Annotated in this window: 92 protein-coding genes and 1 pseudogene (1 of these 93 running past the window's edge); 59 read left to right on the forward strand and 34 right to left on the reverse strand. The window is 71.8% G+C overall.

The annotated features are described in order from the left end of the window. Nucleotides 1-35: 35 nt before the first annotated feature. From DK419_RS08895 to DK419_RS08915, 5 genes are all read left to right on the forward strand, one after another. Nucleotides 36-629, forward strand: coding sequence for a CvpA family protein (locus DK419_RS08895; protein ID WP_109958764.1), 594 nt, complete (start codon nt 36-38; stop codon nt 627-629). A gap of 241 nt (nt 630-870) precedes the next feature. Beyond that, complete coding sequence (purF, locus tag DK419_RS08900) at nt 871-2,373, forward strand: amidophosphoribosyltransferase (protein WP_109962203.1); 1,503 nt, start codon at nt 871-873, stop codon at nt 2,371-2,373. 4 nt (nt 2,374-2,377) lie between these two features. Then, nucleotides 2,378-3,136 carry an SDR family NAD(P)-dependent oxidoreductase gene (locus DK419_RS08905; RefSeq protein ID WP_109958765.1) on the forward strand — a complete coding sequence of 253 codons (759 nt, stop codon included), beginning with the start codon at nt 2,378-2,380 and terminating at the stop codon, nt 3,134-3,136. A gap of 398 nt (nt 3,137-3,534) precedes the next feature. Continuing rightward, nucleotides 3,535-6,069, forward strand: a complete 2,535-nt coding sequence (locus DK419_RS08910; RefSeq protein WP_109958766.1) for a sensor domain-containing protein — start codon at nt 3,535-3,537, stop codon at nt 6,067-6,069. Nucleotides 6,070-6,149: 80 nt separating this feature from the next. Beyond that, nucleotides 6,150-6,554 carry a dihydrofolate reductase family protein gene (locus DK419_RS08915; RefSeq protein ID WP_109958767.1) on the forward strand — a complete coding sequence of 135 codons (405 nt, stop codon included), beginning with the start codon at nt 6,150-6,152 and terminating at the stop codon, nt 6,552-6,554. Nucleotides 6,555-6,569: 15 nt separating this feature from the next. On the opposite strand, the gene DK419_RS08920 is transcribed toward DK419_RS08915, so the two are convergent. Beyond that, entirely contained in the window at nt 6,570-7,439 is an 870-nt protein-coding gene (locus DK419_RS08920; protein WP_109958768.1) for an NmrA/HSCARG family protein, read from the reverse strand. Between the two features lie 130 nt (nt 7,440-7,569). On the opposite strand from DK419_RS08920, the gene DK419_RS08925 reads away from it, so the two are divergent. Then, nucleotides 7,570-8,466, forward strand: a complete 897-nt coding sequence (locus tag DK419_RS08925; protein WP_109958769.1) for a LysR family transcriptional regulator — start codon at nt 7,570-7,572, stop codon at nt 8,464-8,466. 99 nt (nt 8,467-8,565) lie between these two features. On the opposite strand, the gene DK419_RS08930 is transcribed toward DK419_RS08925, so the two are convergent. Beyond that, nucleotides 8,566-10,257 (reverse strand): methyl-accepting chemotaxis protein, encoded by a 1,692-nt coding sequence (locus DK419_RS08930; RefSeq protein WP_109958770.1) that lies wholly within the window; start codon nt 10,255-10,257, stop codon nt 8,566-8,568. Between the two features lie 420 nt (nt 10,258-10,677). On the opposite strand from DK419_RS08930, the gene DK419_RS29025 reads away from it, so the two are divergent. Next, nucleotides 10,678-10,848, forward strand: a complete 171-nt coding sequence (locus tag DK419_RS29025; RefSeq protein ID WP_167450832.1) for a hypothetical protein — start codon at nt 10,678-10,680, stop codon at nt 10,846-10,848. Between the two features lie 22 nt (nt 10,849-10,870). On the opposite strand, the gene der is transcribed toward DK419_RS29025, so the two are convergent. The 3 genes from der to DK419_RS08945 form a co-directional block, all read right to left on the reverse strand. Continuing rightward, nucleotides 10,871-12,214, reverse strand: a complete 1,344-nt coding sequence (der, locus tag DK419_RS08935; RefSeq protein ID WP_109958771.1) for a ribosome biogenesis GTPase Der — start codon at nt 12,212-12,214, stop codon at nt 10,871-10,873. Nucleotides 12,215-12,315: 101 nt separating this feature from the next. Further along, nucleotides 12,316-13,104: a tetratricopeptide repeat protein gene (locus DK419_RS08940; RefSeq protein WP_167450860.1), complete on the reverse strand. Its 789-nt coding sequence runs from the start codon at nt 13,102-13,104 to the stop codon at nt 12,316-12,318. A gap of 171 nt (nt 13,105-13,275) precedes the next feature. Next, entirely contained in the window at nt 13,276-13,869 is a 594-nt protein-coding gene (locus tag DK419_RS08945) for an NnrU family protein (RefSeq protein ID WP_109958773.1), read from the reverse strand. Between the two features lie 100 nt (nt 13,870-13,969). Here DK419_RS08945 and DK419_RS08950 point away from each other — a divergent pair, with 100 nt between their 5' ends. After that, complete coding sequence (locus tag DK419_RS08950; RefSeq protein ID WP_245442876.1) at nt 13,970-15,184, forward strand: hypothetical protein; 1,215 nt, start codon at nt 13,970-13,972, stop codon at nt 15,182-15,184. 198 nt (nt 15,185-15,382) lie between these two features. Further along, a complete protein-coding gene (locus DK419_RS08955) occupies nt 15,383-15,976 on the forward strand; it encodes a COG3904 family protein (RefSeq protein WP_109958774.1) in 594 nt (197 codons plus the stop codon). 118 nt (nt 15,977-16,094) lie between these two features. Here DK419_RS08955 and DK419_RS08960 read toward each other — a convergent pair whose 3' ends face one another. Next, nucleotides 16,095-17,078: a Hint domain-containing protein gene (locus tag DK419_RS08960; protein ID WP_109958775.1), complete on the reverse strand. Its 984-nt coding sequence runs from the start codon at nt 17,076-17,078 to the stop codon at nt 16,095-16,097. 628 nt (nt 17,079-17,706) lie between these two features. On the opposite strand from DK419_RS08960, the gene DK419_RS08965 reads away from it, so the two are divergent. Continuing rightward, on the forward strand, nt 17,707-19,080 hold the full coding sequence (locus DK419_RS08965) for a globin-coupled sensor protein (protein ID WP_109958776.1): 1,374 nt from the start codon (nt 17,707-17,709) through the stop codon (nt 19,078-19,080). Between the two features lie 116 nt (nt 19,081-19,196). Here the strand turns inward: DK419_RS08965 and DK419_RS29385 are convergent, their stop codons facing one another. Both DK419_RS29385 and DK419_RS08975 read right to left on the reverse strand, forming a co-directional pair. Then, nucleotides 19,197-19,835 (reverse strand): hypothetical protein, encoded by a 639-nt coding sequence (locus DK419_RS29385; protein ID WP_245442877.1) that lies wholly within the window; start codon nt 19,833-19,835, stop codon nt 19,197-19,199. 120 nt (nt 19,836-19,955) lie between these two features. After that, nucleotides 19,956-20,792, reverse strand: a complete 837-nt coding sequence (locus DK419_RS08975; protein WP_162561174.1) for an IclR family transcriptional regulator — start codon at nt 20,790-20,792, stop codon at nt 19,956-19,958. A gap of 134 nt (nt 20,793-20,926) precedes the next feature. Here DK419_RS08975 and DK419_RS08980 point away from each other — a divergent pair, with 134 nt between their 5' ends. The 8 genes from DK419_RS08980 (at nt 20,927) to DK419_RS09015 (ending at nt 31,448) form a co-directional block, all read left to right on the forward strand. Then, complete coding sequence (locus DK419_RS08980; RefSeq protein WP_109958778.1) at nt 20,927-22,144, forward strand: ABC transporter substrate-binding protein; 1,218 nt, start codon at nt 20,927-20,929, stop codon at nt 22,142-22,144. Next, nucleotides 22,131-24,233: an acetate--CoA ligase family protein gene (locus DK419_RS08985; RefSeq protein ID WP_109958779.1), complete on the forward strand. Its 2,103-nt coding sequence runs from the start codon at nt 22,131-22,133 to the stop codon at nt 24,231-24,233. The genes DK419_RS08980 and DK419_RS08985 overlap by 14 nt, the downstream gene beginning before the upstream one ends. A 100-nt stretch (nt 24,234-24,333) precedes the next feature. Continuing rightward, nucleotides 24,334-25,857: an acetyl-CoA acetyltransferase gene (locus DK419_RS08990; protein ID WP_109958780.1), complete on the forward strand. Its 1,524-nt coding sequence runs from the start codon at nt 24,334-24,336 to the stop codon at nt 25,855-25,857. Further along, nucleotides 25,857-26,630 carry an enoyl-CoA hydratase-related protein gene (locus tag DK419_RS08995; protein WP_109958781.1) on the forward strand — a complete coding sequence of 258 codons (774 nt, stop codon included), beginning with the start codon at nt 25,857-25,859 and terminating at the stop codon, nt 26,628-26,630. Before DK419_RS08990 ends, DK419_RS08995 begins: the two co-directional genes overlap by 1 nt. Nucleotides 26,631-26,647: 17 nt before the next feature. Next, nucleotides 26,648-27,562 (forward strand): SDR family NAD(P)-dependent oxidoreductase, encoded by a 915-nt coding sequence (locus tag DK419_RS09000; protein WP_109958782.1) that lies wholly within the window; start codon nt 26,648-26,650, stop codon nt 27,560-27,562. Nucleotides 27,563-27,564: 2 nt separating this feature from the next. Beyond that, nucleotides 27,565-28,731: a thiolase domain-containing protein gene (locus DK419_RS09005; RefSeq protein WP_109958783.1), complete on the forward strand. Its 1,167-nt coding sequence runs from the start codon at nt 27,565-27,567 to the stop codon at nt 28,729-28,731. A gap of 6 nt (nt 28,732-28,737) precedes the next feature. Beyond that, entirely contained in the window at nt 28,738-29,187 is a 450-nt protein-coding gene (locus tag DK419_RS09010; protein ID WP_109958784.1) for a Zn-ribbon domain-containing OB-fold protein, read from the forward strand. Between the two features lie 257 nt (nt 29,188-29,444). Further along, on the forward strand, nt 29,445-31,448 hold the full coding sequence (locus tag DK419_RS09015; RefSeq protein WP_245442878.1) for a methyl-accepting chemotaxis protein: 2,004 nt from the start codon (nt 29,445-29,447) through the stop codon (nt 31,446-31,448). A gap of 54 nt (nt 31,449-31,502) precedes the next feature. On the opposite strand, the gene DK419_RS09020 is transcribed toward DK419_RS09015, so the two are convergent. Next, on the reverse strand, nt 31,503-31,736 hold the full coding sequence (locus DK419_RS09020; RefSeq protein ID WP_109958785.1) for a hypothetical protein: 234 nt from the start codon (nt 31,734-31,736) through the stop codon (nt 31,503-31,505). A gap of 153 nt (nt 31,737-31,889) precedes the next feature. Between DK419_RS09020 and DK419_RS09025 the strand changes: the two genes are divergently transcribed. Next, entirely contained in the window at nt 31,890-32,825 is a 936-nt protein-coding gene (locus tag DK419_RS09025; RefSeq protein ID WP_109958786.1) for an oxidoreductase, read from the forward strand. 9 nt (nt 32,826-32,834) lie between these two features. On the opposite strand, the gene DK419_RS09030 is transcribed toward DK419_RS09025, so the two are convergent. Then, a complete protein-coding gene (locus tag DK419_RS09030; protein WP_245442879.1) occupies nt 32,835-33,299 on the reverse strand; it encodes a phospholipase A2 family protein in 465 nt (154 codons plus the stop codon). A 235-nt stretch (nt 33,300-33,534) separates the two neighbouring features. Between DK419_RS09030 and DK419_RS09035 the strand changes: the two genes are divergently transcribed. Both DK419_RS09035 and DK419_RS09040 read left to right on the forward strand, forming a co-directional pair. After that, nucleotides 33,535-33,774 (forward strand): hypothetical protein, encoded by a 240-nt coding sequence (locus DK419_RS09035; protein ID WP_109958787.1) that lies wholly within the window; start codon nt 33,535-33,537, stop codon nt 33,772-33,774. A gap of 82 nt (nt 33,775-33,856) precedes the next feature. Continuing rightward, a complete protein-coding gene (locus DK419_RS09040) occupies nt 33,857-35,119 on the forward strand; it encodes a DUF2254 domain-containing protein (protein WP_109958788.1) in 1,263 nt (420 codons plus the stop codon). Here DK419_RS09040 and DK419_RS09045 read toward each other — a convergent pair. Beyond that, on the reverse strand, nt 35,110-36,969 hold the full coding sequence (locus DK419_RS09045; RefSeq protein WP_109958789.1) for an ABC transporter ATP-binding protein: 1,860 nt from the start codon (nt 36,967-36,969) through the stop codon (nt 35,110-35,112). The two genes, DK419_RS09040 and DK419_RS09045, sit on opposite strands and share 10 nt — an antisense overlap. A gap of 475 nt (nt 36,970-37,444) precedes the next feature. On the opposite strand from DK419_RS09045, the gene DK419_RS09050 reads away from it, so the two are divergent. The 3 genes from DK419_RS09050 (at nt 37,445) to DK419_RS09060 (ending at nt 40,809) form a co-directional block, all read left to right on the forward strand. After that, entirely contained in the window at nt 37,445-37,714 is a 270-nt protein-coding gene (locus tag DK419_RS09050) for a hypothetical protein (protein WP_167450833.1), read from the forward strand. Between the two features lie 94 nt (nt 37,715-37,808). Beyond that, on the forward strand, nt 37,809-39,638 hold the full coding sequence (gene ilvD / locus DK419_RS09055) for a dihydroxy-acid dehydratase (protein WP_109958790.1): 1,830 nt from the start codon (nt 37,809-37,811) through the stop codon (nt 39,636-39,638). Between the two features lie 19 nt (nt 39,639-39,657). Continuing rightward, the gene (locus DK419_RS09060; RefSeq protein ID WP_109958791.1) at nt 39,658-40,809 is read left to right on the forward strand and encodes a winged helix-turn-helix domain-containing protein; all 1,152 of its coding nucleotides are present in this window, start codon (nt 39,658-39,660) and stop codon (nt 40,807-40,809) included. Nucleotides 40,810-41,743: 934 nt separating this feature from the next. On the opposite strand, the gene DK419_RS09065 is transcribed toward DK419_RS09060, so the two are convergent. Together DK419_RS09065 and dnaE are read right to left on the reverse strand one after the other, a co-directional pair. Next, the gene (locus DK419_RS09065; protein WP_109958792.1) at nt 41,744-42,664 is read right to left on the reverse strand and encodes a restriction endonuclease; all 921 of its coding nucleotides are present in this window, start codon (nt 42,662-42,664) and stop codon (nt 41,744-41,746) included. Between the two features lie 129 nt (nt 42,665-42,793). Continuing rightward, the gene (gene dnaE / locus DK419_RS09070; protein WP_109958793.1) at nt 42,794-46,330 is read right to left on the reverse strand and encodes a DNA polymerase III subunit alpha; all 3,537 of its coding nucleotides are present in this window, start codon (nt 46,328-46,330) and stop codon (nt 42,794-42,796) included. Nucleotides 46,331-46,851: 521 nt separating this feature from the next. Here dnaE and DK419_RS09075 point away from each other — a divergent pair. The 6 genes from DK419_RS09075 to DK419_RS29030 all read left to right on the forward strand — a co-directional run bounded on the left by DK419_RS09075 (nt 46,852) and on the right by DK419_RS29030 (nt 50,794). Next, nucleotides 46,852-48,219 carry a glutamate--cysteine ligase gene (locus DK419_RS09075; RefSeq protein ID WP_109958794.1) on the forward strand — a complete coding sequence of 456 codons (1,368 nt, stop codon included), beginning with the start codon at nt 46,852-46,854 and terminating at the stop codon, nt 48,217-48,219. Nucleotides 48,220-48,444: 225 nt separating this feature from the next. Further along, entirely contained in the window at nt 48,445-48,876 is a 432-nt protein-coding gene (locus DK419_RS09080) for a hypothetical protein (RefSeq protein WP_109958795.1), read from the forward strand. A gap of 127 nt (nt 48,877-49,003) precedes the next feature. Next, nucleotides 49,004-49,267, forward strand: a complete 264-nt coding sequence (locus DK419_RS09085) for a sulfurtransferase TusA family protein (protein ID WP_109958796.1) — start codon at nt 49,004-49,006, stop codon at nt 49,265-49,267. Further along, nucleotides 49,264-49,866, forward strand: coding sequence for an NUDIX domain-containing protein (locus DK419_RS09090; RefSeq protein WP_245442880.1), 603 nt, complete (start codon nt 49,264-49,266; stop codon nt 49,864-49,866). Before DK419_RS09085 ends, DK419_RS09090 begins: the two co-directional genes overlap by 4 nt. A gap of 317 nt (nt 49,867-50,183) precedes the next feature. Continuing rightward, on the forward strand, nt 50,184-50,360 hold the full coding sequence (locus DK419_RS29390) for a hypothetical protein (protein ID WP_245442881.1): 177 nt from the start codon (nt 50,184-50,186) through the stop codon (nt 50,358-50,360). A 275-nt stretch (nt 50,361-50,635) separates the two neighbouring features. Continuing rightward, nucleotides 50,636-50,794, forward strand: coding sequence for a hypothetical protein (locus tag DK419_RS29030; RefSeq protein ID WP_167450834.1), 159 nt, complete (start codon nt 50,636-50,638; stop codon nt 50,792-50,794). Nucleotides 50,795-51,226: 432 nt separating this feature from the next. On the opposite strand, the gene DK419_RS09100 is transcribed toward DK419_RS29030, so the two are convergent. Beyond that, nucleotides 51,227-52,015, reverse strand: coding sequence for an enoyl-CoA hydratase (locus DK419_RS09100; protein WP_109958797.1), 789 nt, complete (start codon nt 52,013-52,015; stop codon nt 51,227-51,229). Nucleotides 52,016-52,152: 137 nt separating this feature from the next. Here DK419_RS09100 and DK419_RS09105 point away from each other — a divergent pair, with 137 nt between their 5' ends. From DK419_RS09105 to DK419_RS09115, 3 genes are all read left to right on the forward strand, one after another. Further along, nucleotides 52,153-52,518, forward strand: a complete 366-nt coding sequence (locus DK419_RS09105; RefSeq protein ID WP_280953931.1) for a DUF3140 domain-containing protein — start codon at nt 52,153-52,155, stop codon at nt 52,516-52,518. Between the two features lie 258 nt (nt 52,519-52,776). Beyond that, nucleotides 52,777-54,048: a COG3904 family protein gene (locus DK419_RS09110; RefSeq protein WP_162561175.1), complete on the forward strand. Its 1,272-nt coding sequence runs from the start codon at nt 52,777-52,779 to the stop codon at nt 54,046-54,048. A gap of 81 nt (nt 54,049-54,129) precedes the next feature. Continuing rightward, on the forward strand, nt 54,130-55,260 hold the full coding sequence (locus DK419_RS09115) for an FAD-binding domain-containing protein (RefSeq protein ID WP_245442882.1): 1,131 nt from the start codon (nt 54,130-54,132) through the stop codon (nt 55,258-55,260). Between the two features lie 31 nt (nt 55,261-55,291). Here DK419_RS09115 and DK419_RS09120 read toward each other — a convergent pair whose 3' ends face one another. After that, complete coding sequence (locus DK419_RS09120; protein ID WP_109958800.1) at nt 55,292-56,650, reverse strand: formimidoylglutamate deiminase; 1,359 nt, start codon at nt 56,648-56,650, stop codon at nt 55,292-55,294. Between the two features lie 127 nt (nt 56,651-56,777). On the opposite strand from DK419_RS09120, the gene hutI reads away from it, so the two are divergent. The 3 genes from hutI to DK419_RS09135 all read left to right on the forward strand — a co-directional run bounded on the left by hutI (nt 56,778) and on the right by DK419_RS09135 (nt 60,563). Further along, on the forward strand, nt 56,778-58,004 hold the full coding sequence (gene hutI, locus DK419_RS09125) for an imidazolonepropionase (protein WP_109958801.1): 1,227 nt from the start codon (nt 56,778-56,780) through the stop codon (nt 58,002-58,004). A 144-nt stretch (nt 58,005-58,148) separates the two neighbouring features. Beyond that, a complete protein-coding gene (hutU, locus tag DK419_RS09130) occupies nt 58,149-59,816 on the forward strand; it encodes a urocanate hydratase (RefSeq protein ID WP_109958802.1) in 1,668 nt (555 codons plus the stop codon). A 99-nt stretch (nt 59,817-59,915) separates the two neighbouring features. Further along, a complete protein-coding gene (locus DK419_RS09135) occupies nt 59,916-60,563 on the forward strand; it encodes a TetR/AcrR family transcriptional regulator (protein WP_109958803.1) in 648 nt (215 codons plus the stop codon). 335 nt (nt 60,564-60,898) lie between these two features. Here DK419_RS09135 and DK419_RS09140 read toward each other — a convergent pair whose 3' ends face one another. Together DK419_RS09140 and DK419_RS09145 are read right to left on the reverse strand one after the other, a co-directional pair. Next, nucleotides 60,899-62,536 carry a porin gene (locus DK419_RS09140; protein ID WP_109962210.1) on the reverse strand — a complete coding sequence of 546 codons (1,638 nt, stop codon included), beginning with the start codon at nt 62,534-62,536 and terminating at the stop codon, nt 60,899-60,901. A gap of 1,763 nt (nt 62,537-64,299) precedes the next feature. Next, nucleotides 64,300-65,379: a replication initiator protein A gene (locus DK419_RS09145; protein WP_109958804.1), complete on the reverse strand. Its 1,080-nt coding sequence runs from the start codon at nt 65,377-65,379 to the stop codon at nt 64,300-64,302. Nucleotides 65,380-65,681: 302 nt separating this feature from the next. On the opposite strand from DK419_RS09145, the gene DK419_RS09150 reads away from it, so the two are divergent. Together DK419_RS09150 and DK419_RS09155 are read left to right on the forward strand one after the other, a co-directional pair. After that, a complete protein-coding gene (locus DK419_RS09150; protein ID WP_109958805.1) occupies nt 65,682-66,086 on the forward strand; it encodes a DUF1236 domain-containing protein in 405 nt (134 codons plus the stop codon). 78 nt (nt 66,087-66,164) lie between these two features. Further along, entirely contained in the window at nt 66,165-68,477 is a 2,313-nt protein-coding gene (locus tag DK419_RS09155) for a PAS domain S-box protein (protein ID WP_109958806.1), read from the forward strand. A 16-nt stretch (nt 68,478-68,493) separates the two neighbouring features. Here the strand turns inward: DK419_RS09155 and DK419_RS09160 are convergent, their stop codons facing one another. The 5 genes from DK419_RS09160 to DK419_RS09180 all read right to left on the reverse strand — a co-directional run bounded on the left by DK419_RS09160 (nt 68,494) and on the right by DK419_RS09180 (nt 74,636). Beyond that, on the reverse strand, nt 68,494-70,923 hold the full coding sequence (locus tag DK419_RS09160; protein WP_109958807.1) for a glycosyl hydrolase 2 galactose-binding domain-containing protein: 2,430 nt from the start codon (nt 70,921-70,923) through the stop codon (nt 68,494-68,496). Between the two features lie 228 nt (nt 70,924-71,151). Further along, complete coding sequence (locus tag DK419_RS09165) at nt 71,152-72,159, reverse strand: DUF1839 family protein (protein ID WP_109958808.1); 1,008 nt, start codon at nt 72,157-72,159, stop codon at nt 71,152-71,154. A gap of 7 nt (nt 72,160-72,166) precedes the next feature. Next, complete coding sequence (locus DK419_RS09170; protein ID WP_109958809.1) at nt 72,167-73,150, reverse strand: amino acid--[acyl-carrier-protein] ligase; 984 nt, start codon at nt 73,148-73,150, stop codon at nt 72,167-72,169. Further along, a complete protein-coding gene (locus DK419_RS09175) occupies nt 73,150-74,379 on the reverse strand; it encodes an acyl-CoA dehydrogenase family protein (protein ID WP_109962211.1) in 1,230 nt (409 codons plus the stop codon). The genes DK419_RS09170 and DK419_RS09175 overlap by 1 nt, the downstream gene beginning before the upstream one ends. Before the next feature lie 2 nt (nt 74,380-74,381). Further along, on the reverse strand, nt 74,382-74,636 hold the full coding sequence (locus DK419_RS09180) for an acyl carrier protein (protein ID WP_109958810.1): 255 nt from the start codon (nt 74,634-74,636) through the stop codon (nt 74,382-74,384). Nucleotides 74,637-75,377: 741 nt separating this feature from the next. Between DK419_RS09180 and repA the strand changes: the two genes are divergently transcribed. The 5 genes from repA (at nt 75,378) to DK419_RS09205 (ending at nt 78,691) form a co-directional block, all read left to right on the forward strand. Then, complete coding sequence (gene repA, locus DK419_RS09185) at nt 75,378-76,535, forward strand: plasmid partitioning protein RepA (protein WP_245442885.1); 1,158 nt, start codon at nt 75,378-75,380, stop codon at nt 76,533-76,535. After that, complete coding sequence (repB, locus tag DK419_RS09190; RefSeq protein WP_109958812.1) at nt 76,532-77,584, forward strand: plasmid partitioning protein RepB; 1,053 nt, start codon at nt 76,532-76,534, stop codon at nt 77,582-77,584. The genes repA and repB overlap by 4 nt, the downstream gene beginning before the upstream one ends. A 73-nt stretch (nt 77,585-77,657) precedes the next feature. After that, entirely contained in the window at nt 77,658-77,861 is a 204-nt protein-coding gene (locus DK419_RS09195) for a hypothetical protein (RefSeq protein WP_109958813.1), read from the forward strand. Between the two features lie 75 nt (nt 77,862-77,936). Continuing rightward, complete coding sequence (locus DK419_RS09200; protein ID WP_162561176.1) at nt 77,937-78,218, forward strand: hypothetical protein; 282 nt, start codon at nt 77,937-77,939, stop codon at nt 78,216-78,218. Further along, nucleotides 78,215-78,691 carry an MgtC/SapB family protein gene (locus tag DK419_RS09205; protein WP_245442886.1) on the forward strand — a complete coding sequence of 159 codons (477 nt, stop codon included), beginning with the start codon at nt 78,215-78,217 and terminating at the stop codon, nt 78,689-78,691. The genes DK419_RS09200 and DK419_RS09205 overlap by 4 nt, the downstream gene beginning before the upstream one ends. A gap of 309 nt (nt 78,692-79,000) precedes the next feature. On the opposite strand, the gene DK419_RS09210 is transcribed toward DK419_RS09205, so the two are convergent. From DK419_RS09210 to DK419_RS09235, 6 genes are all read right to left on the reverse strand, one after another. After that, nucleotides 79,001-81,334 (reverse strand): FdhF/YdeP family oxidoreductase, encoded by a 2,334-nt coding sequence (locus DK419_RS09210; RefSeq protein ID WP_109958815.1) that lies wholly within the window; start codon nt 81,332-81,334, stop codon nt 79,001-79,003. Nucleotides 81,335-81,410: 76 nt separating this feature from the next. Then, on the reverse strand, nt 81,411-81,890 hold the full coding sequence (locus DK419_RS09215) for a YaiI/YqxD family protein (protein WP_109958816.1): 480 nt from the start codon (nt 81,888-81,890) through the stop codon (nt 81,411-81,413). Between the two features lie 19 nt (nt 81,891-81,909). After that, entirely contained in the window at nt 81,910-82,101 is a 192-nt protein-coding gene (locus tag DK419_RS09220; RefSeq protein WP_109958817.1) for a hypothetical protein, read from the reverse strand. A gap of 227 nt (nt 82,102-82,328) precedes the next feature. Continuing rightward, nucleotides 82,329-83,477, reverse strand: a complete 1,149-nt coding sequence (locus tag DK419_RS09225; RefSeq protein ID WP_167450835.1) for a glycosyltransferase family 4 protein — start codon at nt 83,475-83,477, stop codon at nt 82,329-82,331. Nucleotides 83,478-83,493: 16 nt separating this feature from the next. Then, nucleotides 83,494-84,510 (reverse strand): glycoside hydrolase family 5 protein, encoded by a 1,017-nt coding sequence (locus DK419_RS09230; RefSeq protein ID WP_109958818.1) that lies wholly within the window; start codon nt 84,508-84,510, stop codon nt 83,494-83,496. A 2-nt stretch (nt 84,511-84,512) separates the two neighbouring features. After that, entirely contained in the window at nt 84,513-85,871 is a 1,359-nt protein-coding gene (locus DK419_RS09235; RefSeq protein ID WP_109958819.1) for a lipopolysaccharide biosynthesis protein, read from the reverse strand. A gap of 356 nt (nt 85,872-86,227) precedes the next feature. On the opposite strand from DK419_RS09235, the gene DK419_RS09240 reads away from it, so the two are divergent. The 3 genes from DK419_RS09240 to DK419_RS09250 all read left to right on the forward strand — a co-directional run bounded on the left by DK419_RS09240 (nt 86,228) and on the right by DK419_RS09250 (nt 89,956). Further along, complete coding sequence (locus DK419_RS09240; RefSeq protein ID WP_162561177.1) at nt 86,228-87,037, forward strand: WecB/TagA/CpsF family glycosyltransferase; 810 nt, start codon at nt 86,228-86,230, stop codon at nt 87,035-87,037. 164 nt (nt 87,038-87,201) lie between these two features. Continuing rightward, nucleotides 87,202-89,034, forward strand: a complete 1,833-nt coding sequence (locus tag DK419_RS09245) for an alpha/beta hydrolase (RefSeq protein WP_162561178.1) — start codon at nt 87,202-87,204, stop codon at nt 89,032-89,034. 28 nt (nt 89,035-89,062) lie between these two features. Further along, nucleotides 89,063-89,956 (forward strand): glycosyltransferase family 2 protein, encoded by an 894-nt coding sequence (locus DK419_RS09250; protein WP_162561179.1) that lies wholly within the window; start codon nt 89,063-89,065, stop codon nt 89,954-89,956. 68 nt (nt 89,957-90,024) lie between these two features. On the opposite strand, the gene DK419_RS09255 is transcribed toward DK419_RS09250, so the two are convergent. After that, nucleotides 90,025-91,557, reverse strand: a complete 1,533-nt coding sequence (locus DK419_RS09255) for a Dyp-type peroxidase (protein WP_109958823.1) — start codon at nt 91,555-91,557, stop codon at nt 90,025-90,027. 301 nt (nt 91,558-91,858) lie between these two features. Beyond that, complete coding sequence (locus tag DK419_RS09260; protein WP_109958824.1) at nt 91,859-93,805, reverse strand: SDR family NAD(P)-dependent oxidoreductase; 1,947 nt, start codon at nt 93,803-93,805, stop codon at nt 91,859-91,861. A gap of 170 nt (nt 93,806-93,975) precedes the next feature. Between DK419_RS09260 and DK419_RS09265 the strand changes: the two genes are divergently transcribed. The 10 genes and pseudogenes from DK419_RS09265 (at nt 93,976) to mqo (ending at nt 107,225) form a co-directional block, all read left to right on the forward strand. Next, nucleotides 93,976-95,073 carry a CgeB family protein gene (locus DK419_RS09265; protein ID WP_109958825.1) on the forward strand — a complete coding sequence of 366 codons (1,098 nt, stop codon included), beginning with the start codon at nt 93,976-93,978 and terminating at the stop codon, nt 95,071-95,073. Continuing rightward, nucleotides 95,070-96,194, forward strand: a complete 1,125-nt coding sequence (locus tag DK419_RS09270; RefSeq protein WP_109958826.1) for a CgeB family protein — start codon at nt 95,070-95,072, stop codon at nt 96,192-96,194. The genes DK419_RS09265 and DK419_RS09270 overlap by 4 nt, the downstream gene beginning before the upstream one ends. Nucleotides 96,195-96,349: 155 nt before the next feature. Continuing rightward, nucleotides 96,350-97,378, forward strand: a complete 1,029-nt coding sequence (locus tag DK419_RS09275; RefSeq protein WP_109958827.1) for a UDP-glucuronic acid decarboxylase family protein — start codon at nt 96,350-96,352, stop codon at nt 97,376-97,378. Nucleotides 97,379-97,457: 79 nt separating this feature from the next. Beyond that, nucleotides 97,458-98,222, forward strand: coding sequence for an alpha/beta fold hydrolase (locus tag DK419_RS09280; RefSeq protein ID WP_109958828.1), 765 nt, complete (start codon nt 97,458-97,460; stop codon nt 98,220-98,222). Between the two features lie 96 nt (nt 98,223-98,318). After that, nucleotides 98,319-100,034: a dihydroxy-acid dehydratase gene (gene ilvD, locus DK419_RS09285; RefSeq protein ID WP_109958829.1), complete on the forward strand. Its 1,716-nt coding sequence runs from the start codon at nt 98,319-98,321 to the stop codon at nt 100,032-100,034. A 112-nt stretch (nt 100,035-100,146) separates the two neighbouring features. Then, entirely contained in the window at nt 100,147-100,563 is a 417-nt protein-coding gene (locus DK419_RS09290; protein WP_109958830.1) for an ester cyclase, read from the forward strand. Between the two features lie 35 nt (nt 100,564-100,598). After that, entirely contained in the window at nt 100,599-101,531 is a 933-nt protein-coding gene (locus DK419_RS09295; RefSeq protein WP_109958831.1) for a glutathione S-transferase family protein, read from the forward strand. Nucleotides 101,532-101,899: 368 nt separating this feature from the next. Continuing rightward, nucleotides 101,900-104,268 (forward strand): annotated as a pseudogene (gene katG / locus DK419_RS09300) (catalase/peroxidase HPI). Nucleotides 104,269-104,563: 295 nt separating this feature from the next. Then, nucleotides 104,564-105,070 carry a CYTH domain-containing protein gene (locus tag DK419_RS09305; RefSeq protein WP_109958832.1) on the forward strand — a complete coding sequence of 169 codons (507 nt, stop codon included), beginning with the start codon at nt 104,564-104,566 and terminating at the stop codon, nt 105,068-105,070. A gap of 439 nt (nt 105,071-105,509) precedes the next feature. Continuing rightward, nucleotides 105,510-107,225 (forward strand): malate dehydrogenase (quinone), encoded by a 1,716-nt coding sequence (gene mqo, locus DK419_RS09310; RefSeq protein WP_162561180.1) that lies wholly within the window; start codon nt 105,510-105,512, stop codon nt 107,223-107,225. 90 nt (nt 107,226-107,315) lie between these two features. Here mqo and DK419_RS09315 read toward each other — a convergent pair whose 3' ends face one another. Together DK419_RS09315 and DK419_RS09320 are read right to left on the reverse strand one after the other, a co-directional pair. Next, nucleotides 107,316-108,701, reverse strand: coding sequence for an MATE family efflux transporter (locus DK419_RS09315; protein WP_109958833.1), 1,386 nt, complete (start codon nt 108,699-108,701; stop codon nt 107,316-107,318). Further along, the gene (locus DK419_RS09320) at nt 108,694-110,553 is read right to left on the reverse strand and encodes a monovalent cation:proton antiporter-2 (CPA2) family protein (protein WP_109958834.1); all 1,860 of its coding nucleotides are present in this window, start codon (nt 110,551-110,553) and stop codon (nt 108,694-108,696) included. The genes DK419_RS09315 and DK419_RS09320 overlap by 8 nt, the downstream gene beginning before the upstream one ends. Nucleotides 110,554-110,800: 247 nt before the next feature. Between DK419_RS09320 and ispH the strand changes: the two genes are divergently transcribed. From ispH to DK419_RS09335, 3 genes are all read left to right on the forward strand, one after another. After that, nucleotides 110,801-111,802 carry a 4-hydroxy-3-methylbut-2-enyl diphosphate reductase gene (gene ispH, locus DK419_RS09325; RefSeq protein ID WP_109958835.1) on the forward strand — a complete coding sequence of 334 codons (1,002 nt, stop codon included), beginning with the start codon at nt 110,801-110,803 and terminating at the stop codon, nt 111,800-111,802. 265 nt (nt 111,803-112,067) lie between these two features. Next, entirely contained in the window at nt 112,068-113,042 is a 975-nt protein-coding gene (locus tag DK419_RS09330; protein WP_109958836.1) for a homoserine kinase, read from the forward strand. A gap of 215 nt (nt 113,043-113,257) precedes the next feature. After that, complete coding sequence (locus tag DK419_RS09335) at nt 113,258-113,515, forward strand: hypothetical protein (RefSeq protein WP_109958837.1); 258 nt, start codon at nt 113,258-113,260, stop codon at nt 113,513-113,515. Nucleotides 113,516-113,802: 287 nt separating this feature from the next. Here DK419_RS09335 and DK419_RS09340 read toward each other — a convergent pair whose 3' ends face one another. Continuing rightward, nucleotides 113,803-114,528: an SHOCT domain-containing protein gene (locus tag DK419_RS09340; protein WP_109958838.1), complete on the reverse strand. Its 726-nt coding sequence runs from the start codon at nt 114,526-114,528 to the stop codon at nt 113,803-113,805. 67 nt (nt 114,529-114,595) lie between these two features. Further along, a protein-coding gene (locus DK419_RS09345; protein ID WP_109958839.1) for a glycosyltransferase family 61 protein crosses the window boundary here: on the reverse strand, nt 114,596-115,343 show its 3' portion. The gene runs 419 nt beyond the window's last position; the window shows 748 of its 1,167 coding nt (coding positions 420-1,167); its start codon lies beyond the right edge, outside the window; the stop codon is at nt 114,596-114,598.

Genomic DNA, 115,343 nt, shown 5'->3' on the forward strand with positions numbered 1-115,343 from the left:
AGGCAACGCTCTCAGCCCCCGAACCGTTCCTGCCAATGCCGTTCTCCGTTCTCGATCTCGTCGTGCTGGGTGTCGTCGTCATCTCCGCGCTGCTCGCGGCGGTGCGGGGCTTCACCCGCGAGGTGCTGGCGATCGTGGCCTGGGTCGCGGCGGCCGGGCTCGCCTGGACCCTGCACCCGCTGCTGCTGCCGACCGTCAAGCAGCACGTCTCCAGCGACACCGTCTCGCTGGTCGTGTCGATCGCCGCGATCTTCCTCGTGACCCTGCTGGTCGTCTCGGTGATCACCGTGAAGATCTCCGACCTGATCCTCGATTCGCGCATCGGCGCCGTCGACCGCAGCCTCGGCCTCGCCTTCGGGGCGGCCCGCGGCTTCCTGATCTGCGTCATCGGCTGGGTGTTCCTGGCCTGGCTGGTCCAGGGCAAGGTGCCGGACTGGGCCCAGCAGGCGCGCAGCCGCGAGATCCTCGAGAACAGCGGGCAGAAGCTGGTAGCGATGCTGCCGGACAACCCGGAAGGCCTGCTCAAGCAATTCCGCAAGCCCAAGCCCGAGGGCGATCCCGGCACCGACGCGCCGGCCGAGGCCGACGCCCCGCCCCAGCGGCGCACCGATGCGAGCCCGCGTCGCTGAGCGCCGGGCCGGCGTCCCTTGCATGTGAGATACGTCGCGCAACGCACGCCTGACGCCTTGGTTCCGCCGAAGGCAGCGATTACATAGCCGGCGCGGGGCAGACGATCGGGCGCGACGCAATGCGATGCGGGCGGCTCGACGCCGGCCCCGCGGGTGATTTGTGGCCCGCGCGCGGACGTCAAGGTGCGCGGGGTCGGCGAGGCGAGGCCGTGCGGTGACCGGCCACCAGGGGCTTCTCATCATGTCAGCACGCAGCGAAACCTTCCGGGGCGCCCCCGGGACGAGCGAGGCGTTCCGCGGCGATCTCGACCTCGACGGCGACACCCTGCGCGAGGAATGCGGCGTCTTCGGCATCTACGGCCACCCGGACGCCTCGGCGATCGTGGCGCTCGGCCTGCACGCCCTGCAGCATCGCGGCCAGGAGGCGGCCGGCATCGTGTCGTTCGACGGCCGGGTGTTCCACTCCGAGCGCCGGATGGGCCTCGTCGGCGATTCGTTCTCGGACCTCGCCACGATCGAGCGGCTGAAGGGCGAGACCGCGATCGGCCACGTCCGCTACTCGACCACCGGCGAGACGATCCTGCGCAACGTGCAGCCGCTCTTCGCCGAGCTCGAGACCGGCGGCCTCTCGGTCGCCCATAACGGCAACCTGACCAACGGCCTCCTGCTGCGCCGCCAGCTCGTGCGCGACGGCGCGATCTGCCAGTCGACCTCCGACACGGAGGCGATCCTCCACCTCGTCGCCCGCTCGCGCCACGTGCGCATCGTCGACCGGGTGATGGACGCGCTGCGCCAGATCGAGGGCGCCTACGCCCTCGTGATGATGACGAACAAGAAGCTGATCGGCGCCCGCGATCCCCTCGGCATCCGCCCGCTGGTGCTCGGCGAGCTCGACGGCCGCTACATCCTGGCCTCCGAGACCTGCGCCCTCGACATCATCGGCGCCCGCTTCGTGCGCGACGTCGAGAACGGCGAGATGGTGGTGATCTCGGACGAGGGCATCGAGTCGATCCGCTTCGCCCGGGCGCAGCCCTTACGCCCCTGCATCTTCGAGTACATCTACTTCGCCCGTCCCGATTCGATCGTGAACGGCAAGAACGTCTACTCGGTGCGCAAGAACATCGGCGTCGAACTGGCGAAGGAATCGCCGGCCGAGGCCGACATCATCATCCCGGTGCCGGATTCCGGCGTGCCGGCGGCGCTCGGCTACGCCCAGCAGACCGGGCTGCCCTACGAGCTCGGGATCATCCGCAACCACTATGTCGGCCGCACCTTCATCCAGCCGACCCAGTCGGTGCGCGAGCTCGGCGTGCGGATGAAGCACTCGGCCAACCGCGCCGCGGTCGAGGGCAAGCGCATCGTGCTCGTCGACGACAGCCTGGTGCGCGGCACCACCTCGGTGAAGATCGTCCGGATGATGCGCGAGGCCGGCGCCCGCGAGGTGCATTTCCGCATCGCCTCGCCGCCGATCACCCATCCCGACTTCTACGGCATCGACACGCCGGAGAAGGAGAAGCTGCTCGCCGCCACCCACGACCTCGAGAGCATGCGCCGCTACATCGGCGCGGATTCCCTCGCCTTCCTGTCGATCGGGGGGCTCTACCGGGCGATGGGCGAGGAGGGCCGCGACGCCGCCTGCCCGCAATACACCGACCACTGCTTCACGGGCGACTATCCCACGCCGCTGACCGACCTCGCGGTGGCCTCGCCGCGCCGGATGGCGATCCTCGCCGAGGCCGATTGATCCGATGGCCGGCACTCCCCTCCCCCACAAGCCCCTCGCCGACCGCATCGCCGTCGTCACGGGCGCGTCCCGCGGCATCGGCCGCGCGGCGTCCCTGGCGCTCGCCGCGGCCGGCGCCCACGTGATCGCGGTCGCCCGCACGCAGGGCGCCCTGGAAGAGCTCGACGACGCCGTGCGGGCGGCGGGCGGCTCGGCCACCCTCGTCCCCCTCGACCTGTGCGACTACGACGCCATCGACCGTCTCGGCGCCGCGATCCACGAGCGCTGGGGCCGGCTCGACGTGCTCGTCGGCAATGCCGGCGTGCTCGGCAAGCTGATGCCGCTCGGCCACGTCGACCCGAAGGTCTGGTCGAACGTGATGGACGTCAACGTCACGGCGAACTGGCGCCTGATCCGCTCCCTCGACCCGCTGCTGCGGCGCTCCGATGCCGGGCGGGCGGTGTTCGTCACCTCCGGCGCGGCCTCGTCGTGCCGGGCCTATTGGGGGCCCTACGCGGTGTCGAAGGCGGCGCTCGAGGCGCTGGTGCGGACCTACGCGGCCGAGACCGCGACCACGCCGGTGCGCGCGATGCTGCTCAATCCCGGGCCGCTCCGCACCGCGATGCGCAAGGCCGCGATGCCCGGGGAGGACCCGGAGACCCTGCGCACGCCCGAGGACCTGGCGCCCCACATCGTCCGCATGGCGAGCCCGGACTGGAGCGGGAGCGGCACGATCTTCGACTTCCCGACCGGGCAGATCCTGACGCCGCAGAAGCCGGCCTGAACGGGCGGGACCGCGGCGGCGCACGCCGCGGTCCGCATCGACGGATCACGATCGGGCATCCCCCTCCCCGCTCGAGAGCGGGAATGCCAGGCGACCCGGCCGGCGGCTTCGCGGGAGGGACGCCGACGGCACTTCGCGCCACGGGATGCCGCAGGGTGCCGCGCCTTCCCGCTTCGGTAAAAATACGTTTTTTGTATCTTTCTCAGAATTCGCTCACGTCGGACTGAGCGTTTACAACTCAAATTACCAGTTCCTAAGACCTATGTCCTGGTGTTGACATTTTTCCGTTTACGGCCGCCCTCACTTAAGGCTGTATTAGTGTTCTGGTCCGCAACAAGGACGCAGGGGCATACTCGGCTCCAGTCCCCCGGGCAGAACCGATGACGGAACGGACCGCCGTGACCGCAAGCACCGACGTCCTGTACCGCCTCCTCGTCCAAGGGGTGACCGACTACGCGATCTACATGCTCGATCCGAGCGGCATGGTGGTGAATTGGAACGCCGGGGCGGCGCGGATCAAGCGTTACGCCGCCGCCGAGATCGTGGGACGGCACTTCTCGTGCTTCTACGGCGCGGAGGACCGGGCGGCGGGCCTGCCGGAAGCCGGCCTGCGCCAGGCCCGCGAGACCGGACGGTTCGAGGCCGAGGGCTGGCGCTTCCGCCGCGACGGCACCTCGTTCTGGGCCCACGTCGTCATCGACGCCATCCGGGACGACGACGGCCGCCTCATCGGCTTCGCCAAGATCACCCGCGACCGCACCGACCAGCAGCGCCTGCTCCAGCAGCATCGCGAGGAGGAGCGCCGGTTCCGGCTCCTCGTCCAGGGCGTGACCGATTGCGCACTCTACATGCTCGATCCGACCGGGATCGTCGTCAACTGGAATGCCGGGGCCGAGCGCACCAACGGATACACCGCGGCCGAGATCGTGGGACGGCACTTCTCGTGCTTCTACGGCGCGGCGGACCGGGCGGCGGGCCTGCCGGAAGCCGGCCTGCGCCAGGCCCGCGAGACCGGGCGGTTCGAGGCCGAGGACTGGCGCTTCCGCCGCGACGGCACCTCGTTCTGGGCCCACGTCGTCATCGACGCCATCCGGGACGACCAGGGCGCCCTCCTCGGCTTCGCCAAGATCACCCGCGACCGGACGGAGAGGCGCGCGCAGGAACTCCAGGTCGTCGAGGCCAAGGAGAGGGCCGAGCGCCACCGCGACGAGCACGCCGCCGCCTCGGCCTTCCTCGACAGCGTGATCGCCACGATGCCGTCGAGCGTCGTCGTGCAGGACGCGAGGACCGGGCTGATCCTGCTCGCCAACCGTCAGGCGGAGCTGCTGCTGTGCCGCTGCGCCGGCGAGCTCGTCGGCCGGCCGGCGGCGGCGGTCCTGCCGACCGCCCTCGGAGCGCTGATGGCCGCCGCCCTGGCGAATGCCGGGGCGTCCGCGGGGACCGGCCATCCGGCCTCCAGCGTCAATGCCGAGGCGCAGGTCGAGACCGCGTGGGGCGCGCGGATCCTGCGGATGCGCGCCCTGGCGATCGGCGGGCGCGGCGAGCAGCCCCTCCACGGGCTGCTCATCGCCGACGACATCAGCGACGAGCACGCCGCGCGCCAGCGCATCCACCATCTCGCCCATCACGACGGGCTGACCGGCCTGCCGAACCGCGAGCTGTTCCGGCAGCGTCTCGCCGAGGCCCTGGCGGCGGAGGCCGCGAAGGCCGACGCCCCGGGCGTCGACGCGATCCTGGGACCGAGCACGGCGGTTTTGTGCCTCGACCTCGACGGCTTCAAGTGCATCAACGACACCCTCGGCCATCCGGTCGGCGACCACCTGCTGCGCGTGCTCGCCCGGCGCCTGTGGGACGCCTTGCGCCCGGGCGACACCCTGGCGCGGCTGGGCGGCGACGAGTTCGCGGTCGTCGCCCCGGTCCTCGGGGCGGGCGCGGAGGCCGCCGCCCTGGCCGACCGGCTGATCGCGGCGGCCCGCCAGCCGGTCGAGATCGACGGGCATCGGATCGAGACCGGGCTGAGCATCGGCATCGCCCTCGCACCCGAGGACGCGTCGAGCGCCGACGAGCTCCTGCGCTGCGGCGACCTCGCGCTCTACGAGGCCAAGCGCACCGGCCGCGGCCGGCACGCGCGCTTCCACGGCGCGCTCGAGGCCTCCGCCCGCTACCGCCGCCTGATCGAGACCGACCTGCGCGAGGCGATCGCCCGGCGCGAGCTGTTCCTGCACTACCAGCCGATCGTGCGGGCGGAGGACGGCGCGACCGTCGGCTACGAGGCGCTCCTGCGCTGGCACCACCCGGTGCGCGGCCCGATCTCGCCCCTCGACTTCATCCCGGTCGCCGAGGAGACCGGGATGATCGACGAGATCGGCACCTTCGTGCTGCACGAGGCCTGCCGCGAGGCGAGCCGCTGGACGAGCGACCGCACGATCGCCGTCAACCTGTCGCCGGCCCAGTTCCGCAGCTCGGCGCTCGCCGCGCAGGTCGCGGCGGCGCTCGCCGCCTCGGGCCTGCCCGCCGGCCGGCTCGAGCTCGAGATCACCGAATCGGTGCTGCTCGACGCCTCGTCGAACAACCTGGCGCTGCTCCGCCAGCTCAAGCAGCTCGGCACCCGCATCGCACTCGACGATTTCGGCACCGGCTATTCGTCCTTGAGCTACCTGTGCACGTTCCGGTTCGACAAGATCAAGATCGACCGCTCCTTCATCCGCGAGATCTGCGACAGCCGCGAGGCGCTGGCGGTGGTCCAGGCGATCACCGGCCTCAGCCGCAGCCTCGGCATCGCCACCACGGCGGAGGGCGTCGAGAGCGCGGAACAGGCCGCCTGCCTGCGCCGGGAGGGCTGCACCCAGCTCCAGGGCTACCTCTACGGCCGGCCGGTGCCGGCAGACGCCCTGCCCGAGCGCGCGGGCGCCCCCATCCGCCTGGAGGCCTGACGGGACGGGCTGGCCCGGGAAGGGGCGGCAGGCTAATCAGGCGCGGGGCCGGGAGCGCGGCCCGGGAGGGCCGAGGGCCGATGATCGACGTGCGGGCGATGTGCGCCATCGGGCAGCGGGGCCAGCTCGGCCTCCACGGCCGGCTGCCCTGGGAGGGCAACACCGACCCGCTCTACGTCGAGGACGTCACCCGGTTCTTCGCCGTGACGCAGGGCCACGTCCTGATCGCGGGCCCGAAGACCATCGAGGCGGTGCCGGACTTCGCCTACCAGGACCGGACCATCGCGGTCATCCGCTCCCACGAGGACCCGCGGGCGGTGCTGGCGCGCTATCCCGGCCGGCGGATCTACGTCGGCGGCGGGATCGCGGTCTGGAACGTCTACGCGCCGTTCATCCAGCAATGGGACATCACCCGCCTGCCCTACGACGGCGAGGCCGACCGCTGGTTCGATCCCGCCTGGCTGGTGGGGCGGGGGCGGGACTGAAGCCCGCCCCGTCGGTCAGGCGCCGGCCGCGACGGCGGCGGCGAAGTCGCGGTAGGTGCGCAGCGGGCGGCCGACGAGAGCCGTCAGGCGCTCGCGGTCGCCGGCCTCCGGGATCATCCCGTCGGTCTGGAAGCGCTCGGCCATCAGGCGCATGTCGAAGGCCATCCAGGGCGGCATGAAGGCCCGCAGGGAGCGCTCGAACCCCGCCGTGTCGTCGCCCGCATAGGCGACCGGGCGCCCCAGCACACCCGACCAGATCGCGGCGACGTCCGGCCCGGTCAGCGTCTCGGGCCCGACGAGGTTGAGCGTCTCGGAGGGCAGCGGACCGGCGGCCCGCTCGCGACGGATCAGCGCCAGGGCGGCGATCTCGCCGATGTCGCGCGCGTCGATCATCGCGAGGCCCCTCGATCCGAGCGGCATCGGGTAGACGCCGTGGGCGAGGACCGCGTCCGCGACCGTGCGGTCGTTGTCGATGAAGTAGGCCGGGCGCAGGATCGTGGCCTCGAACCCCATCCCCTCGATCATCCGCTCGACCCCGAACTTGGCCGCGAAGTGCGGCACGTTCACCGAGAGGTCGCTGTTGATCACCGACAGGTAGACCACCCGCTTCACGCCCGCCTCGCGGGCGAGGTTGAGCGCGACGAGCGCCTGGGTGAATTCGTCGGGCACCACCGCGTTGAGCAGGAACAGGGTGGAGATGCCCGAGAGCGCGCCGCGCATCGCGTCGACGTCGAGGAGGTCGCCTTGCGCCACCGCGACGCCGGCCGGGAGGCCCGCCTTCGCGGGATCGCGGACGAGGGCGCGGATGTCGGCGCCGCGCCGCGCCAGTTCCGCGACCACGTGGCGGCCGACCGTGCCGGTGGCGCCCGTCACCAGGATCGTCATGGGTGTGCTCCGGGTTCGTCGTTGAAGACATCCGCACGATGAGCGATCCATGGACGGGGCGATAGGCGCCCGATCTGGACGCACCGTCTCGCCGGTGGGACGACTTGGTGGGACGACTTGGTGGAAAGACATGGACCTGCTCGCCCTCGCCGACTTCGTCCTCGTCGCCCGTCACGGCGGGTTCGGCCGGGCGGCCCGCGCGACGGGCCGGCCGAAGGCGACCCTGTCGCGCCGGGTCGCGGAGCTGGAGGAGCGCCTGGCCCTGCGCCTGTTCGAGCGCGGCCGCCGGGTGCTGACGCTCACCGAGGAGGGCCGCGCGCTCGCCGAGCGGGCCGGCGCGCTGCTGACCGAGCTCGACGAGACCGCCGCCGCGATCGCCGCGGGCGGGGGCCGGGCGCGGGGCCGGCTGCGGATCAGCGCGCCGCTGCTGTTCGGGCAGACCGCGATGGGCAAGGTGGCGGCGGCCTTCGCGCGCGAATACCCGGAGATCCGGCTGGCGGTCACGACGGAGGACCGGGCCGTCGACATGGTCGAGGAGGGCTACGACCTGGTGATCCGGGTCAACCCGGACCCGGACGAGAGCCTGGTGGGGCGGGTCTTCCTGCGCGACCGGATGGTCGTGGTGGCGAGCCCGGACCTTGCAAGCCCGGACCTGGCGAGCCCGGCGGGAGGCGCGAGCGTCCCGGCCGTGGTCCGCGCGGAGCAAGGACCCGGGGTCTGGGCCCTCGCGGGAGGCGGGCGCCTCGCCGTCGCGCCGGTCCTCGCCCTGTCCTCCCTCGTCATGGTCCGCGACGCGGTCCGGGCCGGGGTCGGGGCCGCGCGCCTGCCGGTCTCCCTCGTCGGCCCCGACCTCGCCGCCGGGCGGCTGGCCCATTGGGGCGACGTGGAGGGCTCGGACATCGCCCTGTGGGCGCTCTACCCGTCGCGACGGCTGCTGAGCGCCCGGGTCTCCGCCTTCCTCGACCACCTGAAGGCGACGTTCCCGACGGGGGAGCCGGAGGAGCTGGCGGCCTTTATCGGGGGATGAGGCCCACCGTCATGCGCCGAAGCGGTCACCGGTTCGGCGGCGACGATGACGTGAGAGAAGAGCCTGAGCAGAGTTGCCTGACGCAACCCCGCCCGGGCCTCACGCCGCCTTCACCGCCGCCAGGAAGCCGCCGACCTCGCGGGTGAGCCCGTCGGAGTGGCGCGCCAGGACGAGCGCGGCGTCGAGGACCTGGGCAGCGGTCGCGCCGGTCTCGCCCGCCTCGCGGCGCAGGTCGCGCAGGGTGTCGGTGACGTGGCCGGTGCCGTGAGCCGCCTCGCCGACGCTGCGGGCGATCTCCTGCGTCGCTGCTCCCTGCTCTTCCATCGCGGCGGCGATCGACGAGGCGGAGGCCGACATCTCGCCGATCACCCGGCCGATGCGCTGGATGTCGGCGATCGCGGCCCGGGTCGCGGCCTGGATCGCCCCGACCTGCCCGGTGATCTCGTCGGTCGCCCGGGTGGTCTGGCCGGCGAGCGCCTTGACCTCGGCGGCGACGACCGCGAAGCCGCGGCCCGCCGCCCCCGCCCGGGCCGCCTCGATGGTGGCGTTGAGCGCCAGGAGATTGGTCTGGGCCGCGATGTCGGCGATGACCGAGACGACGCGCTCGATGCGCTCGGCGGCGGCCGACAATTCGCCCACCGTGGCGTCGGTGCGGCCCGCATCCTCCACCGCCTGCCCGGCCATGCGCGAGGATTGCGCGACCTGCCGGACGATCTCCTGGATCGCGGTTTTCATCTGCTCGCTCGCCGCCGCGACGGCGTGGACGTGGCCGGAGGTCCGCTGCGCCACGCCCGCCGCCGCGTCGGTGCGCCCGGCCCCGGCCTCGGCGCCGGCCGTCATCGCCCGGGCGGCGGCCTCCATGGTGCCGGCGGCCCCGGCGAGGTCGCGCGAGAGGCCCGAGACCTTGGCCTCGAAGGCCTGGGCGAGGCCGTCGACCAGGGCGGCGCGGCGCGCGGCCGCCTCGTTGCGCTCGCTCTCGCGCAGGGTCAGGCGGTGCATCTCGCCGGCGGAATCCTTGAACACCTGCAGCGCCCGGGCGAGCGCGCCGATCTCGTCCCGCCGCCCGGTGCCGGCGACCGGAACCGTCAGGTCGCCGGCCGCGAGGGCGTTCATCGCCCGGGCGATCCGGGCGAGCGGCCGGGCGATGCCGAGCACCGCGATGGCCGCGAGGGCCGAGAAGGCCAGGACGAGGCCGATCGCGGCGACGAGGGTCAGGCGCGTGGCGGTCGCGGCGGCGGCGGCCTCGGCGGCGTCGCGGGCGGCGGCGAGGTCTCTGAGGGTCGCCCGCACCCGGGCGTCGATGGCCGCCGACGCCTTCGCCCGCCGCCCGGCATCCTCCTCGGTCGAGAGCGCGAAGGCGACGTCGGTCATGCCCTGCTGCGCGTTCGTCACCACCTTGGCCGAGAAGGCGAGGTAGTCGGCGACCCCGGCGCGGGCCGCCTCGTCCTCGGCGCGCTCCTCGGCGCTCCCGGCGAGCGCGACCAGCCGCTCGGCCTGCGCGCCGGCGAGCTCCTCCGCCGCCCGGTGCTGCCGGGCCAGGGCCTGGCGCGCCTCGTCGCTGCCCTCGATGATGACGCTCCGCTGGGCGATCGCCGCCTCGGCGACGGCGTTCGCCACCCGCTGGGCCGCGACGGCCCGGTTGGTGCGGGTGTCGACGATCTCGCGCATCGTCCCGCTCATCGCGTCGAGGCCGCTGCGGGCGAGCCCGACGAGGCCGAGCGCGACGAGGAGGACGAGGCCGGCCGGCAGCGCCAGCTTGGCGATGAGCGTGAGGTCGTTGAAGGCGCGCATCCCGGATCCCCGACGCGGGCGGCCCCGACCCGGCTCGGTCGCGTCCTCCCGCAGGCTAGTGATGACACGAGCTATTCATGCCCGGGTTAAGGGATCATTTCTGTATCACATCGTATCGATGCGACGATCGTAGTCGATTTTCGAACATTCGTCTGACGGCACGTCATCCAATACGTCGCCTGCAAAATATTTCTACTTCGAAACTGCTTATCCCTGCGGCATGCCGCACAGACCGTGAGCAGATGGAGCCTTCCCCGGTCGGACTCGACGGGTCATCGGCCGCGCTCGGTCGACGGCACTCCGCGTCGCCTGCACGATATCGCCTGCCGCTGGGTCATTGGCGGTCGCCAAGGCAGTCGCCAATTCCCGGCGGACGCGGTAAACGCGTTCGTAACCAGTCAGAACGGGGGCTGTCAGGCCATGAGCGAATCCACCGACCGGTTCAAGCGCGCGCCCAAGCGCAAACCTGCGCAGGCGCGCACCCTCACGGTCTCGCCCGAGGCCAAGGCCGCCTACGAGAAGCTGATCCGCGAGAAGGAGGAGCGCGAGACCTACGCCCGCAACCTCCCCGCCGACCAGAAGCCGCGCTGACACCCGGTCCCCACGCCCGGCCCTACTCCTTGTCGAACGGGTTCTTCGAGGTCCGGAGCGACAGGCGGATCGGCACGCCCGGCAGCTCGAAAGCCTCGCGCAGGCTGTTGACGAGGTAGCGGGTGTAGGATTTCGGCAGCGCGTCGAGCTGGTTGCCGAACAGGGCGAAGTGCGGCGGGCGCGACTTCACCTGGGTGGCGTAGCGGATCTTGATGCGCCGGCCGGACACCGCCGGCGGCGGGTTGGCCTGCGTCGCCTCGCCGAGCCACTGGTTGATCTTGGCGGTCGAGACGCGGCGGTTCCAGACCTCGGCGGTCGAGACCACGGCGTGCATCAGCCGGTCGATGCCCTCGCCGGCGAGCCCCGAGAGCGGCACCACCGCCGCGCCCCGCACCTGCGGCAGCAGGCGGGTCGCCTTCTCCTTGAGCTCCTTCAGGAGCCCGGGCTGGTCGGCGACGAGGTCCCACTTGTTGAGGCCGATGACGAGGGCGCGTCCCTCCGACTCGACGAGGTCGACGATGGTGAGGTCCTGCTTCTCGAACGGGATCGTGGCGTCGAGGAGCACCACCACCACCTCGGCGAAGCGCACCGCCCGCAAGCCGTCGGAGACCGCGAGCTTCTCGAGCTTGTCGTCGACCCGGGCGCGCCGGCGCATCCCGGCGGTGTCGTGCAGCTTGATCCGGCGGCCGCGCCACTCCCAGTCGAGCGAGATCGAATCGCGGGTGATGCCGGCCTCGGGCCCGACCAGCAGCCGGTCCTCGCCGAGCATCCGGTTGATCAGCGTCGACTTGCCGGCATTCGGGCGGCCGACGATCGCGACCTTGAGCGGCTTGCCCTCGCCGCCCTCCTCGTCGTCCTCGTCGTCGGGCTCCGGCAGCACGGCCTCGAGCGCGTCGAGGAGATCGCCCAGGCCCTCGCCGTGCTCGGCCGAGACCGGCACCGGATCGCCGAGGCCCAGCGCGAAGGCCTCGTAGGCGCCGGCCATCCCGGCCCCGCCCTCGGCCTTGTTGGCGAGCAGGATGACGGGCTTGTCGGCGCGGCGGACCAGCTCGGCGAAGGGCTGGTCGGCCGGCAGCAGGCCGGCGCGGGCGTCGATCACGAACAGGACCGCGTCGGCCTCGGCGATGGCGGCCTCGGTCTGGGCCCGCATGCGGCCGGCGAGCGAATCGGCCTCGGCCTCCTCGAGGCCGGCGGTGTCGAGGATGCGGAAGCGCAGGTGGCCGAGGCGCACCTCGCCCTCGCGCCGGTCGCGGGTCACGCCCGGGCGGTCGTCGACGAGGGCGAGCTTGCGGCCGACGAGGCGGTTGAACAGCGTCGACTTGCCGACGTTGGGACGCCCGACGATCGCGACGATGGGCATCGACATGGAGGTCTTCCTGAACATAGCAGCGGGCGGGCACGCCGCGAGGCGCGCCGCCCTGTTCGACATGATGCGGGACGGAACCGTCCCGCGCTACGGGGATCTGTCTAGCGCGTCGCCTCGGGGGCCGGAGTCTCGGGGGCCGGGGCTTCCTCGTGGGGCTCCGTCCGGGGCGCGGGCATTCCGAGGAGGGACGGCGGGGGCGGCGCGGCCGGCGCCTGGGGCGCCGCCTCGGTCACCCGGACGGGACCGCCGGCCACCAGGCCGACATAGATCTCGAGCCGCTGGCGCAGGCCCGCCGGGGTCTCGCGGTCGGCGGCGATCTGGTCGAACCAGCGCCCGGCGCCCTCGTAGTCGCCCTTCCTGAGCGCGACGAGGCCCAGCGTCTCGCGGGCGGTGTGGCGGAAGGCGCTCGACGGGGCGGCGAGGCTCTGGAGCGCGTTGAGCGCGCCCGCATCGTCCTTGTCGACGAGGAGCAGCGCGCCGCGCAGGCGGGCGAGGTCGCGAAGGGCCGGACCCACCGCATTGTCGTCGGCGATGGCCGCGTAGGCCTTGGCGCCGGCCGCCGGGTCGGCCTTGCCGGATTCCGCGGCGGCGCGCAGGCGCGCCAGCAGCCGGTAGCCGAACGGCGCCTCGGCGGCGACGCCCGCGAAGGCCTTCTCGGCATCCTCCGGCGTGCCGTCCTTGGCGCGGCGCAGGGCCTCCTCGAAGCGCAGGCTCGCGGCTTCCGCCTGCTGGGCTTGCGCGTGCTGCCAGTAGCGCCAGCCGCCGACGCCCAGCACCACCAGCACCGCGAGACCGATGAACACGCCGCTGTAGCGCGACCAGATCTGGGCCAGGCGGTCGCGCCGGTACTCGTCGTTGACCTCGCGGATGAACTCGTTCTCGCTCATGATCTTCTTGGCTCGATCTCTTGGCTCGCCGCCACCAGTGAGCCGGTCGGCTCTTCGCCGCGACCGTGCGACAGGGCCGGTCGCGTAGCACAGTCCCGGCGGGAAGTCAGGCCTGCCCGGCGGCAAGTCGGGCCTGCCCGCCGGCGGGAAGTCGGGCCTGGCGCGCGATCGCGCTCAGGCCTGGCCCGGCCAGACCGCGACGCCGATGAGCCAGGGGTGCAGCACCCGGGCGAAGACGAACCAGGCCGCGACGCCGATCACCACCGCGAGCGCGTCGTTGCGCCACCCTGCGGGCGCGACGGCGGGGCCGCCATGCGGCTTCACCTCGTCGCGGCGCTTGGCGCTGATCCGGGCCATCACCGCCCAGGCCAGGATCGCCCCGAACAGGATCATCGAGCCGAGGTCGCCGTTGGCGAGGAGGTGCGCGGTGGCCCAGATCTTCACGCCGAGCAGCATCGGGTGCTTGAGCCGCGCCTTGATCCGGCCGGGCAGGTAGGCGGCGACGAAGCTGATGAAGGCGAGGAGCACCAGCAGCAGGGCGAGGTGGCGCGTCCAGACCGGCGGCGACCACACCTCGATGTAGCCGTGCGCCCGGTACTGGCCGTAGCCGATCCCGGTGACGACGAGGCCGAGGAGCGCGACCAGGGAGTAGCCGACCTTGTAGGGCCCCTCCCCCACCCGCGCGATCAGGGCGGCGCGGGGCGCGCGCGCCATCGTGAAGGCGTGGGTGCCGAGAAACAGCACGAGGCCGGCGATCATGAGCAGCATCGGGGGAAACCCTCGGGGATGGCGGCCGGATTCGCGGAAACCCGCAAGCAAGCCTCAAGCACTCTGGAGCAGGCTCCGCGGCCAAGTCCAGGGATGCCGCATGCTCCTCCGCCTCCTCATCGCGTGTCTCTGCGTCGCGGCCGTGACGGCAGCCGGGGCCAGGGAATCGCCGCTCAAGGAATCGCCACCCACGGATCCGCCGCGCAGGGAAACGCCACGCAGGGAACCGCCGCTCTCGGCCCTGACCCTCGTCGGCCCGGCCCGCACGGTGTTCAAGGCCGGCCGCGACGCCTGCGACGGGCACGACGTGCCGGACGCCCCCGCCCGCGCCTTCCGCGAGGCCGATGGCGGGATCGCGCTGTTCGGGATGCACTACCGCAACCGCGCCTTCCGCGGCCGCGACTTCGACAGCCTGAAGCTCGATTGCCGCGTCGTGCTCGATTCCGCCTTCAAGCCGGAGCCCGAGGCCTTCGACGACCGCTCCTGGATCGCCGCCACCTGGACCGAGGACGGCCGGACGGTCGAGGCCCTGCTGCACGAGGAGTACCACGCCGACGACTACGGCCGCTGCCGCACCAAGGGCGCGCTCGCCTGCTGGTACAACGCGGTGCTGGCCGCACGCTCGCCCGATGGCGGGCGCAGCTTCACCCGCGCGAGCCCGCCGACCGTGGTCGCGGCGGTCCCGTTCCGCCAGGAGGTCGAGCAGGGCCGCCACCGCGGCTTCTTCAATCCCTCGAACATCTTTTCCGACGGGCGCCACCGCTACTTCTACGCCTCGACCACCGGCTGGGCCGGCCAGCCCTTCGGCGTCTGCCTGTTCCGCAGCGACGACGTGTCGGATCCCGCACGCTGGCGCGCCTTCGACGGACGGGATTTCTCCGCCCGCTTCCCCAACCCCTACCTCAAGGGCGCGAAGCCGACCGGCTCCTGCGCCCCGGTGGCGCCGTTCCCGGCCCCGGTCGGCTCGGTGAGCCGCCACCGCGGCACCGGCGCCTGGATCGCGGTGTTCCAGGCCGCCGCCGGCGGCGTCTTCCCCCGCCCCGGGATCTACTGGAGCACGTCGCGCAACCTCACGACCTGGGACGCGCCGCGCCTCCTCATCGCCGGGCCGACGCTCTACGACGATCCCTGCACCTCGGGCGGGGAACTCGTCAGCTACCCCTCCCTCGTCGACCCCGCCGCGCCCGGCCGCAACTTCGACACCGTCGGCGACACCGCGACGCTGTTCTACGTGACGTTGAAGACCAAGGGCTGCGAGGTCACCTCCGACCGCGACCTCGTGCGGCGGCCGGTGGCGGTCAAGGTGTGGCCGTGAGGGGGTACGGACGAGAAAAACATGGAAACAGATACGTGTTCATCATCCGCCCGTAGCCCGCCGGCGAGATCGAAAGATCAGTGAGGGCGGACAAGCGTCGACGCGACGAAACCAAGTCGAACCGGTCACGAGACCTCTGGCCTTCCGCCTCACGCTGCGTCACGATGCCGTCGGGATAGAGCGAGGGGGGGGACGGCGATGCGGTGGCGCGTTCTGGCATTCGTGGCGGCGAGCTTGGTCGCGGGCGCCGGTCCCTCCCGGGCGATGAGCATCTCGGAGAGCGGCGACCAGGTCGTCCTCGTGGGCGCGATCGTGCCGGGCGACGGCGAGGCCTTCGCCCGCTTCCTCGCCGGACCGCACGCCCGGGCGCCGCGGGTCGTCTACCTCGACAGCGGCGGCGGCAAGGTGCTGGAGGGCGTCGCCATCGGCCGGGCGATCCGCCGCGCCGGCCTCGTCACGGCGGTCGATGCCCACGCGGCGCGCTGCGACAGCGCCTGCACGCTGATCTTCGCCGGCGGCGTGCGGCGCCATTACGTCCACGGCGAGGACGTGTACGAGGGGATGTCCGGCCGCTCCGGCCTCGGCTTCCACACGGCGCATCGCCCGGGCAACCGGGTCGAGGCCAACACGCTCAACGAGCGCGGCACCGACACCATGCGCCGGTTCTACGCCGAGATGGGCCAGCCCGGCGCCGCGACGCTCGTCGACAAGGCGGCGTTCAACAGCCTCTATCGCCCCTCCGGCAGCACCGCGCTCGACCTCGGCATCGCCACGAGCCTGCAGGCGCCCTGAACGCAAGATGCCCTGAACGCAAGATGCCCTGGGACCGGCATGCCCGGGCGAAGAGCCCGGGCGGATGCCGAGGCTAGCGCGCCGGGCCGCGTGGCCCGGCTCGGTCGCGCATTCGGCCTCAGGCGGCGATCCAGGTAAAGTGCGCGGCCTCGTCCCAGGCGCAAGCCTCGCCCAGAGCCGCCGCGAACACGCCCGACAGGCGCGCCCGCTCGGCCTCGACCACCGGCCCGTCGACCGCCACCGGCCGGCAGCGGGCGGCGAGACCCGGCACGACGAAGTCGGGGTTGTGGAGCGCGTGATCGGAGCCTTCGGTGAAGAACGGCCGGTCGCCCCAGTCGAGATAGCTCTCGGCGGGAAGCCCCTCGGCGAGCAAGATGTCGTGGCTGTCGAGCTCGACGTGCCAGTAGGTGACGGCCGCCACCGGCTCGCGGGCGATGGTGGTGCCGTTGATCAGGCACATGACCGGCACGAGGTGGCCGCCCGCGCCGTCGGCGTCAGTGCCGACGAGGACGGGGTGGCCGGGGGAGAGGCGGAGATCCCGGGTGGGCAAGCCGGCCCCGAAGGCGCCGGCGCGGATGCGGATCGGCTGCTGGTCGTGCGGCAGGAGCGGCCCGGCGGCCGCGATGGCGCGACGCCCGATCCAGACGATCGGACGAAGGGCGCCGGAGGCGGTGACGGCGCGGTCGCCGACCCGCAGGTCCTCGACGGCGACCTCGCCGCGGGCGGTGCGGATCAGGGTGCCGGTCGTGAAGCACACCGGCGCGTAGTCGGTCGGCGTGTTGTTGCCGTCGAAGGTGACGCGCTGGCGCGCGGCGAGCTCCGTGTTCGACAGGACGTACCGAATGGTGGGGCTGGTCGGGCTGTTCGTGAACTGGATCATGCCCGGCGAGTCGTACTGCGTCGCGTACAACGTCTTGGTCGTGGAGGTGCTCTCCGCCGGGAAGATCCCGGTCGCCTGCACGGTGTCGCCGGCCTTGGTGACCGTGCCGGTCACCGTGATGTTCGAGGCCGACACGTCGTCGATGCCGAAACCGGCCGAGGGGGCCCCGTCATCCGAGCCGACGAAACGCGGCCCGTACACGGTATTGTTGAAGACCGGCATCGCAACACACTCCCCGTTTCGTCGTGACTTGATCTGAGGGCCGAACAAACGACGGACGCGCATCCGCGCGCCGCCAAGGCCCGCCGCCCGCTGCTTCTCGGCAGCCGTAGGGGCGACCGTGCCCAGGTTAAGCACACGGATGGGCATGGCGGCAGCCTGACTTACGGGCAGGATCGCTCGTTTCCAGTGGTATGTGGTTTTATTGCTACGATATTGCCGAACTGCCCATCACGGCTTCTGGCGAAAACATCAGAACAGGTGGCAACGACGTTGCCAACTCTTCCTGACTACGTTGCCGAATCGTCCCGAACCGATCGTCGCGCGGGTCGCCGCGGCCGTTCCTCTCCCGATTCCTGGAGGCCGGGCCTGCGCCGATACCGTGCGCGCTTCACGGATGCACGGGCTTTGCCCGGCGTCCCGCGCCGGCGGCCCGGCACGGGCGGCCGCCTTGCGGGTCCGGCGCGTCGTTCTCGCGGGGAAGAGACAACCCGGACCGGGCGCGCCCGCGGCGTGGCGACCGGCAATCCCCCGACAGTCCAAACCGCTTAGCGGTCAAACCGATCGCCGGTAACCGAAAATTATCAGACTGCTCGCATCAGTTGTGTACCTGGATAGGTGCAACTGAACCATGGATCAGACGGTCGTCACCGCCGCGCAGAGCCGGCGCTTCGCCACCTTCGGCCTGACGGACGACGATCGCGACCGTCTGCACGGCCTCGCGGACTTCGCGCGCGAGCGCCTGCCGGGGCTCCTCGCCGAGTGGAACGCCCGCTTCGGGGAGTGGCCGGAGATCCAGGCGACCCTGCGCGACCCGGAGGTGCACGAGGCCCGGGTCGCCCACTGGGTGCGGGTCGTGAGCGGCGATTTCGGCCCGGACTTCACGGCCTCGGCCGAGCGCCTGGCCTCGGTGTTCTACGACCGGGGCGTGCCGGGCTACGCGGTGGCGATCTGCCACGCCACGGTGACGGCGGGGCTCGCCGACGCCCTCGGCCTCGCCGGCCCGCGCCGCGGCAGGTTTTTCGGGGCGAAACTCCTCGGGGCCAAACCCCTCGGGGCCGGCTCCCGGGCCGCCCTCCACGGCGCCCTCACCCGGGCGGCCTGGCTCGACCTCGAGGTGCTGCTCGAGACCTACGCGGCGGCCGAGCAGGCGAGCCGGCGGCGCACCACCGCCGCCCTGGCGCAGGCCTTCGAGGACAGGGTGCTGGCGGCGATCGGCGCGGTCGCCGAGCAGGCGCACGGCCTCGACGGCACCGTCGCGGCCCTGTCGCGCAACGCCGCCCGCTCGACGGAAGCCGCCACCGCGGTGGCGGCGGCGGTGGTCGAGGCCTCGGCCGGGACCGGGCAGGTGGCGATGTCCGCCGAGCAGCTGCGCGCGGCCATCGCGGAGATCGCCGGCGAGGTCGGCCGCTCGCACGCCGTGGCGGAGGAGGCGGTGGCGCAGTCCGACGCGGTGGCGGGGCGGGTCTCGTCGCTGGCCGAGTCGGTCGGCCAGGTCGGCCAGGTGGTGACGCTGATCACCGACATCGCCGCCCAGACCAACCTGCTCGCCCTCAACGCCACGATCGAGGCTTCCCGCGCCGGCGCGGCCGGCCGCGGCTTCGCGGTGGTCGCCGCGGAGGTGAAGGCCCTCGCCCAGCAGACCGCCCGGGCGACCGGCACCATCGCCGGGCAGATCGAGGGGATGCGGGCGGCGGCCGGCGGCTCGGTCGAGGCCATCGCCCGCATCCGCGAGACGATCGGCCGGATCAGCGAGAGCAGCGCGATGATCAGCGCCGCGGTCGAGGAGCAGAGCGCGGCCACCGCCGAGATCGCCCGCAGCACCCGCGACGTCAGCGCCGGCACCGACGAGGTCGCCCGCCTGATCGACCGCGTGCGCGAGGATGCCGGCGGGACCGCCGAGGTGGCGGCCCGCGTCACCGGCACCACCCGCGACCTCGGGCGCCAGGCGGAGGCAATGAGCGCGGCGGTGGGCGCGTTCCTGGGGGAGATCCGGGCGGCCTGAGGCGGGCGCCGGACGATTCTCGGCGCGCGGCGCGCCGGTTCCTCCTCGCCCCAGCGCGCGTCGCGCGCCAAGCCCTCCTCGCCTCAGCGCGCGTCGCGCGCCAAGCCCTCCTCGCCTCAGCGCGCGTCGCGCGCCAAGCCCTCCTCGATCGCGGCGGCGAGGTCGGCCTCCGCCATCCCGCGCCAGTCCTGCGCCAGGGTCAGGCGCACCGCGTGCGCGCCGCCCGAGGGCGTGCAGACCACCGCCCGGCGGTCCTTGCCGGCGAGCTTGTCCTTGGCCGCCTCCGGCATGTCGGCCAGCGCCTCGATGCAGGCCCAGGCGATGCCGTCGCGGGTGGTCACGTCGCGCTGCTCGGTCATGGTGTCGTCGGTCCTCCGGTCTTGCTCAAGGTGAGGGCGGCTCGGTGAGGGCGTCTTGGTACGGGCGGCTTGCGCGAGGAGCCGCGCCAGGGTGCCGGGATCGACGTAGGCGAGGTGGACGCGCACCACCGGGCGCCCTCGGACGGCATTTGCCGCCGCGAAGGTCCGAGGCTCGGCGGCCGTCAGCATCGCGCGCTCGTCCTCCCCGATCGGCATCACCAGCGACACCCCGTCCTCCGCCAGCCAGGCGAGCCGCCGCCGTCCGATCCGGAAGACCGGGCCGGACGCGCCAGCGTGCTCGGCGACGCCCGGCACCGCGCGGGCCGCCCGGCGGGCAACCTCGAACCAGGGCGAGGGTTTCCTGGGCGGGATCGCGGGGCGGGGCTTGCGGCGCATCTCCCTGCAACGCGCGTCATCAGGCAACGCGTTCAGAGAACCGGACCGCCCCGGTCGCCGGCACCGGCGGCGTCATCGGCAGGGCGCTCAGGGAGTCGCCCGGGGCGATCGCGATCGACCTCACCGCCGCCGCCGCGCCGCCGGCGCCTCCACCACCCCGAACATCGCCGGCTGCGCCGTCTCGACCAGCCCGCGCAAGCTAAGGCCCAGCGCCTCCAGCCGCTCCTCGCCGAGCTGCCCCTGGAACAGGTGCGCCGCCACCACGAGGCGCGGGCGGCCGGTACGGTCGCACAGGGCGCTCGCGACCGAGGTGACGCCGCGGATGAGGTGGCCGATATCGAGGGCGTAGCCGCGCTCGACGCCGGCCTCGACCTCGGTGAGGTAAGTCTCGAACGGCACCGGCACGTGCCAGCGGATCGTTCCGAAGCGGGTCCGCAGGGTGGCGCGCGGCAGCCCGCCGGCGGCGTGTCCGGCGGCGGCCACCGCGCGGCCGATCGCGCCGGCATAGGCGGGGATGCGGGTGGCGAGGCGGAACTCGATGTGGATGCCGCTCGCCGGGACGATCCGGCCGAGGAGCAGCGCCTTGTCGTCGGGCGCCACCTGCCAGACGCTCGTCGTCGCCTCGAACTCCGTCGCCACCTGCTGCAGCCCGGGCTGCAGCAGCTCGACGTCCGAGCGGTTGAGGAGCGGGCGCGCCACCTCGAGCAGGCCGAGGCCGAGCCGGTAGGTCTTGGTGTCCGGCGCCAGGGTGACGAAGCCCTCGTGCACCAGGGTGCGCAGGATGTTGAGCGTGGTCGAGGGGCTGACGCCCGCGGCCCGCGCGATCGCCGTGACCCCGAGCGCGTCCCGCGCGCCCGCCACAGCCCGCAGGATCGCGGCGGCCTGCGTCACGGCGCCGACCTCGCGGCCGACCTCCATCACCGCCCGGTCGCCCTCGGCCTCGGACCTCTGCCCCACACCCACCCCCTGGAGCCTTTGCCCCTTGCCGACCGGATCGTTTACGGTTCAGAATAGCGTTCAGCCGGCGGAATGGACAAGGCCATCCGCGCGAGGCCCGGGAAACGGGCCCGATGACCACGGGGAGGACCAGGATGGCACGAACCCGACGAGCCCTGGCGGCGCGCTGCCTGGGCGCGATGCTGGCATGGCTGGGCGCGACCGCGGCGCGGGCCGACGGCGACGTGCTCCGGATCGGCATCATCACCGACATGAGCGGCCAGTACAGCGAGGGCAACGGCGAGGGCTCGGTGGCCGCCGCCCGCCTCGCGGTCGAGGATTTCGGCCCGACGGTGCTCGGCAGGCGCATCGAGATCATCTCGGCCGACCACCAGAACAAGCCCGACATCGCCTCGACCATCGTGCGCAACTGGCTCGACACCAAGGGCGTCGACGTGGTGGCGGAGGGCGTGAACTCGGCGGTGGCGCTCGCGGTCCAGGCGGTGACCCGCGAGCGCGACAAGATCTTCCTGATCTCGGGGGCCGGCTCGTCCGACCTCACCGGCAAGTCGTGCTCGCCGACGAGCGTGCAATGGACCTACGACACCTACGCCTCGTCGAACTCGACCGCCAAGGCCCTGGTCGCCCGCGGGGCGAAGTCCTGGTACTTCCTGACCGCCGATTACGCCTTCGGCCACGCGCTGGAGCGCGACGCGTCCCGGGCGGTCGAGGCGGCGGGCGGCACGATCGTCGGCAAGGTCCGTCACCCGTTCAACAATCCCGACTTCTCGTCCTTCCTGCTCCAGGCCCAGGCCTCGCCCGCCCAGGTGGTGGCGCTCGCCAATGCCGGCAGCGACTTCGCCAACGCGATCAAGCAGGCGCACGAATTCGGCCTGTCCCAGTCGGACAAGATCATGGCGGCGCTGCAGGTCACGCTGACCGATTCGGCGTCGCTCGGCCTCGAGGTGGTGCAGGGAGCCCTCTTCACCGACAGCTTCTACTGGGACCGCACGCCGGAGACCCGCGCCTATGCCAAGCGGTTCTACGCCCTGCGCAAGGCGATGCCGACCGCCTACCAGGCCGGCGTGACCTCGGCGATCACCCACTACCTCAAGGCGGTACAGGCCGCCGGCACCACCGATTCCGCCGCCGTGATGGCCAAGATGCGCGAGACCCCGGTCAACGACTTCTTCGCGCAGGGCGGCAAGGTCCGGGCCGACGGCCGCATGGTCCACGACATGTACCTGATGCGGTTCAAGAAGCCGTCGCAATCGACGGGGAAGTGGGACCTCTACGAGCTCGTCGCCACGGTCCCGGGCGACGAGGCGTTCCGGCCGCTCGGCGAAGGCGGGTGCCCGCATGTCAAGAACTAACGTCGCCGACCTCTCTCCCCTGGTCCGGCCCGGCTCGGTCGCGATCATCGGCGCCTCCGCCGACCCGACCCGCATCGGCGGCCGGCCGATCGCCTACATGCTGCGCGCCGGCTTCCAGGGCGCGATCCTGCCGGTGAACCCGAACCGGGCCGAGGTGCAGGGCCTTCCCTGCTACCCCTCCGTCGCCGCCCTGCCGCAGGCGCCGGACGTGGCGGTGATCGCGGTGCCGGGCGCCGCCGCCCTCCAGGCGGTGGACGCGCTCGGGGCCCGCGGCACCCGCTTCGCCGTGATGTTCACGGCCGGCTACGCCGAGGTGGACGCGGCCGGGGCCGAGAGCCAAGCCGCCCTCGTCGCCACCGCGCGGCGGCACGGGATGCGGCTCCTGGGACCCAACTGCCTCGGCCTGTTCAACGCGGCGACCGGCTTCTACCCGATCTTCTCCGCCTCGCTGGAGGGCGGCCTGCCGCTGCCGGGGCGAATCGGCATCGCCAGCCAGTCGGGCGCCTACGGCACCCACCTGTTCACCGCCTGCCGCAACCGCACCATCGGCACCGCGATGCTGGTCACCACCGGCAACGAGGCCGACCTCTCGGTCGCCGACGCGATCGGCTGGATGACCCGGGACGACGACCTCGACGTGATCATGGCCTACGTCGAGGGCGTCTCGGCCGGACCGGCCTTCGCGGGGGCGCTCGCGGCGGCGCGGCGGGCGAGGAAGCCCGTGATCGTGATGAAGGTCGGGCGCAGCGCGATCGGCAGCGCGGCGGCGCAGTCGCACACCGCCTCGATCGCCGGCAACGACGCGATCTTCTCCGCGGTGCTGGCCGAGCACGGCGCGATCCGGGCCCGCTCGACGGAGGAACTGATCGACGTCGCCTACGCGGCGACCCGGCGGATCTACCCGGTGCCGAACACCCTCGGGGTCATCACCATCTCAGGCGGCGCCGGAGTGCTGATCTCGGACGCCGCCGAGGCCGCGGGCCTCCCGATGCCCGAGATGCCGGCGGAGGCGCAAAGCCGCCTGAAGGCGGTCCTGCCCTTCGCCTCGCCCCGCAACCCGGTCGATTGCACCGCGCAGGCCTTCAACGACCTGTCGCTGATCGGCCGCTTCACCGAATCGATGATCGCCGACGGGGGCTATTCCTCGATCCTCGCCTTCTTCACCCAGATCGGCGGCGCGCCCAGCATGGCGCCGGCGATCCGCGCCCAGCTCAACGCCGTCAAGGCGCGCCACCCCGACCGGCTCTACGCCCTCTCGGTGCTGGCCTCCGAGGAGCGCAACCGCGAATACGAGGCCGACGGCTACCTGCTCTACGAGGACCCGGCCCGGGCGGTGGTGGCGCTCGAGGCGATGGGGCGCTTCGGGACGAGCTTCTCGGAGCCCGAGCCGGCCGCGCCGCCGGTGAGGGAGGCGGTCGCGCTGCCGGAGGCGACCCCGAGCGAGGCCGAGGCGAAGCGCCTGCTGGCCTCCGCCGGCATCGCGACGGTGCCGGAGGCCGTCTGCACGGACGAGACGGCGGCGGTCGCGGCGGCCGAGGCGTTCGGCTTCCCGGTCGTGATGAAGATCCTGTCGCCGGACATCCTGCACAAGACCGAGATCGGCGGCGTGCTGCTCGACGTGGCGGATGCCGAGGCGGTCCGGCGCGGCTACGCCACGCTGCTCGAGCGCGCCGCCCGCCACGCGCCGTCGGCCCGGATCGAGGGCGTGCTGGTGGCGCGCCAGGTCAAGGGCGCGGTCGAGTGCATCCTCGGCATCCAGCAGGACCCGGTCTTCGGCCCGGTGGCGATGGTCGGCCTCGGCGGGGTCTTCGTGGAAGTCCTGCGCGACGTGGTCTTCCGCCGCTGCCCGTTCGGCGAGGACGTGGCCGAGGCGATGATCCGCTCGATCAAGGCGGCGCCGCTCCTCACCGGCGCCCGCGGCCGGCCGCCCTGCGATATCGCAGGCCTCGCCCGGATGCTGTCGCGCCTCTCGGTGCTCGCCGCGGCGGCGGGGCCGCGCCTGCGCTCCATCGACCTCAACCCGGTCTTCGCCCTGCCGGAGGGCGCCTTCGCGGCCGATGCGGTGATCGAGGTGGGGGAGGCGGAGTGATGGTGAGTCGGATGAGCGGCTTCGGGGCGAAGCTCCTGACCTCTCCCCCCTCTGCGGGGGAGGGTTCAGGAGCGCGCGCCTCTCTCGTGGCAGTCACCCCATGACCGACCCCGCCCGCATTCCCGTCGTCGTCGGCATCGGCGAGGTCGCCGACCGGCCCGACGCGCCCGGCCGCGGCTCCGTCGGCCCCGAGCCCGCCGCCCTGATGGCCGAGGCCCTGGCCCGCGCCGACGCGGATGCCGGCGGCGGCTGGCTCGCCCGCGTCGCCTCCCTCGACGTGATCAACGCGGTGTCCTGGCCCTACGCCGACCTGCCGGCCCGCGTCGCCGACCTGATCGGCCACCGCCCGGCCCGGCTCGCCTACGGCCCGGTCGGCGGCGAGACGCCGGTGCGGTTCCTGCACGAGGCGGCGCTCAGGATCGCCCGCGGCGAGGTGGAGGTGGCGGCCCTGTGCAGCGGCGAGGCCGAGCACAGCGCGGGCGCCGCGCGCCGCGCCGGCCTCAAGCCCGAGCGCGACGCCGTCCCGCCCTGGACCGCGCCGGATCCGGCCTGGACCAACCCGCGGGCGCGCGACTACCTGCACCCTCAGGCCCTGCGCCACGGGCTGTCGCAGCCGGTCTTCGTCTACCCGCTCTACGAGACGGCCCTCCAGGCCGCCTGGGGACAGACCCCGCGCCAGGGCCGCGACGAATCGGCGGCCCTGTGGTCGGCGATGTCGCGGGTCGCCGGCGCGAACCCGAACGGCTGGCTGCGCCGCCCCTTCGCGGCGGAGGAGATCGCCACGCCCTCGCCCGCCAACCGGCCGATCGCCTGGCCCTACCCGAAGCTGATGGTGGCCAACCCCGTGGTGAACCAGGGCGCGGGCCTGATCGTGACGAGCCTCGCGCTCGCCCGCGCCGCCGGGATCCCCGAGCACCGCGTGGTCCCGATCGGCCCCGGCGCCGCGGCGGCCGAGCCGCGCGACTGGCTCGCCCGCGACCGCTTCGACCACGCGCCGGCGCAGGACGCGGTGCTGGCCGAAACCCTGCGCCGGGCAGGCTTCGCGCCCCCGGACCTCGCGGCGGTCGAACTCTACAGCTGCTTTCCCTGCGTGCCCAAGATGGCGCGCCGCAGCCTCGGGCTCCCCGCCGACGCGGTGCCGACGGTGGCCGGCGGGCTGACCTTCTTCGGCGCGCCGCTCAACGGCTACATGGCGCATGCCGCCTGCGCGATGGTCCGCGCCTTGCGCGAGGCGCCGGGCGCGGCCGGCCTCCTCTACGGCCAGGGCGAGTTCGTCACCAAGCACCACGCCCTGGTGCTGGGCGGCCGGCCGCGCGCGCCCGCCGACGCGCCGGTCTCGGTCCAGGACGAGGCGGATCGCCGCCGCGGGCCGGTGCCGCCGGTCGTCGAGGCGGCGACGGGCCGCGCGACGCTCGAGACCCACACCGTGCTGTTCGACCGCGAGGGCGCCCCCGAGCGCGGCGTCGTCGTGCTGCGCCAGGGCGGCGCGCGCCTGCTCGCCCGGGTGCCCGCCGCCGACCGCGGGACGCTCGGCCGCCTCACCGACCTCGACCGCTCGCCCGTCGGAGGCGAGGGCCGGTTGCGCACGGCCCCCGACGGGCTCCTCGAATGGGAGGCCGCGTGATGGCGGACCCGATCCGCGTCGCGCGCGCCGGCGACCACGTCGCGGTCGTGATCCTGGACCGGCCGCAGGCCCGCAACGCCGTCGATCCGGCGCTCGCCCGTGCCCTCGCGCGGGCGGTGGTCGAGACCGAAGCCGACGACGCGGTCCGCGCGGTGGTGCTCGCCGGCGAGGGCCCGGTCTTCTGCGCCGGGGCCGACCTGACGGTGATCGCGGCGGGGCGGGCCGACGATCTCTGGACGGAGGCGGGCGGCTTCGCGGGCTTCGTGCACGCGCCGCGGGCCAAGCCCTGGATCGCCGCAGTCGAGGGCCCGGCGCTCGCCGGCGGCTGCGAGATCGCGCTGGCCTGCGACCTGATCGTCGCCGGCGAGGGGGCGAGCTTCGGCCTGCCGGAGGTGACCCGCGGCCTCGTCGCGGCGGCGGGCGGGCTCTACCGGCTGCCGCGGGCGCTGCCTCAGCGAATCGCCCTCGAGCTGATCCTGACCGGCGGGCGGCTCGAAGCCGCCCGCGCCCACGCGCTCGGCCTCGTCAACCGGCTGGCGCCCCAGGGCCGCGCCCGGGACGAGGCGCTGGCGCTGGCGCGCGTCATCGCCGGCAACGCGCCGCTCGCCGTGCGCGAGAGCTTAGGCGTCGCGCGCCTCGCACCCGATTCCAACGAGGCGGGCTTGCGCGAAGCGAGCGCCGCCGCCCGGGCACGGGTGCAGGCCTCGGAGGATTACCGCGAGGGCCCGCGGGCCTTCGTCGAGAAGCGCCCGCCGCGCTGGACGGGGCGGTGAGAACAGGGAGACACCCCATGGGCCTACTGGACGGCAAGGTCGCGCTCGTCACCGGAGCCGGTGGCGGCATCGGGCGGGAGATCGCGCTCGCCATGGCGCTCGCCGGCGCCCGGGTGGTCGTCAACGACGTCGGCGCGAGCCTCAGCGGGCTCGGCGAGACCTCGGCGACCCCGGGCGAGCAGACCCGCGCCATCATCGAGCAGCGCGGCGGCCAGGCGGTCGTCAACACCGATACCGTCGCCGAATGGGACGCGGCGCAACGCATCGTCGCGACCGCCCTCGACGCGTTCGGCCGCCTCGACATCGTGGTCAACAATGCCGGCATCCTGCGCGACCAGATCTTCCACAAGATGACGCCGGAGGAATGGCTTTCCGTCATCAACGTCCACCTCAACGGCAGCTTCTTCGTCTCCCGCGCCGCCGCCGAGACCTTCCGGAAACAAGGCTCGGGCGCCTACGTCCACATGACCTCGACCTCCGGCCTGATCGGCAATCTCGGCCAGGCGAACTATTCCGCCGCCAAGCTCGGCGTCGCCGCCCTGTCGAAGTCGATCGCCCTCGACATGGGCCGCTTCGGCGTGCGCTCGAACTGCATCGCCCCCTTCGCCTGGAGCCGCATGACGAGCTCGATCCCCGCCGAGACCCCGGAGCAGAAGGCTCGCGTCGCCAAGCTCCAGGCGATGGGCCCGGAGAAGAACGCCCCGCTCGCCGTCTTCCTCGCCTCCGACGAGGCCGGCCACGTCACCGGCCAGATCTTCGCCGCCCGCCACAACGAATTGTTCGTCTTCAACCATCCCCGCCCGGTGCGCGGCGTGCACCGGGGCGAGGGCTGGACGCCGGAGACCATCGCCGAGCACGGGATGCCGGCGCTCTCGGGCCACCTCGCCCCCCTCGACCGCAGCCCCGACGTGTTTTCCTGGGACCCGGTGTGACCATGACGATCAACGGACGCGCCTACATCGCGGGGGCCTACGAGCACCCGGCCCGCAAGGCCCCGGACAAGTCCGTGGCCCAGCTCCACGCCGAGGCCGCCGCCGGCGCGCTCGCCGATGCCGGGCTGACGAAGGACGACGTCGACGGCTATTTCTGCGCCGGCGACGCGCCGGGCCTCGGGCCGCTGGCGATGGCCGACTACCTGAACCTCAGGGTGCGCCACCTCGACAGCACCGATATCGGCGGCGCCTCCTACATCGCCCACGTGGCCCACGCCGCGCAGGCCATCGCGATGGGGACGTGCAACGTCGCGCTGATCACGCTCGCCGGCCGGCCGCGCAGCGCCGGGCATTCCGGCACCGCGGCCCGGCCCGTCATCGCCGATGCGCCGGACAGCCCGTGGGAGACGCCGTTCGGCCCGACCACGGTCAACCTCTACGCGATGTGTGCCCGCCGCCACATGCACGCGTTCGGCACGACGGCCGAGCAGCTCGCCTGGATCAAGGTCGCGGCCTCGCACCACGCGCAGCACAACCCGAACGCCATGCTGCGCGACGTGGTGAGCGTCGAGGACGTGCTGGCCTCGCCGATGGTCGCCGATCCGCTGCACCGGCTCGATTGCTGCGTCGTCAGCGACGGCGGCGGGGCGCTGGTGGTGGTGCGGCCCGAGATCGCCCGCACCCTGAAGCGCCCGCGCGTGCGGGTGATGGGGGCGGGCGAGGCGCAAAAAGGCCAGCTCGGCGGCGCGGTCGACCTGACGTACTCGGCGGCGCGGATCTCCGGGCCGGCGGCCTTCGCGGAGGCCGGGGTGACCCCGGCCGACATCCGGTACGCCTCGATCTACGACAGCTTCACCATCACGGTGCTGATGCAGCTCGAGGATCTCGGCTTCTGCGAGAAGGGGCAGGGCGGGCGCTTCGTCGCCGACGGCAACCTGATCTCGGGGACCGGAAAGCTGCCGTTCAACACCGATGGCGGCGGGCTGTGCAACAACCACCCGGCCAACCGGGGCGGCATCACCAAGGTGATCGAGGCGGTGCGCCAGTTGCGGGAAGAGGCGCATCCGGCGGTCCAGGTGAGGAATTGCGGCCTCGCCGTGGCGACCGGCATCGGCGGCCTGCTCGGCAGCCGCCACGGCGCCGCGACCCTGGTGCTCGGGAGGGAGTGAGACGTGATGACCGGGATTTCCTCGACCCGCATCTCCTTGCGCGACGGCGACTGGCCCGATCCGCCGGCGAGCCCCGAATCCGCGCCCTTCGTGGCGGCGGCGCGCGAGGGCCGGTTCCTGCTGCGCCGCTGCACGGCCTGCGGCAAGGCGCACTGGTACCCGCGCTCCCTGTGCCCGTTCTGCCTCGGCGAGACCGCCTGGGAGGAGGCCTCGGGGAACGGCACGATCTACAGCTACACGGTGCTCGCCCGCGAGGACCCGGCCCGCACGATCGCCTACGTCACGCTGGCGGAAGGGCCGACGATGCTGACGAGCCTGGTCGAGTGCGATCCGCGAGCCCTGGCGATCGGCCAGCCGGTGCGCCTCGTCTTCGCGCGCTCGCGCGACGGCACGCCGGTGCCGTGCTTCCGGCCGGTCGAGGCCGACGAAGCGCCGGGGTCGGAACCGCCATCGTAGATCGGCGTCCCGGGCCGCGCGATCGTTCGGGGCGGGCGGCCCCCGCGGCACGCCCGTGCGCGCGGCCCTCCGTTGCCGGGCCACCGGACGGGGCTGCGGCCCCTCCCGGACCACGCCGCTTCGCCCTTCCGGCATGGCGACGGGAGCACGCGCCGCTTCCGGCAGGGCAGCCGAATTCTGCCGAAGGGTAAGTTTGTAACCGATCATTAACAAAAGTAATTTATCTTATAAGAATAAACTCTCATTTGAGTCGTGACATGCTGCGCAAGTCGACCGTCCGCACCCGCCTGTATTTCGGCTTCGGGTCACTGGTAATGATTGCCGCAGGTCTGGGTGGCTTCTCGATCTACCAGCAGGCCGGCCTCGCCGAGCAGTACGAACGGCGGGCATTGCTCGACGACCTGTCGCGCTCCGCCCTCGCCGTGATCGTGTCGACGAAGACGATGGCGGGTCAGGCGGAGCAGTACCGCCTCGCGCCGCGGCCCGAGCTGATCGCCGAGATCGAGGCGGAGCGCCGGTCGATCGAGGAATCGGGCGATCGGATGGCCAGGCGGGCGATCGCCGAGGACCGCCGCCGGCTCTACGGCGAGATCCGCGACCAGGCCCGCGACCTGAAGCCCGACATGCAGCGCCTGGAGGCGACGGGGCGCAGCATGGCGGAGGCCAAGAGCACGCTGTTCAAGGGCGGCGACGAGCTGACCCGCGCGACCGGCGCGCTCGTGGCCGAGATGCGGGCTCGCGCCAGCGACGCGCAGGTGCTCCAGGCCGCCATGACCGAGAGCGCCATGCTGCTGGTGCGGGTCGCCAACTGGCGCTTCCTGGCGACGCAGGACCCGAACGGCCCGGCGACCTTCGCGACCAATGCCGGCAAGGCGGACACCGCCCTGAAGGCCCTGCGCGGGCTCGATACCGCCGGCGCCTTCGCGTCGTCGATCCGCGCGACCGAGCAGGCGCTGGCGGCCTACGTCACCGCGTTCCAGGCCTACAACGCGGCCTCGGGCGAGAGCCAGAAGGTCTACGATGCCGGCCTCAAGCCGCGCCTGACGGCCATCGACCAAGCCACCAAGACCGTGCGGGCCAAGGTGGAGACCGTGGTGGCCGAGATCGCCGCCGCCACCGAGGGGATGACGGCCCGGACGCGGACGATCCAGTTCGTCCTGATCGCCGTCGCCCTGTCCCTCGGCACCGGCCTCGCCTTGCTGATCGCCCGCAGCATCATCGGGCCGATCGGCGGCATGACCGCGGCGATGAAGCGGCTGGCGGACGGCGATACCGACCTCGCCGTGCCCTCCCGCGATTCCCGCGACGAGATGGGCGAGATGGCCCAGGCCGTGGAGGTGTTCCGGCAGAACGCCATCGCCCGGGTCGCCCTGGAGGCGGAGCAGCGCGAGGAGCAATCCGCCCGCCAGCGCCGCGCCGACCGGGTCGACCAGCTGGTCCGGGGCTTCCAGCACAAGGTGGCGGGCTCGCTCGAGATCGTCACCTCGGCCGCGACCGAGCTCGACGCCACGGCCCGCACCATGACGGGCGTCGCCGACACCACCAGCGCCCAGGCGCAGGCCTCCAGCGCCACCGCCGATCAGACCTCGGCCAGCGTGCAGATGGTCGCGGCCGCCGCCGAGGAGATGGTGTCCTCGCTCCAGGAGATCGAGCGGCAGGTCCTGCGCTCGAACGAGGTCGCCGGGAACGCCGCCCGCGAGGCCGCGGCGACCGACGCCGCCATGACGAGCCTGAGCGCGGCCGCCACGCAGATCGGCGCCGCCGTCGCGACGATCACCGCCATCGCCGATCAGACCAACCTGCTCGCCCTCAACGCCACCATCGAGGCGGCCCGCGCCGGCGCGGCGGGGCGCGGCTTCGCGGTGGTGGCCGCCGAGGTGAAGGAGCTCGCGGCCCAGACCTCCCGGGCGACCGTGGAGATCGGCGGGCAGATCACGGCGATCCAGGCCGCCACCGGCCAGGCGGCGGGCGCCATCGGGCAGATCAGCCAGACGATCGCGGCGATGAACGAGATCAGCGGCATGATCGCCGCGACGGTGACGGAGCAGACCGCCGCGACGACCGAGATCTCGCGCAACGCCTCGCAGGCGGCCCGGGGCACCCAGGACGTGTCCGCGTCGATGACCGGCGTGCTCGGCTCGGCGGGCGAGACCGGCAGCGCCGCCTCGCAGGTGCTGATGGCGGCCGCCGAGCTCGCGACGCAGTCGCTCAACGTCAAGCAGGAGGTCGACGGCTTCCTGCACGACATCCAGGCGGCCTGACGCCGCGATCACCGTGCGGTCGCGCCGGACGGTCGCGATCCAGGAGCCGCTCCCTCACTCCGCCGGCGGCTCCGACAGGTACCCGGCGTCGCGCAGCGCCGCCTCGACCGCCTCGCACAGCGCCTCGTCCGGGTCGTCGTTGACGGCCGGCGGGGGCGCGAGCGGCACCATCGGCGCAAACCGCATGGCCGCGTCCGGCGGGGCGGCCATCACCGTCTCCTCCGGCCCCGCCTCGCGGTCGTCGGGCAGCCTGTGCGGGCGCAGGGTCGCGATCAGCCGACCGATCATGCGGGTTCCCTCATATCCTCCGACAGCCCGGGCGCCGGCCTCTCCGGGGCCGGCGTGCAGGGAACGTGCGCGGGAGCGGTTTCGATCCGCGCCGCCCCTTCCCGCCGGCGCGCCCGCCACCATCTCGGGGCTCTCGCGAGATTTCCGAGGAGCATGCGGATGCCCTGGACCCCTTCCATGATCCCGCCGCAGGTCGGACGCCGCGCCCTCGTCACCGGGGCGACGAGCGGCATCGGCTACGAGGCGGCCCTCGCGCTCGCGGGCGCCGGGGCCGGGATCGTGCTCGCCGCCCGGGACGCGGGCAAGGCCGAGCGCATGGCGGCGGCAATCCGGCGGGCGCATCCGGCGGCCTCCGTCGAGATCCGCGCCCTCGACACCGCCCGCCTCGCCTCGGTGCGGGCCTTCGCGGAGGGCTGGCGCTCGGAGGGGCGGCCGATCGACATCCTGCTCCTCAATGCCGGCATCGCCGCGGTGCCGCGGCGCGAGGAGACCGAGGACGGGTTCGAGCGCCAGCTCGCCACCAACTATCTCGGCCACTTCGCCCTGACCGGTCTGCTGCTGCCGAGCCTGCGGCGCGAGCCCGGCGCGGCGCCGGCCCGGGTCGTCGCAGTGGCGAGCATCGCCCACCGCTCGGGACGCATCGCCTTCGACGACCTGCAGCTGCGCCGCGCCTACGGGCCGCAATCGGCCTACCGGCAGACCAAGCTCGCGATGCTGATGTTCGCCCTCGAGCTCGACCGCCGCCTGCGCGCCGCTCGCTCGCCCGTGCGGTCGATCGCGGCCCATCCCGGCGTGGCGGCCACCGCCATCGCCCGGCGCGGCGACCGGGCCGGGCCGCTGGCGGAGCGCATCGGCGCCGGTCTCCTCGGCCTCCTCGGCCAGTCGGCGGCGCGGGGCGCCCTGCCCCTGCTCTACGCCGCCACGGCGCCGGAGGCGGAGGGCGGCCACTATTACGGCCCGGACGGCCTGTGGGAGATCCGCGGCCACCCCGCCCCCGCGAAGGTCGAGCCCCATGCCGGCGACCCCGCTTCGGCGGCGCGGCTCTGGGCCCTGTCCGAGACGCTGACCGACGTGACCTACCCGCTCTGAGAGCGCGTCCTACTCGTCGTCCTCGTCGAGCGACGGGACTTGAACCACCGACGGGGCTTGAACAACCGACGGCACTTGGACGACGTGCCCGACGGGACGCGCCGCGGGCACCATCGCGGGAGCCTCCGCCACCTGCGGGCGCGACGGCATCATGCCGGCCGCGAAGGCGACGAAGCCGGCGGCGTCGCGAACATCCTCGGGCTGGCGCGGATCGCGGGAGATCAGCGCGGCCTCGCGCTGCAGCCGCGCGTTGCAGGTCGCCGTCGGCATGCCGCCCCGGGGCGTGCAGGCATCGTGCCGGGCGCAGGCCGCGTCGAGGGCGTCGATCGGCGGCAGCGGCGCGTTGTTGCCCGGGCCGCAGTAATTGCCGTGGATGAGGAGTGCCGGCGGGCGGCCGGACTGGGCGAGAGCCGGCACGGCGAGGCCGCAGGCGAGGACGAGCGGGACGGCCACGGTCATCGTCAGCAAGCGCATCGATCTGATCCCTTCCGATTGCCCCGGCGAGCCAACGGCACTGCACAAACGCGGTTCCCGCCTTGCGTCCAACCGTCCCGCTTCGGGACGGGCGTCAGCCCTGGGCTGCTCGGGGACGAGATCACCGCGAGGTCACCGGGCGCGAGACCGCGTGAACCCGCGGCCCGCCCCGGTGTTGGGGGATCGACGAGGGCGGAGGCTTGCCGGAGCCGCCCGGGCGCGAAATGTAGGACCGATGATCGCATCCGATTCCGATACGCCCCGGTTCGGCGGACCCTCCTCCCGCGAGCCGTCGGACGGCGGCCCGACCCTCGACGCGGCGAGCCGGGAACGGCTCGGCCGCTACCTCCAGGCCCTGTACGAACCCGTGCTCGACGAGGGGCTCGACCCGCGCCTCGCCGAGCTCCTGACGCAGCTCGACCGCGACCGGGCCGAGCGGGAGGGCGGTCCCCCGCCCGGGAGGCCGGACCACTGACGCGACCCCGCGCCGCGCCCGCTCCGCTGCCCTAGAATCCCCGGTTCGAGGATCGCGGGATCCACCGGATGGGCGAGGACGCATGGGTCGCTGGGCGTGGATGGGACGGCGTGTCGTCCGGCAAGTCTGGTTCCGGGCGGCGCTGATCAGCCTGTTCGGGGTCGGGCTCGCGGTCGTCGCCGCGCTCGTCGGGCCGTTCCTGCCCGGGGACGTGCACGGCCGGCTCGGGCAGGACGCCGTCGGGACGATCCTGCAGATCATGGCGTCCAGCATGCTGGCGGTGACGACGTTCTCGCTCACCGCGATGGTCAGCGCCTACGGCTCCGCGACCCAGCTCGCGACGCCGCGGGCGACGCAGCTCCTGATCGGCGACCCGACCTCGCAGAACGCGCTCTCGACCTTCCTGGGCGCCTTCGTGTTCTCGGTCGTCGGCATCATCGGGCTGCAATCGAGCGTCTACGGCGACAGCGGGCGCGTCGTCCTGTTCTGCGGCACGGTGCTGGTCGTCGCCGTGGTGGTCGTCACGCTCCTGCGCTGGATCGGCCACATCACCGGCTTCGGGCGGATGGGCGACGTGATCGACCGCGTCGAGGAGGCCGCCGCCGAGGCGATGCGGGCCTTCTCCGCCGATCCGCGCCTCGGCGGACGGCCGGCGGTCCCGGTGCCCGCCGGCGCGACGCCGGTTTTCTCCGGGGAGACCGGCTACGTCACCCATATCGACATCGCCTCCCTCGGCGCGGCCGCGGCGCATCACGGGCTCGTGCTCCACGTCGCCGCGCTGCCGGGCACCCTCGTCCATCCGACCCGGCCGCTGCTCCACGTCGCGGGCGATGCCGGGGAGGCGGGCGAGACGGTGGCCGAAACCCTCGCCGAAACCCTCGCCGAAACCTTGGCGAAGGCCTTCGCGATCGAGCGGCACCGGCGCTTCGACCAGGATCCGCGCCTCGGCCTGATCGCGCTCTCGGAGATCGCCAGCCGCGCCCTCTCCCCGGCCACCAACGATCCCGGCACCGCGATCGAGGTGCTGAACGCCCTCCTGCGGGTGCTCCTGCACCTGCCGCCCGACGAGCCGGAGGGCGCGGAGCTGGCCGAGCGGCCTCCGGTCCACGTGCCCCGCCCGACGCTCGACGACATGCTGACCGACGCCTTCCGGCCGCTGATCCGCGAGGGGCTGGGGGAGATCGAGGTGACGATCCGGCTGGCCAAGACGCTGCAGGCCCTGCGCGCCGCGCGGCCCTACGCGGCGCCGTCGGTCGCCCGCGTGGTCGAGCGCCTGGACCGGGCCGCCCGGGAGACGATCGCCGATGCGGCCGACCTCGCCGATTACGAGGCGGCTCAGCGGTAGCCCGCCGCCTGAAGCTCGAACAGCTCGGCGTAGCGCCCGGCCCGCGCCACCAGCGCGGCATGCGTCCCCTCCTCCAGCACGCGGCCCCCGGCCAGGACCACGATCCGGTCGGCCCGGCGCACGGTGGAGAAGCGGTGCGAGATGAGGAGCGCGGTGCGCCCGGCCGCGAGGTCGGCGAAGCGGCGGAACACCTCGGCCTCGGCCCCGGCATCGAGGGCCGCCGTCGGCTCGTCGAGGACGAGAACCGCCGCGTCGCGCCGATAGGCCCGGGCGATCGCCACCTTCTGCCACTCGCCGCCCGACAATTCGACCCCGTCCTCGAAGCGCCGGCCGAGGCGCTGGTCGTAAGATGCCGGGAGCCGCTCGATCACCGCGTCGGCGAGGGCCCGCCGCGCCGCGAGCGCGATCCCGTCCCGGTCCTCCCGCGCCTCGATCCGGCCGACCGCGATGTTGTCGCCGGCCGTGAAGTCGAACCGCATGAAGTCCTGGAAGATCACGCCGATCCGGGCGCGCAGGGAGTCGAGGTCGTACTCGGCGAGGTCGCGGCCGTCGAGCAGGATGCGGCCCTCGGTCGGCGCGTAGAGCCGGGCGAGCAGCTTGACGACCGTGGTCTTGCCGGCGCCGTTCTCGCCCACCAGCGCCACCACCTCGCCGGCCCGGATGCGCAGGGACAGGTGGCGCACCGCCCAGCGCTCCTCGCCCGGATAGCGGTAGCCGACATCCTCGAACACGAAGCCCTCGCGCAGGCGCTCCGGCACGGGCAAGGCGCCGGGCCGCGAGCGGATGGTCGGCGCGATGGTGAAGAACGAGAACAGGTCGTCGAGGTACTGCGCCTGGCCGAGGAGCTGGGACGCGCCGAGCAGCAGCCCCTCGACGAGGCCGCGCAGGCGCAGGAAAGCCCCGCCCAGGAAGGTGAGGTCGCCGACGGTGAGCGTGCCGGCGAGCGCTTCGCCCGCGATGACGAGGTAGGCGGCGTAGTAGGCGAGCGTGCCGAGGGTCGCGAAGGCGCCGCCGGCGAGCGCCCGGTGGCGGGCGAGCTCCCGGTTCTCGGCGAGCAGCCGGGCGGCGAGGTCGCGAAACCGCTCGGCGAGGTGGTGGGCGAGGCCGAACAGCTTGACCTCCTTGGCGCTGTGCGCGTCGGCGCCGAGGTAGCGCAGGTAGTCGGTCTCGCGCCGGTCCGGGCTGCGGCGCCAGGCGAGGCGGTAGCCGCGGGCGTTGAAGTGCAGCTCGTTGAGGAAGGCCGGGATCAGGGCGAGCACCAGGAGCAGCACCAGCCCGGGCAGCATCGTGCCGACGGCGACCGCGAGCGTGATCGCGGTGACGAGGTCCTGGAGCTGGCCGAGCAGCTGGCCGATCAGGTTCGAGCGCCACGCCACCTGGCGCCGGGCCCGCTCCAGCCGGTCCTGCACCGCGCTGTCCTCGAACTGCGCGAGGTCGAGGGAGGCGGCATGGGTCATCAGCCGCAGGGTCGTGGCGTTGCCGACCTTCTCGGCCAGCACCCCGTCGACGTACGAGGTCGCCCGCCCGAGCAGGTCCGAGACGACCGCGAGGGCAAGCTCGATCCCGACGAGGAACCCGATGTGGTGCAGCCGCGGATCGGACAGCCAGCCGGCCTCCGGCGGCGGTCCCCCCCGCCCCGCCACCACGGCATCGACCACGAGCTTGGCGACGTAGAGCATCAGGGCCGGCAGCCCGGCGCGCGTGAGGCGCAAGGCGAGGCTGGCGGCGGTGAGCCGCGGATCGGCCGCGACGGCGAGGCGGAACAGAGCGGGCAGGTGGCGCAAGGGCCCGAGCCGGGTGCTCGCGGCGCGGCGCAAGGCGGAGAGGCGGCTGTCGGAGGGGGCGTCCATGGGGGAGATATAGGCGGGTGGGAGCGTCCGGCTGCGCTGGCCTCAACCCTCCCCCCTCTGTGCAGAGCTGTCCGGGGAAAAGAATGGCACGGGTTCCCTCCTCTCCCCGCGGGCGGGGAGAGGCTTTCGCCCCCCTTGCCTGGGGTGAAAGGAGCGCAGGCGGAGCCGGAGCGAGGGTGAGGGGGTCTCGACGAGTGAGACTCTTCCGGAGCCACCCCCTCACCCTCGCCCTGCGGGCTCCTTGAGCACCCGACAAGGGTACTCAAGCCTCTCCCCGCCCGCGGGGAGAGGGGAGACTCGCGTCTTTTCATTTCCCCGGACAGCCCTGCACAGAGGGCGGGTCTCGCACGAGCGTTCAGCCCTGGTCGCGGAGGGGATGCGGCCGCGGAGCGTGAGCACGCGCCTCGGGAACTTCACCGTTCCCACCGCGTCGACTCCCCGACACAGCTTCACCGCCCCAAAAGGGACCCGATCCATGGCCAACCGCCTCCTCACCCCGATCCTGGCCCTCGCCCTCCTCGGCCCCCTCCCCGCCCTCGCCCAAACCCCGCCGAGCGAGACCGGCACCGGCGGCGGCCCGGCCTCGACGATCCGGGCGCCGAACACCAGCGCCGTCGGCCAGACCGTGCCGAAGCCCGGCAGCCTGGGTCCCGACGAGACCGGCACCGTCACCCCCCGCAACCGCCAGGAGGAGAAGCGCGAGGACCAGATCATGAAGGGCATCTGCATCGGCTGCTCGAAGTAGCGGCTCGAAGCGGGCCTGCCCTGCATTCAGGGACTTGCGGCGGGCGGGGTGGTGGCGGCATGACCCGAGGGGAAACGACCCTCGAAGAGTTCCAATGCCCGCCTACCGTTCCCGCACCACCACCCACGGCCGCAACATGGCCGGCGCCCGCGGCCTGTGGCGCGCCACCGGCATGAAGGACGCCGATTTCGGCAAGCCGATCATCGCGGTGGTGAACTCGTTCACGCAGTTCGTGCCCGGCCACGTCCACCTGAAGGACCTCGGCCAGCTCGTGGCGCGCGAGATCGAGGCGGCGGGCGGCGTCGCCAAGGAGTTCAACACCATCGCGGTCGACGACGGCATCGCGATGGGGCACGACGGCATGCTCTACTCGCTGCCGTCCCGCGACCTGATCGCCGATTCGGTCGAGTACATGGTCAACGCGCATTGCGCCGACGCCATGGTGTGCATCTCGAACTGCGACAAGATCACCCCCGGCATGCTGATGGCGGCGCTCCGCCTCAACATCCCGGTGGTGTTCGTCTCCGGCGGGCCGATGGAGGCCGGCAAGGTCCACCTCTCGACCGGGATCAGGAAGGTCGACCTCGTCGACGCGATGATCGCCGCCGCCGACGACCGCGTTACCGACGAGGACGTGCAGGTGATCGAGCGCTCGGCCTGCCCGACCTGCGGCTCGTGCTCGGGCATGTTCACGGCCAATTCCATGAACTGCCTCACCGAGGCGCTCGGGCTCTCGCTGCCCGGCAACGGCTCGGTGCTGGCGACCCACGCCGACCGCAAGCGCCTGTTCGTCGAGGCCGGCCACCTCATCGTCGACCTCGCCCGGCGCCACTACGAGCAGGACGATGCCTCGGTCCTGCCGCGGGCGATCGCCTCGATGACGGCGTTCGAGAACGCCATGACCCTCGACATCGCCATGGGCGGCTCGACCAACACGGTGCTGCACCTGCTCGCCGCCGCCTACGAGGGCGAGGTGCCCTTCACCATGGCCGACATCGACCGGCTGTCGCGCCGGGTGCCGGTCCTGTGCAAGGTCGCGCCGGCGGTGGCCAACGTCCACATGGAGGACGTGCACCGCGCCGGCGGCATCATGGCGATCCTCGGCGAGCTCGACCGGGCGGGGCTCATCGACGCGCAAGTCGGCAACGTCGCCGCCGGCACCCTCAAGGAGGCGCTGGCGCGCTGGGACGTGCGCCAGACCGGCAGCGAGAGCGTGCGCGAGTTCTACCGCGCGGCCCCCGGCGGCGTGCCGACCCAGGTCGCGTTCTCTCAGGCCTCGCGCTTCGACGAGCTCGACCTCGACCGCGAGGGCGGGGTGGTGCGCGACGCCGCCCACGCCTACTCGCAGGATGGCGGCCTGGCAGTCCTGTACGGCAACCTCGCCGAGGACGGCTGCATCGTGAAGACCGCCGGCGTCGATGCCAGCATCCTGACCTTCTCGGGTCCCGCCCACGTCTTCGAGAGCCAGGACGCGGCGGTGGACGGCATCTTGGGGGGCAAGGTCCAGGCCGGCGAGGTGGTGCTGATCCGCTACGAGGGCCCCCGCGGCGGCCCCGGCATGCAGGAGATGCTGTATCCGACGAGCTACCTGAAGTCGAAGGGCCTCGGAAAGGCTTGCGCGCTCGTCACCGACGGGCGCTTCTCGGGCGGCTCCTCGGGCCTGTCGATCGGCCACGTCTCGCCGGAAGCGGCGGAAGGCGGGTTGATCGGCCTCGTCGAGCCCGGCGACCGGATCGAGATCGACATCCCGAACCGGCGCATCCACCTCGCGGTCGATGCGGCCGAGATCGAGCGCCGCCGCGCCGCGCAAGTCGCGAAGGGCTGGCAGCCCGCCGAGCCCCGGAAGCGCAAGGTGAGCGCGGCGCTTCGCGCCTTTGCCAGCATGACCACCAGCGCCGCCCACGGGGCCGTGCGGAAGATCTGAGCCGCAAGGATCTAACCTAATGGGGATCGTGCGGCTGACGCCTCCGGAAGCCCGCCGGGTCGCCCTGGCGGCGCAGGGGTTTCACGCCGCACGCCCCGCGGCGGTCGGTCCCCGGCACCTCGCCGCCACGATCGACCGGCTCGGCCTGCACCAGATCGACAGCGTCAACGTCCTGGTGCGGGCGCATTACCTCCCGGCCTTCTCGCGGCTCGGCGCCTACGACACGGCCCTCCTCGACCGCCGCGCCTGGGGGCCGAAGCGCGATCGGCGGCTGTTCGAGTACTGGGCGCACGAATGCTCGCTCCTGCCGCTTAGCCTGCACCCGCTGCTGCGCTGGCGTATGGCACGGGCCGACCGGGGGCAGGCCGGCTATACCGGCATGCGGGTCTTCGCGGGCGAGCGCCGGGCGGAGGCGATGGCGCTGCTCGCGCGCCTGCGCGACGAGGGTCCGATGGCGGCCTCCGACCTCCAGACCGGCCGGGCCGGCTGGTGGGCCTGGAGCGAGCCCAAGCGCATGCTCGAATGGCTGTTCTACGCCGGCCACGTCACCACGGCGACGCGGCGGCGCAGCTTCGAGCGGGTCTACGACCTCCCCGAGCGGGTGATCCCGCCGGACATTTTCTCCCTGCCCGACGTGCCGGAGGCGGAGGCGCAGGCCCAGCTGGTCGCCCTCTCCGCCCGGGCCCTCGGGATCGCCACGGCCGCGGAACTGCGCGACTATTTCCGCCTCGGGCCCGCCGACGCCGCGGCGGCCATCGCCCGGCTGGTGGAGGAAGGCACCCTGCTCCCGACGGAGGTCCCCGGCTGGCCCCCCGCCTACCTCCACCGCGACGCCAAGATCCCCCGCCGCGTCTCGGCCCAAGCCCTGCTCGCCCCCTTCGACCCCCTGGTCTGGGAGCGCGCCCGCACCGAGCGCCTGTTCGGCTTCCGCTACCGCATCGAGATCTACACCCCGGCGGCGCAGCGGCAGTACGGGTATTACGTGCTGCCGTTTTTGTATGGGGAGGAGTTGGTGGGGCGGGTGGATTTGAAGGCGGATCGGGCGGGGGGGCGGCTCCTGTTGCATGCGGTGCATTGGGAGCCGGGGGTGATGGAGGGGGCGCGGGAGGCGTTGGGAGTGGAGTTGGGGGCTTTGGCGGCCTGGTTGGGGTTGGGAGAGGCGACAAACTAAACTTCAATTTATATGTTGTTCGGCTGATGCATTGAGCGGGCACGGCTCATTTGCAAAAAGTTATTATACTTGTTAAGTAAAAGTCTACAATAATAAATAAAATGATATTTATTGAATATCATTTTCTAAGAAATCAAATATTACTATGTTCATAGACAACATACTCCCATCTTCAAGACACTGCAGCTCAATAAATCCTGCACGCTCGAAAATATACCATATATTACGCTCCGCACGAGATAGCCATAGCTGGAGCGCTAATAGACGCCGCATCATAAAACGGCAATCCTCTTCGCCCAAGTCGCCAGGCCACGCACCTTCATGAAAAAGCCTATGAATAAAATAATCACGCTTTCCTTTTATCCATTTCAAATATTTAACATCTTTTTCTGAAATATCATGGAGTTCCAGTATTTTTATAAGGCTGCCCAGAGTAGATCCTTACAAAATTTCTCTTTTTTCTAGATAATTATACCACTTCGTAGCATTTTCGCCAATTTTATCCCTCAATTTAATGCGGTCACATACATTCATCGCCGTAATCAGTATGTCTTCAAATTTTCCGACAGCTAGATATGCGCCAGACATTTCTTGACAATACCGGAAACGCGCAAATTCGAGATCCGACATTTTCGCTATAATTTCGATCTGCTTTGCTTTTGTTAAATTCGGAGAGAACATGTAGAACCCCTTATATTTCTTGAAATAGGTCACATACAGCTGAGATCAAGGCGAACGATTGCAAAATTACGCCCTGTGTTTATAGCAGAGAGGAAATGGCGGCTCAATGAATTAAATGTGCGACATGTGGGGGCAAGTCTTTTCATCCACGTTACAATTTCACAGCTCTCCAAAGCACGAAAATTTGCACAATTATATCTAGTATAATATTAATCAATAATTATCATGAAAGTCCAAGATTGACTGCACGCAATCAGAAACCTAAGTTTTGCAAACGTATGACTTGACTCGCCCGTTCCCCGTCCTCCTCCGTGATCTCCCGAAGAGTACGTTGGGAAATCGCAATGAATATATTTTTTAGATCAGAAAATGCTTCGTCAGTGTACTCATCCCTTTTTGCCCGAAGACGGTTCATAATCGCCATAATTGCCTTGATATAAAGAAGCGGATTACAAAGATCATCGATATCTTCCCATCCAGTAGAAAATCCTTGCCGATGGCACATCCTGTCCATTCGACGATCGCATTCGCCTTTACAGACCGCATATACATGAATATTTTGATCAAATTTACGGCCGTCTGACGCTTCAGTGCGCTTTGATGCAGTCACGATGACGCCAGAAAACGGACCTAACATACTCTTTGATAACAGGTCTTCATCACAAACTTTGCATCGTAACTCAACATGCTTATCGAGAAGCTTCTGAATCGGTTTGCTTCGACGATAGCTGTCAGGAAAGTATCTCAGCGCCAACTTGGATGAACCAGTGGTTACAAACCTCTGCTCGATTTTTCTTCCATCAATTAACTCGTAAGCCGAGATATCGCCATTTGCGTGAAGCGATTTGAACCGTTCGATTAAACCACTGGACGGCACAGTTGAATAAAAACCAATAAATCCATCTGCCCTATGCTGCCTTATACGGTCTGTTATATTCTGTTCGTCGCCTGGACCAACAGATTTGTTGCTTTTTGCATAATGCTTACAACTGACTAGCCAGACAAACTTTTTTGTATTTATCTTTCCGTTTAGCTGTTCGCTGATGACGATATCGCGCCCCGCGTCAACACCTCGCCCTGGACCTACATCGATTGTAAATCCACTCTCAGCGAAATAATCTCTTGCAAACAGCTCCCACGTATCACCATCCAATATCTCCGTCCAATCTATCATCAGGCCTGCTCCAAAAAACTGAAATCATTCATATAATATATGAATTAGATTTATTACACCCGTACATAATTTTTGAGCCGCAATCGAACTTTGCAACCAACCGGCGTGCGCCAATATAACATCGCCATATCAACTCACCTCCACCTGCACCACCCCCGGCACCGCCCGCAACGCCCCCGCGATCTGCGGCGTCGCCTGATACTTCCCCCCGAGCTTCACCTCCACCTCCCGCTCACCCCCATCGAGGATCAGGATCAGCGACACCTCCCCCTCCCCCCGCACCTGCAACCGCTGCTGTACGCTCACGATCGGGCGCTCGTCGCGCAGGTAGATCCGCATGCCCTTCTGGTGGCGGGCGGCGGCCTGGTCGAGGGGTTCGCAGGTCTGGATGCGGGCGCGCACGTCCTCGCCCTCGGTGCTGGCCTGGAGCTGGAGCACCAGGGCGGCGCCGGGTTCCAGCATGTCGCGGTAATGCGAGAGGCCTTCGGAGAAGATGATCGCCTCGAAATGGCCGGTCTGGTCGGAGAGCGTGACGATGCCGAGCTTGTTGCCGGTCTTGGTGCGGCGCTCGGCGCGGTCGAGCACGCTCGCCGCGACGCGGCCGACCGTCGAGGTGCCGGCGCGGACCGAGCGGCAGAACTCGGCCCAGGTCTGGACCCGGAGCTTTTGCAAAAGGTCGCCGTACTCGTCGAGCGGGTGGCCGGAGAGGAAGAAGCCGACCGCGTCGTATTCGCGCTTGAGCCGGTCGGCCATCGGCCAGTTCTCGTAGGCCGGGATGCGCAAAGCCACCTCGGCGGCGGCCACGCCGCCGAACATGTCCATCATGCCGACGGTCTCGGCCTCGGCGGCGCCTTGGGCGAGCCGCATCATCGGCTCGACGGCGGCGAAGGCCTTGGCCCGGTCGGGCTCGATCGCGTCGAGGGCGCCGGCGGCGACGAGGTTTTCGAGGGTGCGCTTGTTGACCTGCTTCGGGTTGAGGCGCCGGGCGAAGTCGCCGAGATCGCGGAAGGGCGTGTCGCCGCGGGCCTGGACGATCGCCTCGACGGCGGCGCGGCCGACGCCCTTGATGGCGGCGAGCGCGTAGCGGATCGCGCCGTCATGCACCTCGAAGGTGACGCCGGAGCGGTTCACGTTCGGCGGCTCGACCTTGATGTTCATCCGCTGCGCGTCCTGGCGCAGTTCGGCGAGCTTGTCGGTGTTGTCGATGTCGAGCGACATCGAGGCGGCCATGAACTCGACCGGGTAATTCGCCTTGAGATAGGCGGTCTGGTAGGTGATCAGCGCGTAGGCGGCCGCGTGCGACTTGTTGAAGCCGTAATCGGCGAACTTGGCGAGCAGGTCGAAGATCTCGTTGGCCTTGGCCTTGTCGAGGCCGCGCTCGACCGCGCCCTTCACGAAGCGGTCGCGCTGGGCGTCCATCTCCGCCTTGATCTTCTTGCCCATGGCGCGGCGCAGGAGGTCGGCGTCGCCGAGCGAGTAGCCGGCGAGCACCTTGGCCACCTCCATCACCTGTTCCTGGTAGACGATGATGCCGAAAGTCTCGGCGAGGATCGGCTCCAGCTTCTCGTGCGGGTACCAGTTCTTCTCGTTGCCGGCGTCGCGGCCGAGCTTGCGCTCGCAATAGACCGGGATGTTGGCCATCGGGCCCGGGCGGTAGAGCGCCACCAGCGCGATGATGTCCTCGAACCGGTCGGCGCACATCTCGACCAGCGCCTTGCGCATGCCGGCCGATTCCACCTGGAACACGCCGACCGTCTCGCCCTTCCTCAGGCGCTCGTAGGTGAGCGTGTCGTCGATCGGCAGCGAGGGCAAGTCGACCTCGATCCCGCGCAGCTTCAGGAGGTCGGTCGCGGCGCGGAGCACCGTCAGGGTCTTGAGGCCGAGGAAGTCGAACTTGACGAGGCCCGCCTGCTCGACCCACTTCATGTTGAACTGGGTCACCCGCATCCCGGTCTTCGGATCGCGGTAGAGCGGCACCAGCTCCTCGAGCGGCCGGTCGCCGATCACCACGCCGGCGGCGTGGGTCGAGGCGTGGCGGTGCAGGCCCTCGAGCTTCCTGGCGATGCTCATCAGCCGCGCGACGACCGGCTCCTCCTCGATCGCGCTCTGGAGCTTCGGCTCGCCCTCGATGGCTTGCGCCAGCGTCACGGGATTCGCCGGATTCTGCGGCACCAGCTTCGTCAGCTTGTCGACCTGGCCGTAGGGCATCTCCAGGACGCGGCCGACGTCGCGCAGCACGCCGCGGGCGAGCAGCGTACCGAAGGTGATGATCTGGCCGACCTGGCCCTCGCCGTAGCGCTCCTGCACGTAGCGGATCACCCGCTCGCGGCCCTCGACGCAGAAGTCGATGTCGAAATCCGGCATCGAGACGCGCTCGGGGTTGAGGAAGCGCTCGAACAGCAGGCCGAAGCGGATCGGGTCGAGGTCGGTGATGAGGAGAGACCACGCGACGAGCGAGCCGGCGCCCGAGCCGCGGCCCGGGCCGACCGGGATGTCGTGCTCCTTGGCCCACTTGATGAAGTCCGAGACGATCAGGAAGTAGCCCGGGAACTTCATGTTGGTGATGACGCGGATCTCGTATTCGAGCCGGTCGCGGTAATCCTTCTCCGTCAGCCCCTCGGCCGGGCCGTGCTGGCGCAGGCGCTCGGTCAGGCCTTCCTCGGCCTGCCGGCGCAGCTCGGCCGCCTCGTCGGGGGCGATCTCCTTCGCCACCGCCGTGGTTGCGGCGGCGACCTGGGCCTGGAGGGCGGCGCCCTCCTTCGTGCCCTGCGCCGGCGTCGTCGGGCTCGGCGCGCCGAAGCTCGGCAGGATGGGCTTGCGGGTGCGCGCCCGGTAGGCGCAACGCATCGCGATCTCGACGGTGGCGGACAACGCGTCGGGCAGGTCGCGAAAGAGGCCGGCCATCTCGGCCCGGGTCTTGAAGGCGTGGCGCGGGGTCAGGCGCCGGCGCTTGTCGTCGGAGACGAGGCGCCCTTCGGCGACCGCGAGCAGCGCGTCGTGGGCCTCGTAATCCTCGGGCTTGGCGAAGTAGGGCTCGTTCGTCGCGACGAGCGACAGGCCGTGCCGGTCGGCGAGCCGGATCAGCTCGCCCTCGACGGCGCGCTCGTCGGAGAGGCCGTGGCGCTGCAGCTCGACGTAGAGGTGGTCCTCGCCGAAGGCGCGTTTCAGCGCGTCGAGCCGGGCGAGCGCCAGTTCGGGGCGGTTCGCCCGCAAGGCGGCATCGACCGGGCCGCCCATGCCGCCGGTGAGCGCGATGAGGCCGCCGGCGCATTCGGCGAGCGCCTGGGCGGAGACCCGCGGCACCTCGCCGAGCTGGTTGTCGAAATAGGCGCGGCTCGCGAGCCGCAGCAGGTGGCCGTAGCCGGCCTCGTCTTTCGCCAGCACCACGATGTGCGGGTGGGTGGCGTTGAGCTTGGCGTTCGCCTCCGGCGCCTCGAAGGCGACGCTGAGCTGCATCCCGGCGATCGGCTGGATGCCGGACCCGGCCGCCTTCTCGGAGAATTCGAGCGCGCCGAACAGGTTGTTGGTGTCGGTGAGCGCCAGCGCGGGCTGCCGGTCGGCGCCCGCGGCCTTCACGAGGTCGCCGATCTTCAGGGCGCCCTCGAGCAGGGAGTACGAGGAGTGGACGTGCAGGTGGACGTAGCCGACGGGCTTCAGGATCTGCAAGGCGACTCACTCCTACTGAGCGCGCCAGGATTCCCGGTGGCGGCCGAGGAGTCACGGTCCGGCGCGCCTCACCGGGCCGAAAATCGCTGGGGATTCACCGCGGAATCGGCGGAACCCACCCGGACGTGGCCGCACGGCAACGCCCGGCCGTCAGTGCATCGGCGAGAGCGCCACCGCCCACAGGACGACGGCGCCGGTGAGCAGGCCCATCGACGCGACCTCCGTGACAGCCAGCAGGATCTTGCGTATGTTCATGGTCTGTCCTCTTGGACCACCCCTTGCGACGGCCCGATGTTTGTTCTTGTTTTGTTCCGTGTCAAAGGGGTGGCGGGCCGGATCCGGGCAAGGTGGTGAACGGTTGGTTGACGGGGTGGGCACCGGCCGGGCTCGATGGATCCGGGGGGTATGATGCGGGCGCGTTGCGGCTCGGTCGCCCACGGCCTATTGAGGCACAACCTTGACGGTGATCCGCCGGTCCGCCGGCAGTCGTCGTTTTTCGTTCTTCAAGCACGAGGTGGCGCATGGCGCGCGACGTGTCCGACGCGACCCCGCTCAGCGCGCGGTCCGAGCTGATCGAGTGGTTCGCAGCCGGCGAGAAGCCGCACGACGCCTTCGCCATCGGGACCGAGCACGAGAAGGTTCCTTTCTACCGCGCCGATCACGCGCCGGTGCCCTACGAGGGCGAGCGCGGGATCAAGGCCCTGCTCGACGGCCTGCAGGCGATCACCGGCTGGGAGACGATCGAGGATGCGGGCCGGGTGATCGGCCTGTCGGCGGTCGAGGGCGGGGGCGCGATCTCGCTCGAGCCCGGCGGCCAGTTCGAGCTCTCGGGCGCGCCGCTGCCGGACGTGCACGCCACCGCCCACGAGCTGACCCAGCACCTCGACGCGGTGGCCCGAGCCGCCGACCCCCTCGGCATCGGCTTCCTCACCCTCGGCATGAGCCCGAAATGGACGCGGGAGGAAACTCCCGTGATGCCGAAGAGCCGCTACCGCATCATGAAGGGCTACATGCCCAAGGTCGGCTCGCTCGGCCTCGACATGATGCTGCGCACCGCCACCGTGCAGGTGAACCTCGACTTCTCGTCCGAGGCCGACATGGTGACGAAGATGCGGGTCGGCCTCGCCCTGCAGCCGGTCGCGACCGCGCTCTTCGCCCACTCGCCCTTCACCGACGGCCGGCCGAACGGCTTCCTGTCGCGCCGCTCCGAGATCTGGCGCGACACCGATCCGAACCGCACCGGCATGCTGCCCTTCGCGTTCGACGAGGGGTTCGGGTACGAGGCCTACGCCGACTGGCTCCTCGACGTGCCGATGTACTTCGTGAAGCGCGGCGAGACCTACCACGACGTCAGCGGCGCCTCGTTCCGCGACCTGATGGAGGGGCGGCTCTCCGCCCTGCCGGGCGAGCGCGCCACCGTCTCCGACTGGGCCAACCACGCCTCGACCGCCTTCCCCGAAGTGCGGCTGAAGCGCTTCCTCGAGATGCGGGGCGCCGATGTGGGGGACGCCAACATGATCGCCGCGCAGGCGGCGTTCTGGGCCGGGCTGTACTACGATTCCGCCGCCCTCGACGGCGCCTGGCAGCTCGTGCGCGAGCTCTCGGCCGAGGAGCGCGAGACGATGCGGGCCGAGGCGCCGCGCCTCGGGCTCGACGCGCCGGCGGGCAACCGGCGCCTGCGGGACCTCGCCCGCGACGCGCTCGCGCTGGCCGAGGCCGGCCTGAAGGCACGGGCGCGCCGCGACGCGCAGGGGCGCGACGAGACGCTCTACCTCGCGCCGCTCCAGGCCATCGCCGCCTCGCGCAGCCGGGCCGAGGACCTGCTCGCGCTCTATCACGGTCCGTGGAACGGCTCGGTCGACCCGGCCTTCGGCGCCTGCGCGTTCTGACGCGGCCCGAAAGGCGAGCGTGAGCCGCGATCCGGCTCACGCTCAAGCTTATCTGCCCGATCGCCGCAATCCATCCGGGCGCGACCGGAGTACCCGCGCCGGGTGAGCGTAGCCGATACGGATTGACGGTCCGTCAATCTGCTCTGAATCCTGGAACAGATCCCGGCCTTTGGTCGTTCTTGAGGCCTACGGGGCACGTTCCCAGACTGATCGGAGCAATCCAGTATGTCTCGCATCACCACCCTCGCCGTCATCGCCGGCGCCGGCGCCGCCCTGACCGCCGGCACCGTCGGCGCCCAGGCCGCCCCGCTCCCGGCGGCGACCTCGGCCGCGATCGCCGGCTCGGGCGCGACCGTCGACCAGGTGCGCTGGCGCGGCGGCGGCTACTACGGCGGCGGCTACCGCGGCTATCGCGGCTACGGCTATCGCCGCGGCATCGGCGCCGGCGGCGCGCTGGCGGCCGGCGCGGCGCTCGGCATCATCGGCGGCGCGATCGCGGCCGGCTCGGCCTCGTCCTACGGCTACGGCTACCCGGCCTACGGCGGCTATTACGGCGGCGGCTACGCCCCGGTCGGCGGCTACGGCTACGGCTACGGCTATCCGTCCTACGGCTACAGCTACCCGGCCTACGGCGGCTACTACGGCTACGGCTACTGAGATCGGCCGTACCGGCTGAGCTGACGGAGGCCCGGCGCGGGATGTCCCGCGCCGGGCTTTCCTTTGACCGGGCTTCCTCGTCCGCCGCGGATGTGCTCAACCGGCGGGCGACCCGCTTGAGACCGCCATGCGACACCGAGACCTCGACCTGCGCGGGCTCAAATGCCCCCTGCCGGTGCTGCGCACCGCCAAGGCCCTGCGCGACCTGCCGCCCGGCGCGGGCCTGTCGGTGCGCTGCACCGACCCGATGGCCGCCATCGACATCCCCAACCTGCTGCGCGAGCGCGGCGACCATCTCGACCGGATGATCCGGGAGGACGGGATGCTGACCTTCGAGATCCGTCGCGGCGCCGATGCGGCCGGAACGACGGCAGAGGAGAGCGCCGCGTGAGCCGAGACGAGACCCCGCCGCGCATCGAGGGCACCCGCACGGTCTACGAGGGCTGGGCGCGCTACCTCGTCGCCGAGGTGCGGATGCCGGACGGCAGCCGCATCGGCCGCGAGGTCGAGGACCACGGGCCCGCCGTCGCCGTGCTGCCCTACGACCCCGAGCGCCGGGTCGCCCTGCTGGTGCGGCAGTTCCGCACGCCGCCCTGCTTCGTCGACGGCACGGCGTCGGTGCTGGAGGCGCCCGCGGGCCTGCGCGAGGAGGACGACCCGGAGGCCTGCGCCCGGCGCGAGGCCTTCGAGGAGGCGGGCCTGCGCCTGTCGCGGCTCGAGCCCGCCGGCCGGGTCTGGTCGCTGCCCGGCCTCTCGACCGAGCGGATGGACCTGTTCCTCGCCCCCTACCGGGCCGTCGACCGGACCGGCGCCGGCGGGGGCCTGGCGGAGGAGCACGAGAGCGTCGAGGTGGTGGAGCTGGCCCTCTCCGACCTCGCCGGCATGGCCGAGCGCGGCGAGGTCGCCGACATGAAGACGCTCTGCCTCGTCCAGACCCTTCGCCTGCGGCACCCGGAGCTGTTCGCCGAGGCGTCCGAAAGGCGGACTTGAGGGGGAGCGGCAATCTCCCCCATCCTGTCCCGCATCCTGAACGGGTGGTGTACAAGCCCCACCGTTCACGGGTTCGTGATCGGGGCTGGCGTCCTGTTCACCAGCTGTTAACTTTAGGCGGTTCCGATAGCCCTCCGTCGTAGGGGCCTCGACAGGAGACGCCGATGTTCAACATTGGACCCTTCCACCGCCCGACCGGCCAGCCGGCCGGGTTCACCACCCCGCTCCTCCCGCTGGAGCCCGAGCCCTTGGACTGTCTCCTGGACGCCGCGCCGGGCCGCCGGCACGAGCCGTCGGCGGCCCCGGCGGAGCCGAGCATGGCACGCCACGCCGTCTCGATGCTGGTCCTGCTCTGCCTCACCCTGGCGGTGCATTCGGCGGTCGGCTGGTGGACGCTCCCCGGCAAGGCGCCGATCCTGGCCCCCTCCGCCCGGACCGCACCGGCGATCCAGGGGCCGATGATCCATCTCTCGAGCGTCCGCTCGCCGTCCTGACCCGGCGCGCGCCGCGCCGATCGAACCTCACGGCCCCCTGCGGCATTCTTCCCGGCGATCGTGAGCCGGCAAGGCCGGACCCCGGAGCGGGCCGGCACGTTGGCGCCCCGCGAAGAGACTGCGGGATGCCGCTCCTCGCCCGGCTGTACTTTGGTCATGATCGTGTCGAAAGCCCGGCGGTTTCGCGTCCCTCCCTCTTGCGCGCTGCCGCCGAGTCGTTAACGTCACGTTCAACCACAGAAAATCAGTCGTGATTCGCGCAAGGGAGCCAGCGCATGTCTCAGATCATTCGCGTCAAGCCCACGCAGGACGGCACCTACACGGTCTATCGCGGCACGCTGATGCTCGTCAGCGGCCTCACCCGTGCGCAGGCCGAGAGCTACGAGGCCTCGCTCGCCCAGAACGAGCGCAAGCCCGACGAATCGATCCACTGAGCGTCGCGCGCCGCAGGGCGGCGCGTGCTCCCGCGGCCGGCCCGTCGGCCGCTGCCGACGACGCGCCGACGCCGTCGGTTCGAAGTCCGGTCGGCCCGATTCGCGAGGGCCGCCCCCGTTCAGTCGCCGGACGACGTCGCGGCCGGTCTCGACCGGCCCGGCCCATGGTCGTCACGGCGGAGATTCCGGGCCGGGCAGGCGGCGGAAACGCCCGCCTTCCAGACGATCAGGCCCCGCGTACATGGTCCTTGAAGATCTGAGAGCCTGTCCTGATCGAGCAGGCTGAATCGACATCCTCCATCATCCCGGGTTCCGCTGCGCAGCCCCCGGATGACGGGGAGAGTTGTCGGAACGTGTGCCAGATCGACCGACCCGTCCAGTCGAACAGGACCTGAGCCCCGGGACGCCGGACGAGGCGTCCGCCTCGTCCCGTCACCGCCCGGTCCAGAGCGGCGGGCGCTTGCCGAGGAACGCCTCCATCCCCTCGCGGAAATCGGCGCTGGTGTAGCATTGCAGGATCAGGTCGTCCCCGGCCTCCGTGGGGGCGTCGTCGCGCACGCGGCGCAGGCCCTCCTTGGTGGCCGCGAGCGTCAGCGGCGCGTGGCCGGCGACCAGCCGGGCGAGGTCGGTCGCCCGCGCGGCGAGGGCATCGGCATCCTCCACCACTTCGCTCACCAGCCCGATCGCCCGCGCCTCCTCGGCCTCGACCAGGCGGGCGGTGAAGATCATCTCCTTGACCCGGGCGGCGCCGACCAGCGCCGAGAGCCGGCGCAGGTTGGCGACCGAGAGGCAGTTGCCGAGGGTGCGGGCGATCGGGAAACCGAATCGCGCGTCGCGCGTGGCGATCCGCAGGTCGCACGCCGCGGCGATCGCCGCGCCCCCGCCGGTGCAGGCCCCGGCGACCGCCGCGATCGTCGGCTTGGCGCAAGCCTCCAGCGCACCGAGCACGCGGTCCATGAAGCGCTCGTAAGCCAGCGCGTCCTCCGCGGTGGAGAAGGCGCGGAACTGCGCGATGTCGGTGCCGGCCGCGAAGGCGCGCCCGCCCGCCCCCTGGATCACCACCGCGCGGATCGCCGGATCGGCGTCGACCGCGCGGCTGAGGTCGTGCAGGCGCTCGTACATCGCGAAGGTCAGGGCGTTGCGCGCCTGCGGCCGGTTGAGGGTGATGCGGGCGATGCCCTCGGCATCGACCGCGTAGAGCAGTTCGTCGGTATCGGTCATGGCGGAGGTCCGGATGCGGCGTGCGGCCCATCGTAACGTCCACGCTTCTCCCCGTCTCCCGGTGACCCACCGTCGCGCGAAAGGAGCGCGGAGGGCTCCCTGACGTTGATGGGCACCATCACGAACGGAGACGAGGCGTGAGCAAGCAGGCTGATTCGCGCGAGGAGACCTACGCGGCCTTCCGCGAGGCGGTGAACATGACGCCCGGCGAGCTGGAGAAGTGGCTCGACACCGAGGAGAGCCGGTCGGTCGGCTGGAGCGACGGGGCGAAGAAGGAGAGCCCGAAGGGCGGCGAATCGGTCGGCCACCACCAGGGGCGCCGGATCGTCGAGATCAAGCACACCAAGAAGGCCGACCTCACCGACGACGACTACGCCGACATGCGCAAGGTGGTGGGGTACGTCAAACGCCACCTCGCCCAGGGCGGGCCGAAGGACGACGTGAAGACCTCGCGCTGGCGCCACTCGCTCATGAACTGGGGCCACGATCCGCTCAAGGATTGAGGCAAACCCGCCACCGCGACACGGTGGCGCGGGCTGGAGCGCAAGTTTCTCCCGCGCCGCCACTCTCCCGAGAACTGTTTCCGCCGCGCCGCCCATTGGCGAAACGAACCATGCTGCCGCCGCAGTTCGGCCCGGATCTTGCTGATCCTCGCGGGTACCTCAACGTCTTCGCATCGCCGCCGCGATGTGGCTGAGTGGGGTCAAGCATAAGCGGCCGAGCCGGGAATCGGCCGGGACCAGGCAGGATGGGGGTCCGGGATGGTGGGAGCGGGTGTGCGGCGCGGCCGGGCATGGGCCGGCGCGCGGGCGGGCGTCGTTGCCGGCACGGGGATGATGCTGGCCTGCCTCGGGCTCGCCGGAGTGACCGGCGCCCTCACCCCGGCCCTCGGGAGCCTGTCGCGCAATCTCGGGACGGCCCTTGCCACCGAGACGCCCCTTGCGCCCGAGGCCGAGGGGCCGCCGACCCGCATCACGCTCGGCCCCGGCGGGCGCGACGTGCGGCTGTGGGGCGACCTCAACGACGGCGCGGCGGAGCGCCTGCGCCGCCTGCTCGACGCGAATCCGGGCGTGACGCGGCTGCACCTGACGAGCGACGGCGGCCTCGTCGACGAGGGCGCGGCGATCGGCGAGCTCGTGGCGGAGCGGGGCCTGTCGACCTACGTGCCGGATTACTGCGTGTCGGCCTGCACGCTCGCCTTCGTGCGCGGGCGCGAGCGGATCATCCTGGCCGACAGCCGGCTCGGCTTCCACGCCCCCTACGAGCCGGGCGCCTTCGGCGCGATGATCCCGGTCGACGCGAGCGAGGAGCGCGGCCGCTACCTCGCCGCCGGGCTCGAACCCGCCTTCGTCGACCAGGCCCTCGCGACCCCCTCCCGCGACATCTGGATCCCGGACGCGGACCGCCTGCGCGCCGCCGGCGCCGTCACCCGGGTGGTCGATCCCGGCGCCCTGCCGGATTCGACCCTCGACGACGACGATTCGCTGGGCGGTGCCCGGGCGGCGGCCCTGCGCGCCGTCGACCTGCTCGCCGCCTTCGCGGCGCACCGGCCGGGGGTGCTCGACGGCATCGCCGCCCGCTACCGCGAGGGTTACCGGCAGGGCCGCAGCGAGAGCGACGGCCTCGACCTGCTGCGGGCCGGGGCGGCCGACGCGATGCGGGCGGCCTTCGCGGGCGCCGACGATGCCACGGTCGCGGCCCTCGGACGCCTCGTCCTCGACGCCCTGGGACTGGGCGGCGGCGAGGCGGCGTGCCGCGCCATTGGGCAGGACGGCGACCTCCTGACGGCGTCCGAGGCGCTGCCGGACGGCCGGGGCGCCGCCCGGATGCGGGTCCTCCTCGACCGGGCGCTCGCCGGGCCGGCCGGGCCGGCCGCCGTCGCGCGCCCGCCCGCCCACGCCCTCGACTGCGCCGGCTTGCGCGGGCACCTCGCCGGCCTCCTGGCCCGGGGCGACACCCTGCACCTGCGCGAGGCCCTGCTCGGCCGCGCCGCCCGGCGCCTGGAGGCCTCGGCCCTGCCCGGGGAGCCGTGAGGGTGCGACCGATCCGCCCCTGACCCGGACGGCGGCGCGGGCCCCGCTGCCGGCCGCGGCCGCCGGCCTAGATCCCGGGTCATGCGCCCCTCTCCCGTCATGACCCGTGCCGCCGGCCTCGACGCGCTCGCCGCCTTCCTGGCCGGCCCCGGTGCCGACTACGCCGCCGCCCGCAACACCGATCGCGGCCCGGCCGCGCCGCCGACGACCTCGGCCCTCTCGCCCTACCTGCGCCGCCGCCTCCTGACCGAGGAGGAGGTCGCCCGCGAGGCGATCCGGGCGCTCGGCGAGCGCGGGGCGGAGAAGTTCGTCTCGGAGGTCGTCTGGCGCACCTACTTCAAGGGCCACCTCGAGACCCATCCGGAGGCCTGGACGCGTTGCCTCGCCGGGCACGAGGCGGCGCAGGCGCGCCTCGCCGCCGAGCCGCCTCTGCGCCGGATCCACGCCCGGGCGGTGGCCGGGGAGACCGGGATCGACGGCTTCGACGCCTGGGCCGCGCAGCTCGTCGCGGAGGGCTGGCTGCACAACCACGCCCGGATGTGGTTTTCCTCGATCTGGATCTTCACCCTGCGGCTGCCCTGGGAGCTCGGCGCGGCGTTCTTCCTGCGCCACCTCCTCGACGGCGATCCGGCGAGCAACACCCTGTCCTGGCGCTGGGTCGCCGGTCTGCACACCCGGGGCAAGGCCTACCTCGCGCGGCGCGACAACGTCCGCGAGTTCACGCAAGGCCGCCACGATCCCGCCGGCCTCGACGAGGGAGCCGCCGCCCTTGAGGAGGCGATCCCGCCGCGGGAGGTGCCGCTGGCACCGGCCGATACCGCGCCCGACGGGCCGATCGCGCTGCTCCTGCACCTCGACGACCTGAACCCCGAGAGCCTGCCCCTCGGGTGCGCCCGGGTGATGCGGGTCGCCGGCCTCGTCGCCTCGGCCGACGGCGCGAGCGAGCGGGTCCGTGCGGCGGACGAGGCGGCGATGGCCGACGCGCTCGCCCGGGCGCAAGCGCGGTTCGGCTGCCCGGCCGGGCCGGCGCGGGAGGGCTGGGCGGGCGACCTGCCGGTGGTCACGCCCTGGGCGCCCGTCGGTCCCTCCGCCGACGCGCTGCCGGCGGGCTGCCGGCGGATCCGGCGCCCCTGGGACGAGCGGGCCTGGCCGCTGTCGAATCGCGGCTACGCGCGCCTGCGCGGCGCCATCCCCAAGCTGACGGCGCCGTGACGCCGGGGGCGCCCTCCCCCGGGAGACGACGTCACTCGGCCATCAGCCGCGCGAGCACCTGCGCGTAGCGCGCGCCCACCGCCTCGCGGGCGACGTGGCGCCCGCCCGCGACGACCCGGCGGCCCGCCACCCACACCGCGTCCACCGCCCGCGACCCGGCCGCGAAGATCCAGCCGTCGAGGAGGGCGTCGCCCCGGCGCTCGATCAGCGCCGGGTCGGCCCCGTCGAGGGCGACGCAATCGGCCGGCGCCCCGGCCGCGAGCCCGCCCCCATCGGCGGCGAGCGCCCGGCTGCCGCCGGCGAGCGCGGCGTCGAACAGGGACCGCCCGGTCGAGGCGCCCGGGGAGGCCAGCACGTTGCGCTCGCGGCGCGCGAGGCGCTGGGCGTATTCGAGCTGGCGCAGCTCGTCGGCGGCGCCGATCAGCACGTTCGAATCGGTGCCGACCCCGTAGCGCCCGCCCGCCGCGACGAAGTCGGGGGCGGGGAAGACGCCGTCGCCGAGGCTCGCCTCGGTCACCGGGCACAGGCCCGCGACCGCACCGCTCTTGGCGAAGCGCGCCGTCTCGTCGGTCGTCATGTGGGTGGCGTGGATCAGGCACCAGCGCGCGTCGAGGCCGGCCTCGTCGAGGAGCCACTGCACCGGCCGCGCCCCGGACCAGGCCAGGCACTCCTCCACCTCGCGCACCTGCTCGGCGGCGTGGATGTGGACCGGCCCGCCCGCCGCGAGGGCGACCGCGGCGGAGAGATCGTCCGGCGTCACGGCCCGCAGGCTGTGGGGTGCGACGCCGAGGGCGGCGCCCGGCAGGTCCCGGATCGCGGCGCGGGAGCCCTCGACCATGCGGGCGAACAGGTCGAGGTCGCCGACGAAGCGGCGCTGGCCTTCCGTCGGCGCGGCGCCGCCGAAATTCGACCAGCGGTAGAGCACCGGCAGCAGGGTGAGGCGCAGGCCCGTGCGCGAGGCCGCCGCGGCGATCCGCTCCGCCATCTCGGCGACGTTGGCGTAGGCGCGCCCGTCCGGGGCGTGGTGCAGGTAGTGGAACTCGCCGACCCGGGTGAAGCCCGCTTCCAGCATCTCCACGTAGGCCTGCGCCGCCACGGCCTCGGCCTCGTCCGGGCTCATCCGCAGGGCGAAGCGATACATCGTCTCGCGCCAGGTCCAGAACGTGTCGGCGGAGGCGCCGCGCCGCTCGGCGAGCCCCGCCATGCCGCGCTGGAAGGCGTGGCTGTGCAGGTTCGGCAGGCCCGGCACCAGCACAGCCACCCGCGCGTCTCCCGGCTCCGGCGCCCGGCCGGCCTCGACGCCCGAGAACCGCCCCTCCGCCACGGTCAAGCGGACGTCGGACTGCCAGCCCGTCGGCGTCAGGGCCTGGGCGGCGTGCAGCACGGTCATCGGCGCGTCTCCTGCGTCGTGGGGGGCCGGGCGGTCCATCCTCGCCCGTTCCTGTCTATACAAGTCCGATCTATCATGTCTATACATAAGCGCGAATCGAACAGGGGCGCGAGCGAGGGGCGCGAGCATGAGCGAGACACCCGAGAACCCGGTCCGGGTCTGGCGCAACGTCCGGCTCGCCACCTTCGCGCCCGGGCTTGCCGGCCTCGGCGCGGTGGAGAAGGGTGCGCTCGCGATCCGCGACGGCCGCATCGCGTTCGCGGGCGCGGAAGCCGACCTGCCGGCGGCGGCGCTCAGAGGGGCCGAGACCATCGACGGCGAGGGCCGCTGGATCACCCCGGGGCTGATCGACTGCCACACCCACCTCGTCTGGGCCGGCGACCGGGCGCACGAATTCGAGCTGCGCTTGCGCGGCGCCTCCTACGAGGAGGTGGCGCGGGCCGGCGGCGGCATCGTCTCCTCGGTCGGCGCCCTGCGCCGGGCGAGCGAGGACGAGCTGGTGCGCCAGACCCTGCCGCGCCTCGACGCGCTCGTCGCCGAGGGCGTCACCACGCTCGAGGTGAAGTCGGGCTACGGCCTCGACCTGCCGAGCGAGCGCAAGGCGCTCCGCGCCGCCCGGCGGCTCGCCGAACTGCGGCCGGTCTCGATCCGCACCACCTTCCTCGGCGCCCACGCCCTGCCGCCGGAGGCCGGCGGCGACAAGGACCGGTACATCGCGGAGGTGGCCGACACGATGCTGCCGGCGCTGGCCGCGGACCACCTCGTCGACGCGGTCGACGCGTTCTGCGAGGGCATCGCGTTCTCGCCCGGGCAGGTCGCGCGGGTGTTCGACCGGGCGCGGTCCCTGGGCCTGCCGGTGAAGCTCCACGCCGACCAGCTCTCGAATCTCGGCGGTGCGGCGCTCGCCGCCCGCTACGACGCCCTCTCGGCCGACCACCTCGAGCACACCGACGAGGCCGGGGCCGCCGCGATGGCGCGGAGCGGCACCGTCGCGGTGCTGCTGCCGGGCGCCTACTACTTCATCCGCGAGACCAAGCTGCCGCCGGTGGAGCTGTTTCGCCGGCACGGCGTGCCGATGGCGGTCGCCACCGACGCCAATCCCGGCACCTCGCCGCTGACCTCGCTGCTGCTGGCCACGAACATGGCCGCGACCCTGTTCCGCCTCACCGTCGACGAGTGCCTGGCCGGCGTCACCCGCGAGGCCGCCCGCGCCCTCGGGATCCTCTCCGAGGTCGGCACGCTCGAGCCCGGCAAGCGCGCCGACCTCGCGGTGTGGTCGGTCGAGCGGCCGGCCGAGCTCGTCTACCGGATGGGGTTCAACCCGCTCCATGCCCGGATCCGGGCCGTCTCCTGAGAGCCGTTCGACCGGCCCGACAGACCTCGCACCCGCCGGGTCGTTCCGGGCTCCGCGGCGCGGCCCCGGAACGACCAGGAGGGTTCGACTTCTTCCGGTGTCGCCAACGCACTTCCTGAATCACTTCATCGTCCGGAGCCTTCCATGACCCGCATCGACAACGCCCGCATCGTCCGCAGCCCCCACGGCACCGCCCTCACCGCCAAGAGCTGGCTCACCGAGGCGCCGCTCAGGATGCTGATGAACAACCTCGACCCCGACGTCGCCGAGCGGCCGGGCGAGCTCGTCGTCTATGGCGGCATCGGCCGGGCGGCGCGGGACTGGGCGAGCTTCGACCGCATCGTGGCGGCGTTGCGCGACCTCGACGACGACCAGACCCTGCTGGTGCAATCGGGCAAGCCGGTGGGCGTGTTCCGCACCCATCCGGACGCCCCGCGGGTGCTGATCGCCAACTCGAACCTCGTGCCGCACTGGGCGACCTGGGAGCACTTCCACGAGCTCGATCGCAAGGGCCTGATGATGTACGGCCAGATGACGGCCGGGTCCTGGATCTACATCGGCAGCCAGGGCATCGTTCAGGGCACCTACGAGACCTTCGTGGAGATGGGCCGGCAGCATTACGCCGGCGACCTCGCGGGCCGCTGGATCCTGACGGCGGGTCTCGGGGGCATGGGCGGCGCGCAGACGCTCGCCGCCACCATGGCGGGCGCCTCGTGCCTCGCCGTCGAGGCGCAGGCCTCGCGCATCGAGTTCCGCCTGCGCACCGGCTACGTCGACGTCCAGGCCCGCGACCTCGACCACGCCCTCGACCTGATCGAGGAATCCCGCCGGACGAAGACCCCGCGCTCGGTCGCGCTGCTCGGCAACGCCGCGGAGGTCTTCGCCGAGCTCTACGCCCGCGGCGTGCGCCCCGACTGCGTCACCGACCAGACCTCGGCCCACGATCCCGTCAACGGCTACCTGCCGGCGGGCTGGACGGTCGCCGAGTGGGAAGCGAAGCGCGAGACCGATCCGGCCGCGGTGGCGGCGGCGGCGAAGCGCTCGATGGCGGTGCACGTGCGGGCGATGCTCGATTTCCACCGCGCCGGCGTGCCGGTGGTCGATTACGGCAACAACATCCGCCAGATGGCGCTCGAGGAGGGCGTCGAGGACGCCTTCGCCTTCCCGGGATTCGTGCCGGCCTATATCCGCCCGCTCTTCTGCCGCGGCGTCGGGCCGTTCCGCTGGTGCGCGCTGTCGGGCGACCCGGAGGACATCTACCGCACCGACGCCAAGGTGAAGGAGCTGCTTCCCGACAACCACCACCTCCACCGCTGGCTCGACATGGCGCGGGAGAAGATCCGGTTCCAGGGCCTGCCGGCGCGGATCTGCTGGGTGGGCCTCGGCGACCGCCACCGTCTCGGCCTCGCCTTCAACGAGATGGTGCGCAACGGCGAATTGAAGGCGCCGATCGTCATCGGCCGCGACCACCTCGATTCCGGCTCGGTCGCCTCGCCGAACCGCGAGACGGAGGCCATGCGCGACGGCTCCGACGCGGTCTCGGACTGGCCGCTCCTCAACGCGCTCCTCAACACCGCGTCGGGCGCCACCTGGGTCTCGCTGCACCACGGCGGCGGGGTCGGGATGGGCTTCTCGCAGCATTCCGGCATGGTGATCGTGTGCGACGGCAGCGAGGCCGCCGACCGGCGCCTGGAGCGGGTCCTGTGGAACGACCCCGCGACCGGCGTGATGCGCCACGCGGATGCCGGCTACGAGGATGCGGCGGCCTGCGCCCGGGAGCACGGGCTGGATCTGCCGAGCCTCGGCGCCTGACGCCGCCGCAGATCACGGTTGCCACCGACGCCCGGGGATGGAAGTCTCGGGCGTACGGTCGAGCAACGACATGCGGGTGGGAACGACTTGCGGGTGGGAATGCGGGAGAGGGCATCGACGACCAGTCCGGGTCGGCCGCCGGCGGCCGCGCTCGAGGCCCGCGAGGCCCACCTCCTCGACACCGCCACCGCCGAGTTCCTCGAGCACGGCTACGGCGCGGCGAGCCTGTCGCGCATCGCCCGCACCGCCCGGGTCTCGTCGAAGACGATCTACGCCCGCTACGCCGACAAGGCGGACCTGTTCCTGGCCTGCGTGCAGCGCCTCACCGCCTCCTCGAAGACCGACATCGCGGGGCTGATGCGCGACGCCGACGCCGATCCGGCCCGGATCCTCACCGCCGTCGGGACGCGGCTGGCGCGGCACTGGGTCTCGCCGCGCGAGCTCGGCCTCTACCGCCTCGCCATCGCGGAGAACCAGCGCGTCCCGGAACTCGCCGAGGTCTTTCGCTGCAACGCCGCCCGCTACCACGACCTGATCGAGGCGTACTTCCGGACCCTTGCGGCGTGCGCGATCCTCGAGATCGACGATTTCGGCGAGGCGGTCGACCATTTCATCCAGCTGACACGCAGCGGCATCCGCGACCAGGCCCTGCTCGGCCGCATCACGCCGGACGAGGCCCTCGAACGGGTCGTCGCGCGGGGCGTGCGGGTGTTCCTGCGCGCCTACGGACACCGCACGCGATCCTGAGACGCCGCATCCGCCGCCTCGTGAACGCTGCATCCGCCGAAACCAGCGTGGTTTCCGGATGTTTCCCGCCTCTCTGCAGGCGATGCATAGGAGTTATACGCTGCATCGCAATAAAAATGCTGCGGCATACGGGGTATCATGCTAAATCCACCTCGACCCCTGAGTTTCGAGACCCAGAGGATACTCCAAGGCGCGCTCCTCGTGGGCGCGCCTTTTTTAATCTATATCAATCTTTACTGCACGGTGGTGTGGACGCACAAAAAGGGCCCCGGCGCGAGCCGGGACCCTGACGACATCCTCCGTCGGCGGCCCCTCCGAGGGGCCGCCTCCACGATCTAGAAGTCGCGCTGGACGCGCATGCGGACCTGGAACGTGTCGGCGTAGTTGGTGGTCGGCAGCACCGCGCCGGCGGCGTTCACCGGCAGGCCGGCGCCGTTCACGCCGGCCGCGACGGCGCCCGGCGCCTTGTTGACGTCGATGACGCGACCGCCGCCCTTGAGGTCGACGCGGGTGTAGAGACCCTCGAGACCGATATCGAGGTCCTTCACCGGCGACCAGATCAGGTTGGCGCCGGCGACGACCTGGCTGGTGTCGCGAAGCGCCGAGCTGAACAGGAAGGCGCCGGGGCTGTTGACCGGGTTGCCGAGGCCGTTGAAGTTCAAGCCGCCGAGCAGGTTGCGGCTGGTCTTGCCGAAGGTCATCTCGCCGTAGCTGCCGATGATCGCCGAGCGCCACTCGGGCGCCCAGTAGTGCAGGTACGACCCGACGACCGTCCAGCTGGTCGACAGCTCCATCTTGCCGGTCAGCGGGTTCACCGCCGCATCGACGAAGAACGGCGCGAAGTTGCTGCCCTGCGTCACCGCAGCACTCGCCGTGTAGGAGCCGATATACGCCGAGTAGCCGGTGTACATCGAAGCACCCTCGCCGTAGGACCCCTGCAGGTAGAGGGCGTCGCCGGCGGCGATGAAGGGCAGGTTGAACTTCAGACCACCCTGCACGGCCCAGCCGTACTCGGTGTTGACGCGCGGGGTCACGACCGAGCCGGCGGCGATGGTGGCGCCGCCGAAGGTCAGCACGCTCGCGGCGTTGCCGGCGTTCAGCTCGTGCACGGCGGCCGACACCTGCGCCGAGCCCCAGGCGGCGTCGTAGCGCAGCGCGCCGACGAAGTCGGGCATGCGCGAGGTCTGGCGCAGGTCGTAGAACGCCTCGCCGATCGGCACACCGGCCGCGTTGGTGGCGACGACCGGGCTCAGGTTGGAGGCGCCGGCGGTGAAGACCGCGAACTGGCTCGCCGCGTTGCCCACGGTGGCGGTGCCGAACAGCGGGTTCTTGCGGAAGATCGGGTCCTCGACCGAGATCGTCGCCGAGAAGCCCTGGCCGAAGGTCGCGGTATAGGCGAGCAGGTTCGTCGAGGCGACGTCCGAGCCTAGCGACGAGCCGATGATCTCGAAGTCGTGCGAGTAGAAGTCGTAGAACGACGAGGCACGACCAGCGGTGAGGCCGGCGAACTGGATGAAGGCCTTGTCGACGTTCACGTATTGCTGGGCGCGGCCGAACGTGTCGACGCCGAGCGCCGGGAAGGCGTTCCCGATGCGCTGCTGCGTGCCCGAGTTCAGGTAGGCGCCGGTGCGGGAGGCGAGCTCGAACCGGACGAAGGCGCGCAGGGTGCCGTAGGCGGTCTGCGTGCGGGCATCGAGGTTCAGGCGGCCGAGGCCGCGATAGCCCATCAGGTCGCCGTTGTTGCCGCCGCGCTGATAGGACTGCGAGTAGCCGGCCTCGAAGCGGGCGCGGCCGGAGACGCGCAGGCAGGTATCGGTACCGGGAACGAAGAAGAAGCCGGCGCCATAGGCCGAGCAGATGCGAACATACTCGACGGGTACTGCCTTCTTGATCGGCAGATCGGCAGCCTGGGCACCAGCAACAACGGTCAGGCCGGCGGCCGAACCCAGCAGAAGGCTCTTCACGAGCTTCATCGAGACCTCCAAAAATCGGATCCGGGCCGAAAAACTGCGCCCCGGATCCAGCCCTGGTCCGAGGAGCGTCGTTCTTATGCCCGAGAGAACGGGTCGCCGACGTGTGGGCGAACCGAAGCGCCGGGAGCGGCCCGGCACGGGAGGCTTATGTGTTAGCTCTTGGAGAAGGACAACGCGAAACCGCCATGCTGCGAATATCGCCCAGGTGTTTGCATCTTGCCGTTGCCGAATTGCAACTTTATTTCAATACAGTGACAGCTGAATCAAGCAAATAAACGTGTTAACTCCCGCGTGCTTTGTCGGCTAAGCAGGAATTGCTCGGAATTCAAGCGGGCGATTTTCCTGCCTTTGACGCAATGTGCCGGTGATTGAAGAATCGATAAGGGACGTGGGTCGGATCCATCAAGAGCATCGTGCAATATTATTCTAAAATATCCTGATTAGTTAAAAATAAAACCCTTGTTTGATCACATGAAAACGATAATACATAGAAAAATCGCTGAAGTACAGGGTTGAACATGAGATGCTCAGATCGGCGTACTTTGTTCGTCCGATCGAAAGGAATGACTACGTTCCTTTTATGACGACCCGCATGGTCCGGCTCTCGATTGATTGCTGCCCCGGCCTGGTGGGGGATCGACGGGCCGCATCCCCCGTCGGGTGTCGTGTCGGCCGAGGGTGAGATCGGGCCCGATGGATCATCCGCACCCGGCCCCGACCGTCCGTTCGAGTGGCACGGCCGGTTGTCCGCGATGTACGGCTCCGGCACCCTCTGACAGCATCGCCGCCGTCGTCCCGCTCTGCCGGTGTGTTCTTTCGCGACGTCGCGGGCCTCATCTGGCGCCCGACCATGTTCCCGATGTGACGAGAGCCGCGCCAGTTGCTCGGTTTGTCGTCCCGGAACGACCCATTCCTGTGAGGCCGGGGGCGAGAAAAGTCCGACAATCCGCCGCGCGGCCTCGTTCGGCCCACTTTTTCTCTCTCCTGGGCAGCAAGACATCGTGATTTTCCGCGTCTCCCGCCCGCCCGCACCGATCCGCGCCCGGGTGATCCGTCGTGCCGGCACCGCTCCCGCGTCCGGGGCGTACTTCACGAACGGTTCGCCATGGCGCGAAATCCCGCCCGCCGCAGGTCCCGCCTCGGTTCACGGCCTGACTCTCCGCCACGCGACCGCTCGTACGATGCGAGGTTTGCCGAGTCGAGATCGCGATCCTCCAGCCCGAAGAGTCCCACAGGAAAGCTTCCACGAGTCACGTCTGGCCCTTCCGGCTTCCTTCGACAGATGCCGGGGCCGCGTGATTCGTTCCGGCGAGTCCTGTGGACTCTGGTGGATGCCGGTGGACGGTGGCTCGACTCGACTCTTCTCGGAGACGGCATCGGTCCGATCGGCATGGACTCGGGGCGTGAGTCGCCGTCCGGCTTTTCCCCAGAATGCACCGCTTAGAGTGTTACAGGAATCTTTATGGATTTAGGCGCTTCGGCGGCGGCGATTCCTGGAACGCGCCCAAATGCTTAATGGCGGCGCGCCGTTCCCGTTGTGCCGAGGATTCGTCCCCGTTGTGCCGCTTGTCCCGTCCCCGAAGTGCCGTGCCGGCGTTCCCGATCGCACGGCGGCTGTTCCCGAAGTGCCGTCCGACCCTCCCGGCGTTCCCGAAGTGCCGAGTCCACCCGACTCGTTCACAGGGATTCCGGGGATTTCCCCTCAGGGCCATCCCGTCCGCTCACGCCAGGAGCCGTACATCGGGAACGGGCGGCCCTGTGGATCAGCGTGCGTCGCGCACGAAGCGCTCGGCGAAGCCCAGGAAGGCGCTCTCGTAGTTCTTCGGCTCGCGGGTCGCGTCGCCCTCGAGCCAGTGGTCGAACTCGGTCTTCAGGCCGTAGACGTCCCAGCCCGGATGGGCCTTGCGGCACAGGGCGATGGTCTCGTCCGACAGGTGGCGGAAGAGCGGCAGCTCCGCCGACGCCTTCGGCTTGCGGGTGCGCTTGGGTTTGGCCGCGGGCGCCGCCAGTCCCTCGTCGGTGACGAGGTCGCGCCGGATCATCCGCAGGTGCGGCTCGCCGCGCTCCTTCTCCTCGAGCCGCAGCACGAAGCCCGGCAGCTCGTCGGCCTTGGCGATCTTGGCGATCTCGAACTTGAAGCGGCGGTAGGTGCCCTCGGCGCCCGACTTCTCGAACAGGGTCGGCAGGCTGATGGCGAACCCCCCCTCCCCCGCTCCCCCGGCATGCTTGCGGGCGATGCGGTAGAGCCAGCGCTCGCGCCCGCCGGTGATGCCGAAATAGGCGGGATCGATGGCGAGCACGCCGCCATCCATCAGCACGCCCTCGTAGAACCAGTCCGACAGCGTGATCGACATCCCGCGGCTGGCATTGGTCTCCTCGTCGATCGTGTCGTCGAACGAGTCGATCCAGCTGAACTGACGCTCCTTGCGCTTGGCCTTCTCGGCCCGGATGTTGGTGCGCACCGAGGTCGATTGCAGGCGAAACAGCGCGTCGCGCAGGAGCTTGTACTGCCGCCCGCCGGTCTCGCGGCCGATGCCCTTCAGGAGATCGTAGGGCATGAAGTTGAGCTTGCGCGGGATGTCGTTGCGGCCGCGCTTCTTCATCTCGCAGATCGTCGAGGCGGCCCAGATCAGGATATCGGCATCCCAGATCGTCGCCATGCCGTAGGCCTGGTTCGGCAGCACCCGCACCCAGACCGAGCCGTCGGGGCTCGTATAGTCGATCTCCTTCAGGCGCTTCTGCTTGGCGATCGAGAAGAACGGCCGCTCCATCGTCTCCCGCTGGTCGCGGAAGTGCACGAAGGGCACCACCATGTCGATCTGGTCGTTGCGCCGATGGCTCATCGTCACGCCCGTCTCACGCCCGCGGCCGGCCGCCCCGGCTCCCGCCGCGCCGCGCCCGCCCCTGCCGCTCTGCCGTCTCGAATCCCGCTCATGCCGACGAGGCTAGGACCCGCCCGCCTTCCAAATCGTGGACGCCAATGGGTTTTCGGATCCCGTCCCCGATCCTCTTCAATCGCGGTTAACGTCGAATCCGGGTCGTCCCCGTCATCCACACCCTCGGGGCGCGGCCCCGGATCGTCCGGAACCTCCCCCGCCCCCGCCCCGTTCTCCCGGCAACAGCCAAGCTCGCCCCGGGACCTCCCATGCGCCTCGTTCTCACCGCCCTCCTTCTCGCCACCGGCCTCACCGCCGCCCAGGCCCAGGGCACCGTGCGCGGTGCCGAGGACGGCGCGGCGCGGGGCGAGGCGATCGCCGGGCCGGTGGGGGCGGTGGTGGGCAGCGCGATCGGGGCCGCCGTCGGCACCGCCAACAGCATCCTGGGGATCGACCGGCGCGAGCGCTTCCGCATCTACGCCGCCGGCGAGCACCGGCCGTCCTTCCGCTACGAGGGCCCGTTGCGCGTCGGCGCGGTCCTGCCGCCCGAGGGCGTGATCTACTACGACGTGCCGCCGGAATTCGCCCTCAAGGGCTACAATTACACGATCGTCAACGACCATCCGGTGCTGGTCGAGCCCGGCACCCGCCGCGTCGTCGAGGTGATCGACTGACCGGGACGACGCGGCGATCGACGGTGACGCGGCGGCGGGGTTCGGGGTAAGAGACGACAGGAAGAACCCCCGTCCGGAATGTCACGAGCCCCCGACCCTCCGAGCGCCGTCTGCGATCCCGGCCGCCTGGCCGCGCTCGCGGCGCACGCCGTGCTCGACACCCTGCCCGAGCAGGCCTTCGACGACGTCGTGCGGCTGGCCAGCCGCCTGTGCGACGCGCCGATCGCGCTGGTGAGCCTGGTGGCCGAGGCGCGGCAATGGTTCAAGGCCCGCACCGGCTTTCCCCTCCCCCAGACCGATCTCGACCGCTCGGTCTGCGCCCACGCCCTGGCGCATCCGGATTCGCTCCTCGTCATCCCGGACCTGACCCGGGATCCCCGCACCCGCGCCAATCCGCTCGTCACCGCCTCGCCCGGCATCCGCTTCTACGCCGGGGCGCCGCTGCGCACGCCGGAGGGGCACGTGCTCGGCACGCTCTGCGTGATCGACTACGTGTCGCGGCCCGACGGCCTGACCGCGACCGAGGCCGGCGACCTGCGGGCGCTGGCGCGCCAGGTGACGGGCCACCTGGCGATGCGCCGGGCCGCCGCCGAGCGCGAGGCGGCGTTGCGGGCGGTGCAGGCGACCGAGGAGCGCTACCGCCTGGCGGCGCGCGCCACCACCGACGCGATCTGGGACTGGGACTTCGCCACCGACCACGTGCTCTGGAACGAGGCGCTGGAGGCCGCCTACGGCCATCCCCTCGGCACGGTGGCGCCGACCGGCGCGTGGTGGATAGACCACATCCACCCCGACGACCGCGCTCGGATCGACGCCTCGATCCACGCCGTGATCGACGGCACCGGGACGGCCTGGAGCGACGAGTACCGCTTCCGGCGCGCCGACGGCTCCTACGCCCACGTCTTCGACCGCGGCTCGGTGATCCGGGACGGGACGGGCCGCGCGGTCCGGATGATCGGCGCCATGCTCGACCTGACCGAGCGCAAGCGCGCCGAGGCGGCACGGCGCGAGGCCGCGCGCCAGCTCGACCTCGAGCGCGGCCTGCTCGAAGCCGTCTTCCGGCAGGCGCCGGTCGGCATCTCGGTCGCCGGTCCGGGCCCGGGCGCGCCGAACCTCATCAACGCCCGGGCCGAGGAGTTCCTGGGCCACGGCCTCGGCGGGCCGGCCCTCGCGCGCTACGAGACCTACGGCGCCGTGCACGCCGACGGACGCGCCTACGCCCCGCACGACTATCCCTCCATGCGGGCCCTGCGGGACGGCGCCGTGGTGAGCGGCGAGGCGATGCGCTACCGCAACGCCGCGACCGGGGCGATGCGCCTGCTCGAGGTCTCGAGCGCGCCGGTGCGCGACGAGGACGGGGCGATCCGGGCGGCGGTCACGGTCTTCCTCGACGTGACCGAGCAGCGCCGGGCCGAGGCCCAGTTGCAGCGCCTCGCCCTCGTCGCCGAGCAGTCGAGCGACTTCATCGCCATCGCGGATGCCGACGGGCGTATCGACTACGTCAACCCGGCCGGTCGCGCCCTGGTGGGCGTGAGCGAGGGCGCGGCGGGGCCTCTCCACCTCACCGACGTGCTCGTGCCCGAGGACCTGCCCTTCGCGGAAGGCACGATCCTGCCCGCCATCCGGGCCGGCGGGAGCTGGAGCGGCGAGTACCGCTTTCGCCATCTCGCCACCGGGGCCGTGGTGCCGGTGCGCTACAACCTCTTCGCCCTGCGCGGCCCCGGGGACGCCTTCGAGGGCTTCGCCGCGGTGAGCCACGACATCTCGGCCCGCAAGGCCGCGGAGGCGCAGCAGGAGATCCTCAACCGCGAGCTGAGCCACCGGCTCAAGAACACCCTGGCGATGGTGCAGGCGATCGCCGTGCAGACCCTGCGCAACGCCGCCGACCCGGCCGATGCCCGCGAGGCGCTGGTGGCCCGCCTGGTGGCGCTCGGCAAGGCGCACGACATCCTGCTCACCGGCGAGGGCGAGAGCGCCGACCTGCGGGCGGTGCTCGACGGGGCGCTGACGATCCACGACGACGGCCGGCCCGGCCGCTTCCGGCTCGCCGGACCGCCGGTGCCCTGCGGGGCGCGGGCGGCCCTGTCGCTCGCCCTGATGGCGCACGAGCTCGCCACCAACGCGGCGAAGTACGGTGCTCTGCGCAATCCCGACGGCTACGTCACCCTCGACTGGACCGTCGCCGACGCCCCGGCGCCGGTGCTGTCGCTGCGCTGGCAGGAGCACCGCGGTCCCCGGGTGACGCCGCCCGCCCGCAAGGGCTTCGGCTCGCGCCTGATCGAGCGGGGGATGGCCGGCACCGTCGACGGCGAGGTGGCGACCCAGTACCTCCCCGAGGGCGTGGTGTGCACGCTGACGGCGCCGCTGGTGGAGCTGCTGACGGGGGAGTGAGCTGCGCGCCGGCCTGTCAGAACCGCACCGCCTCGCTTCCGTTCACCGCCCGCACCGTGCCGCCCGGCCGCCCCTTCGTCCCGGTGAGCGCGAGGCGGCGCTCGGCCCCCGGCGCCAGGTGGAACCAGTTGTCCGAGGAGCGCCCCTCGCCGTCGAGGGCGACGTGGACGGCGAGCGCGTGGCGCGTCGCGGCGACCCGCAGCGCGAACCCGCCTCCCTCCTCGACGAGGGCGGCGCAGAGGCCGATCTCCCGCGGCGTCGCGTCCCGGCCGGAGGGGAAGTGGAAGGCCTCGGCGAGGAGTGCCCCGTCGCGGCCGGTGAGCCGCAGATGGGCGAGGGCATGCGCCGCCGGGCCGAAGCGGTAGGCGACCGTCGCGTCGAAGAAGCGGCCGAGGAGCGCGGCCGAGGACAGGGTGACGGTCTCGCGGGGGCCGAGCGACAGCGCTCGTTCCGCCTTCGCGGCGACCTTGCCGGCGGCATCGGTGAAGGTGAGCGCGAGCGTGGCGTCGAGCGGCCGCCCGGTCTCGTTCAGGACGTGGGCGTGGAGCCCGTTCAGCCCCTCGTCGGAGAGCAGGGCCTGGACCGGCCGGAAGGCGCGCCTGAGGGCGTACCAGGCCGATTTCGGCCGGCCGGCGACGTCGACCACGCCCCAGCCCGCCCCCGGCGCGAGGTCGCGCCAGAGCCAGACCAGGCCGCCGGCGGTGACCGAGGCCGGGCGGCGCCACTCCGAGAAGGCCGCCTCCATCACCTCGGCGACGGCGGCCCGTCCGAGCGTCAGGTAGCGCTCGGGGTCGTCGCGGCGCAGGGCCTCCGGGTCGACGCCGTAGAGCGCGCCGACGTAGTGGTCGCGCACGCCCTCGAAGTCCCAGTCGGCGCCGCGGTCGCGGGGCACGCCTCCGGCCCAAGCGGGAGCACGGGGGTCGGTCAGGCCCGCCTCGGTCAAGGAGACCGGCTCCGGCACGTTGGCGAAGGCCAGGCACTCGGAGGCGAAGCGCACCTCGGCCCGGCGGGCATCCTCGAACGGCCGGCAATAGGCGCCGACGCCGTAATAGTGGGTCACGCCCGCATTCGTGGAGAACGGCAGGTCGCCGCCCGAGGGCGAGTTCGGCACCACGACGAGGTCGGGCCGGCGCTCGGCCACGGCCTCCCGCAGCATCGCCTCGACGGCTTGAGCGCGCCAGATCGATTCCGGAAAACCCAGCATCGCGGCCTGCTGCTCGACCTCGCTGCCGCCGCCGACGACGCAGAGCGAGGGCGAGGCCTGGAGCCGGTCGAGGAGCCCGGCGATCTCCGCCTCGAGCGCGGCGCGAAAGGCGGGATCGTCGACGGGGTAGTCGAAATTCGCCAGCATCAGGTCCTGCCAGACCAGGAGGCCGAGCTCGTCGCAGAGGTCGTGGAAGGGTCGCGCCTCGTACAGCATCGTGCCGCCGACCCGCAGCATGGTCATGCCGGCCTCGACGGCGAGGCCCAGGAGCGGGGCGTAAGATTCGCGGTCGCCCGGCAGCCCGACGATGTCGGGCGGCGTCCAGCAGGCGCCGCGGCAGAAGACCGGCACGCCGTTGACCGCGAGGCTGAGGCCATCGGCGAAGGGGCGCAGCATCGTGACGGTGCGAAAGCCGACCCGGCCGAGATCGAAGTCCCGGTCTCCCGCCGCCACCGCGACGGCGTGGAGCCGCGGCTCGCCGTGGGTGTGGGGCCACCACAGGGCGACGCCGGGAAGCGCCAGCCGGCCCTCGAACCGGCCGGGCGCGGTCTCGGCGAGCGTCGTCTCGCGGCCGTCGCAGCGCAGGACGACGGGGCCGCCCGCATCCGGAAACGTCAGGCGGACGGCGAGGATCCCGGTTCCGTCCTCGACGCTCGTCCTGAGGTCGATGTCGGTGGGGCAGCCCCCCTCCCCTCTCCGGGTGACCGGGCGATAGGGGCCGACGGCATCGACGTTCGGGCACCAGCCCGACATGAAGCCGAGCAGCGTCGTGCGGGCGTGGCGCAGCGAGCCGGGGGTGGCGAGCTGGGGCCGCCAGCGTCCGCGCTTGTGCGGGCGGGCGAGGTCCTGCGCCAGCGAGCGGAACGCGAGGGCGAGGCTGTGGCTGCCGTCGAGATCGACCGGAACCTCGCGGGCGAGGAACATCGAGCGGCTGGAGAGAAGGAGTGTTCCGTCGAGCCAGACCTCGCAGAGCGTCGCGAGGCCCTCGAAGCGCAGGATCTCGCGGCCCCGGCCCGCGATCGTCGTGCGGTACCAGACGTCGGAGCCGTGGAGCGGCGTCGGCTCGCCGTCGGACCAGCGGCCGGCCGTGCGAAGCGCTCCCGCGGCGGTGCCGGGCACCGGGGCGGGGATGAAGCCGATGAGGCTTTCCAGACCCTCGGGCCCGGCGCAGGCGCCCGGCGCGGTGACGATCATCTCCCACGGCCCGTCGAGGGTCCGGTCGGCGGTCCGCAGAAGGGCCATGCTGTCCTTGGGGGCTGGTTCGTGTGCGCGTCGGCGCTGAAACCCTCCCCGCCATACCGCAGGGCTGTCCGGGACAGTAAAGAGGCGCGGGGCATCTCCTCTCCCCGCGGGCGGGGAGAGGAGATGCCCCACGTCTCGAACGTCCTCGGACAGCCCTGCATCATCCCGGGTTCCGCTGCACGGCCCCGGGGTGACGCGGAGGGTTGTCGTTGTGGTCCGGTCACTGGATCAGGCGGACAGACCGCCCTTCACCCCGGCGGCAAGCGCCCGGTCGAGGGCGTCGAACACCGCCGCGTAGGTCGCCTCGGCGGCGGAGAGGCGCTCGGGCAGCCCGGCGAGCTTGCCGCGGGCGAAGGCGCGGGCGAGCTGGAACTGGAACGCCTTGGCCTCCTGCGAAAGCCGCGTCGCCGCCTCCGCCGCCTCGCCGAACGCCCCCGCGCCCTCGGCGTCGAGCCAGGCGAGATGGCTGCCGAGCAGCTCGAAATTCGCCCCGAGCTGGCGCGTGGTGTTGAAGGCGTAGGAGTGGAACGCCGAGAGCGGCCGCTGCACGAAGGCGTCCTCCTTCGCGGCGAGCGCCGCGCGGAAGGCCGTGACCGGGTTGGATCCCGGCGCCTGCGCGCGGTGGCGGCGCAGCAGCGCGAGCGCCGCCGCGGGACGTTCGGAGCCCGCAAGGCCCGGACCGCACGGCTTCACGAACTCGGCGTAGGGCAGGAGCTCGCCCTTCGCGAAGAGGCCGTCGTAATCGGCGCCTTCGAGCTGGAAGCGGCCGGCATTGTGGACGTAGTCGAGCCGGCGCCGCGCGGGATCGAGGGCCAGGATCGCGATCGTGGTCTTCGAGGCCTCGCGCCGGTAGGTGGTGCCGGCGGTGTCGGGCAGGAAGTAGGCGTTGACCTCGACCAGCACCGGGAGCCCGCGCGCCGCCTGGATCAGGCTGTGGCTCTCCAGGTCCTCGTAGAGCGCGAGTTCCAGGACCTCGAGGCCGTAGAGCGCCTCAAGGTCGGCCGCCTTCGGCTTGAAGAAGGTGAACTGGTCGCCCTCGAAGTCCTGGCGCAGGGTGAAGCCCAGCATCGCCTCGGGCTCGAGCCCCCGCAGGTGCAGGAGCTCGATCCAGAGATCGACGTAGCAGTTCGTCTCCGGCCAGATCCGGTCGGGAGCGTGGAGCCTGTGCGGCGTGTGGGGCACCGCGGACGTCTCCGTCCGCGGCGCCTCAAGCGGGAGAGCGAGGGCTGCCGACATCGCGGCCTCAGCCGAAGAGCTGGGCGCGCACGTCCGCCGGCCAGGCGTCGAGGTCGAGGCCGTGGTGGCGCAGCAGCGCGAGGGTGATCCGCTCCAGCCCGAAGCCGACGCAGGCCGTGTGCGCGACCGAGCCGTCTCCCTGCTCGATGCCCCAGGTCGTGCCGAAATGGTCCTGGTGGTAGTTGAAGCTGAGGCAGGCGGTCGGCTTGTCCTCGCTGTTGACCGGCACGTTCAGCTCGAACTTCAGCGCCTGGGCGCGCTGGTTGTTGGCGAGCATCTTGCCGGCGCGGCCGAAGAACGGGTCGTTGGCCGGGTCGATGGCGAGCGGCAGGCCGAGGTCGCTCATCATCTTGGTGCCGCGGGCCAGCCACAGCTCGCGGAAGGCCAGCACCTGCTCCGGCGTGCCCATGCGGACGTATTCGCGCATGCGGAACAGCTGCATCCGGGTCGGCTCCAGCGACGGCTCGTGCCGGAAGCAGTAGGATTGCAGGTCGAACAGCAGCCCGTCCGCGGGCAGCCGGCCGCGAGCGGCGGCGACCGGGTAGAGCGGGTAGCAGGCCGCCGGCGTCAGCACGATGTCGGTCGCCGCCTGCTTGGCGGTCCAGTCCTCGCCGGCGTCGAGGCAGGCCAGCAGGCGGGCGTGGTCGGCCTCGTTGCCGCAGAAGCTGTGCACCGTGCCGGCGAGGTGCGGGAAGCCCTTGAGGTAGCCGCTGCGCTCGAAGCTGGAGCGAGCCATGCCGGGCGGGAAGCGCAAGGCCTCGGCGCCGTCGGCCCCGCCGATGCGCGAGACCAGCCGGTCGAGGGCTTCGACCACGCTCTCGAAGGCGCCGGAGCGGCCGTAGAGCCCGTCGACCCCGGTGCGGATCAGGAGGCCGCGGTCGAACAGGCGGTCGAGGAACGAGCGCGGCTCGGGCGCGGCGTCGTCGAGCGCCGCGTCGGCGGCGGGCAGGAGATCGGAGTGGAGACGATCGGAGGAGAGGCTCTGGTCCATCACGCGCTCAGGAGCTTGCCGCTGCCCTTCTGCACCAGCAGGAGGTTGGCGGTGTTGGAGAGGATGCGGTCGTTGCTGATCATCAGCGGGGCCGAGAGGACGTCGCGCAGCTGCCGGCCGAGGCTGAACGGGGTGCCGTTCTTGTAGCCGGCGATGCCGACCACGCCGAGCGCGCGCTGCACGATCTCGACGGCCTGGGCCGAGACGGTGGTCTTCACGTTGTTGAGCATGATCGAGAAGCCGATCGCGCTCAAAGCATCCGGGTCGCCCTTGGCGGCCTCGTAGCGGGCGAGCCCGGCGACGACCGTGCTCTTCATCGCCTGGAGCTCGTTGGCGGCTTCCGCCAGGCGCAAGGCGCCCGGGGGCACCTGGCCCGGCTTCTTGCGCGCCTCGCCCTGCACGAAGGCGCGGGCGCGGTCGACGGCGTAAGCGGCGATGCCGAACCACACGCTGCCCCAGAGGAGGTGCGAGGCGGCGAGCATCGACTGGGCGGCGATCTCCGCGAAGGGCTTCTGCAGCACCTGGGCCACGGGCAGGCCCTCGGCCTTGAGCAGGAAGCCGTCGCTGCAGGTGCCGCGCATGCCGAGCGTATCCCACACGCTGGTGCGCTCGAGGGTGATCTGGTCGGCGAGCAGCGCCACCAGCACCTGGTCGGAGGTCGCGGCCTCCTTGTGACGGCGGGCGGTCGCCAGGATCAGGTCGGCCTGGGCGCCGTAGGAGATGACGCTGGCCTCCTTCGTCAGGCGGAAGGTGTCGTGTTCTCCCGTTCCCTCGGCCTCGACCGCGCACAGGCTGTTGCGCAGGTCGCCGCCGATCCCGGCCTCGGTGGTCGAGGAGGCGATCAGCATCTGCTCGGCGACGATCCGCTCCATCAGGCCGCGATGCCAGGCGCTGTCCTGCCCGTGGGTGACGAGGCTCGCGAGCTTGATGTGGTGCATCGCGAACACCATCGCGCAGGCCGAGCAGGCGCGCCCGAGGATGGCGCAGAGCTCGGCGAGCTCGCTCATCGAGGCCCCCTCCCCTCCCAGGGGCTGCGGCACCTGGATGCCGAGCAGGCGCTCGGCCTTGAGCGCGGCGACCGCCTCGGCGGGAAACCGGCCGTCGCGATCGACCGCGTCGGCGTGGCGGGCGGCGACCTCCGCGACGCGCTTGGCGCGGGCGTCGAGGGCGCCCGCCGTCGCCGCGACCGGCGCCGCGACCGGCACCGTCGCGGCGACCTCGACGTGCATGTTCATGCGGCCTCCTGCTGGCTGAGGCCCGCGACGGTGTCCCGGATGATGCGGATGGTCGAGAACGAGCGACGACCGAGCGCGGAATCGGGGAACTCGATCTCGAAGCGCTCCTCGAGGGCCAGCATCAGCTGCACCGAGCCGAAGGAATCGAGACCCTTCTCGAACAGGTCGTCGTCGTCCGACAGACCGTCGACCACACCCTTGAGCGATTCGAGCGACTTCAGCACGTCCCGGATGTCGGAAATTTCGACCATGAGGTTCCACCTTCCTGTATGAGACAACGCTCTCATTTTGGAGATGAGAGTGCAATGTCAGGTCTAAACCTTGGTAAATTTTCGGATTTCTATTTTAGAGAAACACCTGCTCCACTGCGGCGCAGGACGCTCGATCCGAGCTGATGTCGACCACTCAACTCGATGCGGCTTAACGGCTGGCAAATCGCAGCGCGGAGTCGGGCGAGAGGATTCCGTCAAGCTTACGGATTTCCCCAAAGGAGGCCGAAGCCCGAGGAGTCCGGAGCCCGAGGAGACCGGAGCCCGGGTCTGTCCGCAGGGCCGAGCCTGAGCCGCTCCGCAGCCGGAGCCTGTGACCTGTGACGGTACCGACCGCGCGGCCGCGGGATTCTTCTGGTCTCCCCTGTTCGGTGGAGCGGGGTGGCGCCGATCCGGACCCTAGCGCCGGGGGCGCGCGCGATGAAGCGGCCGGCGCAACCCTATTTCGAGGTAGCCGCATGCCCTTCCGGAGATCCCGCCCCCGCGTCCAGTGGCGTGGTCGGCGCCCCTCCCCCGTCGTCGGCGCGCCCCGTTGGCGCGCCCCGTTGGCGCGCCGGGCTTGCGCGAGGCTTGCGCCGCCCCCGCGGTGCCGATTGCGAATCGGGGCGCGAACGGGCCAATTGCAGTTTGAGCGCCGAACCGGCGAATTTTCTGCAAACAGGGCTCGCGAGGATGAATCAGCACACGCCGCCGCAACCCCCTCCCCCGGTCGCACCCGCCGCGATGATCGGCGCCCACGCGGCGACGCTCCGGGCGCAGCTGCAGGCGATCTCCTCCGGGCTGTTCCCGCCCACGGCCGCCAAGGGCCTGCGCCGCTTCACCTCGACGGAGGCCGCCCGCATCATCGGCGTGACGGTGTCGCGGCTGCAGCAGCTCGCCGCCGACGGGCTCGGGCCGCAGCCGGAGGTCTCGTCGAACGGCCGGCGCTCCTACAGCCTCGCCGACATCCACGGCCTGCGCGCCTACCTCGACGAGAACACGCGAGGCGGCCGGCGCTACCAGCCGCGGCGGTCTGCGTCCGAGCACCTGCAGGTCGTCGCGGTGGCGAACTTCAAGGGCGGGTCGGGCAAGACCACCACCACCGCCCACCTCGCCCAGTCGCTGGTCCTGCGCGGCTACCGGGTGCTCGCCATCGACCTCGATCCACAGGCCAGCCTCTCGGCCCTGATGGGCGTGCAGCCCGAGCTCGACGTCGGCGCCGACGAGACGCTCTACGGCGCGATCCGGTACGACGGCGCCAAGCCCCTGCGGGACGTCGTGCGCCCGACCTACTTCACCGGCCTCGACCTCGTGCCGGCCAACCTCGAGCTGATGGAGTTCGAGCACGAGACCCCGCGGGCGCTGAGCCGGCGCCGGGCCGGCGAGCCGCTGTTCTTCGACCGGGTCGCGCACGCGATCGAGACCGTGGGCGACGCCTACGACGTCGTCGTCATCGATTGCCCGCCGCAGCTCGGCTACCTGACGCTGTCGGCGCTCTGCGCCGCGACCTCGCTCCTCATCACTGTGCATCCGCAGATGCTCGACGTCGCCTCGATGAGCCAGTTCCTGGCGATGACCGAGGATCTGCTCGGCGTGGTGGCGGAATCCGGGGGTAAGCTGCAATACGACTGGCTGCGCTACCTCGTGACCCGCTACGAGCAGCAGGACGCGCCGCAGACCCGCATCGTCGGCATGCTGCGCACCCTGTTCGAGGACGCGGTGCTGACCGCGCCGATGCTCAAGTCCTCGGCGGTGTCCGATGCCGGCCTGTCGAAGCAGACCCTCTACGAGATCGGCCGCGAGGGCGTGACCCGCTCGACCTACGACCGGGCGCTCGAATCCCTCGAGGCCGTCAACGGCGAGATCGAGGGCCTGATCCGCCGTGCCTGGGGCCGGCCATGAGCCGCAAGTCGAACCTCGACGCGCTGTTCGGCGCCCGGCCCGCGCCGAAGCCCGTCGCGGCCCCGCCGACGCCGGATCCCGAGGCGTTTGCAGCTGCAAACCCCGACACCGCCGAGCCCGAGTTTGCAGCTGCAAACCCGCCCGCCCCGGAGCGCAGCCGCAGCGGCCCGGTCAGGGCGATGAGCAGCACCCTGCGGGGGCTCGCCGCCCGGGCCGATGCCGCGGCCGAGATCGAGGCCGGCACGGTGGTGGTCGAGATCGAGCCGGAGCGGATCGACGACTCGTTCATCGCCGACCGGGTGGCCGATGCCCACGATCCCGGCCTGCCCGCCCTGGTCGAGAGCATCCGCGAGAGCGGCCAGCAGGTGCCGATCCTGGTGCGGCCGCACCCGGACAGCCCGGAGCGCTACCAGGTCGCCTATGGCCGCCGGCGCATCCAGGCGGCGCGACGCCTTGCCCGGCCGGTCCGCGCCGTGGTGCGCCCGCTCTCGGATGCCGAGCTGGTGGTGGCCCAGGGCAAGGAGAACCTGGAGCGGCAGGACCTCAGCTACATCGAGCGGGCCTTCTTCGCGCTCCGGCTCGAGGAGCACGGATTCGCCCGCGCCACGATCACCGCCGCGATGGGCGTCGGCAAGGGCGACCTCTCGACCCTGATCTCGGTGGCCCGCACGGTGCCGGCGGAGATCGTCCGGGCGGTCGGCCCGGCCCCGGCCGCCGGCCGGCCGCGCTGGATGCTGCTCGCCGAGCGGATCAGGGCAGCGCGCCCGGACCGGATCGCCGGCCTCATCGCCGAGCCGGGCTTCCGCGAAAAGCCGACCAACGAGCGCTTCGCCGCGTTGCTGGGCGCGCTGGCCCCGCCCGGGGCACCGCGGCCGGCGCCGCAGGTGTGGAGCGACGAGGCCGGCCGCGGCATCGCCCGGATCGAGCGCACGCCCGACCGGGTCGCCCTGTCCTTCGACGATCGCGCGGAGCCGGGGCTCGCCGACTACGTCCTCGACCGGCTGCCGGAGATCCTGGCCGCCTACCGGGCGGGACGCTCGCGGCCCTGAGCGGCCGCGATCGGGGAACCGGAGCGGCGGGCGGGGCATGTCCGGGATGTCCCGCCCGCACCCGAGGCCCGCCATGCGCCGCGCTCTCCTGTTCCTCGCCCTCCTGTCGCCCGCGACGGTTCTCGCCCAGGGCGCCCCCGAATCCGCCCCGCCCGACGATCGTCAGGTCTGCGAGACCAAGGCCGACCGGTCCGGCATCACCGGCGACAACCGGGCGACCTACCTGCGCGAGTGCGAGGCCGGCGAGCGCCTGGTGCGCGGCGACGCTCCCCGCTGAGGCGAACGGCGGCCGGTCCGGCGCGTTGGTTCTCCGAAGGCATTCGCCGCTGAGCACCCGATGACGGAGCACCCGATGACCGACTGGAGGTCCATCGATCGCGCCCCCCAGGACGGGCGCTGGATCATCGCCATCCACCGGGACGTGCCGGACCGGCGCGCCGTGATCCGGTGGGATCCCGGGCGGGCCGGGGACGGCCGCCCCTGGCACGTCGCCACCACCGAGTACGGCTACGCGCCGGACGCGTTCACCCACTGGACGCCGTTTCCGGAGCTGCCGGAGCCGGGGCAGGGAGGCGAGAAGGGAGGCGAGAAGGGAGGCGAGAAGGGAGGCGAGAAGGGAGGATTGACGGGGTGACGCTGCCCGACGCGACGGCCTTCACCCTCGCGGAGATCGTCGGGCGCCTCGGGGCCGCGACCCTGTGCGGCCTCGCCCTCGGCCTCGAGCGGGAGTGGCGCGGTAAGGATGCAGGCCTGCGCACCCACGCCCTCGTGGCCCTCAGTTCGGCCGTCATCACGACGTCGGCGCTCAGCCTCTACGCCGTGGTGCGCCGGGAAGGGGGCGACGCCGACCCGCTGCGGGTGATCCAGGGCCTGGCGCAAGCGATCGGGTTCATCTCGGCCGGGACGATCTTCGTCGCCCGGCGCAACGTGAAGAACCTGACCACCGCGGCGAGCCTGTGGTTCGCGGCCTCGTCCGGCATCGTCGCCGGGGCGGCGCAGTTCACGCTGCTCGCCGTCGCGATGGGGTTCGGCCTGGCGATCCTGATCGTGCTGACGCTGCTCCACCGCTTCGGCCTGGCGCGCGAGGAGGATCGGGACGGGGCTTGAGATCCTCGGCCGTTCGGTCGGGTGGCCCGACGGTCCGCGCCGTCGGGCACGAGGGGAGGGGCAAAACAGGAGCACCGCCGCGATGGCGTCGCGGCGGTGCTCGCCCTCGGCGAGGGCTTTCCTCCCCAGACTTCGGGCCGCTCTCGAGGGCAGCCTGTTTCGTGTCTGTGATCACAGACGTACCCGGCGACGCGCCCGCGCACAAGCACAATTGTGCGTCATCCGCGGGCACCTGGCATTTTCGTGCTCAGATCGCCGGGAGCGGCACGGAGCGCCGCACCGGCCGGCGGGGGAGGGGGCCTGTTCCCCTCAGATCGGGTGCGCCGAGTGCCCGGTCGGCTCGCGGCGATCCCGCTTCGGTCCTCCCGCCTCCGGCCGGATCCGCACCGGCACCGATTTCGCCGCCGGCGTCTTCGACTGCACGTCGTGGTGGGAGAGCGCCATCAGGGGGTTCATCTCGGGATAATAGGCGCCCAGGCACCCGTCCGGCAGCGAGAACGGCGTCACCGTGAGGCCGGTCACGATCCGCTCGATCCCGTCGCCGGCGTCGCCGACGAGGGAGACGACCTGCCCCTCGCTGAGGCCCGCCCGCCGGATCTCGCCGGGGTTCATCAGGAGCACGTCGCGGGTGCCCTCGATCCCGCGAAGCCGGTCGCTGTAGCCGTAGATCGTGGTGTTGAACTGGTCGTTCGACCGCATGGTGATGAGCCGGTAGCGGCCGGGCTCGTCGGGAAATCCGGTGGCCGACATCATCGCGGGTGCGGTGAACTCGGCCTTTCCGCTCTCCGTCTTCCAGATCCGCTCGCGGGCCGAGTTGCCGCGGTAGAAGCCGCCCGGGATCCAGAGCCGGTCGTTGAAGTCGTGGAACTCCTCCGGGTAGGTCTTGGCGATCTCGTCGCGGATCAGGCCGTAATCGCCGACCCACTCGTCCCACCGGACCTTCGGGTTCGGCGCCAGCGTCGCCTTGGCGAAGCCGGCGACGATCGCGACCTCGGACCGGAGGAAGTCGCTCGCCGGGGTGCGGCGGCCGAGCGAGCCGTAGATGCAGCTGAACGTGTCCTCCATGGTGACCGCCTGCGGTCCCGACGCCTGGCGGTCCTCCTCGGTGCGGCCGCGGCAGGGCAGCAGGTAGGCGATCTCGCCGTTGACGAGGTGCGAGCGGTTGAGCTTGGTCGCGACCTGGACGGTGAGGCGCATGCCCGTCCAGGCCTTCTCCATCCGGTCGTGGTCGGGAATCGCCCGGACGAAGTTGCCGCCGAGGCCGAAGAAGCTGCGGACCGTGCCCGAGAGGATGCCCTCGCTCGCCTCGACGGTGTTCATGCCCTTGTCGCGCGGCGGCTCGAAGCCGAACTGCGCGGCGATGCGGTCGAGCGGCACCAGCTCCGGCTTCTCCGAGATGCCGACGGTGCGCTGGCCCTGCACGTTGGAGTGGCCCCGCACCGGCGACACGCCGGTGCCGTCGCGCCCGATATTGCCCTTGAGCAGCAGGAGGTTCACGACCATCGCGACGTTCTCGAAGCCGTGGACGTGCTGCGTCAGGCCCATGCCGTAGAAGGCGCAGACCCGCTCGGCCTCGACGTAGACCTGGCCCGCCGCCTCGATGTCGGCGCGGCCGATCCCGGATTCGCGCTCGATCTCCTCCCAGGACGTCGCCCGGACCTTCGCCTCGAAGGCGTCGAGCCCGGTCGTGTGCTGGGCGATGAAGTCGACGTCGAGGACGCGCGTGCCCCTGGCCTTGGCGGCGTCGTCCGCCGCGAAGACGTGCTTGCACAGGCCGAGCATCACCGCGATGTCGCCCCCGGGCCGGACCTGGTGGTACTGCGCGCTGATCGGCGTCGCCTTGCGGGTCAGCATCTCGACCGGGCTCTGCGGGTTGGTGAAGCTCTCGAGCCCCCGCTCGCGGACGGGATTGAAGGTGATGATCTTCACGCCGCGCTTCGAGGCTTCCTGCAGCGGATGCAGGAAGCGCGGCGAGTTCGAGCCGGTGTTCTGGCCGAAGAAGAACATCGCGTCGCAGTTCTGCAGGTCGTCGAACACCACCGTGCCGACGCTGGCGCCGATCACCTTCTTGAGCGCGACCGAGGTCGTCTCGTGGCACATGTTGGAGGAATCGGGCAGGTTGTTGTTGCCGTAGAGCCGGGCGAACAGGGCGTAGAGGTAGGAGGTCTCGAGGCTGGCGCGGCCCGAGGAGTAGAACACCACCGATTTCGGGTCGAGCAGGCGCAGTTCCGATCCGATCTCGCGGAAGGCCTCGTCCCAGCCGCAGGGCACGTACTTGTCGCTGGCGCGGTCGTAGCGCATCGGGTGGGTGAGGCGGCCCTGCTGCTCGAGGTCGTAGTCGCTCCAGCCGCGCAGCTCGGTCAGGGTGTGCTTGGAAAAGAAGTCGGGCGTGCAGCGCCGGGTGGTCAGCTCCCACAGCGTCGCCTTGGCGCCGTTCTCGCAGAACTCGAAGGGATGGTAGTTCGCGGGCTTGGCCCAGGAGCACGAGACGCACATGAAGCCTTTCGGCTTGTTCTGGCGAAACAGGGTCTCGGTGGCGAGCGGGGTCGCCCATTCCTTGCCGAACACCTCGGCGATGCCGCGCACCGAGCCCCAGCCGCCGGCCGGGCTGTCGTAGTGGACCGTGTTCTCCTCGACCGACATGCTGGCTCTCCCGGCGGCGAAGGACGTCCGCCGGGAAGAAACCCACAGGGAGTAGGGAAGTTCGCCCGACGCTGCGTCAGCCGCCCTGGGCGTTGCGCCGCAGCCGGACCAGGATCCGGTCGAGGGCGCCGAGAAAGGCGGAGCGGTCCTTCGGGGAGAACGGCTTCGGGCCGCCGGTGACCGCGCCGGCCTCGCGCAGGGACTGCATCAGGTCGCGGGTGGCGAGCGCCATGCCGACGGAGGAATCGGTGAAGGCCTTGCCGGTGGGGCCGAGCACGCTGGCGCCGGCCTTCACGCAGCGGCTCGCCAGCGGCACGTCCGCCGTGACGACGACCGTCCGCGGGCCGGCCCGCTCGGCGATCCAGTCGTCGGCGGCGTCGAGCTTGTCCGACACGATCACCCGCTCGATCCACGGCTCGCGCGGGACGGTGAGGAAGCTGTTTGACACCACCACGACCTTCACCTCGGCGTGGGCGCCGTGACGCCCGGCGACGCGGTAGACCTCGTCCTTGACCGGGCAGGCATCGGCGTCGACGTAGATGGTGATCAAGGCCATGGTGATTCCGGATCCGGCCTCAGCGGCCGGGATTGAGGAACAGGCTGTCGAATTCCGGCGGCGCGTAGTCCCGGCCGGTGATGTCGGTGATGACGACGTGGTCGTGGCCGTCGGCCTCGAGTTCCTGCGCCTTCTCCAGGGCGCCCTCGGGCGAGGTGCGCTGGTGCGAGAGCGGGCCGTCGGCGGTGTGGGCGGTCACGACGAGATGCATTGCGATCCTCGGTCGGGGATCCACGCCCTCGCCGCACGATCCGGTGCGGCGGGGCTGAGGACCCGGGGCGATGGCCCTCGAAGAAGGGGAGGGGAGGGCGGCGGCCCGGCGCTCGATTGGGGGCTGATGCCGGGCCGCCGCTCCCGCCGCCCCGGGGCTGGACCGGCGCGGCCCGGCCAGGGTCGCGGATGAGGGTTAACGGTGTGTTGACGGGGTGCGCCGGTCCCTCACGCCGCCCTGGCGGCGATCCCGTGCCCGGCCTCCGCCAGGGCCGCCTCGTAGACCGCGACGTAGCGCGCCGCGACGCCCGACCAGCGGTACTCCGACAGGTCCTCCGCGCCGCGCAGGATCGCGCTGCTCGCCAGGCGGTCGTAGGCCCGGCGGATCGCTGCGGCGGCCGCGTCGGGATCGGCGAAATCGGCGAGCGTGATCGAGGGGTGGCGCCCCTGGAGCCAGGCGAAGGCGTCGTTCGGGTGGGCGACCGGGACGAGGCCGGCGCTCAGCGCCTCGATCAGGGCGATGCCGAACCCCTCGTATTCCGAGGCCGAGACGAACAGGCTCGAGCGGCCGATGAGGTCGCGGACCGCCGGGGCGTCGAGCCCGGTATGCAGCGTGACCGCGCCGGTGAGGCCCATCCGGTCGATCTCGTGGCTCAGCGCCTCGGCGGAGACGTCGGAGGGCACCCCGACGATCCGCAGCCGCCACGCGGGCCCTTGCGCGTTGAGCGCCCGCATCGTCGCGAGCAGGCGGTCGAGGCGCTTGTTGTGGGCGAAGCGGCCGATCGTCAGGAGGGCGGGCTGCGGCTCCGGCGAGGCGGCGCCGGCGAACTTGTCGAGGTCGACGCCGTTCTGGATGACCGACACGCTGCCCGGCGCGATGCCCTGGAACAGCCGCGCGTCGCTCTCGCTGCAGGCGACGACCGCCTCGTAGGCCCGCACGCTCATCCGGGTCGGGCCCTCGAACCAGAGCTTCTTCAGCCGCGAATGCGCGCTGGTGTGGAAGAAGCCCCCGTGGGTCGTCGCCACCATCGGCCGGCGGTGCAGGGGCTTGGTCAGCGCGAAGGCGTCGAAGAAGAAATCGATGGCGTGGACGTGGACGAGGTCGGCGTCGCCGAGGTGCCGGAACGCCGCGGGCGCGACCGGGTAGCGGGGCGAGCCGTAGAACGGGATCCGCTCGATCGCGATCCCCTCCAGGGTCTCCCGCGCCGGCAGCCGCATCTCGGGCGCCGAGAACAGCCGGTCGAGGGTCAGCACCCGGACGCGGTGGCCGAGGCGGGCCTGCTCGCGGGCGAGGTTGGCGACGAAATCCTCGAGCCCGCCGCGATTGGGCAGGAACTGGCGGACCACGTGCAGGATCGACAGGGGGGCGGCCGGCATCGTCCTCACTCGGATTCTAGCGTTCGCAGGACGGTTGGCCCTGGGCCGCGGCCTGCACCGCGGCCACGACCGGGGCGTTGGCCCCGGAGGGATCGAGCTTCAGGGGGTAGTCCGGCGCCCACAATTCGCCCGCGGCCCAGGCGGTCCAGCCGACCCATTGCCCCGGATTGCGGTTGAGGTGGTCGAGCACCGCCCGCAGCCGCTCCGGGCATCCCCGGCGACCCGAGGCGCCGATCTCGCCCAGGAAGGCGCGGCGCCCGTTCTGGGCGAGCCAGCCGGTCATCCGCTCGACCGCCTGCAGGGCGTCGGCGCCGCGGCTGCACTCGGCATGCGTGCCGGAGAAGTCGGCGTCGAGGTACTGGTGCACCTCGTAGGCGACGTTCTGTCCCGGATCGACGAGCCCGAGCATGATCGCGGCGTTGTTGCCGGTCGGCAGGTCGGCGGTCCAGCTATGCGCCCCGGTCCAGCCGGAGCCCGGCACCAGCACCATCTGCCGGGCTCCCGCCTCGCGGATCGCCGCGAGGGCGGCGTTGGCGGCGACGAGCCAGCGGTCGACCGGGATGTCGTGCGGCTCGTTCATCAGCCCGAACACCACCGAGGCGTCGCCGCGGAAGTGCCGCGCCAGGCGCCGCCAGACATCCGCGAAGGCCTCCGGCGTCACCATCTCGGAATCGACCCGCGCCTTGCCGTGATAGGCGTAGTTGTGCAGGTCGATCACCGTGCGCATCCCGGCCTGCGTCGCGGCCGAGACCGCGGCCTCGAGGCGGGCGAGCTCCTCCGGGTCGAGGGGCTGGCGCAGGTTCGGCTGCAGCCGCTCCCAGCGGATCGGCAGCCGCATCGCCGTGAGGCCGAGGGCCGCGAAGCGGCCGATCGTCTGGGCCGAGGGGTAGAGGTAGTCGAAGCCGTAGCGCCCCGGCACGGTGCCGAACTCGGCCCCGCTGATGTTGACCCCGCGCAGGCATGCGGGCGCGGCCGTGGCGGGGGCGGGCGGGAGAGCCAGGACCAGGCAGGCGAGGGCGAGGAGGCGGCGCATCGTCACTCGGCCGGCTGTGCGGTGACGGGCCCGGCCGGCGCGAGGCCCCAGGCCCGGCGGGTGAAGAAGGCGGTCGCCCGGCTGTCGACGTTCCAGTGCCGGCGCACCCAGCGGGCGAGCACCAGGTTGATGACGATCGTCCAGGCCACGTTCGCCACCGCGACGCCGAGGATGCCGAACGGCACCGCCACGAGGCAGAGCAGCACCGCGTAACCCGAGAACAGCACCGCGTTGCTGACGAGGATGTAGCGTTCCCCGCCGCCGATCGTCAGGAGGGAGGCGCCCGGCCCGAAGAACGCGATCACGACCGAGGACAGGCTGAGCACCATGAGCACCTCGGTGTGGGCGGCGAAGTCGGGCTTGAACAGCGCGAGCGCGAAGGGCGCGCCGATCGCCATCACGAGCGCTCCCGCCGACGAGATCGCGAAGCTCGCCAGCGACAGCCGGGCGACCAGGCGCTGGGCGCCCTCGCGGTCGCCGGCCTGGAAGTGGCCCGCGATCATCGGCATGCTGACGGTGTCGATCGCCGCGCAGGGCAGGTTGACCAGCATGGCGTAGCGCAGCGCCACGAAGTAGAACGCCGCCTGCTCCATGCCGAGCATCGCGCCGACGATCACGGTCTCGAGGAAGGCCGTCACCGCCACCATCACGTTGTTGGCGGTGAACAGCAGGCTCTCGCCGCGCCAGCCCGGCCCCTTGTGCGGGTGGCGAAAGCCGCCGCGCCAGGCGTCCCAGCCGTGATGCGCGGCGAGGTGGCGGAGCTGGTAGAGCGTCATCGCCAGGAGCAGCCCGAGCACGATCGACAGGGCCGCCGTGGCGCCGGTGAGCAGGCCCGCGAGCGAGGCGCCCCAGAGCAGCGCCGTGCTGGCGCCGCGCCACACCACCTCCCGGGGCAGCAGCGCGAGCCAGATCCGGCCGTGGATGCGGAAGTAGCTCTGCAGGTACTCCGAGAGCGCGAACACTGCCGCGAAGGCGCAGGCGAGGTGGAGCCGGTGATAGGGATCGGGCAGGGATTCCTCGGCGACGAAGACGACCGCGCTCACCCCCAGCATCACGGCGACCGCCGCCGCGAGCCAGCCGAGATTGTAGCGCACCAGCGCGTCGTTCTCCGGCTTAACGCCGTCCCGCACCCGGTAGTGCTTGAGCACCAGGTTGTGCTGGCCGAGCGCCGCGATCAGGCCGAGCCCGCTGCCGAGCGAGAACAGGAAGACGTAGACGCCGTACTCGTAGGTGGTGAGGAGGCGGCTCGCGACGAGGAGCAGCACGAAGCCCAGCACCGCGCTGGCGATCCGCGCCACGAAGGCCGAGGCGAATTGCTGCGAGCGGGCCGATCGGCGCAGCCGCGCGACGAGTGTCAGCATCGTGTCCGTCGCCTCTCGATGAGCCCGGGGGCCGGCGCGCCGCGCCCACCTCCGTCTACGGGGTAGCAGCGATCCCCTATCGGGACTTTAACGCGCCGCCCCGCCCCATGGGGGTCCCCGCACAATGATCGCCGGTGCAGGCTTAAGTCGATAAGCTTATCCAATCGCTACGACGTTGCCGCGTGTCTGTCGGAATCGTCCAACGCACCGTTAACCCTGGGTGGAATTAGGGCTGCATCTCGGCCGGGGGCGGGTGCATTCACCGCTCATGGGGCAGGATTCGCCGGCACTTCTTTACCGGTCCCGGCGATGGTCTTGCCTCGACACGGATTATCCAACCGATGGGGAAGCGTCCCATGCCTGACCGCGCCCTCGACATGGCGCCCGGAGCTGCGAGCATCGACCGGCTCGATCTCGAGGGCGTCAGCATCAGCGATCTCACCCGCGACGAGCTCTTCGCGCGCCTGCACGAGGCGCTGGAGCGGCGCACGCAGGTCTGCCTCGGCTTCTGCAACGCCAACATGCTGCTCAAGGCCCTGTGCGCGCCGGCCTACGCGACGGCCCTGCGCAGCCTCGTGCTCGTCAGCGACGGGCTCGGCATCGACCTGTGCTCGCTCCTGTTTCGCGGCCGCTTCTTCCGCCAGAACCTCAACGGCACCGACCTGATCCCGGCCTTCCTGGCCGCCGAGACCGCGCCGCGCACGCTGTTCCTGCTCGGGGCCAAGCCCGGCATCGCCGCGACGGCGGCGCGCAACCTGGCGCTGGTCTATTCCCAGCACCGGGTCGTCGGCGTCCGGCACGGCTACTTCTCGCCTGAGGAAACCGGCGCCGTGCTGGCCGAGATCAACGCCGCCTCGCCGGACATCCTCCTCGTCGCCCTCGGCAACCCGGCCCAGGAGCAGTTCATCGCCGAGCACGCGCACCGGATCGACGCGCGGCTGCTGATGGGGGTCGGCGCCCTGCTGGATTACGGCGCCGGAGCGGCGGTCCGGGCGCCCGCGGCGTTCCGCCTGGTCCGGCTCGAATGGCTGTTCCGCCTCCTGCGCGAGCCGCGCCGCCTCGGGCGCCGCTACACCGTCGACATCGTGGTCTTCGCGGCGATGATCCTGCGCCTGCGGCTGGCGAGCCTGGTGCGCGGCCGCCCGGTCCGCGTCGCCCGCTCGTGAACCCGGCCGATCCGCGGCGGGACGCGGCGGCGATGCGCCCGCATCTTAGACGATGCAGCAAACTTGAAGACCTAGAACAGTCCAGGGCCGCGACGCGGCCGGGCGCGGCCCGCATCGGGCAAGTGGCTCGCCGGGCAAGTCACGGGGAAGAGGGAAGAGTGCCGATGCTGACCGACGGCGCGGGCGTCATGCCCATCGCGGACGCCCCGCCCATCGCGGGCGCTTCATCCGTCGCGGACGTCCCTGCCGCCGCGGCGGAGCCGGTTCCGGTCGCGCTCGGCGACGCGTTCGGCTGGTACAGCCCGGGCGATCGCCGGCGCGGCGTGCTCCTGTGCGGGACCTTCGGCTTCGAGCAATGGTGCGCCTACCGCTCCTGGCGCGAGCTCGCCGCGATGACCGCCGCCTCCGGCTGCCCGACCCTGCGCTTCGACTATCCGGGCCAGGGCGATTCCCGCGACCCGGCGGGCCCCGAGATCCCGGCGGCGCTCGCGGCCATCCGCGCCGGCATCGCCTTCCTGCGCGAGCAGGGGGGCGCCGAGGAGATCGTCGTCGTCGGCCTGCGCCTCGGCGCGACCCTGGCGGCGCTGGCGGGGGAGGAGGTCGACCGCCTGGTGATGCTCGCCCCGTTCCCCACCGGCAAGGCCTATCGCCGCGAGATGGCGATGCAGTCGCGGCTCATCGACGTGATGCCCGACCGCACGCCGATGCCGCAGGAGCCCGACGCGCTGATGGTCGGCAGCTTCCTCCTCGGATCCGAGACCCTCGCCGACCTCGCCCGGCTCGACCTCGCTGCGGCCGGGCGCGCGCCGGCGCCCGAGATCCTGCTGCTCGGCCCCAAGGTCGACGCCCTCGCCGAGCGCTACCGGGCGCTCGGGAGCGCGGTCGAGACCGGGCCGTTCCCCGACCTGACCCAGCTCGTCTCCGACCCGCTGTTCTCCCGCACCCCCGACCAGACCTTCGCGCGGGTCCGCGACTTCGCCCTCGCCGGGGCGCCCGCGCCGGGGGGATTGCCGTCCGCTCCCCCCGCGCCCTGCCGGCTCGAGGACGGGGCGTGGAGCGAGGAGCCGTCGCGCTTCGGCGCCGGCCTCGTCGGCATCCTGTGCCGGCCGCGCGGGACCTGGAGCGGCGACACCGTGCTGGTGGTCAATTCCGGGCGCAACCCGCGGGCCGGGCACGGGCGCCAGACGACGCGCCTCGCGCGGCGGCTCGCCGAGGCCGGCATCGCCTCGTTCCGCTTCGACCTGCGCGGCATCGGCGACAGCGCCCCGCGCCCGGACGGCTCGCTGCCGCTCTACGCGGCGGATTCGGTCGCCGACGTCACGGCGGCGATCGACCACCTCGCGGCCCTGCGGCACCCGCCCGGCGTGGTGCTCGGCAATTGCAGCGGCGCCTACCAGGCCTTCCAGGCCCTGAGCGGAGATCCCCGCCTGCGCGCCGCGGTGCTGGTCAACCTGTACTGCTTCGAGCTGAAGCCCGGGACCGACGTCGAGACCATGGTGCGCGACACCTTCCGCCACAGCCAGGGCTACATGGCCCGCGCCCGCCAGGGCCGGTTCTGGCGCCGGATCCTCACCGGCGAGCTCGGCCTGGCGCGGATCGCCCGCGCGCTCCTGCGCGACGGCGCCGCCCGCCTCGACCGCGCGACCGCCCGGATGCCGTGGCGGACCTTGATCCGCACCAGCGTCGCCGGCCGGGTGGCGTCGTTGCGCCGGCGCGGCGCCCGGATCTGCATGGTCTACAGCGCCGACGACCTCGGCATCCCGACCGTGCGCGCGCATTTCGGCACCTCGGACGCGGGAATCGCCCGCCGCCTCGGCTACCCGGTCCAGATCCTCGACGGCAGCGACCACAACCTCAGCCGCCCCGCCGACCAGGACCGCGTCTTCGCGACCCTCGAGCGGGTGGTGCGCGAGACGCGGCCGGGCGACCGGGCGCAGGCCGCCCCCGAGCCGGCGGCGGCCAACGACCTCTCCCCGCGCCTGTCGCGCAGCGCCTGACGACCCGACGATGAGCCCCGAGCCCGCCATGACCTCCGCCCCCCCGCCGCTCGTCTCCCTCCTCGTCTGCACCAAGGGCCGCTCGGCGCAGCTCGAACGGCTGTTCGACTCGCTCCTCGTCCAGGGCGACGACCCGGCCTGCCCGGATTTCGAGGTCGTGCTCGTCGACCAGAACGAGCCCGGCACCCTGGAGCCGGTCGTGGCGCGCTACCGCGACCGGCTCGCGATCGACCACGTCCGCTCGGCGCCGGGCCTGTCGCGGGCGCGCAACGTCGGGCTCGCCCGCTGCCGCGGCGACCTGATCGCCTTTCCGGACGACGATTGCTGGTACCCGGCGGGCCTCGTCGCCGAGGTGGCGCGGCTGTTTGCGGCCCACCGCCAAGCCGACGCCGTGACCGGGCGCACCCTCGACGCGACGGGCCGCGAATCGCTCGGCGCCTTCCTGGCGGCCGACGGGCCGGTCGACCGGCGCAACGTGTGGTTTGCCGGCAATTCCAACGGCCTGTTCGTGCGCGCCGCCGCCGCCCGCGCCGTCGGCGGCTTCGACGAGAGCCTGGGCGTCGGCGCCGCCACACCGTTCCGCTCCGGCGAGGAAACCGATTTCCTGCTGCGCCTCCTCGGGCAGGGGAGGGGGGTCGTGTTCCGCCACGGCCTCGTCGTCCACCACGACCAGGTCGCGCAGGCCGGCCGCCACACCCGCGCCGCCGACTACGCCCGCGGCTTCGGCCGGGTGCTGCGGCTGCACCGCTACGGCCTGCCCTACCTCGCCTTCCGCCTCGCCCGCTTCACCGCGAGCGGCACCCGCGCCCTCCTGCGCCGGGACACCGGCACCGCCCTCGACAAGGCCCTGTGGGCGATCGGGACGGTGTCGGGCTACTGCGCCGGGCGGGCGGGCCCGGGAGAGGTCGTGGCAGGAGAGTGATCCGGGGCGCGCCGCCGCGGGGCCTCCAGGGCCGGTCGATCGCAGCCCGCCGACGCGGCGCGCGGTATTCAGGAACTCGCGGTGCCGACGCCGCGCAGAAACGACAGCGACGGCGCGAAGAAGTATTCACCGCCTTTCATGTGAACGAACTGCTCGAACCGGTGCATCGACGGCTGCGCCCCCGGCGTGTGGCCGTCGAGGTAGGTATGCTCACGCGTCGGGGCTGCCGGATCCGCCTGTCCGATCACCGGATCGATCCCGGTCGAGCCGTGCTTGTTCTCTCCGATGTTGCCGGCAAAATCAGGGTTGTTGGCCCATGATTGCTGCGTGAACTCGAATTGCTGCTCCAGGTCGGCCATGTAGGCCATGAACAGGAGCCCCGAGCCGTGGACCGGCTCGTTGCCGCCGTCGGCGAACTCGCTGCCATCCTGGCTCATCGGGCGCGCCGGGCCGTAGGTGATGCCGCGCCGCGCCATGATCGGCGAGCGGTCGCCCTGATCGTCCGGGAGATTCAGCTGCCGCCGCACGTCGCCGCGCGGATTCGTCTTGCGGATATGGGCGTGGAACGGGCACCGCGCGCCGTCGGCGTCGTTCTCGTACGTGAAGCCGTTCGGCACGGCTGCGGCCGTTCCCTGGGGGAAGTCCGTCAGCGGCGTTCCGTCCTCGAAGCGTCCGACCACCATGGCTCCGGCCCGGTCCAGTTCCTCCTGCGTCGCCGCCTTCCCGAACAGGGCCTCGCCCAGCGCGTCCTCGGCGGCGTTGAAGCCGCGCACGTCCTGCTCGAGCTTGCGGAACACGAAGTAGCTGCCGGCGGAGAGGGGCAGCCGGCCGTTCGGGTCGGCGACGATGAACTGGGACGGCGGAAACGCGGGAGACCAGGGGATCCTGCCCGTGCTGAAGCCACCGGGCGCGGGCGGCTCCTCGGGAAGACCCGCGAGCTCGGTTCGGAGATCCTCGTCGAGGAAGAGGGGGTGGCTCCGGCCGTCGACGTAGCCGAAATGCTCGACGCCTTCGGCTGCGGCGTCCGGCCGGAACTTGCGCGTCTGCTGCAGGCCGGTCTCGGTCGCCAGGATCCGGCAGCCGGACGCCTCGAGCCACTGCGCGAAGGCCTTCGCCTCGCCGGTCACGATCCTCGGATCGGCATTGGCGATCAGCAGCATGGCGTCGGGGGCGCGCGCGTTCCAGGTGCCGGCTTCCCAAGTCGCGCGACCCGGATCGGACAGGATCGCCTGCCGCGCCGCCATGCCGGCTGCGAAGGCCGCCCCGGGCGGCACCTCGGCGTGGGCCCCGAGGGCTTCGAAGCCGCCGGCGCTGAGGAAGACGCACCGGACCGTGCCGCCATCGAGGTAGGGGGCATAGCGCTTGTTGCTGCGCAGCTGCTCCGCCGCGCTGGTGCAACGGCGGCCCAGCGCCCGGACGACATGTGCCACTGCATCGTGGGAAAGATCATCGAAGCCGATGAAGACATGCGCAGCATGATGCCGGCCATGACCCTTGAGGATATTGGCCTGGAGATCTTCGAGGAAAAGCTTGATATCGGGATCGCTGGAGGCCGAATGCCACTTGATGGGATTGCGAAGGATCTCGATCAGGTCGGACATGGTCGGTACCCCTGTGGGAGAGGAACTGAAATTCACGCCTTGTCTGAAAAACCAATGAGAGCGGCAGCATCAGACGCTCTCCAGCTGAAGAGCGGTCGAGCCATATTCGAATAATATTATTGAAGAAGAATGCCGTCCATACTGAAATCAGATGATGTACGATCGTGCCGCCGCCGATGCCCATGCCTGGCGGAGCGCCCGCGTCCCGCATCCGGGCGCGGCGGGACCGCGCTCCTTCGCGCCGCTGCGAGGCCGGCGCCCGGCATGCCCGAGGAGGCCGGGCCGGATGCGGGCTTCTCTATCAGGCGCCGGAGAGGGCCGGCGCCCCGGGGGCCGCCCGGTGCAGGAAGTCCGGGATCGCCTCGCCGAACACCGCGTCCGCCGCCGCCCGATCGTCCGACGCCAGCGCCGCGGCGAGGCGGTCGAGCCAGGCGGCGAGCTGGGCGCGGTCGGCGAAGATCGGCTTGGCCGCCATCACCCCGTCGATGCCCGCGAGGTTCACCATCGGCTCGTCGCGGGCGAACAGGATCTCGTTCAGGCGCTCGCCCGGGCGGGCGCCGGTGACGAGGACGTCGATGTCCTCGCCGGGCTCGAAGCCGGCGAGCCGGATCATCCGCTCGGCGAGGTCGCGGATGCGCACCGGCTGGCCCATCTTGAGCACGTAGACCGCCGCGCGCTGGTCGCCGGCCGCCGGGTCGCGGGCCTCGCGGTCGGCGTGGGAGGCGGCGGTCAGCACGAGGTCGGCGGCCTCGCGCACGGTCATGAAGTAGCGCACCATGTCGGGATGGGTGAGCGTGACCGGACCGCCGCGGGCGATCTGCGCCTTGAACACCGGCACCACCGACCCGACGGAACCCAGCACGTTGCCGAAGCGCACCGCCACGAGGCGGGTCTCGTCGGCTTGCCGTCCGGCATCTTGGCGGCCCGCATCGAGGGCCTGGGCGTACATCTCGGCGAAGCGCTTGGTGACGCCGAGCTGAGAGACCGGCTCGATCGCCTTGTCGGTCGAGATCATCACCAGCGCCTTCGCGCCCGCCGCCAGCGTCGCGTCGGCGACGTTGACCGAGCCGAAGACGTTGGTCTTGATGCCCTCGCTCCAGTCCCGCTCCAGGTAGGGCACCTGCTTCAGCGCGGCGGCGTGGAAGACGTAGTCGGGCCGGAACTCCGCGAGCACCCGGAACAGCCGCTCGCGGTCGCGGATGTCGGCGATGACGCCGCTCACCCCCTCGTTGCCGGAGAACCCGGGGCGGCTCAGCACCCCGTGCAGGGCGGGCTCGGAACTCTCCAGCACCAGGACCGCGCTCGCCCCGAAGGCGACGGCGCGCGCGCAGATCTCCGAGCCGATCGAGCCCCCCCCGCCCGTGACGACGACCCGCCGCCCGGTGAGGAAGTGCTCGAGCCGCGGCCGGTCGATGGCGACGGTCGGGCGCAGGAGCAGGTCCTCGATCTCGATCGGGGCGAGCTCCGCCCCGCGGCCCGCGTCGCCGAGGCTCGTCACCCGGGCGAGCGGCAGGCCGAGGCGGCGCGCCCGGGCGATCAGCGCCTCGGGCTCGGCCTCGGGCGCGAGCGCGCTCGGGGTCGCGACGAGGCGGCGGATCGGGACGCCGCGGGCGGCCATCCCGGCCACCACCTCGTCGAGGTCGGAGACGGCGCCCAGCACCGGCACGCCGCGCATGGTCTGGCCCTGCTCCTCGGCCCGGGGCGAGAGGATGCCCTTCGGGTCGAGCTTGCGCACCGCGCCCGATTCGATCGCGCGGAGCACCACCTCGATGTCGTGGCCGCGCCCGATCAGCAGGGTCGGCGTGCTGGCGGCCCGCGCCGCGCTCTGGCGCGAGCGGCTGTACTTCAGGTAGCGGAACGCCAGCCGCGGCCCGCCGAGCAGGAAGATCTGCAGGACGAAGTAGAGCCCGATGGCGATCTTGCCGAAGAAGTAGATGCCGAACAGGGCCGGCGAGACCAGCACGTAATCGAGCACGAGCAGCAGCAGCGTGAGGAGAGCCACCGCCCGGACGATGTTGGCGAGATCCGGCAGCGAGGCGAAGCGCCACTTGGTCCGGTAGAGCCCGAAGGCCCGGTAGACCAGACCGGCACAGGCCACGAAGGGCGGCAGCAGCACCGGCAGGTGGGCGAGCCGCTCGGCGAGGAGCGGGCCGTCGAAGCGGATCGCGAAGGTGAGGAGCACGGCGAGGGCCGTCGCCACGAGGTCGTGGACGATGATCGTCGCGGTCTTGAGGATCTGTCTGCGCATCGGGAGCCGGGCGCGGTATCGGCCGGGGCTTCCGCGGTGTCAACGCGGGCGGGCGCCCCGGTTTCCTGGGGCGGCGGGATTTGCCAAACGCCGCCGCTCCGCCATCTGGGCATACAGTCAGGGAGCATCGCGGGGTGCGCGGTGCGATAAGAGGGGGATCCCCGCACCGCATGCCCAGCCTCGCCTTCTACGGATCCAGCCTGCTCTCCGCCTACTGGAACGGCGCCGCCACCTATTACCGCGGTCTGATCCGCGACCTCGCCGGCCGGGGCTGGCGCACGACCTTCTACGAGCCCGACGCCTTCGAGCGCCAGCAGCACCGGGACATCGAGCCGCCGGACTGGGCCGAGGTCGTCGTCTATCCCGCCACCGAGGCGGCGGCGCGGGCCGTGATCGCCGAGGCGGCGAGGGCCGACGTGGTGGTCAAGGCCTCGGGCGTGGGCGTCTTCGACGACCTCCTCCTCGAGGAGCTGGCGCGCACCGCCCGGCCCGACGCGGTGCGGCTGTTCTGGGACGTCGACGCCCCGGCGACGCTCGCCGAGATCGGCGCCTCCCCCGACCACCCGATGCGGCGGATCCTGCCGGACCTCGACCTCGTCCTGACCTATGGCGGCGGGCCGCCGGTGGTGGACGCGTACCGGGGCTTCGGCGCGCGGGACTGCGTGCCGATCTACAACGCGCTCGATCCCGACACCCACCACCCGGTACCGGCGCAAGCGCGGTTCGAAGCCGACCTCGCCTTCCTGGGCAACCGGCTGCCGGACCGCGAGGCGCGGGTGGAGGAGTTCTTCCTGAACCCCGCCGCCGGCTTGCCGGAGCGGCGCTTCCTCATCGGCGGCAACGGCTGGGAGTGGCGGGCACTGCCTGAGAACGTGCGCCGCATCGGCCACGTGCCGACGGCGGACCACAACGCCTTCAACACCTCGCCCCGCGCCGTGCTCAACATCGCCCGCGACTCGATGGCGGCCACCGGCTGGTCGCCGGCGACACGGGTGTTCGAGGCCGCCGGCGCCGGCGCCTGCCTCATCACCGATGCCTGGACCGGCCTCGAGATGTTTCTCACCGAGGGCGAGGAGGTGCTGGTCGCCCGCGACGGGCGCGACGTCGCCGCCCATGTCGAGGCGCTGACGGACGAGCGGGCCCGGGCGATCGGGGACGCCGCGCGCCGGCGCATCCTCGGCCAGCACACCTACGCGCGGCGCGGCGCCGAGGTCGACGCCCTCCTGCGCCGGGCCCTCGCGGCCCGTCGCGCGGGGGCGCCCGCGTGAGCCGGCCCCTCGACCTCGTGGTGCTGGGCCTGAGCCTGTCCTCGTCCTGGGGCAACGGCCACGCCACCACCTACCGGGCGCTGCTGCGGGCCTTCGCGGAGCGGGGCCACCGGGTGACGTTCCTCGAGCGCGACGTGCCCTGGTACGCCGCGCACCGCGACCTCGCCGATCCGGACTACTGCGATCTCGTGCTCTACCGCGACCTCGCCGGACTCGTGGAACTGACGCCGCGGCTCCGCGCGGCCGACGCCGTGATGGTCGGCTCCTACGTGCCGGAGGGCGTCGCGGTCGGCGAGATGGCGATCCGGACCGCGCACGGGGCGGGGCGGATCGCGGCCTTCTACGACATCGACACGCCGGTGACGCTCGCCAAGCTCGCCCGCGGCGACCACGAATACCTGACGCCGGACCTGATCCGATCTTATGACCTCTACCTGTCCTTCACCGGCGGCCCGACCCTGGACCGGCTCGAGCGCGAGCACGGCGCCCCGATGGCCCGGGCGCTCTACTGCTCGGTCGACCCGGCGCACTACGCCCCGCGGGGAGGATTGCCGCGCTACGACCTGAGCTATCTCGGCACCTACAGCCCCGACCGGCAGCCGACCCTGGAGCGGCTCTTGATCGAGCCCGCCCGCCGGGCGCCGCATCGGCGCTTCGCCGTCGCCGGGCCGCAATACCCGGACGGGATCGACTGGCCGGCGAACGTCGAGCGCCTCGACCATGTGGCGCCTGCCGACCACCCGGCCTTCTACGCCGCCAGCCGCTACACCCTGAACGTCACGAGGGCCGACATGATCGCCGCCGGCTACAGCCCGAGCGTGCGACTGTTCGAGGCCGCCGCCTGCGGCACGCCGCTGATCTCGGATTCCTGGGACGGGCTCGACACCGTGCTCGGCATCGGCCGCGAGATCCTGGTGGCCGACGGGCCCGACGCGGTGCTGGCGATCCTGGACCGGCAGGACGAGGCCGCCCGGACGGCCCTGGCGGCGGCGGCGCGCGCCCGGGTTCTGGCCCGCCACACCGCCGCCTGCCGGGCGGCGGAGCTCGAGGCGGCCCTCCAGGAAGCGATCTCGGCGATCTCGCGCGACGCGGGGGGTGGCGGCATCCGCGCCGCACCCTAAAATACTCACACCCTGTATCGCAACGAGCCGTGGAGCGACGCGTTGTGTGCGGGTGCGGGTCCAGGAACAAAGATCCCGGATCCGTGATCGCCGGATAAGGCGCCTCGGGCGGGCCCGTCGCGTCCCGCCCGGCCGGGATGGAAGAGGATCGCCGCATGAGACACCGCGAGAAGACGCTCGTCCTGGTCGCCGGCGGGGCGGGGTTCCTGGGGTCTCACCTGTGCGATCGACTGCTCGCCGAGGGTCACGAGGTCGTCTGCCTCGACCATTTCGGCACCGGCCGGCGGCGCAACCTGCGCCACCTCGAGCGCGAGCCGCGCTTCGACGTCGTCACCCACGACGTGGTCCAGCCCCTGCCGGCCCGCTTGAGGCGCCAGCGCTTCTCGCGGATCTACAACCTCGCCTGCCCGGCCTCGCCGCCGCACTACCAGGCCGATCCGGAGCACACGCTGCTCACCAGCGTGCTCGGCACCCGCCACCTGCTGCTGGCCGCCGAGGAGAGCGGCGCGCGCCTGCTCCAGGCCTCGACCTCCGAGATCTACGGCGACCCGGAGATGCACCCGCAGGCGGAAGGCTACTGGGGCCACGTGAACCCGACCGGGCCGCGCGCCTGCTACGACGAGGGCAAGCGGGCCGCCGAGACGCTGTGCGCCGACTACGCCCGGGCCGGCCGCGCCGCCGTGCGGGTGGCGCGCATCTTCAACACCTACGGGCCGCGGATGCGCGCCGATGACGGGCGGGTGGTCTCGAACGTGATCTGCCAGGCGCTCGCCGGCGACGACATCACGGTCTACGGCGACGGCAGCCAGACCCGCTCGTTCTGCTACGTCGACGACCTGATCGACGGGCTCTACCGGCTGATGGAGCACGAGGCGCAGGCGCGCGACATCGGCCCGGTCAATCTCGGCAACCCGGTCGAGCTGACGGTGTCGGACCTGGTGCGCCGGGTCCTCGCCCTGACCGGCTCGCCCTCGGCGGTCGTCAACCATCCGCTGCCCATCGACGATCCGCGCCGGCGCCGGCCCGACATCACCCGCGCGGGCGAAATCCTGGGCTGGTCCCCGCTCGTGCCGCTGGAGCAGGGCCTGCGCGCCACCGTGATGTGGTTCTCCGACGAGGCCGAGGACGGCCCGCGGGCCGCCGCGCGGCCGGGGCTCGACGCGCCTGCGGCGGTGGTGGCCTGAGGCACCCGTCCTCCCCCGCGTTGCAGGGCCGCCCGGCCCTGGCTAAAGCCGGCTCCGACCTCGCGCGGGAGCCCCAGCCATGCAGACCTTCGACTCGGACGGCGTCTCGATCGCCTATCTCGACGTTGCCCCGAAGGAGGGCAGGGCGGAGCCGATCCTGTTGATCCACGGCTTCGCGTCGAACCACGCGGTCAACTGGGTCAACACCTCCTGGGTGCGCAGCCTGACCGGGGCCGGGCGGCGGGTGATCGCCCTCGACAACCGCGGCCACGGCAGGAGCGGCAAGCTCTACGACCCGGAGGCCTACGGCTCCGACCTGATGGCCGAGGATGCCCGCCGGCTCCTCGACCACCTGGAGATCCCCCGCGCCGACGTGATGGGCTACTCGATGGGCGCGCGGATCACCGCCTTCCTGGCGCTCGGTCATCCCGACCGCGTCCGCTCGGCCGTGCTCGGGGGACTGGGCATCCACCTCGTCGAGGGGAGGGGATTGCCGGCCGGCATCTCGGAGGCGATGGAGGCGCCCTCGCGCGACACCGTCGCCGACCCGACGGCGCGGATGTTCCGGGCCTTCGCCGAGCAGACCGGCAGCGACCTCAGGGCGCTCGCCGCCTGCATGCGCGGCTCGCGCCAGACCCTGTCGCGGGCGGAGGTCGCGCAGATCGAGGTGCCGGTGCTCGTCGCGGTCGGCACCACCGACACCGTGGCGGGTTCGGGGCCTGCGCTCGCCGCCCTGGTCCCGGAGGCGAAGGCCCTCGACATCCCCAACCGCGACCACAACCTCGCGGTCGGCGACAAGGTGCACAAGGCCGGCGTGCTGGAGTTCCTCGACGCGCGGCCCTGAAGCCGCGTCGACCGGGGCGCGGGGCTGCGCCATACTGCCCTTCGGGCATGGGAGACCGGACGCCGAGACGTCCGGCCCCCCGCCGGGGAGGGGACGATGGCGGCAGATCCGCGACACAACAGCCGGCGCCTCTACGAGGGGCCGGACCGGGCGGTGGCCCGCTCGATGATGAAGGCGATCGGCGAGACCGACGAGAGCCTGGCGCGGCCGCAGATCGGCATCGCGCATTGCTGGATCGGCACGATGCCGTGCAACTGGAACCACCGCGAGCTCGCCGCCCTGGTGGCGCAGGGCGTGCGCGAGGCCGGCGGCACGCCGCTCGAGGTCAACACGGTCTCGATCAACGACGCCATCACCACCGGCACAGAGGGCATGAAGACCTCGCTCGTCAGCCGCGAGGTCATCGCCGACTCGGTCGAGCTCGTCGCCCGCGGGCACATGTTCGACGGGATCGTCACCATCTCGGGCTGCGACAAGACCATTCCCGCCATGGCGATGGTGCTGGGGCGGCTGAACATCCCCGGCACGATGCTGTACGGCGGCTCGATCGCGTCGGGCCGCTGCACGCGGGAAGGCGGGATGTTCTCGGGCCGCAACCTCACGGTCCAGGACGTCTACGAGGCGGTCGGCGCCTACAATGCCGGGCGGATCACGGAAGCGGAGTTCCGCGACGTCGAGGACCACGCCTGCCCGGGCGCCGGCGCCTGCGGCGGCCAGTTCACCGCCAACACCATGGCGACCGCCTACCAGATGCTCGGCATCTCGCCGATGGGCGCCAACGACATCCCGGCCGGCCATGCCGACAAGGCCGAGGCCGCGATCGCCTGCGGGCGCCTCGCGGTCGAGCTGGTGCGCTCCGGCCTGACCCCGCGGGCGCTCGTGACCCGCGAGAGCTTCGAGAACGCCATCACCGGCGTCATGGCGACCGGCGGCTCGAGCAACGCGGTGCTGCATCTCCTGGCCACCGCCTGGGATTTCGGCATCCCCCTCGACCTCGACGACTTCGACCGCATCTCGCGCCGCACGCCGGTGCTCGCCGACCTGCGCCCCTGGGGCCGCTACACCGCGCCGGAGATGCATGCGGCGGGCGGGATGGCGGTGGTCGGCAAGCGCCTCGTCGCCGCCGGGCTCCTCCACCCGGAGGCCCGGACGGTGACCGGCCGCAGCCTCGGCGACGAGATCGCCCGGGCGCCCGAGCCCGAGGGCCAGACGGTGATCCGCTCCGCCGACGATCCCTTCAAGAGCGAGGGCGGCCTCGTCATCCTGCGCGGCAACCTCGCGCCCGGCGGCGCGGTGATGAAGGTGTCGGGCCAGACCAAGCGCCTGCATCGCGGCCCGGCCCGCGTCTTCGAGCGCGAGGAGGACGCCTTCGCGGCGATCAAGGACGGGCGGATCGTGCCCAACGACGTGATGGTCCTGCGCAACGAGGGACCCCGCGGCGGCCCCGGGATGCGCGAGATGCAGGCGGTCACCGGCGCGCTCCAGGGCTCGGGCCTCGGCGAGCACGTGGCGCTGATGACCGACGGGCGCTTCTCCGGCGCGACCCGCGGCTTCGTCATCGGCCACGTCGTGCCCGAGGCGTTCGAGGGCGGCCCGATCGCGGCGATCCGGGACGGCGACGAGGTGACGGTCGACGTGGAGAACCGCCGGCTCGACGTGGCGCTCTCCGACGACGAGATCGCGCGGCGCCTCGCCGGGCGGCCGGCGCCGCGGCCCGCCTATACGCGTGGGGTGCTGGCGAAATACGCCCGGCTCGTCTCGGACGCGTCGCGGGGCGCGGTGACCGACTGGGCGGGGTCGGAGGAGGGGTGAGGGGGGTGACGCCCGTCGCCGCCAGGAACGGATTGCCAGTCGATCGATTGTGCGCAAAACAATATGGCGGCCGCGCACCCCGGAGAGGGCGCGCGCATCCAGGGAGGACGCCATGTCGATCGACGCCAACAAGGTTCTCGCCCGCGCCTACTTCACCGCCTTCCTCGATCGCGACGCGGCGTGGTGGCAGCGGCACGTCGCGCCCGGCTTCGTGCGCCACGATCCCGGCCTGAACTTCGACGTGCGCGGGCCCGAGGGCGTGGCCCGGCTCGGCGAGGTGCTGCATGGCGGCGTCAGCGAGATGAGGCTGCCGATCGAGGAGGTGGTCGCCGAGGGCGACCGGGTGCTGGTGCGCCTGCGCTTCCAGGGCCGCCACACCGGCGACCTGATGGGGCTCCCCGCCAGCGGCCGGGGCATCGACATCGCGGTCATGGACCTGTTCCGCATCGTCGACGGGCGCCTCGTCGAGCATTGGGCGCTCCTCGACAATCTCGGCATGCTGAAGCAGGTCGGCGCCCTCCCGGCCTGATCTCACGACGCCATCCTTCCACCGGGAGACCCCGCATGTCCGCCCCCCAGATCATCCTGCACCACTACGCCTTCTCTCCCTACGCCGAGAAGGTCCGCCTCGCCCTCGGCCTCAAGGGGCTGGCGTGGCACTCGGTCGACGTCGCGATGATGCCGCCGCGCCCGCTGCTCGATCCGCTCTCCGGCGGCTATCGCCGCATCCCGGTGCTGCAGGTCGGTGCCGACATCTACTGCGACACCCACGCGATCCTGCCCGCCCTGGAGCGCCTGGCGCCGGAGCCGAGCCTGTATCCGGGCCTCGTGGCCCCGCTCGCCGAGGGCCTGACCTACGGCCTCGAACGCGACCTGTGGCTCGCCGTCATCGGCGTCACGGTCCACTTCGCCGGCGACCTGCCCGAGGCGTTCCTGCGCGACCGCAAGGACGATTACCTCTACGTCGACATCAGCCACGGGGCGATGGAGCCGGACTTCGCCCGCAACGCCCAGAGGGTCGCGGCCTGGACCGCGTGGCTCACGCAAGCCCTCGCGGACGGCCGGCCGTTCCTCGCCGGCGACCGGGCCGGGGTGGTCGATCTGGCGCATTACCACCTGCTCTGGCTGATGCGCGGCGGCGGGCGGGCCGGATCGGTCGACAGGCTGCTCGGGCTCGCGCCCCTCCACGGCTGGATCGAGCGCGTCGCCGCCCTCGGTCACGGCCGGCCGCAGGAGATGGCCGCCGAGGCGGCCCTGGAGGCGGCGAGGACCGCAGAGCCGGCACCGGTCGAGGCCGCGAATGCGGTGCCGGACCTGGTCGCGGCGGCGCCCGGCGACGCCGTCACGGTGACGCCGGACGACTTCGCCCGGGTGCCGGTGGACGGCCGTCTCGTCGCGGTGGAGGCCGGCCGCATCGTCATCCGCCGCGACGATCCGCAGGTCGGGGCGCTGCACCTGCACTTCCCGCGGGCGGGATTCACGGTGGCGCGGGGCTGAGGGTCGCTCATCCCGCAGCTTGAACCGACATCCTCGACGTCATCCCGGGCTCTCGCCTGCGGCGAGCCCCGGCATGACGCAGGGCAGCGGGACCCGGGTCGTCCGCTCGCCACTCCCCGTCGTCCTCGCGAGCATCTTGCCGCCCCACCCGCCCCGCCCGAGACCCCATGACGCGGCGGCCGCAAATGGAGTGGTCGCAACGGAAGCGGCGCCTATCTGCGTCGGCGCACCGTAGGGTCGGTCCGGGTTCGGGATGAAGAGTCGTGTCGTCAGGTCGATGTCGTGGGTCCATCCGCCCATCGTCCGACGTCGCGGCCCCCTCTCGATACTCGGCAATAGTATTCCGCACCCGACGGGATCATCGCACGATGTCCGGGCGGCCCGCCCCGCGCGGTCGAGGCCGCCTGCTCGCCTCTCACGTTCGCCACGGAAGGATCGACGGCGTGGAAACCTATAAAGACGTCCTGTCCGGCAAATGCCCCTTCGGCGGCGACCGCGTCGGCGGCGCCCTCGCCACGCCCCCGACCCTGGAGGAATGGTATCCCGACCGGCTGCGCGTCGAGACGCTGCACCAGAACGGGCCGCTGGCGAACCCCCTCGGCGCGGACTTCGACTACCGGGCGGCCTTCGCGGCGCTCGACTACGAAGAGCTGAAGCGCGACATCAAGGGGTTCCTGACCAGCTCGGTCGCGTGGTGGCCGTCGGATTACGGCAATTACGGCCCGCAGATGATCCGCATGGCCTGGCACTCGGCCGGCACCTACCGCATCGCCGACGGGCGCGGCGGCGCCGGCCAGGGCCTGCAGCGCTTCGCGCCGATCAGCAGCTGGTGGGACAACGGCAACACCGACAAGTCGCGCCGCCTGCTCTGGCCGATCAAGCAGAAGTACGGCAGCGCCCTGTCCTGGGCCGACCTGATGGTGCTGACCGGCACCTGCGCCCTCGAGATCATGAACTTCCCGACCTACGGCTTCGCCGGCGGCCGCGAGGATGCCTGGGAGGCCGACAATTCGACCTACTGGGGCCCGGAGCTGTGGGACCCGACCAGCGTCAAGTCGTTCGACGACATGGTCAACCGCGACAAGCGCTGGCGGGGCAAGAACGGCGAGGCCGATTACGACCTCGAGCAGCCGCTCGCCGCCTCGCACCAGGCGCTGATCTACGTCAACCCGGAGGGGCCCTACGCCAACGGCGACCCGATGGGCTCGGCCCGCGACATCCGGGTCACCTTCACCCGCATGGCGATGAACGACGAGGAGACCGTGGCGCTGATTGCCGGCGGCCACGCCTTCGGCAAGAGCCACGGCATGGTCAAGGCCGACCGGATCGGCCCGCCGCCGGAGATCGCCCCGATCGAGGCGATGGGCCTCGGCTGGCACAACCCGGTCGGGACGGGGGCGGCCGAGAACACGATGACCAACGGCATCGAGGGCTCGTGGTCGCCCGATCCGACGACCTGGGACAACAGCTACCTGGAGAACCTGTTCAAGTTCGAGGGACGCAAGTACGCAGCCCCGCCGGCGCCCTGCAATGGACGCCGACCGATCCGGACGCGCCGCGGACGCCCGACGCCCACATCCCGGGCAAGAGCCACCCGCTGATGATGATGACGAGCGACATCGCGCTCAAGACCGACCCGGCCTACCGCGCGATCTGCGAGAGGTTCCTGTCCGACTTCGACGACTTCACGCTGCAATTCTCCAAGGCGTGGTACAAGCTGACCCACCGCGACATGGGCCCGAAGGAGCGCTACGTCGGGCCGGAGGCGAAGATCGAGGACGATCTCCTGTGGCAGGACCCGATCCCGCCGGTCGACCATCCGCTCGTCGACGAGGCCGACATCGCCGCCCTGAAGGCGGAGATCCTGAGTGCCGGCCTGTCGGTCTCCGACCTCGCCTTCACGGCGTTCTCGTCGGTCTCGACCTACCGCAACAGCGACAAGCGCGGCGGCGCCAACGGCGCCCGCCTGGCGCTCGCGCCGCAATCGGGCTGGACCGTCAACCGGCGCACCCTGCCGGTGATCGAGAAGCTTCGCGCGATCATGGCGGGCTTCAACGCCAAGGTGGCCGGGGGCAAGAAGGTGTCGCTCGCCGACCTCATCGTGCTCGGCGGCTGCGCCGCGGTCGAGGAGGCGGCGAAGGCGGCCGGCGCCGCGACCCGGGTGCCGTTCGTCCCGGGCCGGATGGACACCACCGACGCGCTGACCGACGCCGAGAGCTTCGAGTGGTTGAAGCCCCTGGTCGACGGCTTCCGCAACTACGTCGATCCGTCCTTCGCCGAGATCACGCGAGGCCGCGTCGCCCCCGAGCAGGTCTTCCTCGACAAGGCCAACCTGCTCGCCCTCACCGCCCCCGAATGGGTGGTGCTGACCGGGGGACTGCGGGCGCTCGACCTCAACCACGACGGCGCGCGGCACGGGATCTTCACCGACCGCGTCGGCGCCTTGACCAACGACTTCTTCACCGTGCTCGCCAGCATGGACTACGAGTGGAAGAAGGCGGACGAGGCGGGCACGACCTTCACCCTCGCCGACCGGCAGAGCGGCGAGACGAGGTTCACGGCGACGCGCTGCGACCTGGTGTTCGGCGCGAACGCGCAGCTCCGGGCGATCGTCGAGATCTATGCCGGGCGCGACGGCCAGGAGCGGTTCGTGCGCGACTTCGTCAAGGTCTGGCACAAGCTGATGATGCTCGACCGCTACGACGTGAAGCGCACCGAGCTGGCGACGGCGGCCTGAGCGCGACACCCCGGGATCGCCCTCCCCATCCGGGAGGGGGAGCGATCCCGGGCACCCGCCTCGCGCCGTCCCGCGCCCGATCCCTGCCGGAGGGTGAACCCTGCGGCAAAAATGGTGCAGGACCACGAACCCACGCAGACCCGCGTCGGTCCCGGCCGCGCGGGGCGACCGTCCACCCTGGCTCTCACGGACGCGATCGGCTATCAGCCCCGCCTCCCCGGCAAAGCCTGAGCCCGCCGGGCGTTCGCAAGGTCATCGCCTCGGCATCCGGCCGGGGCATGCGCGGTCGAGAGTGATGCGGTACGAGGTCGAACGGAAGTTCCTGGTCGCCCATGCGGGGTGGCGCGAGCGCGCGGTGAGCCGGCGCCGGCTCACGGACGGCCTCGTCGGCGCGTTCGCCGGCGGCAAGGTCCGGGTGCGGCTCGACGACGAGCGCGCCTGGCTCACCGTCAAGGGCGCGCGCGACGGCCTCGCGCGGCCGGAATTCGAGTACGAGATCCCGCGCGCCGATGCCGAGGCGATGCTGCGCCTCGTCTGCGAGACCTGCCTGATCGAGAAGACGCGCCATTGCGTGCCGCATGACGGCGTCGAGTGGGTGGTGGACGAGTATCGCGGCGCGCTGTCGGGCATGGTCCTGGCCGAGGTCGAGCTGGAGCACGAGGCCCAGGTCGTCACCCTGCCGGACTGGATCGGCCGCGAGGTCACGGCGGATGCGCGCTTCCGCCAGTCGACCCTGCTGCGCCTCGCCCGCGAGGCGGGCCGGCCGGTCACCCTGACCGAGGTGATCGCGGCGCGGCTGTGAGCGGGCGCGAGCCCGTCGCGCCGCGTGCGGAGGGACGCCGCACGGGGAGACGGCCGGATTCCGGGCCGGTGCCGTTGAGGAGGTGTTGACGATCTCCAGCAAGACCCGGCCGGGCGGTGATTGTCCTGCGGGTCCGCATCGTCTATGAGCCGGCTGCAACAGCATCGAGCCTAACCGGCCAGCGTCTTCGCCGCCCCCGAGGCCGGTCCGCGGTCCATCCGCGCCGTGCCGCCTCGCGATTCGGGCAGGCGGATGCTCCCCCGTCGACCGCGAGGACGAGCGAGGGACCGACCGATCCCGGTCGAGGTGTCGCGACCCTCCGAGGAAACCACCCGAATGGCCTTCGCGATCGAGCGGTCCCGCTCGCTCGCGATCGGACGCCTGTCACGGCCGGGGACGCTTGCGCGCCCGCCGGCCCGCACGAGAACGGGATTGGGCCATGCGCGCCGACGACGAGACCACCTGCCCGACCGGGCTGAACCGGCGCCAGATCCTGGGGGGTGCGGCGGCCGGCCTCGCGGCCTCGGCGCTGCCCGGTTCGCCCGCCCTCGCGCAGGACTCGGGAAAGACCGGCGCCGACAAGGTCGACGTTCTGCTGATCGGCGGCGGCGTGATGAGCGCGACGCTCGGCGTGTGGCTGAACGAGCTCGAGCCCGGCTGGTCGATCCGCATGCTCGAGCGCCTCGACACGGTGGCGATGGAGAGCTCGAACGGCTGGAACAACGCCGGGACCGGCCACTCGGCGCTCGCCGAGCTGAACTACACGCCCGAGAAGAAGGGCAAGGTCGAGATCGCCAAGGCGGTCGAGATCAACGAGGCCTTCCAGGTCACGCGCCAGTTCCTGGCCTGGCAGGTCAAGAACGGCGTGCTGAAGGACCCAAAGACCTTCATCAACTACACGCCCCACATGAGCTTCGTCTGGGGTGACGACAACGTCGCGTACCTCAGGAAGCGCTACGAGGCGCTGAAGGCGAGCCCGCTCTTTGCCGGGATGGAGTTCTCGACCGATCCCGAGCGGCTCAAGACGTGGGTGCCCCTGATGATGGAGGGGCGCGATCCGAATCAAAAGGTCGCCGCCACCTGGTCGCCGCTCGGCACCGACGTCGAGTGGGGCGAGGTCACCCGCCAGTACGTCGCCCACCTGCAGCGCCAGACGCGCTTCCGCCTCGACGTCTCGACCGAGGTCCAGGACATCGTCAAGAACCCGGACGGCTCCTGGCGGGTGACCGCGCGCAACCTCAAGGACGGGTCGCGCCGGGCGGTCGACGCCAAGTTCGTGTTCATCGGCGCCGGCGGCGGCGCGCTGCACCTGCTGCAAGCCTCCGGCATCCCGGAGGGCCAGGACTATGCCGGCTTCCCCGTCGGCGGTTCGTTCCTGATCAACGAGAACCCGGACGTCGCGACGCTCCACCTCGCCAAGGCCTACGGCAAGGCGTCGGTCGGCTCGCCGCCGATGTCGGTGCCCCACCTCGACACCCGCGTGCTCGGGGGCAAGCGCGTCCTCCTGTTCGGGCCGTTCGCGACCTTCTCGACCAAGTTCCTGAAGGAGGGCTCGTATCTCGACCTGCTCACCTCGACCACGTCCAGCAACGTCTGGCCGATGATGCGGGTCGGCATCGACGAGTTCCCGCTGGTCGAGTACCTCGCCGGCCAGCTGATGCTCTCCGACGACGACCGGCTCGCGGCCCTGCGCGAGTACTTCCCCAAGGCCAGGAAGGGCGAGTGGCGCCTGTGGCAGGCCGGCCAGCGCGTGCAGATCATCAAGCGCGACAAGGACAAGGGCGGCGTGCTGAAGCTCGGCACCGAGATCGTTGCTGCAAAGGACGGCAGCATCGCGGCGCTCCTCGGCGCCTCCCCGGGCGCCTCGACGGCGGCGCCGATCATGCTGGAGGTGCTCGAGAAGGTCTTTTCGAAGAACGTCGCCACGCCCGAGTGGCAGGCGAAGATCCGCCGGATCGTCCCGAGCTACGGGCAAAAGCTCAACGACGATCCGGAGAAGGTCGCTGAGGAATGGGCCTATACCAGCGAGCAGCTGCAGCTGCCGGCCCCGCCGGCGATCGACCGCGGACCGTTGAAGCCGACGCCGGTGAGCGACACGGTGCTCAACAGCCGCGACACCCCGGTCAAGGGCCCGGTCGGCGACCTGGCGCCCTGACGGACGGGGCTCCGATGCGCCGCCGGACCGTCGCGTCCGCGCGCGCATCGGACCATCGTCGTCAGGTCCCGGTGCGGGGGCTCTCGCCCCTCACGCCGCCGGAGGATGAGCCGCCGCGTCCCGCCGCTCCAGGACCCCGACCGTCCGGAACGCCAGGGCGAGCCCGATCACCCCGAACAGGGCCGAGCCGAGGCCGGTGCCGGCCATCGCCCCTTCCGGCCCGGCGAGGTGGGCGCCGAGCCACGCCGTCGGCATGGTGCCGAGCGTCGCCCGGCCCCAGTTGAGCGCGCTCGCCGCGAGCGGGAAGCCGAGGTTGTTGAACGAGGCGTTGCCGAGGAAGAGCAGCCCGTTGAAGAACCAGATCGCCCCGCCGGCGAGGCAGAAGAAGCCGAGGAGGTCGGCGGCCGCGCCCTCGAGCCCGAACAGGGCGGTGAGCGGCCCGCGGGCCAGCAGCAGGGCGATCCAGATCGCGGCGACGTAGAGGCCGGTGACGAGGGCCGCGTCGCGCAAGGCGGCGCGCATCCGGTCGAAGCGGCCCGCGCCCCAGTTCTGGCCGAGGATCGGCCCGACCGCGCCCGAGAGCGCGAACAGGCCGCCGAAGGCGACCGGCACCACCCGCTCGACCACGGCGTTGCCCGCGAGGGTCGCGGTGCCGAAGCCCGCCATGACGTGGGCGAGGAACGCGCTCGCCACCGGCGGCGCCAGGTTGGTGAGCACGGTGGGCAGCGCGACCCGCAGGATCGGCCCGGCATCCGCCCGGACCGCCGCGAGGCTCGGGCGGGCCACCATCCGGTGGACGCGCACCGCGCCCGAATACCCCACCCACGCGAAGGCGAGCCGGGCGATCACGACGGTGATCGCCGCCCCCTCGACGCCGAGATCGAGCCCGAAGATCAGCAGCGGGTCGAGGAGCGCCGTCACGGCGGCGCCGGCGAGCGTCACGTTCATGGCCCGCCGCGCGTCGCCGACCGCCCGCAGCACGCCGGAGAAGCCCATGCCGAGCGCCATCATGAGGCTCGAGGGCAGGGCGATCCACAGGAAGGTCCGGGCCGCCGGCACGGTCTCGGGGGTCGCCCCGATCAGCGCCAGGAAGGGCGCGAGCAGCGGCAGCAGGAGAGCCGTCACCAGGCCCGAGGCGACCAGCGCCAGCACCAGGGACGAGGCGGCCAGCCGCCGCGCCTCCCCGACGTCGCCGCGGCCGAGCGCCCGCGAGACCAGGGCGCCGACCGCGATCATCATGCCGATGTTGATCGAGACCGCGAAGATCTGGACGATGGTGGCAAAGCCCACCGCCGCCGTCAGGACGGGATCGCCGAGGCGGGCGATGTAGAGCAGCGACAGGAGGTCGACGACGAAGATCGCCATCAGGCCGACCGAGCCCGTCGCCCCCATCACGACGACGTGGCGCAGGGTCGAGCCGGTGACGAAGCGGGCGGTCGGGACGGCGGCCGGGTCCGGCGGGCGGATCTCACCCATCGGCACCGGCCCGCTCGCGGGCGATGATGTCCTCCGTCTCGGGGTTGAGGCCGTGCGAGGCGTGGAGCGGCGCGGTCAGGGGCTCGGGCTTCATCCGCACCAGGCTGCGCAGGGGATCGGCGCGGTCGAGAGGCTCGCCGGCCTGCTGCAGCACCAGCCGGGCGAGGTCGCGCTTGCGCACGTCGTCGACCGTGCGGGCCGCCTCCTCGGGGGAGAGGCCGAGCGCCTCCAGGGTGGCGCGGCCGAAGGCGAGGGCCGATTCGAAGGTCTCGCGGATCTGGTAGTCGACGTCGCGGCCCATCGCCTCGATCGCCTGCACCCGGTCGAACACCCGCACGTAGGTGCGGGCCGAGGGGAACTCGGCGTGGACGAGGTCGACGATCTTGAGCGTCGCCTCCGGGTCGTCGATGCAGATGCACACCACCTCGGCCTTGCCGGCGCCCGACGAGCGCAGCACGTCGAGGCGGGTGCCGTCGCCGTAATAGACCCGGAAGCCGAAGCGGGCGGCGCTACGGATCTGCTCGACGTCCTTGTCGATCACCGTGACGCTCAGGCCTTGGGCCAGCAGCACCTGGTTGAGGATGTGGCCGAAGCGCCCGAAGCCGATCACCAGCACCCGCGCCTCGGCGCCCTCGATCGCCTCGGGCTCGGGCTCGAGCGGGGCGGTGGTGCGCCGCGCCAGCACCCCGTCGAGGGCCTTGGCGCCGATCGGCCCGATCAGCATCGTGATGGCGGCGAGCGCGATGGCGAGCCGTCCCGAGGGGCCGTCGACGAGGCCGAGCTCCTGGCCGACCGGCAGCAGCACGAAGGCGAACTCGCCCGCCGGCGCCAGCACGGCGGCGCCGCGCAGGCCGTCGAGCCAGGACGAGCCGAACAGCCGGAACAGCCCGGCCACCAGCGCGACCTTGATCAGGATCGCCGCCACCGTCGCGGCGGTCAGGCCGAGCCAGTGCTGGCCGACGAGGCCGAGGTCGATCGACATGCCGACGCTCATGAAGAACAGGCCGAGCAGCATGCCGCGGAACGGCTCGATATCGGCCTCGAGCTGGTGGCGGAAGTTCGATTCGGCGAGCATCAGCCCGGCGAGGAACGCCCCCATCGCCATCGACAGCCCGACCTCCTCCATGATGAGCGCGGTGCCGAGCACGACGAGGAGGGCGGCCGCCGTCATCACCTCGCGCGCGCCGCTGGCGGCCAGCAGGCGGAAGAACGGGTTGAGGCCGTAGCGCCCGACCAGCACCACGCCGATCACCGCCGCGACCGCGATGCCGGCCGATTGGAGCGCCGTGCCGAGCCAGGCCTCGCCGCCCTGGCCGGTGCCGGTCTGGGCGATCAGCGGCAGCAGGGCCAGGATGCCGACGATCGAGAGATCCTGGAACAGCAGCACCGCGAAGGCCCGCTGGCCGTAAGGGGCGGCGAGGTCGCGGCGCTCCTCGAGGAGCTGCAGCGCCACCGCGGTGGCCGAGAGGGCGAGCGCGATGCCGATCACCGTCGCGGCGCCGGCCGAGAGGCCGGTGAGGAAGCCCAGGCCCCCGAGCGCCAGGGCGCAGAGCCCGAATTGCAGCGTGCCGAGCCCCAGGATGTCGCGCCTGAGCGAGATCAGCCGCGAGATCTCCAGCTCCAGGCCGACGATGAACAGGAGCAGCACCACCCCGAGCTCCGAGACGCTGCGGGCGGTCTCCGGCTCGGTGATCAGCGACAGGCCCGACGGGCCGATGACGACGCCGGCCACGAGGTAGCCCAGCACCGCGCTCTGCCCGAGCAGGCGGAAGATCGGCACGCCGATCACCGCGGCGGACAGGAAGGTCAGGACCGGCGGCAGGAAGCTGGCGTGGTCGGCGGCGGTCGCCATCGCGCGGGGATCTCCCGGGTTCGAGGTCGGCTCAAGCCCTCCCTTACCCCGATCGAGGCCATCGGGCTAACCCGGTCTTCACCCCGCTCGCCTATCCCCGGGTCGCGGGTCCTGTGCAACTCCCGCGCGCGTGCCGCAGGGGACCTCTTCGCGGGAGGCCTTAGCCGCGCGCGAGACCTATTGATCGCCACGATTGCGTGGCACAAGAGGTTGACAGAGACAGCCCCGCCTCGCCACATCCCGGATCATGAGCGCCTCCGTGAACCAGACCGACGCCGGTGCCGCCGCGCCCGCGAAGCCGCCCCTCGAGATCCTCCTCTGCGCCCCGCGCGGCTTCTGCGCCGGCGTGGTGCGGGCCATCGACGTGGTCGAGCGCGCGCTCGCCCTCTACGGGCCGCCCGTCTACGTGCGGCACGAGATCGTGCACAACAAGTACGTGGTCGAGAGCCTGAAGCGCAAAGGCGCCGTCTTCGTCGCCGAGCTCGACGAGGTGCCGGACGGCAAGGCCCCGGTGATCTTCTCCGCCCACGGCGTGGCGAAGACCGTGCCGCAGAACGCGGTCGCCCGCGGCCTGACCACCATCGACGCGACCTGCCCGCTGGTGACCAAGGTCCACCGCGAGGCCGAGATCCACCACAAGCGCGGCCGCCACGTGCTGCTCGTCGGCCATTCCGGCCACCCGGAGGTCGTCGGCACCATGGGCCAGCTGCCCAAGGGCTCGATCACCCTGGTGGAGGATATCGAGCAGATCGAGGCCCTGGAGCCCGCGAACCGCGACAACCTCGCCTGGGTGACCCAGACCACCCTCTCGGTCGACGACACCCACCACATCGTCGAGGCCCTGAAGCACAAGTTCCCGAAGATCGTCGGCCCGCACAAGGACGACATCTGCTACGCCACCACCAACCGCCAGGAGGCGGTGAAGCAGGTCGCTCCCCTCGTCGACGCGCTGATCGTCGTCGGCTCCTCGAACTCCTCGAACTCGCAGCGCCTGCGCGAGGTCGCCGAGCGGGTCGGCTGCCCGATCACCCGGCTCGTCAACCGCGCCGAGGACCTGGACTGGGAGGCCTTCTCGGACATCCGCCGGCTCGGGCTGACCGCCGGCGCCTCGGCCCCCGAGGTGCTGGTGGAAGAGATCATCGACGCCTTCGCGACCCGCTACGAGGTCACGGTCGACACCGTCTCGACCACGACCGAGGACATGGTCTTCCCGCTGCCGCGCGAGCTGCGCAGCGAGGCGGCGGAGTAGGGTAAGCCCTTCCTCACTGTCTCGGCGTTTGCAGAATGAGGCGCGCTCCCCTCTCCCGTGTGGGAGAGGGGCTGGGGGTGAGGGTGCTACGCTTCAGCGTAAGGCGCTCAACGTCGTGCTCGCCGCGGCGTGGTCTGAGTTCGAATCAGAACCGTAGCACCCTCACCCCTACCCCTCTCCCACACGGGAGTGGGGATCCCGCGTCTTTACTGAAACGCCGGCGTCCCGCTCCTCGTCCCATTTCTTCCAGCAAAGCAGAACGGCCGTGGCGGTCTACACCGAGGTTCCGGACGAGGCGCTGGCCGCCTTTCTCGCCGCCTACGAGATCGGCGATCTCCTGTCCTACAAGGGCATCGCCGAGGGGGTGGAGAACACCAACTTCATCCTGCACACCACGTCCGGCTCCTACATCCTGACCCTCTACGAGAAGCGGGTGAAGCTGGACGACCTGCCGTTCTTCCTCGGCCTGATGGAGCACCTGGCCGCGAACGGCCTCGCCTGCCCGCAGCCGATCCGCACCCGCGACGGCACCACCCTGGGCACCCTCTGCGGCCGGCCCGCGGTGATCGTGTCGTTCCTCGAGGGCGTCTCGGTGCGCCGGCCGGGAGTCAAGCACTGCCGGGCGCTGGGGACGGCGCTCGCCGGCCTGCATGCCGCCGGAGCCGACTTTTCGATGACACGGCCGAACGCCCTCTCGGTCGCCGGCTGGCGCCCGCTCTTCGAGGCGGCGGAACCGCAAGCCGACCGCGTCGCCCCCGGCCTCGCCGCCCGAACCCGCCAGGACCTGTCGCTCCTCGAGGAATCCTGGCCGCAGGACCTGCCCGGCGGGGTCATCCACGCCGACCTCTTCACCGACAACGTGTTCTTCCTCGGCGACGAGCTGTCGGGCCTGATCGACTTCTACTTCGCCTGCACCGACGCCTTCGCGTACGACCTGGCGATCTGCCTCAACGCCTGGTGCTTCGAGGCCGATCACTCGTTCAACCGCACCAAGGGCCAGGCGATGATCGCCGCCTACCAGGCTGTGCGCCCGCTCGAACCCCGCGAGGTCGCGGCGCTGCCGCTGCTCGCCCGCGGCGCGGCCCTGCGCTTCATGCTGACCCGCCTCGTCGACTGGCTCAACGTGCCGCCCGGTGCCCTGGTGAAGCCCAAGGACCCGCTCGAATACGACCGCAAGCTCGCCTTCCACCGCAAGGTCGCGGCCGCGGAGGAGTATGGGTGGAGCCCGGTGGCGGGGTGAGCGGCACCGCTCGTTCTCGGACTGCGTCGGTGTGAGGTGATCGATCCGGCCGTGCCGGCCGCCCGGGGAGGCCGCAATCACGCCCGCGACGACGACGCGGACCATCAGCCTTCCCGACGATGGGGCACTCCACCTCGATAGCCTCGTTGAATCAGGAGCTTAAGCGACGGACAGCGAGGCTGCGCGCGCCGGTCTCGAGGCGCTACGGGAGCGCGATGCCACGCTTTGAGTCCCGGCTGGGAACCGACGTCGTCGAGGCCTGCGACGCGATGGACCGTGATGACCCGCGTCCGGGTCTGCGCATCACACGCTTCGAGCGCCGAGGCACGATCGCCTCCCACGTGACGCCCGACGGCGTCGCCATCGACAGGCTTCTCGACGCCGGCCGAGCTGTCGACGTCACCTTGCGCGTCGTGAGCTGGCGTTGGTCGAGCGCGGCGATGATTCCGGCTGCCAGTCGGCCCTTGGCGTGACGCATGTCGGCGTCGGCATAGCCGAAATCCTCCCAGACGTTGCCGCTGCCGTGGACGAATTCACCGCTGCTCGTCGCTCAGATGCTCCAGGAGCTGTTCGATGCGTTGCGCACGAGTTCGAGTTCCGGCTGCGGGGTCTTGATGCCCGATGTCGACTTCTTCCGAAAGGCGTGCACCACCCACACCGCGTCACCGGGCTGGCACGGCATAGACCACGCGGGAGGCGCCGGTCCGAAACTTGAGCGCGACCTCGAAGACACCGGATCCGCGTGGCCGACCGCGCTCCCTCACAACCGCGCCAGCAGCTCCGCCTTCTTCGCCGAGAACTCGGCCTCGGTGAGCACGCCCTTGCGGTGCAGCTCCGACAGGCGTTCGATCATCCCGAGCACGTCCCCGGACGGCGCATCCGCCGGCCGGACCGGGGAGACGGGAGCGACGGGCTCGGGAGCCGTCCGCGGGGCCGTCTCCCGTCCGGGTTCCCCGACGACCGGCAACTCGTCCAGGCGCACCGGCCCGTGCTGGCCGGTGAAGCTCAGGGACCGGCTCGATCCCTGCTGCTGCGAGACCCCGCCGATCCGGTGGTCGCCGGTGTCGTAGAGCGTCACCTGCCCGCCGGTCTCGATGGCGAGGCGCCGCGCCTCGGGGAAGAAGGCGTAGCGGGACTCGTTCTGCGAGCCGGAGGTCGCCGGATGGCCGAGGCCCTCGGGCCACCAGGACCCGCCGGAGCCCTGACCCGAGAAGCCTTGAGCCTGGAAACTCCCGCTCTCCGCCGGCATCGCGGCGGCGAGCGGCGCCAGTTCCTCGCACAGGGCCACGACCCGGGCCTTGAGGCCGGCATTGAACATGTCGCCGATCATCGTCATCCCGCCGGCGCTCCATTGGCCCATGCCGCCGAGGTCGGGATGATTGAACTGCGCCATCCGGCCGTGGCCGCGGGCGAGCGCGTCGAGGAGGTGGCGGGCGGCGTCGAGGCCGACGCCGTGGCGGGCGGCGATCGCGTCGAGATCGGGCATCGTGGCACCTCGCTCCGGAACAGGAAGAGGGCTTACCGCACTCCCTGCCGGAGGGAAACGGCCGGCCTCAGCCGGGTCCCGGCCGCCCGCCGCGCAGGCGCTCCAGCACGCCCGGCCACCGGCCTTGCCGGGGCGGCAGGGGCGGGATCGCCGGGGAGAGGTGCCAGGCGCCCGGGTCGGCGCGCAGGTCGTGCTCGCGCAAGATCTCGATGCGGGCGATCTTGGCGAGCAGCTCGGCGGCGACGGCCTCCGGATCCTGAAAGGAGAAGTTGACGGTGAAGCCGTCGCCGACGTGGCTCGTGGTGCCGACCGGGTAGTAGTAATGCGCCCGCGTGCCGGTGATGAGGTCGATCAGCCGGTAGGTCGCGCTCAGCTTGAGCCGGTCGGCGAGCGCGATCACCCGCCGGCCGGGCGGCGCGAACAGCAGGGTGTGGAAGGCCGAGCCGTTGGCCCCGAGGATCACCCGGTGACGGGCGAAGAGGCGCACCTGCTCGGGGAAGCTCAGGAGCTCGGGGTGGACGATCCGCACTCCCTCGCGCGCGAGGACTTCCGTCACCGCCGCCTCGTTGGCGAAGCGCCGCACGCCGTGCGTCAGGCGGGTCTTCGACAGGTAGACCGGCTGCGGGTCGGCGTCGACCTCCTCGGGGGCGTAGTAGCCGCGCCCGATCTCCCGGCACAGGTCGGCCATGACCGGGAACGCGTAGTCGTCCTGCTGCAGGGCGGCCTGGGGCACGAGCAGCGTACGGATCCGCATCGGCCGGCCGAAGGTGGCGAGGTCCATCACGCTCAAGCCCAGCCGGCCCAGGATCTCCGGG

The sequence above is a fragment of the Methylobacterium terrae genome, from assembly GCF_003173755.1.
Taxonomy (GTDB): domain Bacteria; phylum Pseudomonadota; class Alphaproteobacteria; order Rhizobiales; family Beijerinckiaceae; genus Methylobacterium; species Methylobacterium terrae.

Bases quoted from the DNA above. Each gene is read 5' to 3' on its own strand.
- DK419_RS08895 (WP_109958764.1), top strand. From the start codon at position 36: ATGCCGTTCTCCGTTCTCGATCTCGTCGTGCTGGGTGTCGTCGTCATC.
- purF (WP_109962203.1), top strand. From the start codon at position 871: ATGTCAGCACGCAGCGAAACCTTCCGGGGCGCCCCCGGGACGAGCGAG.
- DK419_RS08905 (WP_109958765.1), top strand. From the start codon at position 2,378: ATGGCCGGCACTCCCCTCCCCCACAAGCCCCTCGCCGACCGCATCGCC.
- DK419_RS08915 (WP_109958767.1), top strand. From the start codon at position 6,150: ATGATCGACGTGCGGGCGATGTGCGCCATCGGGCAGCGGGGCCAGCTC.
- DK419_RS08920 (WP_109958768.1), bottom strand. From the start codon at position 7,439: ATGACGATCCTGGTGACGGGCGCCACCGGCACGGTCGGCCGCCACGTG.
- DK419_RS08925 (WP_109958769.1), top strand. From the start codon at position 7,570: ATGGACCTGCTCGCCCTCGCCGACTTCGTCCTCGTCGCCCGTCACGGC.
- DK419_RS08930 (WP_109958770.1), bottom strand. From the start codon at position 10,257: ATGCGCGCCTTCAACGACCTCACGCTCATCGCCAAGCTGGCGCTGCCG.
- DK419_RS29025 (WP_167450832.1), top strand. From the start codon at position 10,678: ATGAGCGAATCCACCGACCGGTTCAAGCGCGCGCCCAAGCGCAAACCT.
- der (WP_109958771.1), bottom strand. From the start codon at position 12,214: ATGTCGATGCCCATCGTCGCGATCGTCGGGCGTCCCAACGTCGGCAAG.
- DK419_RS08945 (WP_109958773.1), bottom strand. From the start codon at position 13,869: ATGCTGCTCATGATCGCCGGCCTCGTGCTGTTTCTCGGCACCCACGCC.
- DK419_RS08950 (WP_245442876.1), top strand. From the start codon at position 13,970: ATGCTCCTCCGCCTCCTCATCGCGTGTCTCTGCGTCGCGGCCGTGACG.
- DK419_RS08955 (WP_109958774.1), top strand. From the start codon at position 15,383: ATGCGGTGGCGCGTTCTGGCATTCGTGGCGGCGAGCTTGGTCGCGGGC.
- DK419_RS08960 (WP_109958775.1), bottom strand. From the start codon at position 17,078: ATGCCGGTCTTCAACAATACCGTGTACGGGCCGCGTTTCGTCGGCTCG.
- DK419_RS08965 (WP_109958776.1), top strand. From the start codon at position 17,707: ATGGATCAGACGGTCGTCACCGCCGCGCAGAGCCGGCGCTTCGCCACC.
- DK419_RS29385 (WP_245442877.1), bottom strand. From the start codon at position 19,835: ATGCGCCGCAAGCCCCGCCCCGCGATCCCGCCCAGGAAACCCTCGCCC.
- DK419_RS08980 (WP_109958778.1), top strand. From the start codon at position 20,927: ATGGCACGAACCCGACGAGCCCTGGCGGCGCGCTGCCTGGGCGCGATG.
- DK419_RS08985 (WP_109958779.1), top strand. From the start codon at position 22,131: ATGTCAAGAACTAACGTCGCCGACCTCTCTCCCCTGGTCCGGCCCGGC.
- DK419_RS08990 (WP_109958780.1), top strand. From the start codon at position 24,334: ATGACCGACCCCGCCCGCATTCCCGTCGTCGTCGGCATCGGCGAGGTC.
- DK419_RS08995 (WP_109958781.1), top strand. From the start codon at position 25,857: ATGGCGGACCCGATCCGCGTCGCGCGCGCCGGCGACCACGTCGCGGTC.
- DK419_RS09000 (WP_109958782.1), top strand. From the start codon at position 26,648: ATGGGCCTACTGGACGGCAAGGTCGCGCTCGTCACCGGAGCCGGTGGC.
- DK419_RS09005 (WP_109958783.1), top strand. From the start codon at position 27,565: ATGACGATCAACGGACGCGCCTACATCGCGGGGGCCTACGAGCACCCG.
- DK419_RS09010 (WP_109958784.1), top strand. From the start codon at position 28,738: ATGACCGGGATTTCCTCGACCCGCATCTCCTTGCGCGACGGCGACTGG.
- DK419_RS09015 (WP_245442878.1), top strand. From the start codon at position 29,445: ATGCTGCGCAAGTCGACCGTCCGCACCCGCCTGTATTTCGGCTTCGGG.
- DK419_RS09020 (WP_109958785.1), bottom strand. From the start codon at position 31,736: ATGATCGGTCGGCTGATCGCGACCCTGCGCCCGCACAGGCTGCCCGAC.
- DK419_RS09025 (WP_109958786.1), top strand. From the start codon at position 31,890: ATGCGGATGCCCTGGACCCCTTCCATGATCCCGCCGCAGGTCGGACGC.
- DK419_RS09030 (WP_245442879.1), bottom strand. From the start codon at position 33,299: ATGCGCTTGCTGACGATGACCGTGGCCGTCCCGCTCGTCCTCGCCTGC.
- DK419_RS09035 (WP_109958787.1), top strand. From the start codon at position 33,535: ATGATCGCATCCGATTCCGATACGCCCCGGTTCGGCGGACCCTCCTCC.
- DK419_RS09040 (WP_109958788.1), top strand. From the start codon at position 33,857: ATGGGTCGCTGGGCGTGGATGGGACGGCGTGTCGTCCGGCAAGTCTGG.
- DK419_RS09045 (WP_109958789.1), bottom strand. From the start codon at position 36,969: ATGGACGCCCCCTCCGACAGCCGCCTCTCCGCCTTGCGCCGCGCCGCG.
- DK419_RS09050 (WP_167450833.1), top strand. From the start codon at position 37,445: ATGGCCAACCGCCTCCTCACCCCGATCCTGGCCCTCGCCCTCCTCGGC.
- ilvD (WP_109958790.1), top strand. From the start codon at position 37,809: ATGCCCGCCTACCGTTCCCGCACCACCACCCACGGCCGCAACATGGCC.
- DK419_RS09060 (WP_109958791.1), top strand. From the start codon at position 39,658: ATGGGGATCGTGCGGCTGACGCCTCCGGAAGCCCGCCGGGTCGCCCTG.
- DK419_RS09065 (WP_109958792.1), bottom strand. From the start codon at position 42,664: ATGATAGATTGGACGGAGATATTGGATGGTGATACGTGGGAGCTGTTT.
- DK419_RS09075 (WP_109958794.1), top strand. From the start codon at position 46,852: ATGGCGCGCGACGTGTCCGACGCGACCCCGCTCAGCGCGCGGTCCGAG.
- DK419_RS09080 (WP_109958795.1), top strand. From the start codon at position 48,445: ATGTCTCGCATCACCACCCTCGCCGTCATCGCCGGCGCCGGCGCCGCC.
- DK419_RS09085 (WP_109958796.1), top strand. From the start codon at position 49,004: ATGCGACACCGAGACCTCGACCTGCGCGGGCTCAAATGCCCCCTGCCG.
- DK419_RS29390 (WP_245442881.1), top strand. From the start codon at position 50,184: ATGGCACGCCACGCCGTCTCGATGCTGGTCCTGCTCTGCCTCACCCTG.
- DK419_RS29030 (WP_167450834.1), top strand. From the start codon at position 50,636: ATGTCTCAGATCATTCGCGTCAAGCCCACGCAGGACGGCACCTACACG.
- DK419_RS09100 (WP_109958797.1), bottom strand. From the start codon at position 52,015: ATGACCGATACCGACGAACTGCTCTACGCGGTCGATGCCGAGGGCATC.
- DK419_RS09110 (WP_162561175.1), top strand. From the start codon at position 52,777: ATGGTGGGAGCGGGTGTGCGGCGCGGCCGGGCATGGGCCGGCGCGCGG.
- DK419_RS09115 (WP_245442882.1), top strand. From the start codon at position 54,130: ATGCGCCCCTCTCCCGTCATGACCCGTGCCGCCGGCCTCGACGCGCTC.
- DK419_RS09120 (WP_109958800.1), bottom strand. From the start codon at position 56,650: ATGACCGTGCTGCACGCCGCCCAGGCCCTGACGCCGACGGGCTGGCAG.
- hutI (WP_109958801.1), top strand. From the start codon at position 56,778: ATGAGCGAGACACCCGAGAACCCGGTCCGGGTCTGGCGCAACGTCCGG.
- hutU (WP_109958802.1), top strand. From the start codon at position 58,149: ATGACCCGCATCGACAACGCCCGCATCGTCCGCAGCCCCCACGGCACC.
- DK419_RS09135 (WP_109958803.1), top strand. From the start codon at position 59,916: ATGCGGGAGAGGGCATCGACGACCAGTCCGGGTCGGCCGCCGGCGGCC.
- DK419_RS09140 (WP_109962210.1), bottom strand. From the start codon at position 62,536: ATGAAGCTCGTGAAGAGCCTTCTGCTGGGTTCGGCCGCCGGCCTGACC.
- DK419_RS09145 (WP_109958804.1), bottom strand. From the start codon at position 65,379: ATGAGCCATCGGCGCAACGACCAGATCGACATGGTGGTGCCCTTCGTG.
- DK419_RS09150 (WP_109958805.1), top strand. From the start codon at position 65,682: ATGCGCCTCGTTCTCACCGCCCTCCTTCTCGCCACCGGCCTCACCGCC.
- DK419_RS09155 (WP_109958806.1), top strand. From the start codon at position 66,165: ATGTCACGAGCCCCCGACCCTCCGAGCGCCGTCTGCGATCCCGGCCGC.
- DK419_RS09160 (WP_109958807.1), bottom strand. From the start codon at position 70,923: ATGGCCCTTCTGCGGACCGCCGACCGGACCCTCGACGGGCCGTGGGAG.
- DK419_RS09165 (WP_109958808.1), bottom strand. From the start codon at position 72,159: ATGTCGGCAGCCCTCGCTCTCCCGCTTGAGGCGCCGCGGACGGAGACG.
- DK419_RS09170 (WP_109958809.1), bottom strand. From the start codon at position 73,150: ATGGACCAGAGCCTCTCCTCCGATCGTCTCCACTCCGATCTCCTGCCC.
- DK419_RS09175 (WP_109962211.1), bottom strand. From the start codon at position 74,379: ATGCACGTCGAGGTCGCCGCGACGGTGCCGGTCGCGGCGCCGGTCGCG.
- DK419_RS09180 (WP_109958810.1), bottom strand. From the start codon at position 74,636: ATGGTCGAAATTTCCGACATCCGGGACGTGCTGAAGTCGCTCGAATCG.
- repA (WP_245442885.1), top strand. From the start codon at position 75,378: ATGATCGGCGCCCACGCGGCGACGCTCCGGGCGCAGCTGCAGGCGATC.
- repB (WP_109958812.1), top strand. From the start codon at position 76,532: ATGAGCCGCAAGTCGAACCTCGACGCGCTGTTCGGCGCCCGGCCCGCG.
- DK419_RS09195 (WP_109958813.1), top strand. From the start codon at position 77,658: ATGCGCCGCGCTCTCCTGTTCCTCGCCCTCCTGTCGCCCGCGACGGTT.
- DK419_RS09200 (WP_162561176.1), top strand. From the start codon at position 77,937: ATGACCGACTGGAGGTCCATCGATCGCGCCCCCCAGGACGGGCGCTGG.
- DK419_RS09210 (WP_109958815.1), bottom strand. From the start codon at position 81,334: ATGTCGGTCGAGGAGAACACGGTCCACTACGACAGCCCGGCCGGCGGC.
- DK419_RS09215 (WP_109958816.1), bottom strand. From the start codon at position 81,890: ATGGCCTTGATCACCATCTACGTCGACGCCGATGCCTGCCCGGTCAAG.
- DK419_RS09220 (WP_109958817.1), bottom strand. From the start codon at position 82,101: ATGCATCTCGTCGTGACCGCCCACACCGCCGACGGCCCGCTCTCGCAC.
- DK419_RS09225 (WP_167450835.1), bottom strand. From the start codon at position 83,477: ATGCCGGCCGCCCCCCTGTCGATCCTGCACGTGGTCCGCCAGTTCCTG.
- DK419_RS09230 (WP_109958818.1), bottom strand. From the start codon at position 84,510: ATGCGCCGCCTCCTCGCCCTCGCCTGCCTGGTCCTGGCTCTCCCGCCC.
- DK419_RS09235 (WP_109958819.1), bottom strand. From the start codon at position 85,871: ATGCTGACACTCGTCGCGCGGCTGCGCCGATCGGCCCGCTCGCAGCAA.
- DK419_RS09240 (WP_162561177.1), top strand. From the start codon at position 86,228: ATGCCTGACCGCGCCCTCGACATGGCGCCCGGAGCTGCGAGCATCGAC.
- DK419_RS09245 (WP_162561178.1), top strand. From the start codon at position 87,202: ATGCTGACCGACGGCGCGGGCGTCATGCCCATCGCGGACGCCCCGCCC.
- DK419_RS09250 (WP_162561179.1), top strand. From the start codon at position 89,063: ATGACCTCCGCCCCCCCGCCGCTCGTCTCCCTCCTCGTCTGCACCAAG.
- DK419_RS09255 (WP_109958823.1), bottom strand. From the start codon at position 91,557: ATGTCCGACCTGATCGAGATCCTTCGCAATCCCATCAAGTGGCATTCG.
- DK419_RS09260 (WP_109958824.1), bottom strand. From the start codon at position 93,805: ATGCGCAGACAGATCCTCAAGACCGCGACGATCATCGTCCACGACCTC.
- DK419_RS09265 (WP_109958825.1), top strand. From the start codon at position 93,976: ATGCCCAGCCTCGCCTTCTACGGATCCAGCCTGCTCTCCGCCTACTGG.
- DK419_RS09275 (WP_109958827.1), top strand. From the start codon at position 96,350: ATGAGACACCGCGAGAAGACGCTCGTCCTGGTCGCCGGCGGGGCGGGG.
- DK419_RS09280 (WP_109958828.1), top strand. From the start codon at position 97,458: ATGCAGACCTTCGACTCGGACGGCGTCTCGATCGCCTATCTCGACGTT.
- ilvD (WP_109958829.1), top strand. From the start codon at position 98,319: ATGGCGGCAGATCCGCGACACAACAGCCGGCGCCTCTACGAGGGGCCG.
- DK419_RS09290 (WP_109958830.1), top strand. From the start codon at position 100,147: ATGTCGATCGACGCCAACAAGGTTCTCGCCCGCGCCTACTTCACCGCC.
- DK419_RS09295 (WP_109958831.1), top strand. From the start codon at position 100,599: ATGTCCGCCCCCCAGATCATCCTGCACCACTACGCCTTCTCTCCCTAC.
- DK419_RS09305 (WP_109958832.1), top strand. From the start codon at position 104,564: ATGCGGTACGAGGTCGAACGGAAGTTCCTGGTCGCCCATGCGGGGTGG.
- mqo (WP_162561180.1), top strand. From the start codon at position 105,510: ATGCGCGCCGACGACGAGACCACCTGCCCGACCGGGCTGAACCGGCGC.
- DK419_RS09315 (WP_109958833.1), bottom strand. From the start codon at position 108,701: ATGGGTGAGATCCGCCCGCCGGACCCGGCCGCCGTCCCGACCGCCCGC.
- DK419_RS09320 (WP_109958834.1), bottom strand. From the start codon at position 110,553: ATGGCGACCGCCGCCGACCACGCCAGCTTCCTGCCGCCGGTCCTGACC.
- ispH (WP_109958835.1), top strand. From the start codon at position 110,801: ATGAGCGCCTCCGTGAACCAGACCGACGCCGGTGCCGCCGCGCCCGCG.
- DK419_RS09335 (WP_109958837.1), top strand. From the start codon at position 113,258: ATGCCACGCTTTGAGTCCCGGCTGGGAACCGACGTCGTCGAGGCCTGC.
- DK419_RS09340 (WP_109958838.1), bottom strand. From the start codon at position 114,528: ATGCCCGATCTCGACGCGATCGCCGCCCGCCACGGCGTCGGCCTCGAC.